Source organism: Cutibacterium sp. LaCa_255 (assembly GCF_057458005.1).
The window spans coordinates 687,747-803,089 of the sequence record NZ_CP190956.1 but is presented as its reverse complement, the minus strand read 5'-3'; the positions used below and the strand labels follow the sequence as shown (position 1 = coordinate 803,089).

Below are 115,343 nucleotides of genomic sequence, written 5' to 3'. Positions count from 1 at the left end.
TCGAAAGGATGGTCGCCCCCATGCCAATGAGGAATGAGGTCCGGGTGCCTTCGACGACGATGGCGAAGAGATCGCGACCGGTCTGAGGCTCGACGCCGAAGGGATGGACAGCGCTGATCCCTCCCATTGCGCCGGAGGGCAACCCGCTCGCGTTCAGGGCAGACAAGTCGTAGCTATAGGGGTCAAGGTCCATGGCCCGAGTGATGGGCGTAGCCAGGATGGCTACGAGGGTAGTCAGCACAACGACGACTGCTCCGAACATCGCTGACCCATTGTGCCGCAGACGGCTCCACACTCCTCCGGGAACGACCCGTCCGCTATCGGGATCGATGGCAGCCACCGGGGCCGAAGTGGTCTCGTCGCCGATCGGGGAGAGCCTATCGCCCGGCAGAAGATCACCGGCGACAGGGACATCAGGCGCGGCGTCCGTTTCGGACATGCTCACGGATACTCCTTGGTGGTTAGGAAGGGACAGGAACAGACATGCGTGGATAAGACATGCGTGGGCTGGAGTCGCGTCTCAGCGACAACAACACATTCGCATGCGCATGAGCCCTCTTCTCCAAGGTTTGATGCAGCCCGCACCTGCGAGCCTTTACAGAAGGTACCACACTGTGAGATTGGGTCTCAAATGCCACCTTGTCTGAAGGCGCTCTCGGCCATGACACAGGACGACGCCACCAGCTAGTTGTCGTTTCCAGTCCCGGAGTGACCCCGCGGTAGCAGAAGATGGTGGGCGTAGCCACGCCAACGGATGCGCCGAGCCAAGGGATAGGCGGCACTGTCCTCACCATCCCGCGGCCTCGTCGCACGGTTTCACCGCATTGTCGCGCCGCGCGATCGGACTGAATGACAACTGGAGGTCACCATGGGAACCGCCCCACCTCATCATCAATCAGATATTCCCGAAGGTATGCCAGCCGTCAGTCTGTCTGCCGAAGAGCGGTCACGCCAGCAGCAATGGACGCCACTGCGTATGGTCGTCTGGATATTCATCTCTGCGATTGCCGGCCTCGGTTGGTGGATGCTAGCCGTGCGACGGGGTGAAACCGTCAACGGCATCTGGTTCGTCTTCGCCGCCGTCGGCTCGTACTTCATCGGTTACCGGTTCTACGCCACCTACATCCAGGACAAACTCGTCCATCCCGACGACGACCGGGCCACCCCGGCCGAGTATGACTACAACGGCCGTGACTTCGTGCCCACGGATCGCCGCATCCTCTACGGCCATCACTTCGCCGCCATCGCGGGCGCCGGCCCTCTCGTCGGGCCGGTGCTGTCGGCCCAGATGGGTTACCTGCCGAGCACGATCTGGATCATCGTGGGCGTCATCCTTGCTGGGGCTGTGCAGGACTACCTCGTCCTCGTCATCTCCATGCGACGGGGCGGACGATCCCTCGGTCAGATGGCCAAGGACGAACTGGGACGTTTCGGTGGCATCGCCGCCCTCGTCGCCACCCTGACGATCATGCTCATCATCGTGGCCATCCTGGCCATGGTGGTCGTCAACTCCCTGGCTGCCTCGTCCTGGGGAGTGTGGAGCGTCGGTCTGACGATTCCGATCGCGCTTCTCATGGGCTTCTACCTGCGTTACCTGCGCCCTGGCAAGGTGCTCGAGGTCTCCCTCATCGGCATCGTTCTGCTGGTGCTGGCCATCGCCTCGGGAGCCTGGATCGAGAACACCGCCATCTCCAGCGCACTCCATCTAAGCAAGCCGTTCCTGGCCTGGGCCATCATCCTTTACGGATTCATCGCCGCAGTGCTTCCCGTCTGGATGCTGCTGGCTCCCCGTGATTACCTGTCAACCTTCATGAAGGTTGGCGTCATCGCGATGCTGGCTGTCTCTATCGTCATCGTCCGTCCGGTCATCACCGTCCCGGCCATGACGGTCTACGCACACACCGGTACTGGTCCAGTCTTCTCCGGAAAGCTGTTCCCCTTCCTCTTCGTGACGATCGCATGTGGCGCCTTGTCGGGATTCCACGCGACAATCTCCTCGGGCACCACCCCGAAACTCATCGAGAAGGAGTCCCAGGCCCGCCTCATCGGTTACGGCGGCATGCTCATGGAATCCTTCGTCGCGATCATGGCTCTGGTTGCTGCCCTGTCAGTGGACCGTGGCATCTACTTCGCCATGAACTCCCCCGCCGGGGCGACGGGCAGCACCGTCCAGAGCGCAGTGGCCTACGTCAACTCACTCGGTTTGTCCGGTGTGCACACCGATGCCAACGCCCTGACGACGACGGCCAAACTTGTCGGCGAGACGTCAATCATCAGCCGTACCGGTGGCGCACCAACCCTCGCCGTAGGCCTCGCGACGATCATGCATCAGCTCTTCGGTGGTCAGGCCATGATGAGCTTCTGGTACCACTTCGCGATCATGTTCGAGGCGCTGTTCATCCTCACCTCGGTCGACGCGGGAACTCGCGTCGCCCGGTTCATGCTCTCGGACGCCCTGGGCAACTTCTGGCCCCGCCTCACGGACCACTCCTGGAAGGTCGGATCCTGGCTCACCACCGCGATCATGGTTGCCGGTTGGGGATCGATTCTGCTCATGGGTGTCAATGACCCGCTGGGCGGCATCAACACCCTCTTCCCGCTGTTCGGCATCGCGAACCAGTTGTTGGCGGCCGTCGCCCTGTCGATCTGCCTGGTGGTCTTCGCCCGAGCTGGTCACAAATGGCGGTTGCTCATCATCTTCGTGCCGATGCTCTTCACCGCCGTCATCACGGTGTACGGATCCTGGCTGAAGATCTTCTCCCCCGACCCGAAGATCGGTTACTGGGCCAACCACATGACGTACAAGCGGGCCATCGCCGCTGGCAAGACCTCGCTGGGCCAGGCCAAGGACATCGACGAGATGCGCACCGTCGTCGGCAACACCGCTATTCAGGGGACGATGTCGATCATCTTCGTCGTCTGTGCCCTCATCGTCATGATCGCGGCCTGCATCCGCACCGTTCAGGCGCTGCGAGGCCACAACATCATCAACACCGAGGATCCGGCCAAGCCGTCGCACCTCTTCGCCCCCAGTGGCCTCATCGCCAGCAAGGCCGAGAAAGATCTTCAGGCCGAGTGGGACGAGTTCTACCAGACCCATCGCGAGCTTGACCTGGAGCACGTTCACAAGGAACACGCGTGAGCGCCGCACCACGGCATCTGCCCACCGATCCACTGTGGCGACGATGGTGGTCGTCACTGCGGTGGTGGGTGCGCGGGGTCACGGGAGCTGACGCCTACGACAACTACCTCGAGTGGTGTCGACACACGGGTCATGAGCCGATGCCGGAGAAGGCGTTCTGGCGCGACCAGTGCGACCGTCAGGACCGCAACCCCCAGGCACGATGCTGCTGATCCTTACCACCGGGCCTTCCCGTCACTGACGGGATGGCCCGGTCAGTTCTGACACGATGCGGTCAAGGTTGTCCTCGGTCAACTGAATGCACTTGCCGTCCGGCCAGACCACGATGAGTGGGGCGTGGTTGCACGGATACATGCACCCCGTCACCGTGACGAGAACCTCTGTGTCCAAGGCGTGTGACTGGGCCAGCTTCTCCTGCAGGCGTGCATGCAGGTCGGCGGCGCCGGCTGCGCTGCAGCGAGGTCCTCGACAGGTGAGCAGATGGTGTCGGAAGGAGGGGAATTCCCGCCAGGCAGGGTTGTGCAACGGCGCTTCGGCTCCGGTCACGGTTCGCCACTCGCCGGCAAACTCCTGGTCGGGACGTACAACCCCGACATGCACGACGACGGTGGGTCCGTTCTCATGGACACGGACCCACTGGCCGGCGACGCGACGAAGCCAGGACAGCGGCACCGGTCCGTCATCGCAACTCCATCCGACGAGCTCGACCCGGTCGTCGTCAGCGGCGTCGAGGACATCTACGAGCGCCGGTCCAGGACCCTGCAGACATGCGTTCCGGTCGGCATCCACGTGACGGGCCACTGCTTCTGCGCTGACCGCGTCAGAGGAATCCTCCCAGCGCAGCGAGACCGCGATGCGCGTCGTCATGGCTGCAATCCCCGCCAGGTGAATCCACGTCTGAAATCTGACCAAACCTCGCCGTCGACTCCGAAATGTTCACGGACGAGGTCAGGAGTCAGTACCTCGGAGGCCGACCCTGCTGCGACCATCCGGCCCGAGTCCAGCACGACGAGGTCATCCGCGTAGGCGGCGGCCAGGTCAAGATCATGGATGACGGTCACCGTTGTCAGACCAAGACCACGCACTCTCTCCAACAGGTCAATCTGGTGACGCAGGTCGAGATGATTCGTGGGTTCGTCCAGGAGCAGAATCTCAGGATCCTGGGCGAGGGCTCGGGCCAACTGGACCCGCTGCCTCTCCCCTCCCGAGAGGGACGACCATGCCCGGTCAGCAAGATCGGCAACTCCGGTTGACGCCATCGCGTTCTCGACGGCATCTCCGTCACGCCCTCTTCGGCGACTGAGATTGCCGATCCCCCAGCCTCCCAGATGGGGAATGCGTCCGAGCTGGACGGCGTCACGCACCGTCAGTTCCACGTGAGCCGAAGGACTCTGCTCGAGAAGGGCCATCACCCGGGAGCGCTCCTTGGCCCCGATCCCGGAGAGATCACGCTCCCCCAACCACACCCGCCCCGCGCTGGGCTTCCGCAACCCGGCCAGCAGGTGCAACAGGGTCGTCTTCCCGGATCCGTTCAGCCCGATGACCATCGTCATGACCTTTGGCCGAATCTCCACGTCGACCCCGGACAAGACCGTCGTCCCGTCGACCGTCCAACCAAGATCCTCAGCTCGCAACGTTGCTGCTGTCCCGGCACTCATGATCGAGACGCCTGTCGACGCAGCAGGACGACCAGCACCGGGGCTCCGACGGCCGCAGTGATGACCCCGACGGGAATCTCGGTGCCAGGGCGCAAGCACCTCGCTGCGGTGTCGGACCACACCATGAGCAGGGCCCCGACGAGGGCCGACACCGGTAGCAGCCGGGCGTGTCGCGGCCCGGTCCAGAACCTCACGATGTGTGGGACCGTCAGCCCGACGAATCCGATGGGGCCGACGAAGGCCACGCTGAGAGCGGTCAGCAGGGCGGTGCCAACCATGATCATCCAGCGCACAGTGTTGACCGGTACTCCCAGGGACATCGCGCTGACGTCACCGAAGGCGAAGGCGTCAAGGGTGTGGCACAATGCCATCCCGGCGATGAGGGCCGGAACGGTGGCGACGGCCAGGGTGATCGTCGATCCCCATCTCACACCGGTGAACGACCCGAGGGTCCACGACAGGGCTGATCGAGCTGCGTTCGACTCACCACACACCATGATCATCATGGACACCGCCGCGCCGCACAACTGTCCGACGGCCACCCCGGCCAGGATGGTCCGGCTGGCGGGTAACTCCCCGGACTTGCCAGTGGCCATGGCCAGCACCATGACCAGGGCCCCGACCGCCCCGCCGAAGGAGGCCAGTGTCATGAGGACGGACTGCCCCAGAGTGCTGGAGATTCCGATGATGAGGATGAAGACCGCACCTACCGAGGCTCCACTGGAGATGCCGAGCAGATAGGGGTCGGCCAGGTCATTACCGGTCAGGGTCTGCAGTACCGCGCCGCACATCGCCAGCAAAGCGCCGACGGCCATCGATCCGATGACGCGCGGAGCCCGCAGCTGCCACACGATCTGATCATCGAGAACGGTGACGTCGGCGCCCTCGATGAGACGGAATCGCCGGGCCACCACCCTCGCGACATCATGGACAGGAACGTGTACCGCCCCGGTCCCGAGCACCACGAGGACACTGCCGACCAAGGCCATCGCGAGGATGCCGGTGATCAGCCAACTACGCTGACGACTCACTTGCCGGTGATCTTCGCCAGACCGTCATTGAGGGTCTTCGCACCGTCCACGAGTTCGGCACCAGGGGTGCTCTGGGAGAACGGCACGGTGACGAATTTGTTCTCCTTGACGGCCTTCATCTGGCTGAGGACGGGGTCCTTCCTCATATAGTCGATCTTCGACGTCGCCGTGGACCAACTGGCATCGGCGACCACGATGACCTCAGGGTTGGATGCGACAATCTTCTCCCAGGAGCCGTCTGCCCAACCGCCGTCGAGATGGGCAAAGAGGTTCTTGGCACCGACAGCGTCCATGAGGAGCTGGGGTCCGCCATGTCCGGCGCCAATGAACGGAGTCTTGTCTCCCGAGTCGAACCAGACGATCGACGTCCCGGTGCCGTGCTTGTTCCCGGTGACCTCCTTGAGGGCATCTCGCTGCTTGGAAATGGCCTTGTCAGCCGCATCCTTGACGCCGATGAGAGTCCCCACCTCGGTCATTTCCTTCCAGACGTTTTCCCAGGTGGTTTCGGCCGAGGGCGTGCCCTTGGGGCAGCCGAAGGGGCTGATGTAGGTGGCAATTCCCTGTTTCTTCAGCTCATCACGCGTGCCGATGGCCTTGTCCGTAAAAGCGCTGGAATACGAGGACAGCGCCAGATCAGGCTTGGCGGCCAGGAAGGTCTCCTTGGACGGGTACTCCTTGGAGAGCACCTTGACCGAGTCATAGGCCTTCTTCCACTTCGCCGGGATCTCACTGTCAAGGTAGGCGGTGCCGACGAGTTTGGACTCCCCGCCGATGGCCAGCACGTCCTCAGTGGCTCCCTGATTGAGGGTCACTGCCCTCGTGGCGGGCTTGTCGAGGGTGACCTGCTGTCCGCAGTTGGTGATGGTGATCGGACCAGAAGCCGACGCTGAGACCGAGGAAGACGACGATGACGCGGAGTCCTTGGGGGCACCGGCACAGCCGGCGAGCAGGACGGCGGGAAGCATTGATGCCACGAGGACGCGGCGAAGGGATGACGGGGTGACGGGCATGAGTAAGCCAGCTTTCTGTGTTCGGCGTGCGCGACCGGGTACCGACAGGACGGCGTCAGGTGGTCTTCGGGCTCGACCTCGTCTCCGTTCCCGGCTCCTTCCCAGTGCTCATGGCACCAGTGGCGTTCGCCGGGGCAGATCAGTCATACCGCTGCGCGTCAGCTCCGGCTTCTCACCGGATTCCAGCGCTGGTGGGGCCACCAGCAACCTGACGTGAGCATGTTAGCATCCCCTTCGTATGCCCTCCTCCAAGGGGTTACCTCACTTGAACAGGTCACCGAAACGCATCGTCGTCTTCCGGTAAACCTTGTTGTAGGCGGCTCGACGTGGATCTCGCAGCCAACCCATTCCCTTACGGCCATAACCGGGAATGAGGGTGCGCTTGACAGTCCTCGTGACTCGACCACGCGTCCTGGCCGAGATGGTTCTGGACAGGCTGGGAGTACGAATTCCGAACTTCATGGACCCGATGATAGAAGGGACGAGCCATCCTGTAAGCCGGGTTCTGTGGCCCCTCAGGGCCGGTGATCATCCATCTGTGAACGCCATTACTGGCATCCTCCAGCCTTTCGGCTGCGCAGCCTACCCGGACGCTCAGGCGAGCAGCCCTCGAACACGTCCGCGACCTCGTGGTCTTCTTGGCCTTGCTCCGAGTGGGGTTTGCCGTGCCGTCACCGTCACCGATGACGCGGTGGGCCCTTACCCCGCCGTTTCACCCTCACCGGCCCGAAAGCCGGCAGTTTGTTTTCTGTGGCACTGTCCCGCGGGTCACCCCGGGTGGGCGTTACCCACCACCCTGCTCTGTGGAGCCCGGACTTTCCTCGACAGCTCAAGACTGCCGCGATCACCCGGATGGCTCGTCCGACCGTCGATTCTACGGTCATTGCCGCATCGTCGCCACACGGGCAACGGCGCAATTCTCAAAGAGACTCCTCGGTGCGCACCAGAATCCGGTCGCACTCCTCGCAACGCACGACGTCGTCCTCGGCGGCTGCGACATAGGTGCGCAGGTCAGCCGGATTCGCAGCAATGCCACATCCCTCACACACCCCGTGGACGAGCTTGGCACACCCCATCCCGGTGCGCTCGCGCAGCATCTCGTAGAGCTTGAGGAGATCCACCGGGACACCACCCGCCTGGGTCTCGCGAGACCGGCACAACTCGACCAGCTCGTCGTCGATCCCCTTGAGACCGGCATCGCGAGACGCGAGGACGGTGCGGATGTGGCCATCCAGCTCGATACGACGACGATCCGCGTCGGAGTGAGCGGCTTCGGCGTCCTCGACGGCCTGCATGGCATCGAGCTCGGCGTCCTCCAGCAGGCTGATGCGTCGCCCGAGATGCTCGATCTCCTCGGTCAGACCCTTCAAGGCCTTGTGGTCGGTGACGGAACCGGAATCGACGGTCTTCTGATTGCGCTCCATGCGAGCACGGGCCGGCTCGAGGTCGCCCTCGATGCGCTCCTGTTCCATCTTGGCGTCCGACAGCGCGGTCGACTTGGCGACGACCTCCTCGGCAAGGGTCCTGCGCTGGACCGCGAGGTCCTTGAGCTCGGCCAGCTCGGGCAGGGTCTGACGACGGTGCTGGGCACGGGCGATCAGACGGTCAGTTCGTGCAAGATCGAGAAGCTTCCACTGATCCTGTGCCGCGGCTTTCACGCTGACCTCCTGCGTTTCTGGCCCCGTTGAGCAGGCCCTGTTGACATGTGGTGTTCAGCCTACCTCCCGTAGGTAGGGGGATGCGCGGGGACGGCACCCTGCCTGACGGCGAATTGGTTTCCCCGGTCCGATGCGGGACCGTCTCGTGGCGGCCATCCTTTCCGGTGGGATCACCACCTCATGTCTCAGGGAGGAATGCGACCGCTTCGGGGGGATGCCGTCCGTCGGCGACCGGCAGGTGGTTGTCGACTCTGACGGCAGACGGGTGTGCGTCATCGAACACACCGACATCGACCTCGTTCCCCTCAAGGACATCACTGACGAGCCAGTCGTCGTCTGCCAGTACTTCCATGTCATCGGCACCTACACTGGGAGTCACACCATCAACCAACGGAGGTCCCGACACATATGACCGAGACGAGGTCGTCAGATCTGAACGAACAGATGAAGCAGGCCGAGGAGCAGAAGGTCCCCAAGCGTCAGACCCCGTTCTCCAAGGCCTTCGTCGAGTTCATCCCCACGGACTGGGCCCCCTACCCCGACGAGCTTCCGGAGCCGCTCGGCTCCGTGCCCTCGGCGACTGCTCACCGTGACGCCCTGGCCGCCCGCTTCGACGGGGACCGACTCGTCATTCCGGCTGGGCATCTCATGCGCCGCAACAACGACTGCGACTACCCCTTCCGTCCCAATACCGCCTTCGCCTACTACTCGGGCCTAGGCACCGACCGGGAACCCAATGCGGTGCTCGTCGTAGACACCACCGCCGAGACCCGAGACGTGCTGTACTTCAAGCCGCGTGCCCCGCGCACGGACCGAGAGTTCTACGCCGATCCGACCTACGGCGAGATGTGGGTCGGCAAGCGTGAGTCCTTGGAGGAGATGTCGGCCATGACGGGGCTCACCTGCCGCGACATCTCTCAGCTCAACAGCGCCTTGGCAGCCGGCGACGTGACGGTTCGTGTCATCCGTGACGCCGATGAGAACGTCACCGCGACCGTCGACTCCCTACGCCCCAAGGGCTCCGAGGAGGCCGACGAGGAGCTCTACGAGTTTTCCTCAGCCGCGCGTTTCTGCAAGGACGACTGGGAGGTCGAGCAGCTGCGCGACGCCTGCCTCAAGTCCAAGGTCGGCTTCGAGTCCATGATCGCCGAAATCCCGGAGGCCGTGCGCAAGGGACGCGGTGAGCGCTGGATGGAGGGCACCTTCGGACGGGTCGCCCGTCACCTCGGTAATGAGGTCGGCTATGGCTCGATTTGTGCCGCCGGTGACCACGCCAACACCCTGCACTGGGTGCGCAACGACGGGGACCTGCGTCCCGGAGAGCTCATCCTCATCGATGCCGGTGTCGAGGTCGATTCCCTCTACACCGCCGACATCACGCGTACCCTGCCGATCTCGGGCACGTTCTCCCCGGCCCAACGTCGGGTCTACCAGGCCGTCCTGGAGGCCCAGGACGCCGCCGCTGCCGTCGCCAAGGTCGGACACGACCACGCGGAGATCCACCAGGCGGCCATCCGCGTCATCTGCGAGTACCTCCACGAGTGGGGCATCCTGCCAGTCAGCGTCGAGGAGTGCCTCTCCCCGGAGGGCGGCCAGCACCGTCGTTGGATGGTCCACGGCACCTCCCACCACCTCGGCATGGATGTCCACGACTGTAACCAGGCACGTCGTCAGGACTACTCCGGACCGCTCAAGAAGGGCATGTGCGTCTCCGACGAGCCGGGCATCTACTTCAAGGAGACAGACCTCTTGGTCCCCGAGGAGTTCCGTGGCATCGGTGTCCGCATCGAGGACGACCTGTACATCACTGACGGTGAACCCGAGTGGCTGTCCAAGGACTGCCCACGTCAGATCGACGAGGTCGAGGCCTGGATGGCCGACATCTGGGGACGCACCTCCCACTGATCATCAGCACCCGCTGGCCACAAGCACTGCCGATGCGCAGCGCCGGGGTTTTCAGCCCCTAGCGCTGCGCATCGTCGCCGTCATGGTGAGGCACAGGATGAGGACGGCCGGGATGGCGTGCAGGGTTCCCAGACCGTGGTTCGACCCATTGACGGCGATGAGGATCCCGGCGACGATCTCGATGACGATGAGCACGGCGCACAGGATGTCCCAACCATTGCGACGCCCCCAGCGAACCAGCAGGAAGACGATCGCCAGGATCATCCCGATGCCCGCAATGGCCTGCTGAGCCACCCAACCGGCCAACGGTCCATCGCCGGCGCCGCGCACGAACATGGCCCAGCCCATGCAACGGGTGAGCGACCCGGGGCCAGCAACCTGGACGGCGAAGAAGTGACCGACGACGAGGAAGACCACGGCACCGACGCCGAGCTTGGTTCGCCCATTCCAGATCCACGGGGAGCGCGGCCTGCGGGAGACGAAGAAGGCCCGCCACATCGCACCCATCGAGATGATGGCGGCCAGCAGGTCGAAGGACGCCTCGACGGCGTTGATCCCCCACTTGATCGTCATCATGCCGAAGATCCCGGAGGTCAGTGCGCCCAGCAGGGCGACGATCGGCAGGGCGACGAGCAACCTGTCGACCCGCCGATACACGATTCCGACAATGACGCTCGCGACCGCGAAGATGCCGACCGAGGCCGAGATGACGCGGTGGATGAACTCCACCCATGGCTGGGTCGCATCCATCGGAGTCAGGCGTCCGACATAACAGCCGGGCCAGTTCGGGCAGGATGCCGACGCATCGGTGGCACACACCGTTGATCCCAGAGCCAGAGTGACAGTGATGACGACGGCGGTGATCCCGAAGAGAATCGTCACCCCTTTCGGCACGGCGTTTCTGGTGGCGACGGTGTTGGTCATGAAAATCCTCGCTGGTGGTGATTGCCGTCAGTCATGGACCTAGGCTCGAACGGCCACGATCCTGCCACCACCACCGCCCGGACTTGTCGGCGGGTCTACCCGGAGAGGATCAGCCCTGGAAAGCCTTGGCCCTCATGAAGGGCATCTCGGCAACCATCTCACGGGCCTTGGCAGCCACCTTGTGCTCGGCCAGCACCTCGTAATGGGTGGCAACAACCTGCTGGACAGAGTTGAAGTCGCGCTCCCCACCCGACATCGCATACGTGATGGCAGCCGTGATCATACCGATGATGACGCCCACGAGCAGACCTGTCAGCAACACCACGAAAATGGCCTCGCCGGTGGTGAAGAACATCATCATGAGGCCGACCAGCAGACCCATACCGAGTCCGGAGACGGCCCCCTGGCCGAGCACCGAGCCCCAGGTACGACGACCGGTGACCCGCTCCATCGTCTTAAGGTCAGTTCCGACGATGCACAGGTTCTCGACCGGGAACTCCTTGTCGGACAGCTCGTCGACAATTTTCTGGGCCGTCTCGTAATCGTCGACCACAACGACCGACTGCGGGTATTCAAGATTGATCATGGCATCTGCCCTGCCCGGCATCACACTCATCGTCACGGCTACCTCCTTAGTCTGGACCACAGTGTACGGACAGCCACCGACAGTCCTCCGTCATCGGTCACGGCATCGTCACTGGCCCTCCGGGTAGATTGTGCGAGGTGAACAGGTCCCAGTCGGTATTCATCTCCCGGATTCGTGGCCTTCCCGTCATGGATGCCAACGGCGATCAGGTCGGCAAGGTCAGGGACGTCGTCGTCCAGATGCGTACCCCTGGCCGCGCCCCGCTCGTGCGCGGCCTCGTCGTCGAGCTCTTCGCACGTCGGCGGATATTCGTGCCCATGGTCCGGGTGCACGCCATCGACGCGGTGCAGATCATGATCTCGGGAACCGTCAACACCCAGGTGTTCTCCCGCCGCGTCTCCGAGACCCTCGTCGTCGAGGACCTCTTCGACCGTACCTTCACCCGCGACGGCAAGCAGGTGTGGGTGATGGACGTCTCGATGGCCCCGGTGCGCAGCCGCGAGTGGGAGATCAACGAGGTGGCCCTGGCCGAGTCCGGACGGGGCCGATTCATCCGCAAGACCCCCAGCAACCCGACCATCGTCGACTGGCGCGAAGTACCCTCCCTGGTGCTGGCCTCCCGACAGTCCACCGAGCGCACCATCGCCGAGATGCACGAAATGAAACCGGCCGACATGGCCCGCGAGTTGCACGACATGAATCCCCATCGTCGCGCCGAGGTGGCCATGGCCCTTGACGACGACCAACTCGCCAACGCCATCGAGGAGCTGCCGGAGGGCGAGCAGGTCTCCCTCATCACCGTCCTCGATCCTGACCGCGCCGCCGACATCCTCGAGGAGATGGACCCCGACGACGCCGCGGACCTCATCAAGGAGTTGCCGGACACCACCGCCCATCAGTTGCTGGCCCGCATGGAGCCTGACGACGCCGCGGACGTCCGCTCCCTGATGGCCTATACCGAGTTCACTGCCGGCGCCATGATGACCCCGGAGCCCGTCATCGTCGCCCCCGATGCCACCGTCGCCGACGCGCTGGCCCTGGTCCGCAACGAGGACATCACCCCTGCCGAGGCCTCCATGGTCTTCGTGTGTCGTCCTCCCACCGAGACCCCGACCGGCCGATATCTGGGAGCGGTGCATGTCCAGCGTCTGCTGCGCGAGCCGCCCTCGACGATGGTCTCGGCCATCATCGACACTGATCTCGAACCCATGCGCACGGACGCCCCGGTGGGTGCGGTGAGCCGCTATTTCGCCACCTACAACCTCGTCGTGGTTCCGGTCGTCAATGAGACGAACCAGCTCGTCGGGGCAGTGGCCGTTGACGACCTACTCGACCACCTGCTGCCCGCCGACTGGCGGGGCGACCAGATGGACGGCGAGCTTCTGGAGGTGAACCATGGCTGACGGCGATCAGAGGATCCACGACGCCGATCGTCTCGACATCCCGGGACCGCGCAAGGCCAGACGCCCCAAGGTGCAGCTGGACTCCGAGAAGTTCGGCCAGTTCGCCGAGGCCACCGCCAGGTTCATGGGAACCGCGAAATTCCTCGCGTACATGACGGTCGTCGTTCTCGCCTGGATCATCTGGAACCTCGTCGCGATCTACAAGCTGCGCTTCGACCCGTACCCGTTCATCCTGCTCAACCTGTTCTTCTCCACCCAGGCCTCCTACTCGGCTCCCCTCATCCTGCTGGCCCAGAACCGCCAGGAGGACCGTGACCGGGTGTCGATGGCCGAGGACCGCCGAGTGGCTGCCCAGTCCCGTGCTGACATGGAGTTCCTGGCCAGGGAGGTCGCCTCCATCCGGATGCAGATGGGTGAACTGGCGACCCGTGACTACCTGCGCTCCGAGCTGCGGGACGAATTGCGCTCCCTTCTGGAGGAGATTGAGGCCTCTCCGGCGCCCTCCGGATCGCGCTGATCGGAGTCGGTTCGCGATCGGCGAGTTGTCCGAGGGGCCCAACGGTGTGTAGACAAGTCAGCATGAGCACCGATAACCCGTTGGTCGAGGCCGTTGCCGAAGCTCTCACGCACGTCAATGACCCCGAGATCAAACGCCCCATCACCGATCTCAACATGGTTGATGAGATCACCGTTGATGATCAGGGACGCGCCTTCGTCCGCGTCCTGCTGACCGTGTCCGGATGCCCCCTCAAGACTGAGTTGCGCGAGCAGGTGACCGAGGCCGTCCGCGGTGTCGATGGGGTCACCAGCGTTTCCGTCGAGCTCGGCACCATGACTGACGAGCAGCGTGATGCCCTCAAGGTGCAGCTGCGCGGCGGCGTCCCCGAACGCGTCATCCCCTTCGCCCAGCCCGGAAACACCACCAAGGTCATCGCGGTGTCCTCCGGCAAGGGTGGCGTCGGCAAGTCCTCGGTGACCGTCAACCTGGCTCTGGCCCTGGCTCAGCTGGGTCGCGAGGTCGGCCTGCTGGACGCTGACATCTATGGCCACTCAGTACCTGACATGCTCGGCCTGGGTGACGCCCACCCCACTCCCCTCGATGACATGCTGTTGCCGGTCCCTGGTCTGGGAATCAAGTCGATCAGCATCGGCATGATGAAGCCCAACAAGTCCGACGTCATCGCCTGGCGCGGCCCGATCCTCGACCGTGCTCTCACCCAGCTGCTGGCTGACGTCCACTGGGGCGACCTCGACTACCTCCTCATCGACCTTCCGCCCGGCACCGGCGACATCGCCATGAGCCTGGGCCAGAAGCTGCCCAACGCCGAGGTCCTCGTCGTCACCACCCCGCAGCAGGCTGCCTCCGAGGTCGCCGAGCGTGCCGGAACGATGGCCGGGATCATGCAGCAGCGTGTCATGGGCGTCGTCGAGAACATGTCGTGGCTGGAGGTCACCGCCCCGAAGTCGGGCGAGACCTTCCGCGTCGACCTCTTCGGCACTGGCGGTGGCCAGAAGGCTGCTGATGCCCTGTCGGAGCGTCTGGGCACCGAGATCCCGCTGCTGGGCCAGATTCCGCTGGACGCCGATCTGCGCAGCGGCGGCGACGAGGGGGACCCCATCGTCCTCGCCCACCCGGAGTCCCCGGCTGCCAAGGCCATCCACGCACTGGCGAGCACCATCGACTCCCGCCCGCGCGGACTGGCCGGGATGAACCTGGGAGTCTCCCCAGTCTGATCAACCATTACGAAGAACTGGTCCCCGGTCAGTACTGACCGGGGACCAGTTCTTCTCTGGATCATTTGCGAGGCGAATCAGGTCGCCTCGGTGTCGAAGGGCACCGGCTGGCTGGAGTCGTGCACTGACTCCGGGCCCGATTCCGACGGCGCCTCCGGCAACCCTTCCGAGTTGCGGATGTCTGCCAGGCCCAGGTCGAGGTCGGATCGAACGTCGGACAGGTCAGACTTGATCTCGTCAATATCATCCTGCAGACCATCGAGAACGTACTTCCGCACGAAGTTCTGCGGCTTGAGGTCCTGGTAGTCGAGATCAGCGAACTGCGGTCCCAGCTCGCTGCGGAGCTGGTCCCTCGTGTTGTTCGCGATGTTCTTGAGGTAGTGATAGACGCGCGCCGCCTTGCGGGCCATCTCGGGCAACTTGTCAGGCCCAAACATGAGCACAGCAATGATGATGAGTACCGCGATTTCCGCTGGACCTGCTGTGGACATGCCCCATATGCTACCCCGGAATTCGGCCTCCCCATGTCACTGCAGGGTTGTCACAGCTGAGTACGATCCAGTAGATCGAAGAAGGGCTCGGTGTGCTCGGGCGTCGGCATGGTCTGGGGAAGACGAACCCCGCCGACGTCAAATCCTTGGTGCGCCAGCCCGGCCTTGACCATGGTGACACCCTGGGCGGCAAAGACTCCGGTGAGAACCGGCAGGATTTCGCGGTAGATCGCCAGGGCCTCGTCAATCCGCCCTTCGACGTAAGCGTCGATGACCTCATGCATTCGCCTGCCGGTGAAGTGGGTCGACGTCCCGATGAGTCCGACCCCACCGACCGACAACAGGGCCGGTGTGATGGCGTCATCGCCGGAGTAATAGGCCAGGGTGGTGTTGGCCAACACCGTTGCCGACTCGACGACCTGCCCCTTGGCGTCCTTGACGGCCACGATGTTGGGATGGTCGGCCAGCTCGATGAGGGTCTTCGTCTCGATCGGGGTTCCGCTGCGACCGGGAATGTCGTAGAGCATGATCGGCAGATCGGTGGCGTCGGCGACGGTGGTGAAGTGCTCGATCAAGCCAGCTTGAGAGGGCTTGGAGTAGTACGGGGTGACGACCAACAGTCCGTCCGCGCCGGCATCGGCAGCCTGACGGGCCAGCTCAACGGTGTGGGCGGTGTCATTGGTCCCGACACCGGCAACGATCGCAGCGTCCGACCCGACGGCATCGACGGCGGCCCTGACCATGTCAACCTTCTCGGCATCAGTAGTCGTCGGGGACTCGCCGGTCGTGCCATTGACGACGATGCCGTCATTGCGTTGCTCATCGACGAGTCTGTGCGCCAATTCGCCGGCCCGACGCAGGTCGACCACCCCTTCGGACGCCATCGGAGTCACCATGGCCGTGAGCAAACGGCCGAAAACGGGAGCAGACATGCGAGACCTCCTTGTATACCTGGTGCCCATGGTAGCCACGAGATGCCCTCGGCGGGCTAGGCTGTCCGTGTGAGTCCAGCACAGCCCAGACATCAAGCCCCAGACGCCCGGTCGTGGGAGTACGCCGACGGCTTCGTCGCCCCCTCGCCGGCCCTGCAGGAGGCCCGCGAGGCCGCACGTGCCGATCAGTGGGAGGTGCTCGGCAACGGCACCACTGCCCTGCTGACCTTCCTGGCACGCACCATGCAGGCCAGCAACGTCGTCACCGTCGGTACTGACGCGGGCGTCTCAGCCCTGGCCCTGTTGGAGGGCATGACCGACAAAGGCGTGCTGACCAGCATCGATCCCGATGCCGAGCGTCAGGCTGCCGCCCGCAAGGTCCTCTCCCTGGCACGAATCCGCTCCAACCGGGTGCGCCTCATCACCGGCACCCCACTGGACGTGCTGCCCAAGCTGCGCGACGACGCCTACGACATGGTCCTCATCAACGGTGACCGGCTGGAGTACGTCGAGTACGTCTCCCAAGCACTGCGTCTGCTGCGCCGGGGCGGAGTCGTCATCGCCAATGCTGCACTGGCCAACAACCACGTCGCGGACCCTGACAACGAAGACGACGACACCCTCATCATCCGCGAGACCCTCGACTCGGTGCTGGAGACCGAGGAGTTCACCCCCGTCCTACTGCCGGTGGGCGACGGTCTGCTGCTGGCGACGAAGGGCTGATCCCGATCAGCCACGACGAAGCGGCTCCCCGATGATCCGGGGAGCCGCTTCGTGCGTCCTGTGAATCGTCCGATCAGTAGGGGACGGTGATGCCCTTGCCGACCACCGTCACACCGCCTGGAGAGACGGTGAATCCGCGAGCGCGGTCGTGGTCGTGGTCGACGCCCACCTGGGCCCCGTCGGGAACGACGACGTTCTTGTCAAGGATGGCGCGGTGGACGGTGGCGTTGGACCCGATTGTCACGTTGTTCATGACGATCGACTCGTCGACACGAGCCCACCTCTCGATGCGGGCGCGCGGACCCAGCACCGTGCGGTAAATGTCAGTTCCGGAGATGATGCACCCGGCCGAGACCAGGGTGTCATCGCAGGAGCCACGCATCACGAACTTGGCGCCAGGAGCCTGTTCCTGCATGGTCCAGATGGGCCAGTCAGGGTTGTACAGGTTGAACTCCGGCTCGACCGACACCAGGTCCATGTGCGCGTCGTGGTAGGCATCAATGGTGCCCACGTCTCGCCAGTAGTCAGCGTCCTTGTCGGTGTTGCCCGGAACCTCGTTGTCACGGAAGTCGTAGACCTGGGCATCGGAGGCGTTGACGAACCTGGGGATGATGTCGCCGCCCATGTCATGGCGCGAATCGGCAGTATGAGAGTCGTCGTGCAAGGCCTGTACCAGAGCCTCGCGGCTGAAGATGTAATTACCCATGGAGGCGAAGGACTCGTCTGGGGAATCCGGCAGGCCAGGCGGATCAGCGGGCTTCTCGAGGAACTCGGTGATCCTGTGGTTCTCGTCGGCATCGATGATTCCGAAGGCAGAGGCCTCCTTGCGAGGCACCCGGATCCCGGCGACGGTGCATCCCAGACCGGAATCGATGTGGTACTGCAGCATGGCGTCGACGTCCATCCGGTAGATGTTGTCGGCACCAAACACCACGACGTAATCGGGGTTCTGGTCGTTGATGAGGTTGAGGGACTGATAGATGGCGTCGGCGCTGCCCTGGTACCAACGGGGCCCGAGACGCTGCTGGGCCGGGACCGGGGTCACGTACGACCCCAGCATCGTCGACATCCTCCATGTGATGGAGATGTGACGGTCGAGGGAGTGCGACTTGTACTGGGTCAGCACCGCGATCTGGGTGAGGCCCGAGTTCGCCAAGTTCGACAGCACGAAGTCGATGAGCCGATAGGTACCGCCGAACGGAACGGCTGGTTTGGCACGGTCCATCGTGAGGGGCATGAGGCGTTTGCCCTCGCCGCCAGCGAGGACGATGGACAGAACCTTGGGACGCGTCTTTGCCATGGCCCTCAATCTACCGCCACCGAGTTCCTGAGGGGCGATGATTACGACCCCAAACGGGCACTGTCGTGGAGAGTTTGTGATTCGTTGACAACAAGGCCACCCTATTGACCTGTCGGCGCCGTCTTTGTGGGACGATCAAGCCATGTACGTGTCCGTCATGACCCGCGAGTACCCTCCTACCATCTACGGAGGAGCCGGCGTCCACGTCGCGCAACTCGTCCCCCATCTCCGCAACCTCATCGACGTCGATGTGCAGTGCATGGGAGAGCCACGCGAGGGAGCCACCGCCCATGCCGAGAACTACCCGGAGGGCGCCAACGGCGCGCTGCGGGCCTTCGGAGCTGACCTGTCCATGGTCAATGCGATCCCTGACGGGATCGATCTCGTCCATTCCCACACCTGGTACGCCAATCTCGCTGGTCTACTGGCCGGCGTCTTCCATGACGTCCCGCACGTCATCAGCGCCCATTCCCTGGAACCCGACAGGCCGTGGAAGGCCGAGCAGCTCGGTGGCGGATACCGGCTGTCCTCGTGGGCCGAGAAGACGGCCTACGACGCCGCCGACGCCATCATCGCGGTCTCAGATGGTATGCGGAAGGACGTGCTGCGCGCCTACCCGGAACTCGACCCGGACAAGGTACACGTGGTGCGCAACGGTGTGGACACCGAAGAGTTCCACCCCGTCACCGAGACCGACGTCTGCCGCGAGATCGGCATGGATCCGGAGCGTCCATCGGTGGTCTTCGTGGGACGCATCACCCGTCAGAAGGGTCTGATTCATCTGGTGCGCGCCGCTGCCGAACTCGATCCCGACACTCAGCTCGTCCTGCTGGCAGGAGCGCCGGACACCCCCGAGATCGGTGAGGAGTTCAAGACAGCTTTCGACGAGGTGCGGGCTTCCCGCAAGGCCCCGGTCATCTGGGTTCAGGAGATGCTGCCGCGTCCGTCGGTCCGTCAGGTGCTCTCGGCCGCCACGGTCTTCGCGTGTCCCTCGGTCTACGAGCCGCTGGGCATCGTCAATCTCGAGGCCATGGCCTGCGCCACCCCGGTGGTCGCCTCCCGAGCCGGTGGCATTCCGGAGGTCGTCGTCGACGGGACGACTGGCCATCTGGTCAGTGGGGTCCCGACCGACTCTTCGACCCCCGAGCAGGTGGTCGGCTTCGAGTCGGCCTTCGCCGCAGCGATCAACAACCTCACCCGCGATCCGGAGCGCGCCAAGGCTTTCGGAACCGCTGGTCGTCAACGCTGCATCGATGAGTTCTCCTGGGCACGGATCGCCGAGCAGACCATTGAGGTCTACAAGACTGCCATCAATCGTCACAACGCCTGAGAGATCCGTATGAATGCAGTCGTGCCCAGCTCCTCGGAGCCGGGCACGACCGTCTCTCAGCCGTCTGCGTCAGCCAACGACACCCTGGAGGCACTCGAGCAGTTCCTGGGCTTCGTCAGCGTTGAGTTCAACAACTAGCCGACCGCCACCTTCGACTGGAACGCGCATGATGATGCCACGGCCCTCCTTCGTGACCTCCATGGGACCGTCTCCGGTACGGGGCTTCATAGCTGCCATGTCACTCTTCCTCAATCACTGGGCAGTGGTGCAACCCCCATTATTCCGTATCCAGGCCCTTTCCGTTAGGGGCGTGCTCCGCAGTGTCCGCGAAACCCTCCTTTGGGGCTGCCTCCAACTGGGCTGCCATACGGTCGAGCAGCTGATCCACCTGGCGCATGGAATAGCCTCTCGGCACCACCGCGAAGTGGGCCGAACGCAGGTCATCGGCGCTCAGATCGCCCTCGGGCAGGTCAGGGACCGGACGATCATCGACGACCGCCGGCACCTGCCCAAACTTGCCAGAAGCTGCCAGCACCGCCAGTCCGATGATGACAATGACAAGCCCACACAACGCCCACACCATCAGTGATCTCCTTCCGAACGCTCACGAAGCCACGACTCCAGCGCTCGGGCGCAATCGTCGAGGCTGGACAACTTGCAACACTCATCGGCCTTGTGGGCATAGATCGCGTCGCCAGGCCCGAAATTGAGGGCTGGACGTCCCATCTCGAAGAACCGAGCCACATCCGTCCAGCCGTATTTCGGCATCGGGGTCGTTCCGACCGATCGGGCGAAGGACCGAGCCAGCGGCTTGTCGAGGCCCGGCCGCGCCGGGGAGGACAGATCGAGGATCTCCATCGTCCAGTCGGCGAACATGGTGCGCATCATCTGTTCGGCCTGCTGAGCGGTCTTGTCAGGGGCGAACCGGTAGTTGATCTGGACCGTGGCAGTTGGGGGGACGACGTTGCCGGCCAGTCCACCCTGCACCATCGTCGCGTTGAGTCCTTCATGATAAGTCAGCCCATCGACCTCGACGAGGTGGTCGCCGTCAGCCTGCCAGTCCTGCAGGATCTGGAGGATCGGCAATAGGTCATGAATGGCATTGTGACCAGCCCAGGATCGGGCGGAATGGGCGGCCTGCCCCTCGGTCGTCAGGGTGAACCTCATCGTCCCCTGACAGCCTCCCTCGATGATGGCATCGGTGGGCTCCATGAGGATGGCCAGGTCGCAGTCGAGCAAGCTCTCTTCGTGAGATCGCACCTTGAGCAGCCCGTTGTGTTCGGCGGCGATCTCCTCCGCTTCGTAGAACACCCAGGTGACGTCGCGACTGGGCGCGGCCAGGGTCGCTGCCAGATGCAGTGCGACGGCCACTCCTCCCTTCATGTCGCAAGTTCCCCTGCCGACCAGGTAGTCACCGTCGTCGCGGGTCTCGACGTGGCTGGGGAGATTGTCAGCCACCGGAACGGTGTCCAGGTGACCAGCGACGAGGACACGGGAATCCCGGCCCAGGTTGGTGGCCGCCACGATCGAGTTTCCGATCCTCGTGACCGTCAGATGGTCACAACCTCGCAGGGATTCCTCGACGGTGTCGGCGAGCTGATCCTCATGGAGACTTTCGGAGCGAATGTCCACGATGTCGCGAAACAGGTCATGGAGGTCACCAGCGAGGTCGAGTTGCATGATCTTCACTGTACTGAACCGTCTGGCACCAGGCTCTCGACCACCTCAATGCCGGTTCCACAGGGACTTGGCAGCTGCCCGCAGCAAGGGTCCTGTCCCCACCTCGGACAGGACCGGACCGGAGACATCTCTCTTCGGCTCGTGGTTTGTGATCTCGGTCAGCACCCCGTCGGCCATCTTCAGTACCCGGTCGCAGTGATCGACGAGACGCTCGTCATGGGTCACCATGACGGTGCATTTACCGCGGGAATGAGTCTGATCAGCAAGGATCTCGGCCACGTCGAAGGCCTTTTCGGTGTCCAGGGACGCCGTCGGTTCATCGGCCAGCACGATCTCCGGGTCGTGATACAGGGCCGTGGCAATGGCCACCCGCTGACGTTCACCTCCCGACAGGTCACCGGGATAGGCGTCGACGTAATGGGGGATCTTGAGGGACTCCAGCAACTCGTCCCGACGCGCGCGGTCCAGCGGGGCATGGTCCACCTTGCCATGGAGCACGAACTGGTCACCGACGGTGAGGAAGGGCACCAGTCCGGAGGCCTGCAGGACGAAACCCAGCTTGGCGAACCTCATCCGGGCCCGTTTCTTCTCGGGCAGGGCGGAGAAGGGTTGGTCGTCAATGATCACCTCTCCGGTGCTTGGCGTACGCAGGCCACCCATAATCGTCAGCAGGGTGGATTTCCCGGACCCGGAAGGCCCAAGGATTCCGACGAATTCGCCTCGGTTGAGCGAGAGGTCGGTCTCGGCAAGGGCCTGGATCGTCTCGTCCCCGTCGTTGAACTGTTTGGAGACCCCGTCGAGACGCAGTACTGGACTTGTCATGAAATCGCCTCCACGGGATCGATGCCGGAGATGACCTTGACCGACAACAAACCACCGATCACGGAGAACAGGGCGAATACTGCCGTGGTTATTCCGTAAAGCCACCAGGTGAACTGGAAGGGCACCTTGTCCGGCAGGACAGTACCCGTCAGGAGGGTCAGGGCCAGGCCGACCGCCAATCCGACGAGGGCCAGGAGCAGGGTCTGGATCGCCCCGGAACGGACGAGGTAGCTCGTCGGCACCCCGCGGGCCTTGAGGATCCCGAGGGCCGCTCTCTTCTGCAAGGTGAGGACGTAGACGAAGATCCCGAGTGCGAAAGAGGCAATGATGACAAGTGCGCCGATCATGAGGCCGAAGGTGAGGACTTGGGCGTCGTACCCGGCGAGGGTCTTGACGAAGTCGTCACTCGACAGCGTCGTCAATTCGGCCTTGCCGAGGTCGCGAGCCTGTGACGGGCTCCAGCCGATCCGGCTCACGACGGCATTGACGGCCACCGGCGCATCCGTCGGTGGTTCCTTCGCAAGAGCCTTCTCGTCGACAAAGATCACCGGGGTGGCCTGGAAGGTCTGATCGTGGGTGAAGCCGACGATCGTCCAGGTGTGGGAATTGGAGTTGAGTTGCAGCTTGTCCCCCACCTGCCAGCCTTCACGGGCGACGGTGTCATCCACGACGATCTCGGAGTCCGGGTGCTCAATGCTGCGTCCCTCGGTGATACCACCGCCGACCTTTTCAGGGGCCAGGAACCCGAATCGATCAATACCGAAGGCGAAAGCACTCACCTTCGCCCGACCCGACTGGGATGAATCGGCAGCCTTGAGCACCACCCCCGAGACGACCAGGGGCTCAGCATCATTGTCCGTGGTCGCCACCTCGACCTGGTCCTTCGACAGGCGCGAGGCCGTCACCGACTCATTGGAATCGTCCGTGAGAGCCACCGACGTGGCGTCCCAGTCGTCGATGGCTGAGCGGTAGGAGTGGGCGAGTCCGGTCGCCAGAGATGCCAGGAAGAAAGCCAGGTACGCAATCAGCGCGATGACGGCAACGATGAGGGCGAATCGTCCACGCTGGTGACGAATCTCTCGGAGGGCCAGAAACATGGGCGGCACCTTTCCACGACCCTTCAATCTAGTGGACGGCACCGACACCGTTAGGTCGTGCCAACCTGCAACTAGACTCGTGGTCATGACGCAGACGACGACTTCACAAACCGCCCCGACCGACCGTCAGGCCTGGGGTTGGGGATTGGCCACCGTCCATGAGGACGGCGATGTCCTGGACACCTGGTACCCCGAGCCCAAACTGGGCGCCCCTGGTGAATCCGAGGTCCCTGACGACCTGTACCGAGTCACCGAAGCCGGTCGTGACGCCATTCGCAACGTGCACACCGAGGTGGTGCGCACCGTCATCAATCTCGACGAGGCACCAGGTGACGTCCCCGACGCCTACCTGCGTCTGCACCTGCTGTCATCGCGCATGGCTCAGCCCCGCACCATCAACCTCGACGGCATCTTCGGTGTGCTGCCCAACAACGCGTGGACGACCATCGGCCCGATCCGGATGGCCGATCTGGAGAAGGCACGAATGGAGGCGCGCATCGCCCATGCCCCCTTCACCGTCCTGCTCGTCGACAAGTTCCCGCGCATGGTCGACTTCGTCATTCCCACCGAGGTGCGCATCGGTGACGCCGATCGCGTCCGTCTGGGAGCCCATCTGGCCGAGGGAACCACCGTCATGCACGAGGGGTTCGTCAACTTCAATGCTGGCACCTTGGGGCACTCCATGGTCGAGGGACGCATCAGCCAGGGTGTCGTCGTCGGCGACGGCACCGACATCGGCGGCGGCGCCTCCATCATGGGGACCCTGTCAGGAGGCGGCAAGGAGCAGGTGACGATCGGAGAGGGCTGCTTGCTGGGCGCCGAGGCCGGAATTGGGATCTCCCTGGGCGACAACTGCGTCGTCGAGGCGGGCCTCTATGTCACTGCCGGCACCAAGGTGACCCTGCCCGACGGCAAGGTCGTCAAGGCCTCGGAGCTGTCCGGCGCCGACGACATCCTCTACATCCGCGACTCGACGACCGGTGTCGTCAAGGCTCTCGGACGTGGCCACCACAAGATCGAGCTCAACACGGATTTGCACCAGAATTGACATGACAAAGTCCTCATCCCGCCGGGCCCGCCCTGCCACCACGCGACGACCCCAGGGTCGACGCAGGCGCCGTTCCACCAATCCCGCCAGGTCGATAGCTGCCCTCGTCGTGGTGTTGGCGATCTTGGCGGGGCTGGGCTGGGGAGGCTACAAGGTGTGGAAGACCGTCGACCCGTTCGACACCGTCGAGCCGGAGGGCTGCCGGGTGACAGCGTCCGGCCAGTCCTACGACCTTGACCTGGAACAGTCCCAGAACGCCGCCATCATCACTGCCGAGTCGATTCGACGCGGCCTGTCGGCCCATGCAGCCACCGTCGCCCTGGCGACCGCCATGCAGGAGTCGAAGCTGCGCAACATCGACTATGGCGATCGTGACTCCTTGGGACTCTTCCAGCAGCGTCCCTCCCAGGGATGGGGAACTTCCAAGCAGATCATGGACCCGTGGTACTCCTCCGGGAAGTTCTATGAGGAGCTGGTGAAGTTCGGAAATTGGAAGGACATCAGCATCAATGACGCCGCCCAGCAGGTGCAGCGCTCCGGATACCCGGAGGCCTACCGCAAGCACGAGCCGCTAGCCAAGGCATGGGCATCAGCGCTGACTGGCCACTCCCCCTCGGCCTTGTCCTGTGTCAACAGGTCCTCCGAGACGACCACGATTGACAAGCTCATTCAGACGGTGCGCAAGGGGATGGCCGACAAGATCGCCATCCAGACCACGGGGGCAACGGCGACCTTCGCCGCCAGGGACCTGGTCTCAGCCCGGGCAGCGGTGGCCTTGACGATGGCGAGCACGAATCTGGGGCCGATCGATCGCGCCACCGTCGCGACGACGAGTTGGAGTGCTGACCCCGATCACCACGCCTCATGGAGTGCAGCATCCGGCCCGTCAGCGAGCCCTGCTGTCAGCGGGACGGGCCGAGTCACCGGCACCGTCACCGCCCGCAGCTGACTCTCAGTGAGACTCGGACAGCCTCTCGGCCGCGGTGTTGACCCTCTCGTCAGTGGCCGTCAGCCCAATGCGGACGTGGTCGGAGCCACCGTCGACGTAGAAGTCCCCTGGTGAACAGAGAATGCCCAGATCAGCCAACCTGTCCAGGGTTGCTCGGCAGTCCTCCTCATGAGTCGCCCACAAGTAGAGAGATCCTTCGGAGTGGTCGATCCGGAAACCAGCCTGTTCGAGGGCAGGCTTGAGGACGTCACGGCGCAGCTGGTAGCGCTTTGCCTGTTCCAACACATGGGATCGGTCCGACAGAGCAGCCTGCATGGCCTCGGCGACCGGGGCCGGAATCATGAGACCGGAGTGCTTGCGCAAGGTGAGCAACTCACGGGTGAGGTCGGCGTCACCGACGACGAAGCCCGCACGATATCCAGCCATGTTCGAGCGCTTGGACATCGACAGACAGGCAAGCAGACCGGTGACGTCACCACCGTTGACCCTTTCGTCGAGGACGGAGATGGACTTCCCCTCCCAGACGAACTCGCCGTAGCACTCATCGGAGGCCAGCACGGCTCCGGTGCGGCGAGCCAGTTCAACCCAAGCCTTCATCTCGTCGAGGTCGAGGATGCGACCCGACGGGTTGGCCGGCGAATTGATCCAGATGAGATCGGGGGTGCCCTCGACCTCATCGGGCTCATCGACGGCCTGCACGGTGGCTCTGGCAAGCTGGGCACCAACCCGGTAGGTCGGGTAGGCGCAGGCCGGAATGACGATCATCGAGTCCGGGCCCAGGCCAAGCTGGCTTGGCAACGACGCCACCAATTCCTTAGTCCCGATGACCGGCAGGACACTGTTCTCGTCGAGATGCGCTGGCGCGCCCCAGACCTGCTTCATATGGTCCAGGATGCCGGCTCGCAGGGCAGGGGTCCCCCACACCTGCGGGTAACCGTGGGCGTCGCTGAACGCCGTCAGGGCCTCGGTGACGACCTGGGGAGTCGGGTCAACCGGGGTGCCCACCGACAGGTCGACGATGCCACCTGGGTGGGCCTGTGCCTTGGCCTTGGCGTCAGCGATGGTGTCCCACGGGAAGATGGGCAGACTGGCTGAGACGATACGGCGACTCATTCGCCCTGCGGGGGCAGGGCCTCGACGGCCGGGTGGTCCTTGTGGGTCGGGCCGAGGCGGGCAGCACCACCCGGGGAACCCAGCTCGTCGAAGAACTCGGCGTTGATGTCGAGGAACTTCTCCTGATCGCCGGGCAGGTCATCCTCGTAGTAGATGGCCTCGACGGGGCAGACGGGCTCACATGCACCGCAGTCGACGCACTCCTCAGGATGGATGTAGAGGCTGCGCTCACCCTCGTAGATGCAGTCGACGGGGCACTCCTCGACGCAGGCACGATCCTTGACGTCCACGCAGGGCAGACCGATGACGTAGGTCACGTCTTCTCCTTGTTCCGGCCCTGACAAGGGGCCTGATAGACATTCACCGTCATCATAGTGCCGCGCCATGACATCCGTCTTCGGGGATGCACCGACGCCCATGACCGTCGGACGATCATGGGCGTCGGAATCAGGTTGTCAGCGTGCCTCAGAGAGCGGTGACCAGGGCGTCAACACTGGCCTTGGCATCACCGAAGAGCATCCGGGTGTTGTCGGCGAAGAACAGCGGGTTCTCGACGCCGGCGTAACCGGGCTTCATGGAGCGCTTGAAGACGACGACCTCGTGGCCCTCCCACACGTGGAGAACGGGCATGCCCGAGATCGGGGTGCCGGGATCCATGGCAGCCGGGTTGACGGTGTCGTTGGCTCCGATGACCAGGACGATGTCGGCGTCAGCGAAGTCGTCGTTGATCTCGTCCATCTCCATGACGATGTCGTAGGGCACATGAGCCTCGGCAAGCAGCACGTTCATGTGACCGGGCAGACGTCCGGCGACCGGGTGGATCGCGAACCTGACGTCCACTCCCTTGTCGCGCAGCTTCTTGGCCAGCTCGGCCACCGGGTACTGGGCCTGGGCCACCGCCATGCCGTATCCGGGAGCGATGATGACCGAGGAGGCGTCGGACAGCTGGGAGGCCAGCTCATCAGCCTTGATCTCGGTGATCTCACCGTCCGGGCCGTCACCCTCAACGGCCGGGGCATCGCCGAAGCCGCCCAGGATGACCGACGTGAACGAGCGGTTCATGGCCTGGCACATGATGTAGGACAGGATGGCACCAGAGAAGCCCACCAGGGCACCCGTGACGATGAGCACCGGGATGTGGAGGCTGAATCCGGAGAAGGCAGCCGCCCAACCGGAGTAGCTGTTCAGCATCGAGATGACGACCGGCATGTCAGCCCCACCGATGGCGGCAACCAGGTGGAAACCGAGGAACAGGGAGGCCAGCGTCAGGAGGACCAGCGGCAGCCAGGCGATGCCTCCGGAAACGTTGGAGAACCAGATGCCGCAGCCGATGATGACGACCAGCAGGCCGAGGTTGATCCAGTTGCGCCCGGGCAGGGTCAGCGGCTTCGAGGGAACCTTGCCCGACAGCTTGCCCCAGGCCACCAGGGACCCGGTGAAGGTCAGGGCACCGATGAAGATGCCAATCCAGATCTCGGAGAGCTGGAAGGTGCTGGCACCGGTCCCCTCCTCGGCGAAGGCGTTGAAACCGATGAGGACGGCAGCAAGACCGACGAAGGAGTGCAGCTGAGCGATGAGCTCAGGCATTCCCGTCATCTCGACCTTGAGGGCCTTCCACACACCGAAGGCACCACCGATGAGCATCGGGATGAAGAGGAGGACTATGGACACCGGGGAGTATCCCGGCAGCTTCACCAGGGCGACGATCGTCGCGATGATTGCGATGACCATGCCGAGGATGCCGTATGCGTTGCCCTTCTTCGAGGTCTCGAACTTGGACAGACCAGCGAGGGCGAAGATGAACAGCAGGCCCGAGATGATGAAGGAGGCGTTGACGAAGTTCACCAACGACCCGGCCATCGGGGCAATGAGAAGTGTTGACGTCATGGATCAGGCCTTCCTGAACATCTTGAGCATGCGCTGGGTGACCGTGAAACCGCCGAAGATGTTGATACTGGCGATGAGCACGGTCAACGCGGCGACGATCCGGATACCCCACGATTCACTGCCGAGCTGGGTGATGGCACCGACGATGATGATGCCGCTGATGGCGTTGGTGACACTCATCAGCGGGGTGTGGAGGGCGTGGGTGACGTTCCACACCACGTAGTAGCCGACGACCACAGCGATCGCGAAGGTGCCGAAGAGGGCGACGAACTCCGTCGGGGAGAAGGTCAGCAGGGCGATGAGCGCGATCGACAGCACAGCGACGATGCCGAAGGTCTGGGGCCACGGACGCGGATTCTTCTCGGGGACAACCGGGGTCTCGGTTTCGGCCTTGGCGACCGGCTGGGGAGCAGCAGCGACCTGGACCGGTGGCGGCGGGAACGCCACCTGGCTCTCGTGGCACACCGTCATGGTGCGGATAACCTCGTCGTCGAAGTTGAGGACGAGCTCTCCGTTCTTCTCGGGGGTGGCCAACTTCAGCAGGTTGACGAGGTTGGTGCCGTAGAGCTGACTGGCCTGACCCGGCAGACGGGATGGCAGGTCGGTGTAGCCGATGATCGTCACGCCGTTGTCGGTGACGTAGGACTCACCTGGACGGGTGAGCTCACAGTTGCCACCACCCAGGGCAGCGAGGTCGACGATGACGCTGCCGGGCTTCATGGCAGCGACCATCTCGGCGGTGATGAGCTTCGGGGACGGCTTGCCCGGGATGGCAGCCGTGGTGATGATGACGTCATCCTTACCCGCCTGCTCCATGTAGAGCTCAGCAGCGCGGGCGTTGTAATCGTCGCTGGCTTCCTTGGCGTAGCCATCGGAGCTGACGCCCTGATCGGAGTCACCGGTGCGCACGTGCAGGAAGGTGGCACCCATCGACTGCACCTGCTCGGCGGTCTCCGGACGGACGTCGGTGGCGTAGACCTCGGCCCCCATCGAGTTGGCGGCACCCAGCGCGGCCAGGCCGGCGACACCGGTACCGATGACGAAGACCTTGGCCGGCGCAACCTTGCCAGCAGCCGTGACCTGGCCGCCAAAGGTTCGACCGTACGCGAATGCAGCTTCCACGACAGCCCGGTAACCCGAGATGTTGGCCATCGAGGACAGAGCATCCATGGACTGAGCACGCGAGATACGCGGAACCATGTCCATACTCAGGCCGGTGATGCCGGCGGCAGCCAGCTTCTCGGTAAGGGCAAGATCCTGACGCGGATGAAGGAAAGTGACGAGGACAGTGCCGGAGCACATGAGGGCGATCTGGTCGTCGGTGGGTTCATTGACGGCCAGCACGAGGTCGGCCTTCCACGCCTCCCCCGGTCCGACGATCCTGGCTCCGGCCTCTTCGTACGCGTGGTCAGGCAGAGCGGCGTGCTCGCCAGCTCCGGACTCGACGACCACCTCGTAGCCGAGTTTGAGTAGGGCGGGAACAGTCGTCGGAGTCGCGGCGACCCGATTCTCACCCGGGAGTGACTCCCGTGGGATTCCGATGATCATGATGGTGACTTTACGGCCAAACGTCCCTGACCACGACACCGGGGTTGCACGTTTCCCCACATCAGCCCACAGGTATGAGAAAACGGGACACTGCCCCACGGCAGTGTCCCGTTCAGTCGTGAATCTGAGCTCAGTTCCCCTGACGCGGTCCATCCTGACTGGGAGCAGGCTGCCACCCGGATGGCTGCTGGCTGGGGGCGGGGCTCCACTGCCCCTGTGCAGGCCACTGACCCGGCCCAGGTGCGCCCGGCATGGAACCACCCTGGCTGCCGAAAGTGAGCAGAAGCTGCCACACCTGTGCAGCCACTGTCAGCAACACAAAGACGAGGAATAGCCACACACCGATCTGAGAAGTGCTGGAGATTTCGGGCTCCTGGTTCGTCGCGTTGACCACTCCCCAGATCATGAGCATCAGAAGTACTCCTGCCAGAGCCGTCAGGACGATTTCATACGTGCGAGTGACCAGGCGATCGGCCACGGCGGCGACGACAGCCATGATGAGGAAGGCGAGCATGACCAACACGGTCAGCCAAACCCGTACGGCCCAGCCTCCGGTCGGGAATGACGTTGCAATATGACGGCTGCCCCAAGAATCACTGTTCTCGGTCAGACGGAGAATACCGAGGCCGTTGATCCCGTAGCTGTCCGAGTGGTCACGGCCGCAAATCCATGGCGCCAGCATCGAGAGGAAAGACAGCACCAGGCCGAGGACCACGGCGAGCCGTCGCCAGTTACCCAGCGCGCCACGGACAACCCCCGAGAGTGAGTTGCCGAGGGCCGACCCTTGCGAAGCATGGGGGTACTGCGGCATGCGATTCTGCTGCGGGTAAGGCTCCGGCGCGGGGAAGGCGCCGTGTGGAGGGTACGGGCCCGGCTGCGGACCGGCCCCCTGCTGGGGATACTGCCCCTGCGGGAAATCTTGTCCTTGTGGGAATCCCTGCCCTTGCTGGGGGAGCGGCCCCTGTTGGGGAAACTACTGGTCCTGACGCGGACCTTGCGGCGGTGTGTTCTCAGTCATCCTTCAATCTCTTTCCTATGTGTCAGCAACCACCGAAGGTAGGGGCATGCCGGTGACCTTCGTCGGGGCGTTCCACTGAGTAAACAGCCAACGGGGATACCGTCCAGTGCTCGTTATTGTAGCGACCATGGGCGTCATCATCCGAGCGATGGAAGAACAGGATCTGCCGGCGGCAACGCGTGTCCACAATGACCACGCGGTGGGCACCACGTCCTCATACACCGTGAGCCACTCACAGGTATCCGACCGACGCACCTGGTGGCGCGACCTGGTCGACGATGGCAGACCGGTCCTGGTGGCAGAGGTCGACGGGCTCTTCGGCGGATACGCGACCTATCATCACTTCCGAGACGGTGAGGGATACGACGTCACCGCGGAGGTATCCATCTGGTTGGACGCCCCTGCTCGCGGTCGAGGGGTCGGACGCAAACTCATGACCGAACTCATGCGGCAGGCTCGCCGCGACGGTCTGCACAGCCTGGTGTCAGTCATCGACTCCGACAACGTCGGCAGTCTCGGGTTTCACTCCGCGATGGGATTCACCGAGGTGGGTCGACTGCCTCACATCGCGCACAAGATGGACAGTTGGCGCACGGCGATCATCATGCAATTCGTGTTGGGGTGATCAGAACCATCCGTCAACGGTCACGAGAGCGGATGCATGCCACCACCAGGCTCACCGCCAGGCAGATGACTCCGAACTCCTGAAGAAGAAGGATGACGTTGGCGAGGATCTGGGAGGCCACCGTCACCTGAGTCGCCTCACTGTGCTCGACCAACTGAACCTTGATGGTCTGGGCGATGAAACCGCCGACAAGACAGGTCAGACCAACGATGATCGGGACCCGCAGCGATCGGCCCCCCAGGGCCAGCCGCGGCCGTCGCGCCTCATAGATGGCAAGGACGAACGAGCCCGCCGAGAACCACATCAGGAGGGTGTAGAGAGCCGATCCGATGATGGCCATCGCCTGGGAGTACTGCTCAATCCGAAGCCAGGCCACCAGACAGGCGGCCACGAAGAATCCGATTCCTGCCAGGACCGCTCGCCCCGTCCAGCTCGGCCTCTCATCGTGTTCCTGTGCGTTGAGCTCAGTCATGACGACTCCTCCGGTCGCGCCCGTACCTTCAGCCTGTCCTCGAACATACCCTATATGCGGTTCATGGGGTCGGTAGTGTTGCCCCATGACCGCCTACCACGCTGACGCCAGTGACCTTGAGGGCAAGGAAATCCTCACCTGGGAGACCTTCGGTGACGCCACCGACGAACTCGCCACCCAGATCCACAATTCAGACTTCGATCCCGAGATCGTGATCGCTGTGGCCCGCGGCGGCATGATCCCCGGTGGAGCCCTCACCTACTCCCTTGGCGTCAAGCTCACCGACGCCATCAACGTCGAGTTCTACACCGACGTCGAGGAGACCCTGCCCGACCCAGTTCTGTTGGCCCCGATGCTCGACACCGATTCCATCCGTGGCAAGCGAATCCTCGTCGTCGACGACGTCGCCGATTCCGGCCGCACTCTGGCACTCGTGCTCAAGCTGCTGCGCGGATTCGGTGCCGACGTTCGCTCGGCGGTGCTGTACGCCAAGCCCACCACTGTCATCAGTCCGGACTTCGTCTGGAAGGCCACTGACAAGTGGATCGTGTTCCCGTGGAGCGCGAAGCCTCCCGTTGGTCAGCGCTGAGTCACAGCACCGACCCCACCGCGACGACCACGTTGTGGAAGGACACCGCTCCGGGGTCGGGCGTGCCCAAGGACTTCTCACCAAGCGGGCGCGCCCGACCGACCTTGGCAGTCACCTCGGAGGTCGCCTGAGCCCCCTTGTCAGCGGCATCACACGCTGACGTCCACGCCTGCGACAGCGGATCCGGTGACGACTCCAACGTCGTCACGAAGGGATCCATCGCATCGACCATGGTCTTGTCCCCGAGCTTCGCCCCGCCCAGCCTGGTGACGGCGTCGAGGGCAGCACGAGCAGCCTGACGAATGGCCTCGTCACTGGCCGGGTCCTCGTCACCCAGCACCGCACCGAAGGCGGTCAGCACCGCTCCCCACAGCGCACCCGAGGTGCCACCGGCATGCTCGGACCAGGCCGAGCCAGCGGCGTTGAGGGTGGTTGCCGCGCCGGCCCCATCTCCCCTGACCCGCTTGGCCTCGGCGAGAGCGGCCTGGGATCCACGCGTCATGCCGATGCCGTGGTCACCGTCACCGGCCACCGAGTCGAGCCGGCCCAGCTCATTGGCCCGCTCCGACAGGGTGGTCACCACTGCTTCCAATCCCTTGATGACGACGTCGGCAAGCTCCTGGGAGGCTTGCGACCCCGGGGCCGCGACCGAGACGTGCTCAGCCTCCTGGGACAACGGTGTGGTGTCGAGGTCGACCTGACCAACCGCGCCACGACGGTAAGCAGGGGTGTCGCAGGCCGCCAACCACAGCGGTTCAATGACCTCGTCGAGCCACACCAGAGTCAGAGAAACACCTGCCATGTCGAGGCTGGTGACGAACTCCCCCACCTGCGGGTCGACGATCGTCAGCCCCGCCTCCTCGAGACGACGACTGATGTCGTTCCACAGCACGAAGAGTTCCTCGTACTTGGTGGAGCCAAGTCCGTTGACGATCGGGACGACCCGGGTCCCCGGATTATCCGGGCGGTCGGCCAGCAACCCGTCGACGAGCATGGCGGCGACCTCGTCGGCCGTACCGAGAGCCTCGTCATGGATACCTGGCTCCCCGTGGATACCCATGCCGACACCCATCTGACCAGGCGCGACACGGAACAGCGGCTCGTCAGCTCCCGGCAGGGTGCACCCGGCGAAGGCCACGCCGAAGGATCGAGCGCGATCGTTGACACGATCGAAGACCTTGACGACCTCGTCGATGTCACGACCTTCCTCACAGGCAGCCGCTGTCACCTTGAAGACCGGGAGGTCGCCGGCGATGCCACGACGCTTGAGGTGATCCTCGGGGCCTGCCGAGGCGATGTCGTCGGTGACGAGCAGGCAACGGGTGTCGATGCCTTCGCTGCGCAACCGTTCCGCCGCCTGCCCGAAGTGCAGGACGTCACCGGCGTAGTTGCCGAAACCGATGAGGACTCCCGCTCCCCGATCCGCCGCCCTGCAGACTGAATAGGCTTGGGAGGCGGAGGGCGAGGAGAAGATGTTGCCGCAGACGGCACCGTCGGCAAATCCCGGGCCGACCCAGCCAGCGAAGGCCGGGTAGTGACCTGAGCCGCCACCGACGACGAGGGCGACCTTGCGATCGGTGCGGGCAGCACGAACCACGCCACCGAACACCGGCCTCAGGTGGTTCGGGAAGGCGCTGGCGAGCCCGGCGACGGCCTGGGACGGAAAATCATCGGGGTTGTTCACGAGTCGGGTCATGGCTGGGACTCTCCTGTCATTTCATCATCGTTGATGGTGGTATTCCCACGCTCCATGATAATTGGTGTGTTCCCAGCGTGCCCAGCGTGCCGAAAAAATGGGACACTGGAGACGTCGAAGGAGATCACATGACGCACACCATGCCGGCCTTGGTCCTCAATGGCCCCGGAGACGTTCACCTTGCCGAAAAACCCATTCCCACGCCGGGCCGCGGCGAGGTCGTCCTGGCCGTCGAGGCGACGACGATTTGCGGCACCGACCTCCGCATCATCTCCGGTGAAAAAACCACCGGGGTGCGCCCTGGGGTCACTCTCGGACACGAGATCGCCGGACGGATCGCCTCCCTCGGCGAGGGGGTCGAGGGGCTGACCGTCGGACAGCAGGCCACCGTCTCCATCGTCGTCTCCTGTGGCACCTGTCGGGCCTGCCTGGCCGGACGCGAGCACCTGTGCAGTCACTGCGAACTCATCGGCTACGGGATCGACGGCGGGCTGGCTCCCTGGCTGTGTGTGCCGGCCCGAGCCGTCGCTCGCGGCAACGTCATCCCGGTCGCCTCCGAGATGCCGGCCAACCGGCTGGCTCTGGCCGAACCCCTCTCTTGTGTTCTCAACGGGCACCGTCGACATGGTGGGGTCAACCCTGGGGAGACGGTCGTCATCATCGGTGGCGGGGCGATTGGTCTGCTTCACACCCAGCTCAACCTGGCATGCGGAGCGGGACAGGTCATCCTGTGCGAGAAGCACGCTGACCGACGCGACCGTGCGGCGGCCATGGGGGCCGTCACCACCTCACCCGATCACCTCGTCGAGGTCGTTGCCGAGCGCACTGATGGTTTCGGTGCCGACCTCGTCATCGTCGCCATCGGACGCAATGAACTGGCCGAGCAGTCCCTTGACCTTGCCGCCCCGGGCGGGCGGGTGAGCTGGTTCGCCGGCTTCCCCAAGGGATCAACGGCGACGATCACCCCCAACACCGTGCACTACCAGGAGCTCACGGTCTCGGGAGGATCGAATGCTCGTCGCGCCGACGTCCACCGCGCCGTCGAGATGTTGGGACGCGGGGACATCGACGAGGCCCCGATCGTCACCCACACCTTCGGGCTCTCCCAGTGGACCGACGCCGTCGACGCGGTGCGCGGCCATGCGGGGGTGAAGATCGCCATCGACCCCCGTCGCTGAGCCGCATCACCTCACAGTTTCACCGGGAGAGGCCCTCCAGAGAGAGGCTGGCGCCAGGGTTATCGAATCGGCGAGCCGTCACCGGAGCTGGCTGCTCACACAGGAAGGGGTTCCAGCCCTGAGGCGCTTTCTGCCCTCCGTTGAGGCTGTGGATTGGCTATTTCTTTGGTCACCCTGCCTTGTTAATTCACAATACGGAGACGACAATGGTTCTCACTTGCGAACTGGAAAGGGAACACCACATGCATCGTCGCCTTCTGGCCCTTGCAACCATCAGCGCCTGCGCCTTGGGCATGGCTGGTTGCTCCGGCAACTCTGATTCGGGCTCGAGCGCGGCTTCAGGCGCTTCCTCCAATGCCGCTGCGACGGACAAGGTTGACGTCGTCGCCTCGACCAACGTCTGGGGCTCGGTCGCCGAGGCCATCGGCGGAGACAAGGTCAACGTCCACTCCGTCATCAACAGCCCGGATCAGGACCCGCACGACTACGAGGCCACCGCCAAGGACAAGCTCGCCTTCTCGAAGGCCAAGATCGCCATTGCCAACGGTGGCGGCTACGACGACTGGGCTCCGAAGCTCGTCAAGAGCACCGCTTCCAAGGCCACCCTCATCGACGCCGTCGAGACCTCCGGCCTCAAGAAGCCTGGCCAGGAGGAGTTCAACGAGCACGTCTTCTTCTCGATCGACAGCGCTCGCAAGGTTGCCAAGGTCGTCGAGTCCGATCTGGCCAAGGCCTCCCCGGACAACAAGGCCGCCTTCGAGTCGAACCTCAAGGACTTCGAGTCCAAGCTGGATGAGCTCAAGGCCCATGCCGCCAAGGTCGGCGAGAAGCACCCGAACAGCACCGCCATTGCCACCGAGCCGGTGGTCGGCTACCTGCTCGACGACATGAAGGTCAAGAACATCACCCCTGAGGAGTTCGTCGAGCAGTCCGAGACCGAGGCCGGCCCGTCGACCAAGGTCGTCCACGAGACCACCAAGCTGATTGCTGCCAAGAAGGCCTCCATCCTCCTCGTCAACGGCCAGACCAGTGACGCCGTCACCAAGGAGCTGCAGAAGGCTGCCAAGGGCGCCGGGATCAAGCAGGTCGGCGTGTGGGAGACCTTCCCGAAGGGTGTCGACACCTACCAGGACTTCATCGGCAAGGCCATCACCGACATTGACAATGGCCTGGCCTGACACTCGTGGCATCACATCGCTCTGACATCTCCTGGGCGACCACGAGGATCGAGCCTGCCAGACTCACCGGCGCCAAGGTCGCCTTCGGGGACCGGGTGCTGTGGTCGGGACTCGATCTCGTCGTGGAACCCGGCGAGTTCATCGCCGTTCTGGGACCTAACGGGGTGGGAAAGACCACCCTGCTGAGGGTCCTGCTCGGGCAGACTCCGCTGACGGCCGGCACCGCCATGGTGGCCGGCCGTCCGGTGCGTCGTGGCTCGACCCACATCGGTTACATCCCGCAGCAACGCTCCTTGGAGACGACGGCCCCGATTCGCGGCCGCGATCTGGTGGGCATGGGGATCGACGGTCACAAGTGGGGATTCGGCTTGTTCAGCCGCTCCCGACGTCGGCGCATTGACGAGGCCATCGCCTCTGTGGGTGCCACCGCCTTCGCCGACGCCCCGCTGACGATGACCTCCGGTGGTGAGCAGCAGCGTCTGCGCATCGCCCAAGCCCTCGTCACCGACCCAGAGTTGTTGCTGTGCGATGAGCCGTTATCCAGCCTTGACCTGCGCCACCAGCAGGAGGTCACCAAGCTCATCGACACTGCACGTCGGACCCGAAATCTCGGGGTGCTCTTCGTCACCCACGAGATCAACCCGGTTCTGCCCTATGTCGATCGGGTGGTGTACGTCGCTGGCGGCAAAGTTCGTGTCGGCACCCCCGACGAGGTGCTGCGTTCTGAGGTCCTCACCGATCTCTACGGGTCCCCCGTCGAGGTCTTCCGTCATGACGACCGGATCATCGTGCTGGCAGACGACGAGAGACCGTCGCATCTGCACGGCCCGCAGATCGCCGAGGGCGAGGAGATGGTCTGACATGGATTTCTCCACCATCATCAACTTCGACAGCTTCAGCCAGCTCGTTCCCCTGGTCCACGGCTCGATCATCGCCGGAATCATCCTCGGGGTTCTGGCAGGTCTCATCGGACCGATGATCCATGCCCGCGATCTGGCCTTCGCGATTCACGGCACCTCGGAGCTCTCCTTCGCGGGTGCCGCAGTGGCCCTGTTCTTCGGTGCATCGGTCACCAGAGGGGCCGTCGTCGGGTCTCTGGTGGCTGCCCTCATCCTGGGTCTGTTGGGCGTGAAAGCTGCCGAGCGCAACGCCTCCATCGGCATCATGCTGCCCTTTGGCATGGGCATCGGTGTGCTCTTCCTGAGCCTTTACAAGGGAAGATCGTCCAACAAGTTCGGCCTGCTGACCGGACAGATCGTCGCCGTCGACACCACCGAGCTGAGCACGCTGGTCGTCGTCTCGATCTTCGTCGCGGTGTGTCTGGGCATCATATGGAGACCGCTGTTCTTCGCGTCAGTGGATCCCGAGGCGGCCAAGGCTCGCGGGGTTCCGATGCGCTTCCTCTCAATTGTCTTCATGCTGTTGCTCGGTCTGACCACCGCTATGGCAGTACAGCTCGTCGGTGCCCTGCTGGTGCTGAGCCTGCTCATCACTCCGACAGCTTCCGCCGCCAAGGTGACGGCACATCCGCTGGCCATGTCCCTGCTGTCGATCATCTTCGCGACGGTCTCCGCTGTGGGCGGCATCCTGCTGTCCCTGGGGCCCGGCTTGCCGATCAGCCCCTACGTGACGACGGTGAGCTTCCTCATCTATCTGGTGTGCCTTGTCCTCGGCGCGATTCGTCAGCGCCGCGGTTGGAGCCGTCGGGTCTCCTGAACCGTCATTTCTCGCACAACGTCCTGTCGACGACTGTTGTCGACAGGACGTTGTGCTGTCATCTCGACGTCACCGCGATGTCAACTGGGCACTGTGAACTGGCGCGGTACGCCGTTGAGAGGATGATTCATGCATCGCCACCTGACCCGAGGCCTGGCCGCCACCGCCTGTGCCGCTGCCCTGATCTGCCCGCTGGCACCAGGGGTTGCTTCCGCCGAACCGACCACGGACGCCATCGAGGTGTACACCGGAGGCGCTCCGGTCCTGTCCACCGCGCCGAATGGCGTCAAGATCACCGACAGCGGATTCGGTTCAGCCTTTGCCCATCGCAACGGCGATCCTGACGACGTCTACTACGGCCTGACCGACCGCGGCCCGAACACTGACTCCGATGCCGACAACGAGAAGATCGAGCCGGTCAAGTTCCAGCCCTCGATCGCCAAGTTCCGTCTGGTCAACGGCCACATGGACCTCGTCAAGAGGATTGGTCTGGTGACCAAGGACGGCACACCGATGAACGGTGCCGTCAATCCGGAGGCCTCCACCGGGGAGACGATCGTCGACATCAACGGCAGGACGATCGCCCCTTCGAAGGCCGGCATCGACTCCGAAGGTCTCGTCGTCGCCCCAGACGGCAGCTTCTGGGTCTCCGACGAGTACGGCCCCTATGTCGTTCATTTCGATGCCCAGGGACGCGAGATCTCCCGTCTCAAACCCTTCGACGGCACCCTCCCTCGCGAGCTGGCCTTCCGCACCCCGAATCGTGGCATGGAAGGCCTCACCCTGACCCCCGACGGCAAGACCCTGGTCGGAACCATGCAGTCGGCTCTGGAGACCCCGGATTTGTCCGGCAGCTCCAAGAAGGTCCCCTTCGTGCGCATCGTCACCATCGACGTCGCGAGCGGCAGGACCACTGGGCAGTACCTGTACCAGCTGCACCTGAGCCAGGCCAAGACCTCCGTCTCAGAGATCACCGCCCTGGGAAACCACACCCTGCTCGTTGACGAACGTGACGGCGACCCGGGCAAGGACACCTTCAAGCGCCTGTACAAGATTGACCTGTCGAAGGCGACCAATGTCAACGACGCGAAGTCGGTCCCGGGAGCGACCTATGACGCCACCAAGGGTGGCCTGCTCGTCGACGGCAAGTCCCTCGAGGGTCTCGTCTCGGCCGACAAGTCCGCCAAGAACGACGAGAAGAAGGCCACCGAGATCCTCACCTCCCACGGCGTAGAGCCCGCGATCGGCGAGCTGTACCTCGACGTCACCAAGCTGGTGTGGACCGCTGATCCATCCGGCAACACCTTTCCCCACGACAAGGTCGAGGGGGTCGCGGTGACTCACGGTGGGGCCACCGTCACGCTGTCGAACGACTCCGACTTCGGTATCAACGGCATCGTCAAGGGGTCCAAGAACCCCTTCCAGCTCGTCTCCAAGCACTTCGGCACCGACGAATCCCGCCAGGACATCGGCGAGTCGCTGAAGGTGCGCATGAACTCCCTGACTGAGAACCTGCGCGGACCGGCATACCGTAAGGCTGAGTTCACCACCGACGGGAATGCCGTGACCGGCAAGAACCTCGAGCCTGACACCGGTTACGTCGTGGCTGTCGACGGCACCAAGGTCGGCACCCTGGCGACCAACGCGAAGGGTTCGGGATCCCTCGATCTGCCAGCCCTGAATACTGGTGACCACGAGGTGACCCTGTCCTTGGCCGAGTCCACGGTTGCCTCGGTCACGGTGAAGGCGGGCCCGTCAGCCCCGACGACTCCGATCACGCCCGCCCCGAGCGCCGCCTCGTCGAGCCCCACCGCGCCCAACAGCACTATGCCCAACACCACTGCAGCTAACGCAACGGCACCGGGCACGTCAGCCTCGACTACCCACGCCGGTCGCGGTCTGCCGCACACCGGACTCTGATCCCCCCACGCCAAGCGCCCGGACGATTCGTCCGGGCGCTTGTTCTTGCGTGCCCAAAGGCGTGCCATTTTGTATTCATGCCCTGTAGTGCATAATTATGTATCTCGCGGTGTCACCCGGCGCCGCAACAGCGAAGGAACGTCACATGAAAACTCTGCGTCATGCCGCCGGTGCCACTCTGGCCGTTGTCGCCCTTGCCGTCAGCGGTTGCACCCATGCCTCAGAGGAGTCCGCGACTCCCACGGCAGAGGCCAGCAAGGCTGGCACTCCGTCGAATGCCCAGATCATCGATTCCATCAAGACTGATCCCACGATCGCCGCGATGGTCCCTGACGACATCAAGAAATCCGGCACCCTTCGCAACGGCGCAGCAGCCAACTATGCGCCGGCTGAGTTCATCGACACGGACGGCTCGAAGGTGGTCGGCTACGACGTCGACTACATCACCGCCGTCGGCAAGCTCATGGGACTCAAGGTGACGACCGCCAATGCGGCCTTCCCCAGCCTCATCCCTGCCATCGGATCCAAGTACGACGCCAGCGTCTCCTCCTTCACCATCACCGCGGAGCGGCAGAAGCAGGTCACCATGACCTCCTACTTCAAGGCCGGATTCTCGATGGCCGTCCCGAAAGGCAACCCCAAGAAGATCTCCCCTGACGACCTGTGTGGTCACTCCGTGGCCGTTCAGACCGGCACCGCCCAGGAGACCGCTGCCCAGCAGAAGTCAAAGGCGTGCACCAAGGCCGGCAAGAAGCCGATTGACCTGCTGTCCTACGCCTCCCAGTCAGACGCCACCACGAATGTCGCCGGGGGCAAGGCAGACGTCCTCTACGCCGACTCAGTGATTACCGGGTACGCCATCAAGCAGACGTCCAAGCTCGAAGCCCTCGGCAACATCACCGATGCATCGATGTTTGGCGTCGCCACCGCCAAGAATGACGGCGGACTGTCCAAGGCCATCCAGGCCGCAACCCAGAAGCTCATCGACGACGGGACCATGAAGAAGCTGCTGACCTCGTGGGGCACCGAGGACGGTCTCATCGAGACCTCCAAGGTCAATCCCGAGTCGTGATCACACCCAACTGAAAGGCATTCACGGTGGCCAACCACCACGCCGACATCCCCAACCGCATCCGAGCCCGCGACGTCGCACATCCGGGCACCTGGATCGCTGCTGTCATCGTCGCCCTCTTGGTACTGATCTTCGTCCAGGGGCTCGTCACGAACCCGAACTATCAGTGGTCGGTGGTGTGGCTGTACCTGCGTGACGTCAAAGTCATCACTGGTATCGGCTACACGATCCTGCTGACCTTTGCGGCAATGATCCTCGGAACCGCGGTAGCCCTCCTCATGGCCATCATGAGGCAGTCGAGCAATCCTGTGTTGCGCGGCGTCTCCTGGGCCTACATCTTCGTCTTCCGTGGCGTTCCGGTGTACACCCAGTTGGTGTTCTGGGGTCTGCTCGCCGTGCTCTACCCCACCCTGTCCATCGGGGTGCCTTTCGGCGGACCGACGCTGGCCAGCGTCGAGACCGAGAAGGTCGTCACCGCGCTGGCCGCCGCCATCATCGGCCTGGGTCTCAACGAGGGTGCCTATCTGGCCGAGATCATCCGGTCCGGGCTGGAATCCGTCGACGCCGGCCAGACCGAGGCCGCCAAGGCACTGGGCATGAAGCCCTCCCTCATCATGCGCCGGGTGATCATTCCCCAGGCCATGAGGGTGATCATTCCGCCGCTGGGCAACGAGACCATCGGCATGCTCAAGACGACCTCCCTGGTACTGGCGGTGCCCTTCACCCTCGACCTGCAGTACGCCACAAACGCCATCGCGAACCGTATCTATGCGCCGATCCCGCTACTCATCGTCGCCGCCTTCTGGTACCTCGTCATGACGAGTGTCCTCATGATCGGGCAGCATTTCCTCGAGCAGTACTTTGGACGTGGTTTCAACGGGAAGTCCTCGTCGAAGCGACTGCGACGCCAGGCCGCCATCCAGGCAGCCGGCACCACGCACAAGAACATCGCCCTGGAGGTCGAGCAGTGACCACATCCGCAGCAGAGTCTGCACGCATCGAGCCGATGGTGCGCATCACGGGATTGCACAAGGAGTTCGGCCCCCTGCACATCCTCAAGGGGATCGACCTCGACGTCGCCCCGGGTGAGGTGTGTGTCCTCCTCGGTCCCTCCGGCTCCGGGAAATCCACGCTGCTGCGCTGCATCAACCAGCTGGAGACCTTCGAGGCCGGAGAGGTCTGGGTCGGCGGCGAGCGCGTGGGCTACGAGCATGATCCCTTGCCGGACGGACGCCTCAAGCGGCTTTCCGACAAGGAAATCGCCGCCCAGCGGGCACGAGTCGGCATGGTCTTCCAACGGTTCAATCTCTTTCCTCACATGACCGCCCTGGGCAACGTCATGGAAGCGCCGATCAAGGTGTCGGGCTTGTCCAAGGAAGAAGTCAAGCCGCTGGCCATGTCCTTGTTGGAGCGGGTCGGCATGGCTGACCGCGCCGACCACTACCCCGCCGAACTTTCCGGCGGCCAGCAACAGCGCGTCGCCATCGCACGTGCGATGGCCATGAAACCCGAACTCATGCTCTTCGACGAGCCAACCTCAGCCCTTGACCCCGAGCTCGTCGGGGAGGTGCTCAGTGTCCTCAAGGACCTCGCCCGCGAGGGCATGACGATGATCGTCGTCACCCACGAGATGGGATTTGCCCGCGAGGTCGCCGACCACGTCGTCTTCATGGACGACGGCGTCGTCGTCGAGGCCGGTTCTCCCGATGACGTCATCAATCACCCGAAGTCGGAGCGGCTGCAGGGATTCATCGACTCGGTGCTGTGAGGTGTCGGGTCCGGGTGACAGACTGACGGTGTGCATGACGACCAGATGATCAGGCTCGGCCAGTACCTCAAGTTCGCCAACCTCGCCGACACTGGCGGTCAGGCTCGCGAACTCATCGCGTCGGGGCAGGTCAGCGTCAACGGCGAGGTCGAGACTCGACGCGGACGCCAGCTTCACCCCGGCGACGAGGTGGGCGTGACCAGCGGCGGCCAGACCGTCACCGAGACCGTCGACCTCACTGAACCCGACGTCCCTTGGTGATCACGCCCCCAACACGACACGTGGCCCGGACCACATGGTCCGGGCCACGTTCTGTTCTCAGTGGACGCTGAGGATCAGGCGTATCTGGCTGTCTGAACAGCCTTGCGGGCATCGACGATGCCGGTCCCACATCCTGAATAGCAGCGAGCCGGCTTCACCGACTGCTTGAGGATCGACTCAACCTGAGACGGGGTGAGGTTCGGGTTGGTGGACAGCATGAGGGCGGCGATCGCAGCCACGTGCGGGGTGGCCTGAGAGGTGCCCTCCATGTAGCCGTAGGCCGGGGACTGCGGCGTCCTCCTACCACTGTTGACCGTCGACAGGATCAGGTCACCGGTGCGGTCGTCACCGCCGGGAGCGGAGACGTCGACGGTCGAACCGTAGTTCGAGAAGTAAGACTGAGCGCCGGTCTGGCCGGTCGCTCCGACGACGATGACGCCACGGCAGTTACCGGGGGTCGAACGGCTGGCATCCATCGACTCGTTACCAGCGGCGACAACGATCGTGGCACCACGAGACCTGGCGTTGTCAATGGCTCGCTGGTAGCTCGTCGGGCAGTAGTTGGAACGGCCACCAAGGCTCATGTTGATGACCTGGGCGGGGTGGCTGTTGGTAGGAACTCCCGGAACGTAACCGCCGGAGGCCCAGGTTATGGCGTCGGCGATGTCGACGTCAGTGCCACCGCAGTGGCCCAGGGCGCGGACGGGCAGGATCTGGGCGTCAGGAGCGGCACCAGCGATGCCCATGCCGTTGTTCGTCGCGGCTCCAATGACACCGGCCACGTGGCTGCCGTGCCAGGAGGAATCGACGTCACGGCGGGTGCAGGTACCGGCGAGGGTCCAGTCGCCTTCGTCGGAAGGATCGTTGTCTCGGCCGTCTCCGTCACCCGCAATGCGACCGTCAGAGATGAAGTCGTAACCCGGCAGGATCTTGCCAGCCAGGTCAGGATGCTGGGTGATGCCGGAGTCGATGACGGCCACCGTCACGCCGGAACCGGTGCTGGTCGACCACGCTCCCGGGGCGTCGATGCCCTTCTCGGAGTTCAGGCCCCACTGACGGTTCCAGTACTCGTCGTTCGGGGCGGACGCCGCTGCAGTGGTGCGAACCTTCTTGCCGGTCTGCTCGTTGATCGACATGTGGAGGATCGGCTCGACGGATTCCACCTCAGGGTTGCGCTCAATCTCCGAGATGAAAGCCTTGACGGCCTTGGAGTCGAGTCCCCTGGAGACGCGGATCGACATCGAGTCGTTGGCTCGAGCCAGGGGTGCCGTGACGTGGGCGCCACGGGCCTTGGCGGCGTGATCGACGGCTCCACGCAAGGAGGTCGAGCTGGCCCGCATGGCGGAGCTGGTACGAGCTGCGCGGGACATGCCCTGAGCGGAAGTCGAGTCGTCCTTGAGATGGACGACGAATCCACTGGTGGTCTGCGTGGATGCGGAGGTGCGCAGCGGTGAGGTGGTGAAGCCGGGAGCGGCGTTGCTGGGGACGGCGGTCGCGGCAAGGGAAGCGCCAGTGATCGCACAGAGCAGCAAGGTCGACGTACGACGTGATGCCATGTCCATTCCTCTCGGTTTGTTGAAGGTGGAATGAACCTAAGGTGACAAGGGGTCACCTCCTGGTCATGACGTCAAAACTTCTCACATGACGGTCGAGAAATCTTTCTGAAACAAAACCGGATTAGCTTCAGCTCCATATGTGCCGGCCATCCAGGCATGACAAGGCCGGGAGCGCGAAGCACCCCCGGCCGGTCGTTTCTGGGACGACGTCAGATCAGGAACCGCTGGTCATCTCTCCCTGAGCCCACGGCAGCCCCGGGACGGCATGAGCGAAGGCGCGCAGGATCTGCTCGGCCCCCTCCAAGGCGTTGGTGGCCTCCGTGCCCAACCCGGCCTCGATCTTCTCGGCAACCTGCTGGACGGACGGATCAGTGTCCAGTGACTCGAGAATCTCGTTGCGGACCATGTTCCACAGCCACTCACGCTGCTGCTCGACACGACGGGCTTGCAGGGACCCGTCCTTCTCGAGGTAGGCGCGGTGATCGAGGATCGCCTGCCAGACGTCGTCGAGCCCTTCCTTGGTGTACGAGGAGCAGGTGAGGACCGGGACGCGGCGCTTGTCGGCGTCGGAGGACACGAGCTTCATGGCGATCGAGAGATCACGAGCGGAGACACGCGCATTGCCGGCATTGTCGCCATCGGCCTTGTTGACCGCAACGACGTCCGCCAGTTCCAGGATGCCCTTCTTGATGCCCTGCAGCTGGTCGCCGGTACCCGCGACGGAAAGCATGAGGAAAGTGTCGACCATGCCTGCCACGGCGACCTCGGACTGTCCGACACCGACGGTCTCGACGAGGACCACGTTGTAACCAGCCGCCTCCATGACGATCATGGCCTCACGCGTGGCCCGGGCGACGCCACCCAGGTGACCGCCGGAGGGTGACGGGCGCACGAATGCCTCGTCACGGTTGCACAGATCCCCCATGCGGGTGCGGTCACCGAGGATCGAACCGCCGGTGCGGGTCGAGGAAGGGTCGACGGCCAGGACGGCAACCTTGTAGTTGAACTCGTCGATGAGCTTGGTGCCCATGACATTGATGAAGGTCGACTTACCGGCGCCGGGAACACCCGAGATACCGACACGGATGGCGTCACCAGTGTGAGGAGCCAGCAGGCGCAACATCTCGCGTGCCTTCTCGCGATGTGCCGGTTTGCTCGACTCCACCAGAGTCAGCGCTTTGGCAATGTGCTGGCGGCTCCCGGCCAGGACTTGCTCAACCAGTTCGGGGACGTCGATCGGCATGATCACCATTTCCTTCATCGGGTGGGTACGTCTACCGTACCGCCCACGGACAACGTTCATGGCGGAGGGCTCATACCCAGTGGCTTTCAGGTCCGTATGACGGTGGCCCCTGGAACCTCGCGGGGTTCCAGGGGCCAATCCTTCAGTCTCGTGGACCGATCCAGTCTCAGTCGTCGCTGTGAGCGGCGAGGAGCTTCTCCATCAGCTCGATGGCAGCGTCCGGGATGACGGTGCCAGGTGGGTAGATGGCGGCTGCGCCGTCATCCTTGAGCTCCTGGAAGTCCTGGGTCGGGATGACGCCACCAACAACGATCATGATGTCGGAGCGGCCAAGCTTGTCCAGTTCCTTGCGCAGGGCCGGCACCAGGGTGAGGTGTCCGGCGGCCAACGAGGAGACACCGACGACGTGGACGTCGCCCTCGACAGCCTGTCGAGCGGTCTCCTCAGGGGTCTGGAACAGCGGGCCGACGTCGACGTCCATGCCGAGGTCCGCGTAGGCGGTCGCGACGACCTTCTGGCCACGGTCGTGACCATCCTGACCCATCTTCGCGATCATGATGCGAGGACGACGGCCTTCCTTCTCCTCGAACTTCTTGATGAGGTCGTGGACCTTCTTGGTCGACTCGGTGCTACCGGCTGCCTTGCTGTACACGCCCTCAATGGTACGGATCTGAGCGGTGTAGCGCCCGAAGACCTTCTCCATTGCGTCGGACATCTCGCCGACGGAGGCGTTGGCGCGACCGGCGTCGATGCACAGCTTGAGCAGGTTGCGGTCGGGATCGCTCGGGTCCGGGTTGGCAGCAGCCCAGGTGAGCTTCTCCAGAGCAGCCTGGCAGGCCTCCTCGTCACGGTTGGCGCGAAGCTGCTCGAGCTTGGCCTTCTGTTCCTTGAGCACCTGGGTGTTGTCGACCTTGAGGACCTCGAGATCCTCTTCCTCATCGAGACGGTACTTGTTGACGCCGATGAGGGGCTGACGACCGGAGTCGATACGGGCCTGGGTACGGGCAGCGGCCTCCTCGATACGCATCTTCGGGATGCCCTTCTCGATGGCCTTGGCCATACCGCCGGCCTTCTCGACCTCCTGGATGTGGGCCCAGGCCTTGCGAGCCAGCTCGAGGGTGAGCTTCTCGACGTAGGCGGAACCGCTCCAGGGATCGATGACGCGGCAGGTGCCCGACTCCTGCTGGATGAACAGCTGGGTGTTTCGAGCGATACGAGCGGAGAAGTCTGTCGGCAGGGCGATGGCCTCGTCGAGGGAGTTGGTGTGCAGGGACTGGGTGTGTCCCTGGGTGGCTCCCATGGCCTCCACACAGGTACGGATGACGTTGTTGTACACGTCCTGAGCGGTCAGCGACCAGCCAGAGGTCTGCGAGTGGGTACGCAGGCTCATGGACTTCGGGTTCTTAGGCCCGAACTGGTTGACGAGCTTGGCCCACAGCATGCGAGCCGCGCGCATCTTGGCGACCTCCATGAAGAAGTTGGTGCCAATGGCCCAGAAGAAGGACAGACGCGGTGCGAACTGGTCGACCTTCAGGCCCACCGACTCGCCAGCGCGGATGTAGTCGACTCCGTCGGCCAGGGTGTAGGCCATCTCGATGTCGGCGGTCGCGCCGGCCTCCTGCATGTGGTAGCCGGAGATGGAGATGGAGTTCCACTTCGGCATGTTCGCGCTGGTGAAGGCGAAGATGTCGGAGATGATCCGCATCGAGGGCAGCGGCGGGTAGATGTACGTGTTACGAACCATGAACTCCTTGAGGATGTCGTTCTGGATCGTTCCGGCGAGCTGCTCGGGCTTGGCGCCCTGCTCCTCGGCGGTCACAACGTACAGGGCGAGAATCGGCAACACGGCGCCGTTCATCGTCATGGACACCGACATGCGGTCCAGCGGAATACCCGCGAAAAGCTCACGCATGTCCAGGATGGAGTCCACAGCCACACCAGCCATGCCGACGTCACCGGGAACACGCGGGTTGTCGGAGTCGTAACCACGGTGGGTCGGCAGGTCGAAGGCGACCGACAGACCCTTCTGACCAGCGGCCAGGTTACGGCGGTAGAACGCGTTGGACTCCTTGGCGGTGGAGAATCCGGCGTACTGACGAATCGTCCACGGACGGAAGGCGTACATGGTGGCGTACGGGCCGTGGGTGAAGGGCGGCAGACCGGCGTAGGTGTCCAGCCAGTCCATGTCAGCGTAGACGTCCTCGGAGTACAGGTGGCCAACCGGAATCTGCTCCGGAGTGGTCCAGGGCTCCTGCTCACCAGCGGCGGCGGCCAACTTGGCGAACTGCTCCTGTGCGTCCGCGGGGACCGGAGAGTCTCCGAGGTTGATGGAATCGAAACGAGGCAGGGTGGTCACTTGGCAACTCCCAACGTGTCCAGAGTGGTGGTCAGGACGTCAACGACGTCCATTCCGAGGTAGATGCGCCCGTCGACGACCTTCTCGGCCTCGGCAGCGTCATCACCAAATTCCTTGAAGGCACCCGACAGGTAGACCAGCTTGGCGCCAGCCTCCTTGAGGGCCTTGGCGACCTCGAGGCCCTGGGCCGCGTAGGTCTTGGCGTTCGAACACAGGTCAGCGACCTCGGCACCGGACTCCTTGAAGGCCTTGACGACCTCTTCAGTGGTGCCTCCCTCGCACTCCGGGGTCTCCATGCCGGCGATGTGCCACACCGGGGCGGAGAATCCCTCGCGAGGACCGAAGTCACGACGGGTTCCCAGGCAAGCCAGGAAAACCTTCGGACGCTCGGAGCAGGTGGCGGAACGATCAACGAGGGCCTCGAAGATCTCGGCGTCGCGGCGCCACTCCAGCCCGTTGCGCTCGGCAGTTTCGGGGTACGGCTTGGTCTCGACCGTCTTGGCGTCGAGCAGCGGGAACTCGCTGACGGCCGTGATCGGCTGCTTGCGGGTCGCCAGACGCTTGGCGCGCTCGGCATTCAGCTTGTCGAGCTCGGTGCGGACGTGGTCGCCGGTCACGGCGGCGGCCATGCCACCGGCAGCCTCGACAGCCTGGAACTCGACCCAAGCGGCTTCTTCCAGCTTCTTAGTCAGAGCCTCAACGTAGAAGGAGCCACCAGCCGGGTCATTGGCGCGACCGATGTTGGACTCCTCGGCGAGGATGATGCCAGTGTTGCGGGCGATACGACGCGAGAAGTCGCTCTTCGGCAGGCCGATGGCGGCATCGAAGGGCAGGGTCGTGACGGCCTCGGCACCACCGACAGCAGCACCGAAGGTCGAGATGGTGCCTCGCAAGATGTTGACGTAGGGATCGTCACGGGTCAGCTCACGCCAGCTGGTGACGGCCTCCTGACGGGCACCACGCTTGGCGGCCGGCACCTCGAAGACCTCACCGACACGGTTCCACAGGGTGCGCAGGGCGCGCAGACGGCAGATGGTCAGGAACTGGTCGTGGGTGGCGGACACCCGGAAGTTGATGGCGTCGAACGCCTGCTCGGCGGTCAGTCCCTGCTCCATGAGAGCGCGGACATACTCGACGCCGGTGGCGATGGCCCAGGCGAGCTCATGCACGTCGCCGGCACCAGCATTGTGGTAGATCGTGGCGTCAACGACGAAGGCGCGGGAGTTCTTGTACTTCTCGATCTTCCTGACCCACTCGCCCATGCCGGACAGATCCGGGGTGCCACCGTTGAGGGCGGCGAAACCGATCGGGTCCAGACCGAGGTTGAACGACAGTTTGTCGGGCTCGATCTTGGAATCGGCGTAGACCTTGAGGAGGGCCTCGGCGGCAGCCTCCTGGTCGTCGCGGCTGGAGACCTCGACCTTGGCCAGGTCCAGCAGCACGTCCTTGAGATCGCCGGCGATGTCCTCGGGGTTGATGGCGTCGGCACCGACGCGCAGCCACAGGGACGTCACGCCACGCTCGAGGTCAGCGATGACGGCCTTCTTGGTGAACTCGACGTCGGGATCCTCGTGAAGGGCTCGGACGTCCCACGCGTCCATGCTGCCGTCACGGACCGTCGTGCCACGGGTAAAGGGCGGCACGCCCGGGGCGCCGAGCTTCTCGGAGGCATCCTGACGCCGGTACATCGGCTCGATCTGGATGCCGTCGACCGTGGTCGGCTCGAGGCGCTTCATTCCCTGCTCGATGTTGAGTTCCTTGCCCTCGGGGCGACCCCGGTTCAAGACTTTGAGGACCGCGTCCTCCCACTGTTCGTGGGTGACCTTCGGGAAGTCCCCGGCCAGGCTCAACTCCTCGGGCATCCTGTCCTCGACGGGCTTGGATGCGAGGTTGTCAGGATCAGTCATTCGTCAGACTCCTGCTCCGCTGTGGATGGTTGGACGACCTCGGCCGGCCCTCGAGACCTCGGACGCTGTGGCACACGCGGGTGCACCACACGCTCTGGCAGGTATTCGGACTCATGGGCACCTCGTCTGCCGACGAGTCCTACGTCACCGCTTCCCAGACCGAAGCCCAGTGCTTGATCGACGTCCACCCGGTCCGAGAACCAGATGGGCGACGATGGTGATGTCGTTCCCACTCACCGCTGCGGGGCAGTTCCGGAGTTTCACCGGATTCCCTCTTACCGCCTTGAAACCCCGGACGGGATTCCTCGGCACCAGCACCTACGATACTAGGCTGCGCACAATCGGCATAGCGCACTGGGGGTGCATGTGCACGATTGTGCGAAACGAACGTGAGCGGCCTTTCACCGTGCTTTCCGAACCTGCAAGGTCCCGGGTCGGGCGGCGACGGCATCAATCCAGTCGCGCAGGTGGGCGTGGACATGTCGACGGTTCACCTCATTGAGGATCTCGTGGCGCGCCCCGGGGTAGAGAACGAGGTCCACCTCACGCGAGCCCGAGTCGCGCAACTGACGCGCGACCTGGCGCACTCCCCTGCCGGAGTCCCCCACCGGGTCCTTGGCGCCCGACATCAGCAGAATGGGAAGTGCCGGTGGAGTCGCTCGGAAGATCTCGGTGGAGTTGGCGAGTTCGATAAGCCGGACGAGTTCGCGGTAGAAGGCTGCGGTGCAGACGAAACCGCACAGCGGGTCGTCGTTGTAGGCGTCCACGACGCGAGCGTCTCGGGACAACCAGTCGTAGTCGGTGCGAGCCGGCAGGAAGGCCCGGTTGAAGGACCCGAAGGACAGGGTGTTGAGCAGTGGGCTGCGGGAGTCTTCCCCCACCATGAGCACCTGGGCCTGGGCCAGCCCGGTAGCGACAGTGCTCAACGGCCCCAGGGAGGAGCCAGTGCCGATGATGACCAGGCCGGTCATCTCGCGTCCCCGACGAACGGCCAGGACACGAGCAAGGAACGACCCCATCGAGTGTCCGACGAGGAACCACGGCTTCCCCTCCAACCTAGCCATGAAGTGGTCAGCGACGGCGGACAGATCGTCGAGCATCTGGTGGTAGCCACGATCAGACGTGGTTCCGAGTTCTCCTGTGGCGGCAGCACGCGGCCCGTGTCCACGGTGGTCGTTCGCCACGACGAGCCAGCCGTCGGCCGCAAGCACCTGGGCGACCTCGTCATAGCGAGCCGCGTACTCGGCCATACCGTGGCAGAACTGCACCAAGCCCTTGATGGGGCGCCCCGACACAGCCTCAGGACGCCAGACAAGGACGTCGACGTCGGCTCCGTCATCAACGGTGATGGTGATGGTGTCCATAGTTCCTCCCAGACAGCTCACCCCGGACAAAACCGTCTCAACCATACCGACGTCCTCATTGCGCTTATCACACAGCCTGGCCGCAAGAGAACTTAGTGGTGGATGCCCCGCCAGTGCTGCCCGTCACTGACTCCGTGATTCTCTCCCGGTTGGCAGACACCGTCATCGTTGTGGCCCAGGTCGGACACACGACCGTCGACCAGGTTGAAAGCACAGTTTCCTCCATCGAGAACGCAGGAGGCATGGTCTCGGGCATCGTCCTGAACCGTGCCGACTCCTCGAAACTGTCGCATCTGAGATACGGCGAATCGGCGTACGGCTACGGATACACGAAATACGACAGCGACTACTCGTCATCACCCGCCACGGCTTCACAGGGGCACCCCAGAAACAGGAGACGTCAGGGAGTAAGAGCATTCCCCGACGGGCAACCTCCAGACACCACAACGCACACGTCTAAGATGATGGTGGTCCATGTGCAACGGCCAGCATTCATACCGTCGCACACAGCTATCTGGGAGTGCCCGTGAAAATCGCTGTCGCAGGACTGGGCTATGTCGGCATGGCCAATGCAGTGTTGCTCGCCCAGCACAACCGTGTCGTTGCTGTCGACATCGACGCTGAACGCGTCTCGATGGTCAACAACGGACAGACGACGATCGTCGATCCTCTGATCGCGGAGTACCTGGCTCACCACGACTTGGACCTGCGTGCCACCACTGATCCGCAGGACGCGTACCGGGGGGCGGACTTCGTCATTATCGCCACCCCGACGAACTATGACCCTGACCAGAATTATTTCGACACCTCGAGCGTCGACGGAGTCCTCGACCTGGTACAGGAGCTCGCCCCCGAGGCGACCATCGTCATCAAGTCGACAATTCCGGTGGGATTCGTCGAGGGGGTTCGCAAGGAGCGCCCCGGACTCGACGTCATCTTCTCCCCTGAGTTCCTCCGCGAGGGCAAGGCCCTCTACGACAACGTCCATCCGTCACGGATCGTCGTCGGATCGGACTCGGCTAAGGCCCACCTCTTCGCCGACCTCATGACTGCCGGGGCCGTCGACACCGACATCCCCGTACTCTTCGTCGGGGCCACCGAGGCAGAGGCCATCAAGCTGTTCGCCAACACCTACCTGGCGATGCGGGTCTCCTTCTTCAACGAGCTCGACACCTACGCTTCCCAGCGTGGGCTGTCCACCCGTCAGGTCATTGACGGGGTGTGCCTGGATCCGCGCATCGGCAACCACTACAACAACCCGTCCTTCGGTTACGGCGGTTACTGTCTGCCCAAGGACACCCGTCAGCTACTGGCCAACTACCAGGATGTCCCCCAGACCCTCATTCAAGCCATCGTCGACTCCAACACGGTGCGCAAGGACTTCATCGCCTCCGACATCATCGCCAGGAATCCGAAGCGGGTGGGTATCTTCCGACTGGTCATGAAGGCCGGCTCGGACAACTTCCGCTCCTCCTCGATCCAAGGGGTCATGAAGCGCATCAAGGCCAAGGGCATCGAGGTCGTCGTCTATGAGCCGACCTTCGAGGGGGATGAGTTCTTCCGCTCGAAGGTCACCAGAGACCTTGACTCCTTCAAGGCCGACTGCGACGTCATCATCGCCAATCGGATGTCCCCCGAGCTGGCTGACGTCGCCGAGAAGGTCTACACCCGAGACCTCTTCGGCGGCGACTGAGTCTCAGGTCCGGCTGGACCAGATGACCTGACCCGCCTCGCGGATGAGGGCCGAGCATCCGTCGCGCACATCGAGCTCGACGATGAGGGGCTCCACCCCAGGGACACCACTGCGGTAGACATAGCGCTCGTTGGTCAGGTCGAGGGACTCGGTACGGGCGTCGACGAGCCAGGGATGACGTCGCCGCAGACCGAGCAGATCCTGGTGAGCACGCAGAGTCTCGGCGCCAAGGTTGGACAGCTCCGTCGGGCTGGCCGGGAACACCGGACGGATGTCGTCGTCACCCCCGAACCTCTCCTCCTTGATGCCGCGGTATGCCAGCTCATCCCCGTAGTAGATGAGCGGGACGCCGCCAATGGTGGCCAGCACCGCGGTCGCGGCCATCGCACCATCCTGCCCCACCTTCGAGGCGATGCGGGTGACGTCGTGGTTGCCGACGAAGGTCATCGGGGTGAAGGCATCGAAAAACTCGTTGTGACGTCCCAGGGCATGATCGAGCTCGAAGAAATTACGGGATTCGATGGACGACCAGATTGCCTTCCACAGCTCGTACTGGGTTACCGAGTCCATACCGGAGGCCTTGACGATTCCCGCATAATCGCCATGGATGACCTCGCCGAAGACCCACACGTCGGGGTGCTCCGCACGCACCGACGGCAGGACCGCAGCCCAGAACTCCGGATTGACGGAGTAGGCGGCGTCGAGTCGCCAACCGTCAACACCGCGGTCAGACCAGTGGTTCATGACCCGGGTGACGAGGTCACGAACGGCGGGGTCGTCATGGTTGAGGGCGACGAGGTCACCGTGGCCCTCGAAGACGTCGGGCTGACCGTCACGCCAGCGGACCATCCGTCCGGCATCGGTGTCCGGCCCGGCCACCAGGGCATCCTGCACGACCTGGTTACGACTCGAAACGTGGTTGAACACCCCGTCAAGCAGTACCGACAGGCCACGGGAGTGAGCGGCATGGACAAGGTGGTCGAAGTCGGTGTCGTCGCCGAGGCGAGGATCGACGGCGAAATAGTCCAAGGTGTCGTAACCATGGCTGGCCGAGGCGAAGATCGGCCCCAGTGCCAGGCCTGAACACCCGAGGGAGACCGCGTGGTCGAGCCAGGCTTCCAGATGTCCGAGGCGATGGCTGACCTCGCCGGATTGGAGCCGCTTGGGAGCTCCCACGAACCCCAGGGGATAGACGTGCCAACCGATGAGATGATCAACCCATCCCGGACGTCGAGCCATGATGCCTCCGTTCGCCGTCGCCACAGCCGTTTCGCTGCAACCCTTCCATCATGTCAGTCGTGGTCGAGGTCTGCGGTGGAAAGGTCTGCACGAGGCGCCTTGGTGACGAGTTTGTGACCGAGCCACAGCGCCAGGAAGACCGGAATGGTGATGTACGCGACGACCATGCCGGTGACGTCACCGCTGAGAACGGCGTCACGGCCCTGCCCCAGGGTGACGATGACGCACAGGACGCCGGCCACGATCGGCCCGGCCGGGTACCAACGCGCCTGATATGGCAATTCGGACAAATCATGCCCCTGTGCCAGGAAGGCGCGCCTGAACTGGATGTGACATATCGCAATGCCAATCCAGGCGATGAACCCACACAGTCCGGAGATGTTGACCAACCAGGTGTAGGCCTGGCCAGAACCAACCAAGGACGCGGCGAAGCAGGCTGCACCGACGAGGGTGGTGACGATGAGTGCCGGCACCGGGACACCGCGTCGGTTGGTGGTTCCGAGGATGCTGGGGGCCTTGCCCTCCCGCGCGAGGGCATAGAGCATCCGGGTGGAGGCGTAGAGACCTGAGTTGCCGGCTGAGAGCACCGAGGTGAGGATGACGGCGTTCATGACGGCTGCGGCCGCGGCGACTCCGGCTCGCTTCAGTACCAGGGTGAAGGGACTGACGGCGACGTCGGTCACCTCGCCAGCAAGCAGGTTCGGGTCCGTGTAGGGCAACAGCAGCCCGATGACCGCGACGGCGCCGATGTAGAAGATCATGATCCGCCAGAAGATCTGCTTAGTGGCCTTGGGAATGGCCGTGTCAGGATCCTTCGACTCCCCCGCCGCGATACCGATGAGCTCGGTGCCCTGGAATGAGAATCCGGCGATGAGGAAAACCGTCATGATGCCGCCGACGCCGTGGACGAAGGGGGCATCGCCGTGATGCCAGTTGGAGACCCCCGGGGAGTTGCCCATGATGCCCGCGATCATGAGGATGCCAAGGACCAGGAAGACGAGGACTGCAGCCACCTTGATGATGGCGAACCAGAACTCTCCCTCGCCATAGGCCCGCGCGGACAACACGTTCAGCAGGAACAGCAGGGCCAGGAACCCGGCTGACCACATCCATGACGGCACACTTGGCCACCAGTAGGCCATGACGATTGAGGCGGCAGCGAGCTCAGCGGCCACCGTGATGGCCCAGTTGAACCAATAATTCCAGCCCAGCGCGAAGCCGAAGGACGGGGAGACGAATCTGGTCGCGTAGGTCTCGAAGGCTCCCGGTACCGGGAGATAGGAACTCATCTCCCCCAGGGACTGCATGAGCAGGAAGACCATGAGTCCCATGGCCAGGTAGGCCACCAGGGCTCCGCCCGGTCCGGCCTGGGAGATGGTGGCGCCGGATGCCACGAAGAGGCCGGTCCCGATAGCCCCGCCGATCGCGATCATGTTCATGTGGCGCGAGGAGAGCCCACGCTTTAATTCGCCGTCCATGGTGGTCCTCAGATAGGAGCGCCCCGCCCTTCTGGACGCGGTTTTGGTCACTCTACCGTTCCAGGACACCTCCTCGCCCATACCCCGTATGTCAACCAGGGCAGAAGGCAGGGGCGCCCCGGCATGTCGTCGGAACGCCCCTGGAATGCGCTTGAATCAGGCCTTCTTGACGGCCTCGAGAGCAGCATCGTAGTCGGGCTCGGTGGTGATCTCGTCGACCAGCTGGGTGTAGGCCACCTTGCCCTCGGCGTCCACGACGATGACGGCGCGGGCCAGCAGGTGCTGCATCGGGCCGTCGGCGAGGGTGACGCCGAGATCCTTGCCGAAGTGGGAGCGGAAGGCCGAGGCGACGACGACGTTCTCGATTCCCTCGGCGCCGCAGAAGCGGGCCTGGGCGAAGGGAAGGTCACGGGAAACGCACAGCACGGTGGTGTCGTCGAGTCCGGCAGCCTTCTCGTTGAAGGTGCGCACGCTCTTCGCGCAGACACCGGTGTCGAGGCTCGGGAAGATGTTGAGGACGAGCTTCTCACCCTTGAGCTCGTCGCTGGTCAGCTCCGACAGATCGGTCTTGACGAGGGTGAATGACGGAAGATCGGATCCAACCTGGGGCAGGTCGGCGACGGTGTTGACGGTTTGTCCCTTGAAAGCAGTAGTGGCCATATTCGCACTTTATGCGGCTTCAGCCTCCAACCACGAGGATCTGGTCGGCTTTCAGTCGCGAGTGAACAGCTCCGACGCCGCGTCCAAAGCACACACCTCGTCATGGGACAAGGTCAGATCGGTGGCGGCGAGCAACGGACCGAGTTGATCCACGGTGCGCGCCGAGGCGATCGGTGCAGTGACACCCTTGGCCATCAGCCACGCCAACGAGACCGACGTCACCTCGACGCCGTGGTCACCGGCGATCTCCCTCAGCTGGTCGAGAACCGTGAAGGCCGCCTTTTCGTGCTCGTCGTCAGGCAGGTACGCCGCCATCATCGATTCCCTGGCAACACCGTGGAGGTCGTCACGGGTGGCGTACTTGCCGGTCAGAAAGCCCGATGCCAGCGAGAAGTACGGGAAGAGGGCCAGATTGTACTCACTGGCCAGCTGGCCGTACCCCTGGGGATCCTCGACGTCGGCGCGGTGCAGCAGGTTGTACTGAGGCTGCAGAGCGATCGGACTCGCCAGCCCCTCGTGCTCGGCCACCTCGAGCCACTTCTGCTCCCGGGTCACCGAGAAGTTCGACAGACCGACCCAACGCACCTTGCCAGCCTTGACGAGCTTGTCGAAAGCTACGGCCATGTCCTCGATCTGCTGGTTGTCGTCGTCGTAATGGGCGTAGTAGAGATCGATGTGGTCGGTGTGGAGCCTCACCAGGGAGGCATCGACAGCAGCCGAGATGTTCTCAGCGGACAGCCCCCTGAACTCGGGGTGGGTGGCCACCTTCGTCGCGATGAGGATGTCGTCGCGATGGCCGCCTTTCTCGAGCCATGATCCGATGATCGTCTCTGATTCACCGCCCACATTCCCCTCGGCCCAGTGGGAATAGCCGTCAGCGGTGTCGACCAGCGAGCCCCCGGCGCCGAGGAAGGCGTCCAGGATGGCGTGGGAGTCGTGCTCGTCGGCAGTCCAGCCGAAGGTATTGGCTCCCAACACCAGCGGCCTGATGTCCAGATCGGTGCCAGGGATGCGCGTCATAAGGCCTCCTCGTCGGCCCCGGGATCAGGAACGGTCGACCAGATCGATGTCGACCATGATCTCGGTGGCAATGGATTCCAGTTCCGAGCGTAGATCCTCAAGGGTCGTCGCGTTCGTGATCCGGCACTGCACCTCGGCCTCGAAGAGGATGCCGTCGCCCATCGGAGCCTCGCGCAGGCCGGTGGACAAGTCATCGATAGTGACACCGAGACGGGCCATGGTGACCGTCACCTTGTGGATGATGCCGGGATGGTCGTGGCCCACGAGGTGGACCACGAGGACGGCCTCGTCCTCGTCATCCTGTGCGGTCGTGTCGGTGACGGTGACCCGCAGCCCCTTGGCCTCGAGGGTTCCGAGGTCGTCCTTGAGAGCCTCGACCTTGAAGTCCTCGATGCCGACGAGGACGATTCCGGCGAAGGCACCGGCAAGCCGAGCCATGCGACTGTCAAGCCAGTTCGCGCCGTGACTGGCAATGATTCCGGACAGGTCGGAGACGAGTCCGGCGCGATCCGCGCCGACCGCGGTGAGCAAGAGCTGAGACATGGCACGAGTCTACGTGACCCGGGTCACCACCGTGCCCGGGTGGTCGCGGTGGGGCCGTCGAATTCCGTGAACCCGGCATCGACGACCCTCACTCGAGCGATATCGGCATCCCAGTGCGCGACAGTCGGGGTGACGACGCGAACACGGAAGCCGTCTCGACGCCAGTTCTCCAGCGCTCGTCGGTCATCGTCAGTGCCGGTGCTCATAGCCTCGTGAGCGAGCTGGGCGGCGTGACCGCACTGGGCACAGGCCTTGCCGGTCGTCATGGTGGTGCGGGGATTGATCTCGATGGTGACGACGGAATCCGAGGTGGCGGACTGGCCGTCTGCGGGCAGATTCGTGCCGGAGACCTGCAGCTTGTCGATCTGTCTGGGCTGCGGATGGACAGGGGCCGGAACGAAGGCCCGAACCATCGCCGGCCCGGTTCCGGGAGCGGCATCGGCCGGTGGATACTGACTGACGGTGACGCCGTTGAGGGCCTGGACGTCGTCCCATCTCTTCCCAGAAGCTCGCCGGACGATCTTACGGATGCGCTTGTCCGACCATTGCTGGACGGCGTCGTGCCACGGGCCCCCTGGTGCCGTCCGAGGATCGTCAAGGAGGGAGACGACGGCGCGGGCAGCCGCCTCGCAGGCATCCACTTCGCGCGCCGGAAAACGTTTGTCACGAAGCAATACCAGCTGCATAGCCCAAGGGTCAGGTTCGCGGTCGGGTGTGGTCACTCGGGGCAGGCTACCCGCCTGCCCCGACGAGACGCGAGGATGGTCGTTGTCACCGCAGCACATCTGCAAGACTCGAAGACGTGCGGAGCATTATCTGGGACATGGGCGGAACGCTGGTCGACACATACCCGGAGGTCGACCAGACACTCGCAGAGGTCGTGTGGCCCGAACCGACCGAGCAGCAGCTCTTCGAGGTCGCGCACCTGAGGTCGGAGTCGATAGCCCACGCCATCGAGGTCTTAGTCGAACAGTATGACGTCTCTTCCGAGCTGCTCGACGATGCCTACACCTTGTTGAAGAAGAAGTGGGCGCACGATCCCGCCCCGCTGATGGCTGGAGCAGCAGAGGTCATGGCGGCCGTGCGGCGCGGCGGTGGCCTCAACCTCGTCGCCACCCATCGTGATCGCGCCAGCGCCGAGAACCTCTTCCACGCCCTGGGAGTGCAGGTGGACGACCTCGTGTGCGCCCCTGATGGTTTCGCACGCAAACCTGACCCCCAGATGAATCTGGTACTCATGGAGCGTCATGGGCTGGATCCGTCCGAGGTCATCGCAGTGGGCGATCGTCCCATTGACATCGACGCCGCGCGAGCCGCAGGGATCGAGGGATTCCTGCTGTCCTCCGAGCCTTACCCGAGCACTACGACGATCGGTAGCTTGACGGAGTTGCTGGATCGTCTGTGAACGCGAACGGATCGCGGTCGGGGTCCGTCTGGACCTCCAGCTCGACCTCTCGAAGCACCCTTTCGGCAGTCTCCTTGCCCTCCAGATGTGCGATGAGGGCTGCGGTCATGTCCATACCTGCAGCAACCCCTGACGAGGTCCACCGATCACGGTCATGCACCCATCGTGCTCGTGGCTCCCACCTGACGTCCCGGCCATGGGAGGACGCCCAGGTGAAGGCCCGCTTGTTCGAGGTTGCCCGGTAGCCCTCCAGCAGGCCAGCTGCGGCCAGCAAGGCGGATCCGGTGCACACCGCCGAGATGATGGATGCGGGAGCAGTCCATCCACGCAGCCGGGTCAGGAAGGAGCGATCGTCAACCAGGGATCGCGTCCCCATTCCACCTGGGATCAGGACGATGTCGTGACCGGCGGAGGCATCCATGTCCTCGGTGGCCATGACCACCGCCCCCTGACTGCTGTGAACCGGGCCAGGTTCGACGGCGCAGAACGTCACCTCGTACCGGTCCGACAACCGACTCCACAGTTCAACCGGGCCGAAGACGTCGAGGAGTTCGAAGCCGTCGAAAAGGAGGACACCGACCTGTCGACTCATGCGATAAGGATATCTTCACCGCAAGCGTGTCGGCGGTGACGTCATCTGCTGCTGAGGGGTTTTCCGCCTCAGCGTGCACATCCATGCCGCTCCCAAGGCGGTCGTGAGGACCAGCGTGACGGTAGGAAAGACCGATACCAGCAGCACTTATGCTTGCTCGTAAGCTTCGCCTACAAGAGGGTGATGCCATGCGTGTACTCATCATTGGTGGCACTGGAACTATTGGCTCCAAGGCAGCTGCGGCATTTGAGGAGCTAGGCGATGAGGTAATTACCGTCGGTCGTAGTACCGAAGTATCAGTAGATCTTGAAGATCTATCCTCTATCACTGAGATGTTCAACAAAGTAGGTAGGGTTGATGCTGTTGCGACAACCACGGGATCGGCCCCGTTTGTTTCCATCGAGGATGCCACAGCGGACAATTTCCAGGCGGGAATCAGCAGCAAGATGCTTGCTCAACTCAATGCCGTGGTCTATTGCCTTCCGTACCTCAATGACGGTGGCTCGATTACCATGACGACAGGCATCTTGACCCAACACCCTGTCCCAGGGAGCCTGATTGCTACCGCGGCGAACGCAGGGGTTGAGGGTTTCGTCAGGGCTGCAGTGTCGTCCTTACCGCGGAGCATCAGGATTAATGCTGTGAGTCCGACGATGCTCAAGGAAGCTCGTAAGGCATTCGGACCCTCTTTTGTCGGCTTTAAGCCAGTGTCTGGCACCGAGGTGGCCCAGGGCTACGTTCGTAGTGCTCATGGAATTGAAAGTGGGCAGATTTTCCAGATCTGGGGTTGCGCGGCTCTTCACAATCCGGGGGTGAAGGGCCGGTCTGAACCCGCCGACTTCGAGCAGGCTTCTGGCGATATAGTGGGTCGGGTTCCGGAACTCAAGGACGGTGCCGCGCAGATGTTCCAGACGTCGGTTGATCGCTTCGGTGGGGCCGTTGCTGGAACCTTGGTAGTCGAAGAATGCGAGGATGTCGTCGCGTCGCTTGGCCAGGGTGCGGTCGAGCTTGGCGACTTCGACCAGGGCCGTGGAGATGGGCTTGCCAAGCGCGCCAATGAGCTTGGCCATGGCGTCTTGTCTTCGGATCTCACAGTGGTGCGGTAGGCGGCGATCATGGTCTGGTAGACGCCCCAGGTGGCTTCAACCTCGACATGCCAGTCATTAACGAGCAAAGCGTCGAGCCGACCTTTCTGCTTGTCAGTCAAAAGACCAGCGCCGGTGTGAAGAGTTCGGCGAGCTTGGTAGAGCGGATGGTGCTTGCGTCCGCGCGTGCCATGGAGCTCGGCCTGGACCCGACGTCGACACAGGTCGAGTGCGTCGCCGGCCAGCCGGATCACGTGGAGGGGGGCCATCACCGTGATCACTTTCGGAATCTCTCCCGTGGCGCCGTCTTAAAGCCGGTAAACCCATCTACGATCCTTACCCCGTCGCACCAGGCCTGGGGTTGGGTTGCGAGCCAGGTCTTGAAGGACTGTTTCGACCGGCCTTCAACCATCGCCAACAACCGGCTGGGCCCGTTGCCAATGCTGACAGGGGTGAGGTCGATGACCACGGTGATGTACTTGTCCCCGCAGCGGGTGTGACGCCACACGTGCTCATCCGCCCCGACCACATTGTCGAGTCGGCCGGGTTTGTCGGTCAGCAGCCGGTGTCCTTCGGCCAAGAAGGCATCGTTGGCGGTGTTTCAGGTAACACTATGCCCAGCAGCGATGCGGTTCATGGACAGGTGGTTGTCCACGAGCGCTTCCGACGACCATCGCAGCGCGCCCGTGGACAAGCACGAGCGCGGCTGCGCCGCGCTCGACAGGTCTTGGCGCCAGACATGTCCGCAGCCGGTGCTGATAGCGGCGCAGACGGACCCGCAGGATGGTGAGGTGTCAGCCGAACGGGGCATGTGCCAGTTCACGGGTCACGCTGTCACGTAGTGATCCATGGCGACCGCAGCGATGACACCAGTAACCCGGCGTGGGCCGGGCGACACAACAGGATGGCGCGTTCAGGGCTGAGATGCTGGCCGATAACCCACAAGCCGGGGTCGACCAAGCGGCAGAACATGGGCAGATCAGGGGTGATGTAGCTACATTGGGGCATATCGAGGTCTTTGGTGAGGCAGTGTAGGAACTCCCATCATCCAATAACCTCGGCCCCTGTCCAACACGGGGCAATTACCATTGCCTACACCCTCACCTGTGAAGATCCAATTATCCCACGGAGGTCATAAGATCAGCTCAATTGATCTAAAGAGAGACAACACCCAGCTAGGAAACAACACTCTACGGCCACAAAACGCTGCCCCTCCGACAGCGGACTACAAGCATCCAAAAACTCCCCAGAAGAAGGAACTGATTTCTCAGTCCAACTTCTGGGAAGCAGTTCACACTGTCGGGAACTCTTACGCGAACGCCGCCGCCGAGGCTGGGAATCGTCTCTACAAGAAGGAGCTGATCTGGTCGAAGGGCCCTTGGCGCTCCACTGAGACTGTCGAACTCGTCACCTTGACCTGGGTCGACTGGTATAATACTCGGCGCCTCCAGGCCACTGCGACGACCTACCCACAACCACCTATCAAGGCAACTACTACGCTGACTACCAACCCGCCCCGCCACTCGTCAGCACGGCATAACACGCCCTCGACCAAACTCGGGGCGACTCACCCTTGCATTATCAGGTCGACTGAGCAAGAGGACCGTACTGCGCGGCAACGGTCATCAGCCGCTCAGCGATAGTGACTACCCCCCGTGCACGCCAATCCTCCAGGTCCGTACCCTGAGCCCATGCGTTAAACGCACCCATCGCGGGGCCACACTGAATCTGAAGGTCGGCACGCCAATCCTCGTCGCCGTCGATCGCAGCCCGCGTGGCGCGCGCGAAATACCATTTCATCACCGAAGCAAGCATGACCTTAGGGTCACGCTCGCAGACTACCCAGCGCTCAGACGAGACGTGTCTGCGGACTGATTCTTTCACATGAGAAATAGGCTGCTTGAAGATCTGGTGCTCCAATTTTGAGCGCACTGCCGGATCTATGGCTTCTAGGCTAGGGGTATTCAGATAGACATCATGCAACATCTGAGCACGTGCCGGGAACAACAGCCCTCGGCGGACCACCTGAACAATCCCTCCGACCTCGAACATATCGCCCGCTATGCACTTGCGGGTGTCCTGGAATGACAAAGAGGCCAGCAATTCCTTGGTCAAGTCCGACGTGCCAGCTTCGTGAGTACATTGATTGATCGAGCCAGTAACGACATAGTCAGCACCCATGGCAAAGGCCGCTGCGATGCTCTCAGGGCATCCCAACCCGCCAGCCGCCCCCATGAGAATCGGATGTGGGAAGGAGACTTCCATCTCCAACGAACGCACAAGACGAGCAATCGCAGGGAAGGCAGCGACGAGAACCGCCCCATCCGTATGGCCACCAGAATCGCCTTCCACCGTGATGGCGTCGGCGAGCGGCACGTGTACGACCAAATCTGCTTGTTCAGGGGTGATGATCTCTTCGGCAACAAGCCGATCAAGCCTGCGTTGTTTAGGTGGCAGCACGAACTGTCGAGCCACCTCTGGGTGGGACAGCTTGGCAATGACCTTGTGTTCGGGGATGATCTCGCCAGTGGAAGATCGATGCAGGCCCATCGCACGATAACGGATCAGTTGGTCAGTGACCTCAATGAACGCACCTGCCTCCACCAGCTTGACGTTTTCTGCCAACAGCATGTCAACGAACGAAACTTCACGCTCAGGATGGTTCAGCGGGGCCATGTAGCTCACAGCAAAGGGGGCCTCGGAACCGGCAGCCGCACGAATCTGGCGGATCCCGTCACGCGCCTCAGCGAGGGTCAGGCCGCCCGTCCCATAGCTGACAAGGATGCCAGCACGGGCGCACTCAGTCACCATTGAAACCGACGAGATGGCCTTATACATTGCCCCGACCATATAGGGCATCCTGACTCCGAAATCCGTGCGGAACCGCTCCGAACCCAAGGAAGCCGGATCTGAATCCTCAGGATGAGATGGACTGGTGATATGCCCCGTATAGACGCTCATACCGTATCCTTATGGCTAGAAGTTCTGACTCTCGACGACAGGACGCCTGCTGTCGAAACGTAACGCTGGAAGACCCTGATTCGGCGTCTTCGACCGATCGGGAAAGGCGGACATGCCCCTCACACCGAACGTCCTACCCCGTTTGCTCCCGAAAAATGTAGTTGCCGTCGAACTATGCGATGACGTCACAGAAATACTCTATCCAGAAGAAGAGCACTTCATCGCCCGCGCTGTGAACAAGCGAGTACGAGAATTCACGACCGTGCGAGCGTGCGCGCGCTTGGCGCTAGAGAGGCTCGATCTTCGTCGTCCAGTGCAAGTACCGGGACCACGAGGAGAACCGACCTGGCCCACCGGGATCGTCGGTGCAATGACTCATTGCCAGGGCTATCGAGCCGCGACAGTGGCTCGTGCCAGCGATTTCCACTCGCTCGGAATCGATGCAGAGCCCAACTCACCGCTTCCCCCCCGTATTCGCTCCAGTGTCCTCTCTCCAGCGGAGATGCATCACGCGAGTGCTTTGGCCGAAGTACAGCCTGGCGTCGCATGGGAACGGTTGATGTTCAGTGCCAAAGAATCCGTTTTCAAGGCGTGGTATCCGCTGGCAAAAACGTGGCTCGGATTCGACGATGGCGAGATCACGTTCAAGCTGGACCACACCTTTTGTGCCAGATTGCACCGGTCGCACCTTCCACCCGAGTTGCAGGGTCGATCGTTGCAAGGGACATGGGACTGCTCGCACAACCTTCTTGTAACCGCCCTGACCGTTGAAACCTCCAACTACACAACATCACATCGCCAGACCGCCGTCGACCCGAACGACCGTACCGGTGACATAAGTGCTATCGGACCCGGCGAGGAATGAGACCACCCCCGCAACTTCCTCGGGCAATCCAACACGGCGCATCGGGATATGTGTCGTCTGGTCGTCCTGCACAAGGTTGATAGCCATGTCCGTGTTGATCACACCGGGCGCGACGGCGTTGCAACGCACGCCACGTTCGGCGAGCTCACGTGCCACCGACTTGGTCAGTCCGATCAAGCCAGCCTTCGCCGCCGCGTAGTTCGATTGCCCAGCGTTGCCGGAAATCCCTGAAACCGACGATACGTTGATGATCGAACCAGTTCGTTGCCTCAGCAACCCTAAGTAGCACTCTCGAATCAGCAAGAACGCACCACGCAAATTCACGTCCATAACGCGATCAAAGTCCTCATCATTGATCATTGCCGTCACGTTGTCACGAATGATGCCGGCATTGTTGACCAATACCTGTGGTTGTCCTAGGTCCTGCTGAACACGTTTGACGAGCGCTTTAACCTGAACAGAGTCACTGACGTCGCAGGCGTATCCTTGGGCTCGCTGACCAGCGGCAGTGATCGCTCGGCACGTCTCATCAGTGGCGCTCACTGACGACGACGCCACCACAGCGACGTCGAATCCATCGCGCCCCAGCCTTTCAGCGATTGCTCGCCCTATCCCCCGAGAACCGCCAGTCACCAGAGCGACGGGGCTCATGAAGCAACCTCGGTCCGCATCAGCACATCAATGATGTCGGCGATATTCTGCGCGGCAGCAAAATCAATGGGGGATGTCCATATGCCCAATTCATCCATAGCGTCGGTAAGGATGTCGGCCCGATCGACAGAATTAGCCCCCAACTCACGAAGGCTATCGGTTTGCTCAATCGGCGCGCTTTCCGATAATTCCAAAATCTCGCGCGTCACTCGAGCCAAGGTCTCCAATACTGTATTACGACTCAACATCCTCGTTCCTCCTTGATGATCAGTTGGTGTACAAACTTGCGATCCTTTCGGCCACTTCAGGCCGATGAATTGTCTGCTCATGCATCTCTAGTTCTGTGCCAATTTGCGCTGGTAATCGCCGTCGCAGATCAGCAACCAAAGTGTCTTTCAGAGTGACCAGTGAGTGGCGGGTCCGCTCGGCATAAATACGTGCAAGCGCCATGGCCTTATCAAGTACCTTCGCCCGCGGAACGACCTCCCCAGGCAGCCCTCGGCGAGCAAGTTCAACACCCCGATAGGTCTTAGCGCTCAGCAGCATTTCGTTGCCGAGGACAGACCCCAAGCGAGCCGGGAAGATGAGCGTCGATCCAAATCCAGGGGTAAATCCATACTTCATGAATGTTGCCCCATAAACGCCTTCCTGCGCAAATACTATTGAATCAGCGAACAAACCTAACGAAAGACCACCGCCAATAGCGTGCCCTTGCATCGCTGCCACCACTGGCACAGGGCAAGACAAAGGCAACGAGTACACCTCTGCTCCAGAGTCATTGCCCAAGAAATTTGTCTTGCCTTCGTGAATCTCCTGCAACGCTTCCTTGGTACCCCCGCAGCAAAAGTAGGGCCCAATGCCCGTCATCACCACGGCGCGCACCGACTCATCAGAAGACACCGAGGAAAATGACGACTGAAGTCCCGCAAGTAATTCTGCAGAAAAGGTATTCGCCCCCGCCTGATCACACATCTGGATCAGGGCTACCCCCTCGTGTGGGTACGTCAATTCAACCGGGATCACGCGCCCACCCACTCGTACTCACGGTGGAACTCTCGGATGCGCTTGAGCACAAGATGCGGCCCGCCCACACGGCGCACTCCGGGAATCAGATCCAAGTCTAAATCAACATTTCGCGTGCCAAAACCAACCTCATTATTGGTGCGCAGCAGCATCTCGTACTCGTCGATGGACAGCCGGTAACGATCGTCAAGCCGCTGACCAACATTCATACGAGCAAGCGCCTCCTGGCTGTTGTGGTCAAAGACACCGCTGTAGAACTCGGAGGAACACCCAGAGCCATACGAGAACAAGCCTAGTCGCCGAGCCTGACTGACGTCAGCATGCACGATGGCGCTCAACATGTTCAGGTACACCGTGGCACCCATAGCATTGCCTACTCGCTGGCAATAGCGAATCCCCGGGAGTACACGGGTCTCGAAGTCCCGATCGATATCTGCCTGCGCCTTGACCTTGGCAACACGACGCATCATTGTCCGGTGAGCTCCGCGCACCATCCCCCCAAAGGGCGTGTGGAAACTCAGGTAATCAAAGGTCTTCTGATAGTCCACACCAGCGACGCGCGAGGCATAGTCACGGTAAGCATTCTCACAACAATCGAGATATGACAATAGAGATAAGTCCGCATCGCCTGCCTCGCTATCCGGAATCGGGCGACACGTATCCATCACTTCATAACTGTGCATGCCATGGGCCCCAGGGTCAACCCGAAGGATTTCCGGCTCCAGTCCAACAACCATGGCTATCGCACCGGCTCCACCACTCGGCTCAGCAAAAGACCAATCTGATTGGAGCGCCTCGCCAGCATTCGCTGCATTGAACCTCGCGAGATCAGTTGCCACCACCAGAGCCTTCGCCCCAGGGGACATTTCAGAACGCACATATGACAGCGCGGTCATGAAACCAGCCGTGCCGGAATAGCAGGCATTCTTTACTTCAAAGAGGCGGCAGCGACGTGACAGGCCAAGCTGGTCGTGAATATAGGTGCTCATCGACTTACCAAAATCGATACCAGACTCGGTACTGGTAATCACCATATCGATCTTGCTTCGTTCCGCGCTACTCATAGCGTCAATCAGCGGCTTGGCGGCGTTCACACCGTATGAGACCGGATCCTCATAAGGAAGAGGCACCGAACGCTGAAGCATGAGCAGGTTTTCAAACCTCTCGTTGTCCAGATTTCGGTAGCGCGCCAATTCCGTGACATCAAGATAAGCGCTCCCCCCGTAGAAGTTCATGGCTTCGATGCCTGCTGTGCGAGTCATGCTCGGGTCCTTTCCTAAATGAGATCCTGGGCAGACACCCGGGACAAGTCAGCGAGAAGCGTGGCGCGGATCTGCTGTAGAACCTGGTCCCCTGACTGCTCGCGGTTCACGAACTGGTGGTCTCCAGCGACTACATGGAATTCAGTGCCGGCAGATCCCAACTGGGTCCATGCGCGCGAGTCATCCAGCGAGACGCCGTAATCGTCCACCCCGTGGAAGATCGACATAGGTACGTCGAGAGACTCCCCAGGCATCGGCTGGTAGCGGTCGATGAGGCAGCAGGCCGCCAGGAGCTGTGGGAGCGTTGCCTTTGTCTCAGCCTCCGTGTAATTCCACGTCTTCACATAGGCAGCCACCACCGAGGCGACTCGCTGGGGGGCGGCGGCGATTTCTTCGAAAGTCGGGATTCGATCGAAGCCCTCCTTCAGCAACTCGTTACGCACCTTGGTGGTGGCCGTATTGGGTCGACTCGGTGCAGTGAATCCCGACACGAACGTACGGATCACGTCCAGGCTGCCAGTCTGCTTGAGTCGAACTGCTAGGCGATAGGAGTAGAGCGATCCCCAGCTGTGCCCGTATGTAGCGACAGGAAGGTCTGCCAGAGGCTCCGCTATCACTGTTTCAATGGTCTTGCTGATCTCATCAATCAAGACCGGCGGCCGTTCCCGCAAGCGTGTCCCATCGATCCCCGGCAACATGACGCCCACCACTTGGATCTCAGGTCCAAGGATGTCCTGCCACTCGTCGAACATGTCCGCGCTGCGGTATCCGTTCGGGAAGCACAGCAAGCGCACCCGAGCTTCAGTTGGCGCGGGTTCAAATCCCCTCAGCCACGTCCCTGTGGACAAATCTGTCGATTCCTCACCACGAGTCTCCTGGGGGTTGCGCTGCATCGCCTGGGCTACGTCATGAGCGAGAGCGGCAAGATTCTCGGCCTCTAACAAATCGGTGAAGGTCAGCGGGCTGCCCGTGCGATCCGCCACTTGTGTGTAGAGATCCATTCCCGTCATGGAATCGAGCCCGAAATCCCGCATGGGCGTCGAAGCCAGAACCTCCTCAGGCCCCAAACTGAGAATGTCGGTGAGCAGCTCAATCAGCAAATTCAGAATCAGATCGACCTTGCCAGTCTGCGACGCACGTTGGAAGCGTGCCAACAGAAGTTGGTCGGGCCCCAAAGAAGTCTCACGTCGCGCACCAGCGAGCATCGCCAACTTCTCTTCGTCGAATGCCTTCAATCTCACCAGCCCCACGCGCAGCTGCACACTGCCAACCTGATCGGTAATGGAGAACGTCGCCGAGATGCTCTGCAGATCGTCACTCACTCCCGTCACGTCCACGACTCCCATACGTGGTGAGTTGACGTCCGCGGTGCTGGGGCCAGACCAGAGAGTTACTTCTTCGAGCCGCTGCACCATGTATTTCTGCTCTCGCGGTGTGGAATCCATCGAGAAGCGGTTGCACGCCTGGGCGCAGGCATCCACGAAGCCCGGGTGGAAACCCATTGTGTAGAAGGGCCTACGCGGTGTTCCGGCCGCCACCTCCAGACGTAGGACACCAGCGGATTCTCCCGACCATGCCTGCTCCACGGCGCGCACAGCCGGCCCAAAGTAGAATCCCCGTTCGAGTTCTAGCGCCGAGTAGAACTGCTCCTGTGTCATGGCAGCCATACGTTCCCGATAGGCACCGAGGGGTTCTTGCGGTGCATCACCATGCACCGCCCCGAGCTCACCGCGGGCAACCAGCGACCAATCCGTCTCTGAGGCCAATCGAGCATGGATGGCGAATGCGCCCTCCGTCACTGCGGCGGGCAAGGAAATCAACACCTCGATCGGAGTGTCTGGGGGCACTATGATGGCCTTAAGTAGATCCATCCAGCGAATCGAAAACGCCGTCTCAACCGGGAGAACGGGCGCCACAGCCCGCGCCAGCATCTCCACGAAGTAGCCCAGGTGGACGGCCCCCGAATTGTCCGCTGCCTCGGCAAAATTCTCCGCCGACAACGTGTGCAGGATCTTCAAATCTTGACCCGGAAAGTCGAGGCGAGCACCGTCGAGGCCGAAGTCACGTGGTGCGAGTAACGTCTGCTGATGAGACGTGGACCCAGCGAACCAGTAGTGTGAGCGCTCAAAAGGATACAGCGGCAATTCCAGCCCGCGATCTAGTGGGACCGTCATCTGTGGCCATGCCAAGAAGGCCCCAAGCGCCTCTGCTTGCGCCATCAGACGGGACATAGTGATCTGCCCATCGAGATCGGCCGTCAGCAGTAACACCATGTCGTCGCGCTGCTCGCCCGAGGGTCGCGTTCCATTCAGCACCATGAACCGATAACCGGACTCGTAGGCGGCATCCAACGGTGGTTGCGCCTCGCAAGCCTGGACGTCGGCCAACATCGCCGCCCAGGTCTGCTCGGCGCCATGCACTGCTGTTGCATCGGACCAAGCCAGATACCCCACTCGAGGATCATGTGCGATCACGGGAGCCGGCTCAGTGCCTACGTCGAGTGCCGACACCACGGCTGCCACATCGGCTAGCGACGCCACGCCGCAGAGAACAGCGGCGGCCAGAGCGCCAGCCCCACTGCCGCTCACAAGATCGGGACGAATCGACACTTCTCGTAGGAGCATACCTACGGCGTAGTGGTGACAGAATTCCGTCGCGAACGTGCCATGGGAGGTTAGTTCAGCCTCGGCAGCCGCCCAGCCTGACCGATAGCCCTGCCACCGAAGCCAGTCATCTCGCTGCTCCTTTGCGACCGTCGTGTCGCGGCCCAGTGCAAGGAAGAAGCGCGGGGGAATCTGGTGATCGGTGTGGGCAAGGAAGGCACGCCCATGGGCCAAGGTCTGATACAGATGACGCTTAGCAGCGTAACGATCCCGGCCATGGCTAGTGCCGAGGATCTCCACACCTGCGGCATAGAGGTCTTCCTGCCCATCAGCCCAAGCCAGCACCTCATCCAAAGCCTCGACAGCGTCGGCGACGTCACAGGGAAGGAGCACCAAACGGTGCTCAAAGTGAGCTCGACCACGACTGGTCTGATCACATACAGCCTGAAGGTCGACGTCCGGGTGGGCAGAGAGGAAGTCACGGTAGGTTCTGGCCAAGACCAGCAACGCCGTCTCGGTCTTGGCGCTCAGGGTGAGCACCGGGGAACTGCCCCTGTCCTTCTCTCGTTCGCCCTGCTCAGGAGCCTGCTCAACCAACACATGCGCGTTGGTGCCGCTGAAACCAAAGGAGCTAACGCCAGCGATCCTCGTCCCTTGTTGCAGCTGCCGCCAGGGCTCAGTCTCTTGGGGGAAACGGATGTGATCTCCGAGGCGGATACGCGGGTTCACCTCTGCGAGGCCCGCCACCGGCACCATCTGCGCATGTTGCAACTGCAGCACGGCTTTCACCAACCCGGCCATTCCCGACGCGCATTCCAGGTGTCCCACATTTCCCTTGGCAGCGCCCAGATAAAGGGGCGTACTGCGATCCCCATAGACAGCCCGAATGGCATCCACTTCAATCGGGTCACCAAGAGGCGTCCCGGTCCCGTGAGTCTCGATGAGATCCACCTCGGTGGCGGCCACCTGAGCGCACTCCAGCGCGCGCTGCAATACGTCTCTCTGAGCGTGAGCGTTCGGAACAGTCAGACCGCTACTTTCACCGTCATTATTGACAGCTGCACCTCGCAAGACAGCCCAGATCCGGTCGTTGTCTTCGAGCGCCGAAGAAAGACGCTTGAGAACGAGGACTCCACAACCCTCACCGCGTCCATACCCATCAGCATCGGCAGAGAAGGGCTTGCTGAGACCGTCCGGTGCCAGTGCGTTCATTGCGCACAGGCTGCTCATCACCGCAGGCGCGAGCATGAGGCTGCTGCCGGCTGCGAGGGCAACCTCGCACTCAGATTGACGCAAGGCATCCATCGCAAGTTTGACGGCAACCAGTGAGGATGAGCATGCGGTATCGATAGCGACCGCTGGCCCGTTAAACCCGTAGAAATAGGAAAGTCGGCCTGCTGCTACGCTGGAGATCACACCCGTCGACACGTACTGGTTAACTTCTGAGACCGAGTCAATGAGACTGCCGTACTCCGCATTGCTGGAGATTCCCAGATATACACCCGTACGGCTGCCAAGCAGGCTGGTCGGATCGATGCCGGCATCTTCCAAAGCATGCCAGCTGGTCTCCAGCAGCAGTCGGTGCTGGGGATCTGTGGAGCGGCATTCCACCGGGGGCATCTTGAAAAATCTGGCATCAAACTCAGCGACATCTTGTGCCAGGAAGTGGGCCTCACGAATGTAGCTGCGCCCTGGCTTGCCTGGCGGCGGCGCATAGAAGGCATCCGCGTCCCAGCGTTCGCGCGGAACGGAAGTCACTGTGGTGCGCCCGGAGCGCAGCAGATCCCAGTAGCGCTGAGGGCTCTCCGCGCCTCCGGGAAAGCGGCACCCCATGCCAACGATGGCGATCGGCTTAGCCTGGTGCACGTCCCGCGCTGCGTCCAATTCGGCGCGGAGCTCCCGGATCGTCACGATCGATTGCTTGAGCAGTTCCTTGGTGTCGAGGCTCATGCTTGTCCCAGTTCCTTCGTTGCCGCGTCCATTTCGCGACATAGCAATTCGGCCAAATCGTCTTCTTCAAGATCATCGAGCGCGATATCTTCTGTCTCGCTCGCAACCACCGCAAGATCATCTGAGTGAGCTTCCGCGGCATGGATTGAGGTCGCAAAGACCTCGCTAAGTTTGTTGAGATCGCCCTTGGTGACAATGACATGAGGCTCGTCACTACTCAGCGCCATCGACAAGCCTGTCCAGGCATCGTCTGGACCAAGCGGCTCAATCCCCATGCGGCTTCGCATCCAGGTCTTAACGCCATCGCTAGCAGGCATACCGCCTACCCCGTCCCAGAAGGACCACGCGATAGAGAGCCACTTTCCGGCCCGTTCTTCAGCTGCTTGAGACATCGCATGATCTAGGAATGCATTCGCATAGCAGTAGTCGCTTTGACCAAAGTTGCCCAGCACACTGGCCACAGAACTGAACGCCACAAACATCTCTAGGGGTTGGTCGACCGTCGCCTCCAACAGGGCTCTCGTACCAGCCACCTTGGGCGCGAGAACCGCAGCAGCTTCCTCGGGCGTCTTGTGTGCCAGCGCAGAGTCTCGGGTCACGCCAGCGGCGTGGATGACGCCATGAATTACCCCATAGCGCTGTGTCACAGCTTCAACACAGCGAGACATGGCACCAGCATCACTGATATCGAAGCTCACATATTCAGCATGGCCAGCCCTGTCCTCGATCTCAGACACGAGTTTGTCTGTCTCCGGCGAGGAGGGACGACGGCCCAGTAGGATCACGGTCGCTTGGTATCGGCTGGCCAGCTCCTTGGCGAATAGTGACCCCAAACCGCCTGCGCCACCCGTGACGAGGTAAGTGCCTCGCTCGCGCAAGGGCAATTCATCGATGTGTGGCTGGACCGATGTGAACCTTCGCACCTCGCGTTCTGGACGACGACGAACGATCGTGTCCACAACTTCTTGCCGCAACTCATCCAGAATCGCCTGTGCCACAGCTGGCCACGGCCACGATGGATGGCTGATCTCCAGCGTGCTCACGCTGGGCGCACCCGCTTCCAAACCGCACTGCGTTCGCTAGGCCGCTGAGCGCGTTGACGGCAGCCGGGGCAGGGGCCTTTCGTGCTGTCTTGAACCCAAGCACCACCCTTCGAGGTGACTGGCCCTCACCCTGCTGGAACGCTTGGCACAGGGCGAGGACCGCGTAGAAACTGCTCTCGACCTGTTCCTCAATGGGCGCGCGCGCCTGATTCCACCAATACACAGCATGGTCGATCGGCTCGCCGATCTCCTCAATCACCCAGCGCAGGTCATCAACCTCGCCTGCACGCACCACAAAGTGATTCTCGGACTCTCGTGCCTTCTCTTCACCAAACGTGACATGCACGATCTGCTGCGGTCGCTGATCCTCTTCAAGGTTGGCAAAAGCCTCTGCCACCTTGCCATCAACGTCCATTAGCAGCACGCGGTCAGGGACGTTTCCGCGACTCCCCGACAGTTCCTGAGCCTGCCAGTCCGGGCTAATCATCGCAAGGGGTCCCGCAGTGATTGCCGCATCGACATCGCCCGCCCGCGTGCTCACTGCGTCATCCCCAGTTACCGTCAACTGCTCGAGCAGATACTCCGTGAGGCGATTCACCGTGGGAAAGTTAAAGAACATCTGCGGATCAAGCTCACGTCCAGCCTCCGTCTCAAGGGCGTTGACTAGGTCCATCGAAGTAATGGAGTCTAGGCCGAGGTCAAAGAACCCCCTGTCCCCATCGATGATCTCCGGCTGCTCGTATCCCAAGTGAGCCGCAATCAATGAGCGGACCGTGCTCTCAACCTCATCATGTCGCTCGTTGTCCGTCGCATGGGCAAGTCGTTCCAACAAGGTCGTGTCTCGCTCGCGTCGAGCTGGATCGAGCGGAGCCTGCGGATCGTCGACCGCACTATAGAGCCAATGCTCATCACGTGCGAAGGAGTATCCCTTCAGTGCCGTGGTGCGGCCAGTCTGCCACCCACTGCCCCAAAGCACGGTACCCGCCACCCAATCACCGGCCACGGAGTCGAGTTCTCCGTCAGTGGGGCGATCCCGGAGAACGCCCACCGCATCCACCTGCGGAGTACTCGCGTGCAATCCGGACATCGACCCATCTAAGAAGAAGCGGAGTTGTTCACGTGCCTCCCGCAGGTCGCCAGCCACGAGCGCTAGTCGCTGGTTGAGGGCAGGCCGCGCCAACCGCAGGGTTGTTGCCACATCGGCGAGCGAGAGTTCCTCGTTTTCGAGAGTCTCCGCCACGAAGGCCTCGATCTGACGACGGAGAGCAGTGGGATTGGTGGCAGAGAAGACGAGCAGTTCCGCGCCAGTCCTGGGGGCGACATCGGGCTGAGCGGTTGCCTCTTCCACCACAACATGGGCGTTCGCTCCTCCTGCACCGAAGGAACTAATCGCGGCTCGACGCGGCACTGTCATGCCGTCGATGACGGGGCATTCCCAAGGCTCAATTGAGTCGGGCAGGCGGAACGGGGTCTGCTCAAGGCCGAGCAACGGGTTCACTCGCGTCGAGTTAGTGCAGTGTGGATAAATCTTCCTATCGCGTAGTTGTAGCAGCACCTTGATCATTTGGGCGATACCCGCTGCTGCCTCGGCGTGACCGATGTTGCCCTTGATGGAACTCATGGCCATTGTGCCTTGTGGCACGTCTGCAAACACTCGACCAAGTGCCTCTACCTCGACGGGGTCGCCCAAGTCCGTACCTGTTCCATGCGCCTCGATCAAGGACACCGAACGCGGGTCGACGTCGCCGTCGGCCAGCGCAGCACCAACGAGGGCCGCCTGCGCTTCAATGCTTGGCACGGTGTAACCGCGCATGCGACCGCCATGATTCACTGCAGTCCCCCGGATTACCGCGTAGATGCGGTCACCGTCTCGCTCAGCATCCTCAAGTCGCTTGAGCAAAACTGTTCCGACGCCATCGGCCGGAACATACCCATTCCCACCGTCACCAAAGCTGTGGCAGTGGCCGTCATCTGACACGAATCCAAACGAATCCAAAGTGAGCATCTTCGCCGGGTGCAGCAGAAGGTTGGCACCTCCTGCGAGCGCAGCGTCCACACGTCCAACCCGCAAGTCTGCACACGCAGCGTGCAGCGCAGTGAGAGACGACGAACAGGCAGTATCCATCGCGACGCTGGGGCCATGAAGATCAAGGTGATAAGAGATGCGGTTTGCCGACGAATAGTGCTGTGAATCGAGCGGTAAGAGCACTCCCCGGCCCATGTCCTGCGCGCCGAACAGCGCATAGTCTTTGAAAGAGACACCCATATACACGCCAGTCTGTGGAGTGAGTTGGTGCTGGCCAGTCTGAGCCATGGCAGGCGGAACATAACCAGCGTCGCTCACACAGTGCCACGCACACTCCAGCAGAACACGTTCTTGGGGATCCAGATAGGCCGCGGTGCTAGGAGAAATACCGAAGAACTCGGCATCGAAGCACCTCTCGTCGCTAATGAATCCTCCCCACCGCACCTGATGATCCGGGTAGCGGGTCCAGTCCCAGCGATGTGCGGGAACCTCACTGATCAGATCGTCGCCAGCGATCAGCCGACGAGCCAATGCGTCAACATCTGAGGCACCGGGGAACCTTCCAGCCATGCCGATGACAGCAATATCTCCTTGGCTCGTCACCGTTCTAGCAGCGACTTCGCAGCGAGACTGCTGAGTACTTGATGGGACTTCGGGGGCTCCGTCTGGGTAGAGCCGCTGGATCGCTTGGACCACGTCCCCCACGGTCTCCGCCTCGAACATGAGAGACACAGGAATCCCTGGCAAGACCTCTTCCAACGCTGTAAGGAGCTGGCGGACGCGGATGGAATCGACGCCATAGCCCTCCAGCGTGCCGCTGCTCGTCAGACGTTCACGTGGGATGGCGAGCACGGTGCTGAAGACATCCAGCACGATTTCGGACACATCCGCTCGATGGACCGGCTTTGTCACCACCGGCGCCTCGCTGGCTTCCGAAGCCGAACCAGATTTCGCCAGCGGCTCACCCGCCCCCACAGGAATCAGCCAGCACGAGCCCTCCCTAAATGGATAGAGCGGAAGACTGGCGCGCGTGGGGCGCGAATGCTGCCACGCGACTTCCCAATCGACATTGACACCGGCAACCCACAACCGAGCAACGTCTTCCCACCGATGATGGGCTAGCGCGTCGGCGGCAAAGGAGGTCGTGAAGTCGGCGCCAAGCATGAAGGAAAGGGACGCGGCGTCGGCCGGCTTCGTCAAAACAGACGGATGAGACTCCCCCTGTGCCACACAATCCAGAGCAGTGGAAAGTTCTTCGAGCGACGAGACGACCAGTGCAAGGCGGCACGCAAAAGCTTGACGGCCGCACTGTGAGGTCATTGCAATCGCGGCGAGAGAAGGCAAGGACGAGGAAATTCGCGAAGCCGATTCGCTCTCGACGTCACCGACGGTACGTGCGTCGGCAGGCAGCGAAGACAATCCCACCAACGACAGTGCGCGATGCAGTCCCACCTGGTCCAAACCCAGGGAATCGAGCGGGTCGCTCGCCTCAACAGTTCCCACAGGCAATCCCAGGATCGTGTCGAGTGCGTGAGCGAATCTCCAGGGTGCGCTCTCGCTAGAGCCATGCAACCACCGTCGCCAACTCTCGACGACAGCCGCTAAGCGATCCTCGTCTGGAGCCGAGAGCACCACCACGTGGGATCCAGCTTCATCAACGTCAACGAGACGCTCTGCAGGTGCCGAGGCCACAATGACATGCGCGTTGGAGCCACCCGCACCAAAGGCACTGATCCCCGCCACACGCGGGCGCTCTCCACTGTTTGGCCACGCAACAGCCTCTTGAGAAATCTTGAAACCGGCTTCCGCGAGATCGAGATGTGGGTTCAGCTGGGCAGAGTGGAGCGACGGGGCGATGGTGTCATGCTCGAGCTGAAGGACCACCTTGGTCAACGCCGCGATACCCGCCGCCGACTCTGCATGGCCGATGGAAGACTTGACAGACCCTATCCAGACCGGTGCCGACGGAGCCGGCGAAAGCGCATTCTGGAGACCAATGACCTCGATCGGGTCACCAAGCGCCGTGCCTGTACCGTGCGCCTCGATGTAGCTAATGCTGGCTCGGTCCACCCCAGAGCGTCGCAAGGCCTCAGCGATGACGTCGCCCTCCGCGGCCGGGCTTGGAACCGTGAAACCATTCGTCCGTCCTGCTGCATTCAGGGCAGAGCCCTTGATGACCGCATGGATGTGATCGCCGTCAGTTAGCGCCGCTTCCAAAGGCTTCACTAGCACGGCCCCGACTCCCTCGGCCGGGACATATCCGTCGCCCCCAGCTCCAAAGGAGCGGCAGCGCCCATCGCTGGAAAGGAAACCTGCCTGCGACAGAGTGACGAACTTCGACGGGTGAGGCATCACATTGACGCCGCCCACGATGGCAGCGCGGCATCCCCCGTCGGCCAGACTCTGCAACGCCATGTGAAGAGCGCTCAGCGAGGAGGAACACATCGTGTCGACGGCAATACTCGGGCCGCGGAGGCCCAGGGTCCACGAGACCCGATTAGCGATCGACGAGAAGGAAGCTCCACCACGCACGCCAGCAGCATCGGAGAGCAGCTGATAGTGGCTGAACATCGCACCAACAAAGACACCAATGCGTTCGCCTCGGAGAGCATCCGGTCGGTAGCCAGCCTCTTCGACAGCATGCCAAGCAGTCTGTAAGAAGAGGCGTTCTTGGGGATCCATGTAATTTGCTTCAGCGGGCGAAATCCCAAAGAAGAGGGGATCAAAGCTATCGATCTTGTCTAGGAATCCACCCCAGCGAGCGGATGTAGTCCCAGGCCGACGGCCGTTTGGATCGAAGATCGCGTCATGGTCCCACCGAGAAGCCGGGACTTCAGTGATCGCGTCAACGCCGTCACGCAGGTTGCGCCAAAACACCTCCAAATCCGGCGCCTTGGGGTAGCGACCAGCCATGCCCACAATGGCGATGTCGCCTGTTGCGGGCGACGAGGAATGCGACGCACGCCCGCTCAAGGCGGCACCACGGGCAGCCAGTAACCTCCACTTCGCCGGGATCGCCTCATCTCGGTGCTCGGGGATCGCGCGAGTTGTCCGAGAGCGGGATTCCGGCCTCGGCTCCTGATCGTCGGTTGTGACCCCATTACGTTGAGCTAGACGAGCGGCAAGTTCGCGAACATTCTCGTGCTCAAAGAACAATGTCTTAGGAAGCCGGCCGAAACGCTTCTCTAGCTCCGCTGTCATCGACAGCGCGAGGATCGACTCCACGCCCATCTGCTGGAACGTCGTGGACGCCGTGCAGTCTTCTGCGTCGAGCTTGGTGAAGTGACGCACGATCTCAAGGACAAACCCTTCGATCTCTTGCAGCGACGTCGCGGCTGGGACGCCATCGTCAGGATCGGATGTATCCGCAAGGTCCGCCTCTGCTGCTCCTGTCACGGCGAGAACCCCACCATGGCCGCCGAGACTCCTCGCGCAGGCTGCGGCTGCCTGCTCACACGAGATACCGTTGGCCAGCGCCGTCGATGACACGTGCTCCACCAGATCGGTACCCCGTAATGCCGGCAGAGCGACGGAAACATAACGGGGACCGCCCTCTGTAGAGCAGGTCGCTCGCTCCTCCATCATGGCATCGAGGAATGCATTCGCGAAGGCGTAATCGGACTGCCCGACATTGGCAAATGTCCCTGCTAGCGAGGAGATCGTCATGAAGAACGCCAAGGAGTCATCCCGCGTCGCCTCCGCTAAGGCATGGAACCCTGCCACTTTGGGGGCAGCGACGGCCACCGCCGCGTCAACACTCTTCATCCGCGCGAAACTGTCATCTACCAAGCCTGCGCTGTGAATAACGCCGCGGATCCGAACCTCCTGGCGCAGGCCATCGCACAGGGCTGCGACTGCCGTGGTATCGGTGATATCGCACTGGGCGTACCTGACTCGTTCCCTCTCCCGAGAGAGAGTGCTCAGTGCACGCTGGACCTTGGACGCCGTCTCAGCGTGGCGACCGACCATGATCACCTGAGCATCGCTCCGCTGCAGGAGTTGCGCCGACAAAGTGAGGCCTAGTTCTCCTGCGCCACCACTGATGATGACAGCCTCCTGGGATCCGAGTGACGGCCAATCCCCTTTCGGGAGGTCGGTCGGCTCGATCGCCAGCACCAACCGCTCGCTCGATGTGAGCCGCACCCACTCCTCATCTTGCGACAACTCAGCCACGAGCCGAAGTGGTTGCGGCTCCAGGGAGGATCGCTCAAACACGACCGTGCGCAGACGGTAATCGGGGTCTTCTTCAGTCACCACGCGGCAGAAAGCAGCCATCGCCTTGGCGCATGCGGAGGCCTGTTCCCCAGTCTGCTCAATCAACCACATGATCTTGATCGGAGTGGCGGAACCGTGCTTCATCACGGCATGGAGTAATTCCAGTTGCATCGCGAGCAGCCGCAGGGGATCCGTCACATCGTCAACCAGAGCCACCACAACATCGGTCTCGCTGAGATTGACCAGTTGGTGTTCCACGGCCACGGTCGAGCCCGCATGAGCAGGCGACGCAGTTTCCAGAGCCGACAAAATCCGCGCCGTGTCTTGCGATCCGGGATCTGCTACCACCAGAACACGGGGCAGGCTCTCAGAAGGCGACGTCGGAGCAGCAACCTCACTGGTGCGAAAACAGCGAACAGTCTGATCAAACATGAGACGTCTCCTTCACCTCTCTCAGCGCGAGCCCATCGACTCGCACCAGCACATCGCCCGACTCGTTTGCCAGAGCAACGTCAGCAACAAATGCGGTGCTGGACGTGACACGCCTGCGCACGTGGGCATATATCTGGGCAGGAAGATCCATAGCGGCGAACCGCACGGAATCAGCCGCAAAAGGCAACCACAGACCGGGCTCGCGCCCCAGAAGGACACAACACTCAAATGCGGCATTGAGCATCGCTGCTAATGAAGGATGCCCATCGCCAGCCGTCGATCCGATAACCGCCAGCACCTCATCACTCGCGGCGCTACACGCCACCAGTTGCCGATACGACTGACCATGAGTGAGACCGAGCGCCTCAAGTCGACTGATCACAGCGTCGGCCGGTGCTGGGCTCCCACAGCGACGTCGCAAAGCATCAAGATCGATGCGTTCCAAAGAAGGCGATTCATCATCTAGGTCAGCAATTGCCGACGCTGCCACCGTCGCCCCAAAGCGCACGTCAACAGCGAGGCCGTCTACCTCCGGAACCAGAGATGTCTGCAATGTCACCGGTTCCGCCAAACTCACCAACGATGACCACGCCACATGAGTGAACCGCGTAACAGGGGCCTCGAGACCAAGCCCTGTTGCTACCGCCATCAGTTCAAGAGAGGCCGCACCCGCAAGCACTGGGACACCTTGGACACGATGGTCAGCGACAACCGGTGTGTCGGGTCCGAAGTCACTCTCGTAACACTGGGTGAACATCGAGGACACATTGCGATGAACGAGGGCATGAACTGGCACAAGCGTGACTTCCTGTGCCGCTTGCACCTGTGTCCACGGCTCAGGACGCCAATGCCGACGACGCGCGAACGGGTAACCAGGAAGTGAGATTCGCCGACGCTGCGGATCAAATTGCCACGCAACTGACTCGCCAGCCAACCACGCCTGGCCTTCCAAGGAGACGGGCTGAGATGACGAGGTCGATCCCCTTGACACGGAGGCGAGAGCGCACTCCAGCTCCTGCTGGTCGTGTGCAACGAGCAAGACACGGTGTTCCAAAGGCATCCGTCCCACTTGATAGGTGTAAGCCACGTCGGCAAGTTCAGTCGAAGTCAGTTGCTTGCCTCGCAACCACTCCTGCAATTGCCGGGCAATAGCAGCCAGATCGCCCGGGCGACAAGCCGATAGAGGCAGCTCGACGACGTCACAGTTTGGAGAATACTCCTCTTGGACAACCGGGGCTGAGGTCAAAATCACATGAGCATTGGATCCGCCCGCGCCAAAAGCAGAGACACCTGCCACCCGACGGCGGTTCGACGGCCAAGGACGGAGCTCGCGCACCACCTCCATGCCCACAGACTCCCACTCAATGTCTGGGTTGAGTTCGTCTGCATGGATGCTGGGGACGAGAGTCTCGTGCTGCATCTGGAGTAGCACCTTGGTCACCGAAGCCATACCAGCCGCGCTCTCACAGTGACCGATGTTCGACTTCACCGAACCCACGAGGCAGGGCTGGGAACGCTCCGCGCCGAGCGCGCGGAATAGAGCATCGATTTCCAGCGGATCGCCCAACCTGGTGCCCGTTCCATGAGCCTCGACGTAGTCCACATCGGCGCCGCTCAACCCTGCCTGAAGCAACGCCTCATTCACAACATGGGCTTGTGCCGCGGGTCGAGGAACCGTGAATCCATTGCTCCGACCGCCATGCCCCAGTGAGGTAGCCGCAACCACCCCATAAACGTGATCGCCATCAGCAAGGGCTTGGGCAAGCGGCTTGACGACGAGGACTCCAACGCCTTCTGACGGCACATACCCTGCAGCATCGGCAGAGAAAGCCTTACAACGACCGTGAGGACTCGTGAAACCGCTGGCTCTGAGCAAGCGGAACTTGTTGGGATGCACCGACAAATTGACGCCGCCCACCAGAGCCACCTCACAATCCCCGCGTCGCAGCGCTTGACACGCCACATGCAGGGCAGTGAGTGAAGACGAACACATGCTGTCCACCGTCATGCTGGGGCCACCGAAACCGTAGGTGTACGAGATGCGGTTGGAGAGGGCGGCAGGCACACCATTCAGCGCATAGCCGTTCGAGCCCATTTGTGACTGGGCACCGTACAACTGATATTCGGAGTACATCGCCCCGACATAGACCCCTACTGCCAACGAACCGTCAGCCTGACGTCCAGCCAGGTTGTCCGGGCGATGACCAGAATCCTCGATTGCATGATGGGCGCACTCAAGCAAGATCCGCTCCTGAGGATCCATCACCTCGGCTTCGGAGGGTGCTACTGCAAAGAAGCGATCGTCGAAGCAATCCGCATCCTCCAACATCCCCGCCCAGCCGAGACCGAAATCATCCGGGTACACGGGAGCGCCCCACTGCTGCCAACGCGAAGATGGGATGCGGTCAATGCTATCGCGACCGTGCCACAGGTTGTCCCAGAATTCAGCCACATTGGAGGCCTTCGGATAACGCCCAGCCATGCCTACAATCGCAAATTGCTCAGGGCTAGTGGATTCTCCGGTCTGGCGGCTGTCCGTCGCCTCTACGACGACTCCTGAGGCGACGGTCACCGCGGACACTTCCATAGGAGTGGAGGACGTGTCTGGCTGGATTGCGGCGCTACCTACCAGGGAGGCGCTCCCTTCGGGATGAGAAACCATGAGATGCTGCGCAAGCTCTCGCAGGGATCGGCTGTCGAAGAAGACGCTCTTTGACACCCGCCCCATCGTGGGGCGGAGCCGCTCAGCGAAATCGATAATCACGACCGAGTCCACACCGTAGGCTTCCAACGGCTCATCAAGATCGAGACGGCGGCGATCCACGCGAATAAGGTCAGCCAGGATGTCGCGTAACTTCTCCGCCAGGTCATCGCTGCTGATGCTGTCGCGAGCACCCATCACTAGTTGCTCGTTTGCTACCCCTTGATTGCCCGACTCAGTTTCCTGTGGATCGTCGCCGTTGCGACGAGCTCGTGCAACGAATGACCGAATCCGAGTTGGATCGCCGATCAGGGGCAGAACCCGAGCGGGGCTCTGAAGACGAAGGGCATGGAAAAGGTCGAGCGCAGTCTCTGTTGGCAGCGGAACTAACCCTGTTTGCGCTGTCATACGGGCCGCTGCTGCTGGCGCCAATCCCATGCCTGCATGAGCCCAGAGCGGCCAGCCAACAGACACCGAATGACCGCGCGCCTCTCCCCGCCGAACAGCTGCTGCCCGCCACAAGGCGAAGGAGTCTTCGAAACCATTCGCGGCTGCGTAGTCTGCCTGCCCCGGGTTTGCGATGCTGGCAGCCAGCGAGGAGCACAACATGAAACTGCGGAGCGGCTGATCTGCGACGGCGTCGTGGAGCGCAAGCGTGCCCAGCACCTTGGGCGCCAATACTTTCTGTATCGTTTCCTCGGACTTAGCAGCGTGAAGACCGTCGTGTACCACGCCCGCAGCATGGATGACATCGGTGACCGCGCCATGTTCGGCGCTCACGCGGACGACGAGGGCACGCACGGCAGCCGCATCGGTGATGTCAACGGACTCGTAGGTACAGACAACACCACCCCCAGTGAGTCGGCCGGTGAACTCTTCAATGTCAGGAGAAGAATTGCGCCGTCCGAGCAGGATTAACCGGACGATAGAGCCGTGGCGACGCGCACGGAACGCGAGATCCTCAGCGATGAGCCGTCCAACTCCGCCCGCGCCCCCAGAGATAAGCCACACGCCATCAACGGCCACATCAGGGGCTACCGGGCGTACGAACTCGCTCAGCGATTCCACCTCCCGGGCGTGCTCTGTCCGCCGCACCACCTGATCTGGTCTCTGGACACGGGCCTCCTCTCGCGACCAGGCTGCGATCACGGCCGGATCGGTTGCAGGCGGGCACAACATCAGCTGCGCGTCGAAACCCTCTTCAGCAGCAACTGTCCGCAAGAGCGGGAACAGCCCTGCCAACATGGAGTCCTCGCTCACCACCAATTGAACGAGCGTGTCGCCGTTTCTGCCGTCCGCTTCACGCAACACCCGAGTAACCTGCGTTGCCGCAGTCATGAACTCGGTATCGCGAGCGCTTCCCGTATAAAGGAGTGTGGCATCTACCTCGGGGGTCTCATAACACAATTCTTCATATGTCGTGAACAGGATTCGGTGGGGCGGGTTGTCGGTGCCACTGTGATCGGGCATCGAGACCGATTGCCAGGTTGGAACGAGCAGCACCACTTCAGGCCGCTCCACCGCATCAACTGCATGGAACCGGACACCGAGCATGTTCACCAAGATCTCACCCTGATCGTTACACACCGCGATATCCACGCCGCTCTCGTCAGTCGGCGTGTTGGCCGCTGCTGTCGAGACCACTGTGACGGAGTCAGGCAGTGTGTCGGCCAAGATCTCCACTCGCTGGATCGCGAACGGAAGTTTCTGACCCGCGCAGCCATCTTCTGACTGCTGGAGGAAAGCCCACGTAGATTGCAGCGCGCCGTCGATCATGGCAGGGTCCAAGAGGGTTCCCTCGAGCACCACGTTGCGACGGACCGTAGCTACAGATTCGGTGGCATTAACCTGAACTGAGCGAACAGTCCGCAGGGTCGCCCCGTACTCCAAGCCAGCCTCAACTAGGGCACTATACAGTTCCTCGACGGGGATCGTCCGGCGTTCCCCCGGACTCAAGACCGCCGCGCAGACCGCTCGGTTGTTGTGCAGCTCCGGCTCGACCATCGCGTCGCAGTATTCGACCTCGTTTTGATCGTGTGCGCTCGTGATGCGGATATGTGCGCGATCCCCCCTAGGCTCCACATGGATAGTGAGATCGGTGGCTTCTGCCGCAGGGCAAGGTCGGCTAAACACTATTCCTGACAGCGTGACCGGTTGAGAGAAGGACAGGCAACCTGCAGCGTGCAGCATTTCGATCATGACTGCACCAGGCAAGATCGCAGTCCCAGAAACCAGATGATCGCGCAATAGCGGCTCACGCGGGTCGAGGTGCGTCCGGAAAGCCACCCCTTCGAGGGTGGAACAGTTCTCGTGGACCAGAGGATGCAATCGCGCGCTCGCCTCCTTCGGCGGGGTCACCCAACATGTCTCGCGAGAAAATGGATAGCCGGGCAGACTGACGCGGCGCGGACGATCGCCCTGCCACATCGCGGACCAGTCAATCGCCAACCCTTCCACCCATCGACGCGCAATCTGGTGAAGATCGCCCTCAGCCAGGAGAGCCAGCGCTTCATCAGGAGCCGACGGATCGCGCTCCAGAGAGGACTGGGCGCGGGCAGCCCGACCTGTCATCACTTGTGAGGGCATTCCGGAACGGAAAGCGACGAGTTGCGAGACGGCATCGGCTAGGTCGGCTGTGACGATGGCGCAGCGCTGAGGGAGGGCCTCTCGTCCGGTCTGGAGGGTAAACGCCACATCACTGAGGCGCAGATCCGGAGTCTTCTGGGCAGCGTTGACGAACTCGTCGATTACGTTCTCAAGCCGCTCCTCATCGCGAGCAGACAGGACCACCACCATCGGGTGGGCTGGTTCTCCACCACGCGGAGTTCCCTCTGGCGCTTCTTCGACCACGAGGTGAGCGTTTGCGCCGCCCGCACCAAAGCTACTAATGCCAGCACGGAGCGGCATCGGGGCATCCCAGGGCTTTTCCGAACGAACGACCTCCACGTGTGCCTGTTCAAAGTCGATGTACGAGTTCAACGGGTCAGCGTGCAGGGAAGGGACGAGCGTACGATGGCGCATCTGCAGCAACACTTTGACCAAGCTCGCCACACCCGCGGCAGATTCACAATGGCCGATATTGCTCTTCACAGAACCGACCAAACACGGCTGCGCCAAATGGGAGGGGCCGAAGACCTCCGCAAGCCCTCGGACCTCGATCGGATCTCCTAGCTCCGTGCCCGTGCCATGTGCCTCCACGTATGAGACAGTGCCGGGATCAACATGACCGTCGGCGAGAGCCGCTCGTATCACATCAGCTTGCGCAGCAGTGCTGGGAACAGTGAAACCGCCGGCATGACCACCCGCGTTGATAGCGCTCCCGCGGATGACTCCCCAAATATGGTCACCATCGTCGATCGCCGATGCGAGGGGCTTGAGAAGAAAAGCTCCCACACCCTCACCTGGCACATAGCCAGTTCCACCCTGGCCAAAGGCACGGCACCGACCGTCCAGCGAAGCAAACTTGCCCTGTGACAACAGCACCAACTTGTCAGGATGGATGGTCAGATTCACCCCGCCAGCGAGTGCAAGATCTGACTCACCCGAACGGATGCTGTTGATCGCCAGGTGAAGCGCCGTCAGTGACGATGAACACATCGTGTCGAGAGCGATCGTCGGGCCGTGCAAATCCAGGGCATGGGAAACTCGATTCGCGATCGCGGCAAAGGACGACGGCACAGGCACGCTGTGACCATCGATGGATCCGCGAAGCAGGCCATAGTGGCCATACATCACGCCGACGAAGACACCCACCTTCTCTCGAGAGAGCGCTTTACGGGTATATCCGGCGTCCTCACACGCGTGCCAACATTCCTGGAGGAAGAGGCGTGCCTGGGGATCCATAAAGTCCGCCTCAGCCGGTGAAATACCGAAGAACAAAGGGTCAAACTTGTCGACGTCGTTGATGAATCCGCCCCAGCGTGCCGGGGTCTTGCCAGGCTCACCGGGCTTTCCCGTGTAGCGGCGATGATCCCACCGTCCGGAGGGGATCTCAGTGATGCAGTCCCGGCCCTGACGCAGGCTGTTCCAGAACTCATCCAGCGAATCACCGCCCGGGAAGCGACCGCTCATGCCGATGATGGCGATATCGCGTGTCTGGGGACCCACCTGTCCTTCGTCGATTCGATCAGAGCAGCGAACCGGTGTCACGGCGCTGACAGCGGGGCCAGCAAGCGGGATGTTCGCGGCGACACTCTCTTCCAACTCGCCGCACACGGCCGGATACTTCGTGGCCAGGGTATAGGCCAACTCTTCGATCGTGACGTGCTCAAAGAACAGAGTCTTGGGAAGAGACCCAAAACGCGTCTCCAGCTTCCTGGTGACCGTCATGATGACGATGGAATCCAGCCCTAGATCCTCGAAAGAGTCGTCCAGGCGCACCCTCTCTTCGGGGGTGCCGGTACCCTCACAAATCGCCTCGCGTATCATCTGGGCGGCCGCAACGGCGAGGGCATGCCCCTGAACGGCAACGGTCTGTTCCAAAGCCGAGGGCTGATCTTGGCCGGAGATAAGCGCTTTCCGCATTCCTCCGGCAGAGCCCACCCCACACGCAATCGCAGGTTGCCCCGTCGCAATGAGGGACGGAAAGAGACCGACGCCGATAGCACGGGGCAGCGGGATCATGCCCAGATCGCGCTTCAGCGCAGCGATGGCCTCATCGCTGATCCGCATTCCGCCGTCGGCCCAATACGGCCACGCGATGCTGACCGACTGGCCATGACGCTCGCCAGCTCTCCGCAACTTCTCACGGTGGTGTACCGCACCGTCGACGTAAGCGTTCGCCGCGCAATAGGCAGCCTGCCCAGGGTTACCGATCCAGGCCGACAGCGAAGAGCAGACGGTGAAGTGGCGCAGCGGTTCGTCTGCGAGAATCTCATCGAGCACCTCGAAACCCACAGCCTTGGGCCCCCACACCGCTGAAAGCTGCTCGGCCGTTATCCCACGCAGCATCGAGTCTGAAAGCACGGCTGCCGCGTGGTAGACGGCATCAAGCGCACCCCACCGCTCATGGATCTCGGCGACGGCGCAAGACACGTCCTCTCGCGACGTCACGTCTCCTCGTAGATAGAGGACGCGATCGGGCGCGGCACTCGCCCACGACGGCAACTGCGCGGGCTCTCCTGAACGCGAGAGAATCGCCGCACGACCGCCAGCCTCAACGACTGCTGCAGCGATCAGCGCACCGACTCCGCTCGAGCCGCCAACCACCAGTGCGGTCTCGGCTCCCCACTCGCTCTCCGGGATCTCAGACTCTGCAAACTCGGCCACCTGTCGGAGGCCGTCGCGCACGCACACCTGGATGTCGTCGGCCGCAATCTCCGCCGCGACAGCCGCGGGAGCTTCATCGAGATTCGTCACGGAGAGCAGCGTCGTCTTCATCGACGTCTCAAGTCGCACAGTCTTGAGATAACCCGAAACGGCGGCGGCAGTCGCACTCGTACCACCGCTGGTGTCCACGACAATGAGGCGACGCGTGGCCTCGCGATCAGCCAGAAGCGACATGAGGGTGGTGTGACACAGCCCGACGGTTTCCAAAGCGTCGCTGGCGTTCTCTTCTCGTGTCGGCAGTACCCAGCACGCTCCGTCACAATCAGTGGGGGTTCCGAGGTCTACTGCTCCGGTCCACAACGCTGAGTCGAAGTCTTGATTGAGAAGAGCCACGCGAGTTCGGGTAGACGCGAAGAGCGGCCGGTCTCGCCACGTCATGACGAATGCCATCTTGTCGAAGTCACGCCCGTCTAAGGCCGCGAACGTAAGGCCTTGGGTCGCCAACAGGAGTTCGCCACCCTCACCGATGATGTCGACGTTGAAACTGGCGCTGTCCTGAGAAGAGCGGGCGACATACACGCGACGGGCCCGATCCGGGCTTCCCCACACGTCGATGCGATCGGCTGTCAGAGGCACATAGGAGTGATCTACCGGTAGGAGCGGCCCCACCGCCTGCCATGCCGAATCCAGGATGCCGGCCCAGTCCGCCTCGCCTGTGACAGCCAGGTTTCCTATCGCAGCGTCGTCAGTCACACGAACATCGCGAAGCAACCCGAACCTGGGCCCATATTCCACTCCTGGCGCAACTCCTCTTAACGCTGGGACAGAGAATGTGTTCTCAGCGGGCACAAGGGATTGGAACGGCTCGCGCCACGATGTCCTCCTCGCACTCACACAAGTGCCGTCATCAGTAGCGATCGTCAGCGCCCCGGCTCCATCCTGAGTGAGACGCAATGTCAGCGGCTGACCGGAACTCGTGAGGGGATGTGACCACACGATGTCCGAGAGCGCAGTGTGCTTACCCTGCTGCGCAAGCCATTGCCACAGCAACTCCGCCGACGCAGCGCCTGGCAACACACCGACACCGTTGATGCGATGCTCCCGCAAGCGCCAATCGTCTGTCTCGAGGCGGATCACATGCGTCGTCTCCGCCGGTCCCCCACGGTGCTTGCCACCAGGCTCAAACCACAGGGGCACTTGTTCAAAGGGGTAGGGGGGGAGGGAGACGGTCCGACCCTCTTGAGTTTGCTCGAACCTGTCCCACGCAAGAGTTTGTCCATCCACCCACGCTGAGGCCAGCTCACCAAGCGTGGAAGTCTCACTGCTATCATCGCGACGAGCACGCGTCGCACGGCCTCGATGCCACCCGGAAGAATCGCCAACGGCGAATCCGTGCAAGAGTCGGATGGCATCCTGACGATCCGAGGCAACCGTTGCAGCGCGCTCCGGCAGCGCATCCCGTCCTCGCTGCAAGGTAAGGGCCACGTCGCGAAGGTCTAAAGAGGCGTCGCGCTCCAACGCCTCAGCGAGAACCCTTGCCATCTCGCGCAGCTGGCTCTCTTGATGAGCCGACAAGACCAGCAGTGCGGAATCCGCCATTGGCTCTCGCCTTATTGACTTCGGCACATATTCCTCTACCACTGCGTGCGCATTAGTGCCGCTAAAACCGAAAGAACTCACAGCGGCACGGCGCGGCCCGTCTGAAAGCCATGGACGCCGCTCGGTGCCCACGACAAATGGCGACTGAGCAAAATCAAAATGATGGTTCAGCGTGCCGGCGTGCAGCGTCGGCACAAATTCGCCATGCTGCATGCACAAGACGATCTTCTGCAGCGACGCCATGCCCGCTGCAGCCGATGTGTGCCCCACATTGGACTTTACAGAGCCGATGGTGCAGAACCCAGTGTCTGACGTCCACGTGCGGAAAGCTCCAGCAAGAGCTTCCAGCTCGATCGGATCACCGAGCACCGTGCCGGTGCCGTGCATTTCCGCATAGGTGATGCCCCGTGGATCAATCTGACCCCGTTCGTAAATTTCCTGCACGAGCGCTCGCTGGGATGCCAGATTCGGCGCAGTGATCCCGTTGGTGCGCCCATCCTGATTGATCCCGCTACCAAGGATGACTGCATGAATGTGGTCTCCATCAGCCTCGGCGTCTGCAAGGCGCCGCAAGACGACGGCACCAGCTCCTTCACCCGGAACAAAACCGTCGGCATCGTCTGAGAAAGCACGGCAGGCACCCGTCGGCGAGAGCATGCCTGCCGCCGCCATATCAGCGAGTCCGTCAACCGAGAGGTACGTGGCCGCCCCGCCGACCACAGCCATGTCGATCTCCCCAGCCCGTAAAGCAGCTACTGCAAGGTGGAGTGCCACCAGTGACGACGAGCAAGCTGTGTCGAGTGTGAGCGCCGGGCCCTTGAGATCATAAAAGTAGGAAACACGGCCTGCCGCGATCGCATTGCTGGAACTCGTGACAGTAGCCCCAGTGGAGCCCTCTCGATCAGCCAAGATCAGATAGTCACCGTTGGCTAGCCCCAGATACACGCCACAGCGCCTGCCCGAGACTCGAGCTCGGGAATACCCTGCGTCTTGAAGCGCCCGAGCGCCTTCTTGCATGAAGAGGCGATGCTGGGGATCAATCGCTCTGGCCTCGGCATACGGCACCTGGAAGTAGGCCGGATCAAAAGCATCAACATCATCGAGATAGCCGATGCGCGGTGTGGCCACCTCATCTACACTCGCGCCAGCAAAGCGCGCGGGCAAGGCGCGTACCCCATCACGCCCGTTGGCGATGAGATCCCAATACTCCTCCAGATTGGCGGCGCTCGCATAGCGCCCAGACATGCCGATGATGGCAATGCTGTCCGACCGCGTCACGGAGTTAACAGATGTCTCATACTCTTCCTGCTGAGTAGGGACGGAATCGAGTTGCTGCAGCAGCAGGCGCGCCTGCTGCGGATCGATTCGATGCTCACGCAACGCTGCGAGAACGTCAGCTCGAGAGGTGAGGTTCATGCTCACTTCTCCTCGTTGGAAATCAGCCCGGCCGCCTCGTCTGGGGCCACATTGCCGTCGTAGACCTGCTGGAGCAGCAGGTCTAGGTCATCAGGCACGGATTGCTCCCCCGGATCGCTGTGCCTGCTGGCCGCGGACATCTCCTGGGCGACCATCACGGCGAATGTGTCCATCGTCGGGAATTCGTACAGCTTCGTGGTCGAGAGCTTGAGACCCAATTCAGTGTTGATCGCACGCATCCATTCGACACCGACAATGGAATCAAGCCCTTGTTCCATGAAGCTTCGGTCAAGTTCCACCTCGTCAGGTTCCACAAATAGTTCGCGGGCCAGGCTAGCGACGAGTCGATCCACGATGTCGGCAGCCTGCACGGCAGGGGCCCCAACGACTGGGGCATCGGCGGCATGGGTCTGCTGTACTGTCGCCGCTGGAACGGCGTCTGAGGGCAAGAGGGGGGCGGGCGTCACCGGCTCGGTCACAGACACAACCTCTGTCGCCCCGTCCTGAGCCAGATCGGGCAAGGTAACCTTCGTCTCAACCACAGGACCGGCAGAGTCCACCTCGCGAATCACGTCGACCGGGTCAGAGAGCGCGGTCTGAGTCGGCGCAGACTGGAACTGCGGCTGCGGTTCAGTCTGGGTAACCGACTGGAATTCAGGAGAGGTGGCGACGCCGGGCCCACGCCAGTAGACCTTAGGCTCGAAGCAGTAACCCGGCAGCGACAGCAGAGGCGCGTCGCCGAAGGTACCCACGGGAATGTCATAGCCCTGGCAATAGAGCTCGCCCACACTGCGCAGCGCATCATCGACCTGCTCCGGGTTGCCCTGGCCAATCATGCCAACCTGCTGTGCCACGAAGCTGCTGAGGCTTGCGACGCTGTGCGTGCCACGCGCGACCGTGCCGAGAAACACACGGGAGCTCTGCCGCCCCTGCGCTGCTGCCGCCAACGAATCGATAGCGCCGTCTATGTCAGCGACGACCAACGCAGCCCGATGGGTGAGATGTTGACGGCCCTCAGCGAGCGTGCGTGCAATCCCCTGCAGAGGGGTTTCACGATGATCTTGCAGCCAGTTTGCTAACACACTCAACTGCCGACTCAGAGCAGCCTCATCGCTGCCTGAGACCACGAGCAAGGTTGGCGTCGCGGTTCCGGCAGCCGTCGGCTTGGGATCGCCTTGTTCCAGGATCACGTGGACATTCGTGCCGCTAAAGCCAAAGGCACTCGTGGCAGATCGCCTCAGCGCCGCTCCCTGCGGCCAGGAGGTGAGCTCACGATTCAACCAGAAGGGAGTTGTTTCCCATGCCACGTGATCGCTCGGATGCCCACACGACAGGCTGGGCGGGATCGAGCCGTGCTCCATAGCTGCCATAGCAACGATCAGGTTGATCAACCCAGCAGTTGCCTGTGCGTGACCAACCGTCGGCTTCACCGACATTAGAGCGATGCTCTGCTGCGAGGCATCTGCATACGCATTCGCCAGGGCGCTCACTTCGATCGGATCGCCGAGGGGCGTGCCCGTGCCATGGCCAATCACCAAGCCAATCGAGTCGGTCGTCACATCAGCATTGGCAAGAGCGCGACGAATCACTTCCTCCTGGGCATGACCGCTGGGAGCGGTGATGCTCTGACTCCGACCGTCATAGTTCATAGCACTGGACAGAAGCCTCGCCCGGACACGGCGGCCTTGACCACGGGCCTTGCTCTCCCGCTGGAGGACGATCACGGCCACGGCCTCCCCCGGCACCATTCCATCAGCCTCGCCGTCGTAGGCGCGGCACACGCCCGTAGATGAGAGCATGCCCGCGTCTGCCATGGCGTCGTAGACCTTAGAATCGCTGATGATATTGGCGGCGGCGACGATGGCGGTATCGCAATCTCCCGTCTCCAGTCCGAGGCGTGCCTGATGGAGCGCTGCCAAACCCGATGAACAAGCGGTATTGATAGCCATGCATGGTCCTGAGAGATTCAGGAAGTAGCTGATCCGAGCTGCCAGCACAGAGTTCGCGTTCGAAGTAACGCTGGCGCTCTCCAACAGGCCAAGATAATCGCCTTCCTCAATACCGACGTACACGCCGACACGTTCGTGATGGAGTTCTTCGTCAGTCAGAGCCGCATCTTCGATCGCATGCCACATCTCTTGCATGAGTAGTCGCTGACGCGGGTCCATCTGGAATGCCTCACGCGGCGCAATGTCAAAGAACCGCGCATCAAATTCGCCAACCCCCTCAAGCGTGCCCATCCATCGAGTCGCGGTATCGGCATGAAATTCTGCTCGTTCGCTCGGGACAGTATCAATCGCTGAGTGGCCCGATGCCATCAGCTCCCACAGCGCGTCGACATCACGGGCTTTGGGAAAACGTCCCGCCAGTCCCACCACAGCCACAGCGTCACGACGAGTGGTATCCCGCTCAGGAACTGAGAGTCCCGACTTGGCATGAACCGTCACAGCCTGGAAGGAATCAAGCGCCACCGCAGTCGGAGCGGCACTGTCTTCCGGTCCCTGGAAGAGGCGCTGCATTTCCTCGGCGTGATGAGCCAGAATGTGCGTGACAAGGGCATCAATAGTTGTCGCGCGGTAGAAGTCAGTGGGAAGGATGGGGACGCCGAGGTTCTCCTCCAAGTTGCCAGCCAGTTCCACCTGTAGCATCGAATCCATCCCGTAGGCCTGCAATGACGCCGTGGTATCGATCGCCGAAGCTTCCAATCGCACGACAGCCGCAACCTCACGACGCACAGCGTCGCTCACCCGATCGGCCAGGGACCAACCCGCCATCTTCGGCTGCCAACCAACTCCAACCGGAGCTTGGGAAGTGACGGTGCCAGCCTGCGAAGTGGACTGCGACATCGGCTGGAAAGGAGAGTGAAGTGCCTGCGGCCGGCTCGGCCAGAACGGCTCGCGTTCAAACGGGTACCCAGGCAGGGATACCGTCATGCCAAGTGCCGGCATCGGCGCCGGACAGGCACCCTCGAGATATCGCTGCGCAATGCTCTCTGCAGAGGCAGCCGCGCCGGGACCATTCAGCCCCGCAGCGAGACGGCTCATCTCCGATGAAGCCTCCGCCCGCAAGGCGTCACGCGTGAGCACGCGCCGCGTCGGGCCACCGTCCACGTCAACAACAGCTGCGCGCATCGCCTTCGCAGCCTCCTCGACGGACGAGACGACGGCAGCGAACCGATGTTCGTGATGATGGCGGCCCTCGGCCGCGGTCCGGACTAGAGCGGGCAAATCAGGCGCTTGCTCGCTCGCACACAGTCGAGCCAGGTCGAGGAGACGCTCGTCAAGCGCCCGTGCGGTCTTAGCCGAGACGAGAAGGGGCAAGGAGGCATTCATGTGAGACTCCGGATGAGAAGTATGAGAATGAGTGGGTTCGCGAACGACGACGTGGGCGTTAGTGCCGCTGATACCGAAGGCGCTGACAGCGCCACACCGAGGATGGTTCACGGGCGAGACCCAGGGACGGCTGGTCGAGCTGAGGTACACGGGGCTGCCCTGGAGCCGCAGATGGGGGTTGACGGGTTCGCAGGCTGGATTGCCCGGGAGAGTTTCGTGGCGCATCGCTTCCATCAAGACGATGAGACTGACCAAGCCGGACGCCGCCTGGCTATGTCCCACGACTGGCTTGACAGAGACCAGCGCACAACTGTTCTCACCAGAGCCGAGGGCTGTGTGTGCCGATGCGAGTGCGTTCGCTTCGATGGGGTCACCCAGCGTGGTGCCTGTTCCATGGGTAATCACTAAGTCGATTTCGTCCGGACCGATGGCAGCTGACGCGTACACTTCGGATTCCAACGCTCGTTGCGCTTCCCCGTTGGGGGCGGTCAGCCCGTTGGTCCTGCCGTCATAGTTGATACCGCTGGCCACAATGACGCCGTATTCGCGACGACCTGTTTGGACCGCCCACGATTCCCTCGTCAGCACGACGGCCGCCACGGCTTCGCCAGCCACCATGCCGTCAGCGTTCGCGCTGAAGGCGGAACAGACTCCGGTGCGCGAAAGCATGCCAGCGCTGACCATCGCGTCATATGTCGCGGGATGAGCTAGGACGTTCACCGCACCGACAATGGCGAGATCGCACTCACCAGCTGTCAAGCTCGCCGCCGCTTGATGAAGAGCAACCAAGCCGGAAGAACATGCGGTATTAGTTGCGACCACAGGGCCGTGGAGATCAAGGAGATAACTCAATCGTGCTGCGAGCGCACCCGTGTGGTTGGAAGCCACCCGACGGTCTTCATTTTCAATGAACTGGTAGTCGCCATCTTCCACGCCGACAAAGACGCCCACGCGCGACTTCCTTAGCGCATCCGGGCCGATCGAAGCGTCCTCCAGCGCGTGCCACATCTCTTGCAGAAGCAGTCGAGCCCGAGGGTCCATGCCCACAGCTTCTCGCGGAGAAATCTCGAAGAACACGGGATCAAAACGCTCAATGTCGCTCAGGGCAGCCACGTGGCGTGGCGTCTTATCCCAACCGGGGCGCTGACCCGCAAGATCGACAATCTGCGACTCAGCTGCCAAGATTGACGACCACAGGACCTCTACATCATCGTTTTGCGCGGCTCGCACGGCACGACCGATGACGCATACATGATCCCGGTCCATCGCGGTGCTGTTTTCCCGCGTCGGCTGCGGGCGCGCCCCTGTTCCTGGGATCTGGTTTTCCCGGTATGGATCGGGCTCTGACACGTCCTGATCCTCCAATGGTGAAGTCATGCACTCGTCGGCAAGATAGATGGCGAGGCGTCGAGGTGTCGGGTGATTGAACATGCTGTCGGGGCTCACGTCACAACCCAGCTCGTCGCACAACGAATCTGCAAATTCGACGATCGTCACCGAGTCGAAACCCAAGTCTTGGAAGGAATCGTCAGGATCCTGCCTCGGCACCGGGATCTGTAGCACCTCTGCAATGCTCGCGTGACAAGCGTTCAATGCCCTATCTACCATGGCCTCACGACTCACCATCGATGGCGTCGATTCCGGCGAGACCGCCGTTGATACCATCGCGACGGGACGAGTCTGAGACATTGCGCTGACAGTGCCCCTCAGCTCCACGCCTGGATCTCCAAAGTCAAGCCAGTAGGGCTCTTCCTCGAACGGATAAGTTGGCAGGCTCAGGCGTCGGCCTTGAGAGACGATGCCATTCCATGTGCTGAACTCACCCGCCAACCACGCGTCGCGGAGTTTGGTTGGCGCCTCTGCCCCTCGCGCGACAAAAGTGGCAGGCCGGTGGAGATCAACATGCGAAATACCTTGCCCATCACTCACCGACGCCAGCCACGACCGGACATCCTCGAGATCAGCCACGACTGCGGCAGCACGCCAGGCGAACGCCTCTCGCCCCACCTGAAGTGTAAATGCGAGGGCATCAAGGTCATTCTCGGCAACGTCACCGCGGCGAAGAACCGTCAAGAGTCGAGCCGCCATCTGTCGCAGAGCAGCCTCGCTCTTGGCCGAGAGCACCACAACCTCAGGGCCAAAAGCGACAGCGTGATCGCGAGACGCTACATGTTCGGCGACGATGACATGGGCATTGGACCCACCAGCACCGAAGGCAGAAATTCCCGCCACCAACGGCTTGTGCTCGCTCATTCTTTTCCACGGTGCGGCGTGTTGAGGAACGTAGAAGCGCGATCCTTCAAGTTCGAGTAACGGGTTCAACTCAGAGCTGTGGAGCGACGGAACTACTGTCTTGTGCTTCATCTGCAGCAGCACCCGCGTGAGAGCGGCGATGCCGGCCGCGCCCTCGCAGTGACCGATGCTGGCCTTCATCGAGCCCACTGCACAAGCAGCTCCGTCACCGAAGCCCTTAAGGAGGCCCTTGACTTCGATCGGATCGCCTAGCTTCGTGCCCGTACCGTGGGCCTCCACATAAGTCACGTCCGCGGGATTTATGCCACTCTCTTCAATGGCCCCACGGATGACCTCAGCCTGAGCTACAGCGCTCGGTACTGTGAACCCCGTCGTCCGGCCGGCGTGATTGAGCTGGGATCCCTTCACGACGCCATAGATGTGATCCCTCGCCTCGACTGCCGCAGCGAGCGGCTTCAGCAAAATCGCACCGACGCCCTCACTCGGCACATACCCATCGGCATCTTTGCCGAACGCGTGGCAGCGCCCAGTCGGAGAAATAAAAGCGTTGGTGGCCAGCAGCAAGGACTTGTTGGGGTGAAGGGTGAGATTGACACCGCCTACGATCGCCTGACGACATTGGCCCGCCTGAATGGCACGGCATGCCTGATCCAACACTGTGAGCGACGAGGAGCACATTGTGTCTGTCGCCACGCTCGGGCCCTTGAGATTGAGGTGATAAGAAACCCGATTCGGGACTCCAGCTAGATTGCCTGCGACGGCGATAGATCTTCCACGCTGCTGCGCCTCAACACCGAAGAATTGGTACTCCATGGTCATCAATCCCACGAACACACCCGTCGATGCCGCTCCAGAAGCAGACAGATCGCCAGGTGTATAGCCAGCGTCCTGAATGGTTTCGTAAACGCACCTTAGGAACAGTCTTTCCTGAGGGTCCATCTCAGCCGCTTCACGAGGCGAGATGTTGAAGAAATAGGGATCGAAGTGATCAATATCGGTCAGGAAGCCACCGTCTTGAGGGACGAGGCGATCGTAGGCATCAGCCCAGCGGACATCGCCCATTGACCAGCGGCCATCGGGCAACGTGCCGACAGTGTCACGTCCGTGGAGTAGGTTCTCCCACAGTTCGGTGAGATTGTTGGCACCTGGGTAACGGCCGGCTATGCCAACGATCGCCATATCGAGCGGCCCATGGTCTGGCGTCGATGCAATCCTCTGGACCGAGTTGGGTACGCGGCGCTGACGGCGAGAGTGTCGTGGAGCCGAGGCTGCTGGACGCGCCTGGTTAACGTCGGGCAATGCAGGTGGGGCGTCGCAAACCTCGAGACGAAGCAGGTCAGCAACCGCCTCGGGGCGCTCACTCACGATCTCGCGAGCAAGCGAGATAAGCGTCTCATGCTCAAAAAAGAGAGTGCGCGGAAGCGACCCTAGGCGAGACTCAAGATCCTCGATCACATCGATCGAACTGATGGAATCCAATCCAAGCTGGTCCAAGCTGGCATTTGGGTCTAACCACTCAAAGGAGAGTTTGAGGTGCTCATGCAACGCATGTGTCACCACAGTCAGGACTGCCTGGACCGGGTCCTGCTCGGACGCTGGCGAATCAGCATGCGCGATCGGCATCGCAGCGAGTTGGTTGGTAGCCCTAGGCGCTGGGGCTCCGACGAGATCCACCATCGCCTCTTCAAAACGACCAGGCAGAGCACTCATGCACAATGTTTGGGGTAATTTCGACGCAAGGCTCGTGTGGAGGGCGTGAATACCGCTACTGGCGGGAATCGCAGCAAACCCGGTTTCACGGCCCAACTTCTCTAGCGTGGCGGCCGGCATGCTCATGCCGCCATCGGCCCACAGCGACCAATCAATGCTCACTGTGGTGCCATGCCGCTGTCCGCTCTCAACCAACGCCGCTCGCTTGTGTGCCCACGCGTCCATGAAACCGTTGGCAGCCGCGTAGTCTGTCTGTCCGGCGTTGCCTACCGCACCCGTGGTTGAGGCAAAGAGCACAAAGACATCCAAGGGGAGGTCTTTCGTCGCCTCATCCAGATTCACGCAGCCCCACACCTTCGGCGCTAAGACCGCGTGAAGGTCGTCGGTCGTCTTGGTGCGAAGTGATCCGTCACGGGTAGTTCCAGCACAATGGATGACTCCGACCAAGTCACGCTGCTTCGCAACAACGCGACGAACATCAACCTCATCGAGCAAGTCCATTTGCTCATAACTCACGCGCTCGCCCGCGTCCAGGTCCGCGAGCACTCCGTTGGATCGGTCCCCCGCAATGGAACGGCCCGTCAAAACGACCTGAGTGGCAGGGGCAGACAAGATGTCTCGAGTTACCAGAAGGCCCAATCCGCCGAGGCCCCCGGTCACGACGTATGTGCCCGGCTTCCACTCCCGCTCACGCTCAGGCAGTCGCTTCCACTGCATCCTGGCAATGTCGCCATCAGTGACACGGAGGTGGGTTTCCGGCTGCTCAATCCCGGCTTGTGTGGCCAACAGTCGTTCAAGATCATGAGCCGTGACCTGAGGGCCTACCTCGATCAGTTGGGGGATGATGCGCCGACTCTCTTGTCCGATCGAAGCCACCATTCCCACCAACCCGGCGCCGAGCCCGAGAGGGACCACTACCTGCAGTAACCGAGGGGTTGCAGGCTTAGACTCCATCAGGTCTTGGGCGAGTCTCAACAGGTTCTCGGCGACGAGAGTGAAACTCTCGGCTGTGTCGTCAAGGGCAGGCAGGGGGTGGAGCATGGCCCCCGCTCCGCTGACTGTTACACCGGACGCTGCCACATACCGACCACGTGCTGCGCTCAACTCACGTGTCTCTTCCAGAGGCTCCCACGAGGGGGCGAGCACGGCGGTGATCGTGGCATCGTTGTCATGCATGGACGCCGCGGACAGTACTGAACTAAATCCGCGTACTTCAAGAACGACGTTGCCATCCGTATCGAAAATTTCGATGTCGAACTTTTCCACGCGACTCCTACGACCGAGATGGGTGATGCGCGCCACCACATTTCGAGGCATGGGCATGAAGACCGTCACGCGATCCATGCGGAAGGGGCGGCTAGGCATCATTTGCTCCTCGCCCAGGGCGATTGTGGCCTGGAAAATCCCGTCTAGCACATCCGGGCGAATCAGTGCGTCATCCCACAGAGTGGTACTGCTACGAGCCGTGGCGATCGCCATCGAACCATCGACAATCACTTCATCGAGGGTGTGGTACCACTCGCCGTATCGGAGCCCCTCCTTCTCGAGCGCCGCCCGAATCTCAGCGCCACTGCGTCGCAGCCCACTCATGTTCGACACATTCACCACCGGCCTAGGGCGGTCGGACTCCTCCAGAATCATCGTCACGGCACTCTTCTCAGCCTCGTCAGTACCTGCGACGAGATCGAGGACGACGGCCCCGTCGTCACGCAGATCGGCGAAGACGAACGCATCAGTCGGTGCTGTGACGGAGAACGGTTGGGTGATCTCAAGATCAGTCAGTACCAGCGTTTGAGCGTGGGCATCGCTGCAGCTTAGAATCCTTGCCGCATCGCACAACACCGCCAGATGGCCTGCAGCCGGCAGGATCGGCACACCATGCGATAGATGATCGGCAACAAGGGGGTTGCTGGCATCCCATGTGGTTTGCGTCGCCAGTCCTTGTTGGAGACTGGACACGTTGAGCCCGGCCAGCCGTCCCCTCTCGACGGGCGCTTGTGCCGACACTTCGGAAGTAACCCAGTAGTGCTCCCGTTCAAAGGGATAGCCAGGCAACGATGCTGTCGGCGGAAGTTCCTCCCACAAACCGGCCAGTGGCGGCACATAGCCTTGCATATACGCATCGCCCAATACCTCGAGGGTCTCGAGCAGTTCGGCTCCGCGATAAGTCCGGCACGAATGCACGAGGTCTTCCAGCAAGCGCGCCTGAACCTTCTTTTCCTGGAAGTGTTGAGGCACCGTCGTGATGGGAAAAGTACCGTCCGCAACCGACTGGAGTGCACGGATCAAATCGTCACCAGTCGCGCCAATGACGGCAGCCCGATGCGGCAAATGTTGCCGTCCCAGCGCCAGGGTTCGGGCCACCGAGGGGAGAGTGTAATCCTGCGACTCCAAGGCTTGTGCCAGGTTGTGTGCCTGTCGGCGGACAGCCGCGTCAGTCATTCCTGACAGCAGAAATAGGTGGGAACTAGACTCAGCATCGTCATAACGGAGCTGATCGCACGACATCATCATCATGTGGACATTGGTGCCACTAACACCGAACGCGCTCACGCTCGCGATACGCGGCTGCTCGTTCCAGGGCCATGGCTCGCTCTGCGTCGGAACCCTCAGGGCACTTGCCGCCCAGTCGACATATTCGCTCGGCTGCTCGAAGTCCCGCGACGGGGGTACCGTCGCAGACCACAAGGCTCGGGCAGCAATCGTGGCGCTCACCAAGCCAGAGGCGGCCTGAGAGTGACCAACATTGGGCTTGGTTGAGATCAACGCAACAGGATCATTGCGACGGTTCGAGAATACCGCCTCCAGCGCTTTCACTTCCACCGAATCGCCAAGTGGCGTCCCAGTACCGTGCGCCACCACGAGGCCAACGGCGCGGGAATCCACACCAGAAGATCGCAGTACCTCACGGACTAGTTCAGTTTGGGCGGTTCCATTTGGCGCCGTGATGCCCTGTGTCTTTCCATCGTGGTTCACGCCGCTGGCAAGCAGCCGAGCGTAGACGCGTCGTCGCTGCTCCCGGGCCAGATCGGATCGTTGCAGCACCATGACAGTGACAGCCTCGCCCGTGACCATGCCGTCAGCGCGTCGATCGAATGCATGACAAACCCCAGTAGGCGAGAGCATCCCCGCGCTACGCATGGTCTCGATCGTCACAGCATGGGAAAGGATATTGGCCGCAGCGACGATAGCCATATCGCACTCACCGTTGACAATACTGAGGCGCGCCTCGTGTAAGGCCAACAGGCCAGAAGAGCATGCCGTGTTGATAGCCATCACAGGGCCGTGCAGGTCCAGGAAGTAGGCCAAACGTGCCGCCAAGACGGCGTCGTTAGTCCCTGTTAAGCCATCATTATCGCCGAGGTAGTGCGCGTAGTCCCCCCCTCGACTCCCACAAAGACGCCGACGCGATGGTTACGGAGTTCCTGTTTGCCTACCCCAGCATCCTCAAGTCCACGCCACATCTCTTGCAGCAAGAGTCGTTGACGAGGATCCATCTGTTCGGCGTCGCGAGGCGTCACACCAAAGAACCGGGCATCAAACTCATCGATGCCGTCAATCCATCCGCCGACCAGACCCCCACCAGAGGGGAGACCAGGACGGTCAGCAGGCACCGGGCCGATAGCGGTGCCACCTGTGACCACCTGATGCCAAAGCTCATCAACGTCGGCGGCTCCGGGAAACCTACCGCTGAGACCGATGATGTCAGCAGGAATTCCTCGACGGTCGTCGACGACGGACTTCCGCGCCGGAATAAGAAGACCACGATCCGCGGGCAGCGCCAACACGGCTGGCCTCTGGCGGGTCGTGATCTCGGCGCTCTCCGGCGAGTCGGAAATTCCGTACTTATGCGTAACCGCAGCGGGCGCCTCATTGGCAAGGCCCTTTGCCAATTCAAGACAGGAACCATAGCGAAAGAAGAGATCGGGCGTGAGCGTGTAGCCCACAACCGATGAAAGGTCCTCCGCCAGCTCAATCACATTGATGGAGTCCAGTCCGAAGGTGGAAAAGGACTCGTCCTCTTGAACCAACGACACCGGCATTCTGTGGAAATCAGCTAGGCCTCGGCGAATGTCTTCAAGGAGACGATCTGTGTCGATACCCTTCCCGTGCGAATTGCTCCCCGAATTCGACGTCTCCGCGGCTACCTCAAGGCCAATGATCGCCCGGCGCTCTCCTGCTTTATCCAAGATCAAGGCGCGAACTTCATCGGTCGAATCAGCGGGGATGCCATACCGCTCCACGGACAGCCATGTCGCGGGCGCTGGCAAGCCTTCCGCCGCCTGCGACAGATCGAGAGCATCTTCCAGCGAGAGGTCTCGCGTCGACACAGCACCACCCGGATTCCACACCGAGCCACGACACAGCACTCGTCGCGCCGATCCGGACTTGAGGACCAACGACCACTGCGGCGCACCCGGCTGATCTCCCCACGCGAGCTGCAGCGTGTCATGTGGGGAGGCCATCGTGGTGTTCTCTCCCCATTCGACGCGCGTGAGCCAGCACGACGCAGATGTCTCCCGTGCAAGAACGCCCCGGACAAGCTCCAGTTGAGTCAGAGCATCCAAGGTGATGTCTGTTGAGGTCTGCTGAGTCATGATCATGAGCCTCTTTCTCTCAAGCGCGCGTGATATCGATCCAGCGGAGGCCGCTGGTCTCATCGGGAATCTGTTCGGGCGCAGAAGGCGCCTGAGGCCAATAGCTGTCGGTGGCAAACGGATACGCGGGCACACCAACTAAGCGCGGAACGTCATTGCCCGTCGGAGCCGGGTTGTAGCCCTGACAGTACAACTCTGTAATGGCGCAAGCGGTATCCGCAGAAACGTAGGTACTCGCTGTCGTGATCTCCGACCACAGCGAGATCATCGTGTCGTTTAGGACCCGGTTTGGAGCGAACGTGCTTGGGACCTCCCCGCGTCGCACCTCTGATGCCTCGTCATCAGCTGCGGCCGCACGCAATAGAGCAACCGCATCCCCGCCCGGAGGCACCACCACCGCACAGCGGTGTCTAAAGTGGAAGCGATGATGTGCCAATGTTGCCGCCACCGCACCAAGCGCGACGTCGCGGCCATCGGTTTCGAGCCAGGTCGCGAGATCGGCGCAGCGCTGATGCAAAGACGCCTCACTCTTCGCCGACAGCAACAACACCACCGAAGCAGACACCACCGGCGCCACCTCAACCGCAGGCACTATCCGCTCCAACACCACATGAGCATTAGTCCCAGAAAAACCGAACGAACTCACACCACCACGACGAACATCACCAGACCAATCCGCCAACTCACGATTAACAAAAACCGGCGAACTGTCCCAATCCACATACGAACTCAACGGCTCAGCACACACACTCGGCGGAATCTCCCCCGCCATCAACGCACGCGCCAACACCACCAAACCCACCAAACCCGACGCCGCCAACGAATGCCCCACATTCGGCTTGACAGACACCAACGCACACGAACCAACATCCACCGACCCAAACGCCTCCACCAGCGCGTTCACCTCGATCGGATCACCCAACGGCGTACCCGTCCCATGCGCTACAACCAAACCCAACGACGCCGGATCCACACCACTGCGAGACCACACCTGCCGCAACAACTCCACCTGAGCCTGACCCGACGGAGCCGAAATCCCATTCGTGCGACCATCACAATTCACACCCGAGCCCAACACCCGAGCCACACGACCCAACCCGTGAGCAGACACCACATCCTCACGAGCCAACACCACCGCCACCACAGCCTCACCAGGCACCAAACCATCAGCCTCAGCACCAAAAGCCGCACACACACCACTCAGCGAGACCATGCCCGCATCGGACATAGCCAAGTACGCCTCTTCAGAGGAGAAGATGGCGGCGGCGGCGGCGATGGCAATGTCACACTCGCCCGATTCCAAACTCCGAACCGCCTGATGAAAAGCCACCAAACCCGACGAACACGCCGTATCAATCGACATGACAGGACCGCGCAGATTCAGGTGATAAGCCAGTCTCGCCGCCAAGAGCGAATCGTTCAGCGCAGTCATGGATCGGGTGTCGCTGGCGATCTCGTCGAAGGTTCCTGACTCTGCGCCGACGAAGACGCCGACCCGTTCCTTCTCAAGAACCGACGGCCCTACCCCCGCATCCTCCAACGCATGCCACATCTCCTCCAACAACAACCGCTGCCGAGGATCCATCACCTCAGCCTCACGAGGAGCAATCTCAAAGAACAACGGATCAAACCAACCCACCGACTCCAACCAACCACCCACCGCACCCGCAGCAGAACCCCACCACGGCACACGCTCCGCCGGCACATCCCTCAGAGCCAACCGACCCTCACGCACCAACGACCACAAACCATCCACACCCACACCCGACGGAAACACACCCGACATCCCCGCCAACACCACATCCGAGCAGCGAGCAGCTGAGCCGCGAGCACGCAACTTCTCGGTTCGGGCTAGAACCAACCCGGAATCGACAGTGAGGGCTTGTGGCAATTGCGGCATGGCCTGGCGAATCTTCTCGCTGTAGCGATTCGCCAAGTAGAACGTCAATCGCTCGAACGTCGGATGGCTGAACAGCGCATCAGGGCCGAGGCGCACGCCGAGCCTGCGACTGATTTCACGCGCTAGATCGGGCAGGTTCAGCGAGTCGGCACCATAGGTAGCGAAGGTTTGCTGCCGGTCGAGGTGACCCTCGTCGAGTCCAAGCACCCCCGTGAGAGATTCTTGGACCTGCTGCTCCACCCACGAGAGCACCACAGACTCGTCTAGCATCGGGATTGCCCCGCGTGTTTGCGCAGCGGCCTTGCGATCGCAGCGGAGACCAGTGATCTCCCCCGTGACCCTGCCATCCGCATCGAAGAAGTGAATGTCGACATTAGTGGCGCTGACGATCGTCACTCGTGCCTGCGTCGCCTCAGCAGAGTCGGTCGGCACCACGGCGCGATCGATTCCGACCAAGACGCCCTGCCCAAGGTAGGCATTCGCCCCCGCAAGGATCTCTTGGACGAAGTCAGAGAACTCGCCGGTGGAGGCGCCGCGAGTGAACTGAAGCGTCGGCAGACCGGCTGTCGGGGACTGGTCTAGAGGCCCTGCTGCCGTCGCCCTACCATCGGCCACCGTATCCTCATCACACAACAGCCGCCAGACCAATCCGGTGCCGTCAGCCTCGCATTCGATGCTGACATCACCATCCGGTGTGGCGCCTCCGCGCCACCATGCGACGTCGTGGATTGCGATGGGATCGGTTGTATGCAAAGCGACGCAGCTCGCTTCGGTGACCGCCGCAAGGAGATGAGCAGGATCATCGATGCGGAACGAGACTAGAGAGAAGCGCGCCTGCGACAGCGAGGATTGATTCTCGACCAGATATGTTCGCGGCTCGTGTCCCAGGCCGAGAACCATCGTGTGCGTAGGCCAGTAGTCGGCATGGTCAAAGGCATAACCGGGCAGTGCCGCTGGCGTCTCAGAACGAGGCCACCATGCAGTCGGATCACAACCAGTGCAGTAAAGTCGTCCTAGCGCCTCCATGTCCTGACTAGTCGCAGCCTGCGCCGCAAGCGTGGCCGCAGTGTGCTCCAGCGATTGGTTGCGGCGATGTCCCTGTGGCACTGAGCCACGGACAATCCCGCGCCCCTTCTCGCCCTCAGCTGCGCGACGAAGTGTGTCCACTGCGCTATCTGTGTCAGAGGCGACCACGGCGACACGAAGCGCAAAGTGGCTTCTTGCTCCCGCCAACGTTCGAGCGGCGGTAATGAGATTCGTAGGCTCGGTTTCGAGCCAGGTCGCGAGATCGGCGCAGCGCTGATGCAAAGACGCCTCACTCTTCGCCGACAGCAACAACACCACCGAAGCAGACACCACCGGCGCCACCTCAACCGCAGGCACTATCCGCTCCAACACCACATGAGCATTAGTCCCAGAAAAACCGAACGAACTCACACCACCACGACGAACATCACCAGACCAATCCGCCAACTCACGATTAACAAAAACCGGCGAACTGTCCCAATCCACATACGAACTCAACGGCTCAGCACACACACTCGGCGGAATCTCCCCCGCCATCAACGCACGCGCCAACACCACCAAACCCACCAAACCCGACGCCGCCAACGAATGCCCCACATTCGGCTTGACAGACACCAACGCACACGAACCAACATCCACCGACCCAAACGCCTCCACCAGCGCGTTCACCTCGATCGGATCACCCAACGGCGTACCCGTCCCATGCGCTACAACCAAACCCAACGACGCCGGATCCACACCACTGCGAGACCACACCTGCCGCAACAACTCCACCTGAGCCTGACCCGACGGAGCCGAAATCCCATTCGTGCGACCATCACAATTCACACCCGAGCCCAACACCCGAGCCACACGACCCAACCCGTGAGCAGACACCACATCCTCACGAGCCAACACCACCGCCACCACAGCCTCACCAGGCACCAAACCATCAGCCTCAGCACCAAAAGCCGCACACACACCACTCAGCGAGACCATGCCCGCATCCGTGAGTTCGGAGAGTTCCTTAGCTGTGCACATGATGTTGGCGGCAGCGACGATGGCAATGTCACACTCGCCCGATTCCAAACTCCGAACCGCCTGATGAAAAGCCACCAAACCCGACGAACACGCCGTATCAATCGACATGACAGGACCGCGCAGATTCAAGAAGTAGGAGAGGCGTCCGGCCATAATCGCGTTGTTGGTGGACGTCACATTGCCTTGACCGTCGATGAGATCGGCAAAGTCGCCCCGTTCTGCGCCGACGAAGACGCCGACCCGTTCCTTCTCAAGAACCGACGGCCCTACCCCCGCATCCTCCAACGCATGCCACATCTCCTCCAACAACAACCGCTGCCGAGGATCCATCACCTCAGCCTCACGAGGAGCAATCTCAAAGAACAACGGATCAAACCAACCCACCGACTCCAACCAACCACCCACCGCACCCGCAGCAGAACCCCACCACGGCACACGCTCCGCCGGCACATCCCTCAGAGCCAACCGACCCTCACGCACCAACGACCACAAACCATCCACACCCACACCCGACGGAAACACACCCGACATCCCCGCCAACACCACGGACGGCCGTTCAGGGATCGAGGCGCCGCCACAAGCGTTCTGCGGCCAACGAGCGGGATCGGACTGATCGTTCTCGCAAGAAACCGGCAAATCTCCCACAACTGGAGCCTCAGGCGCTGGCGTGTCATTGCCAGGCGTGCTCACGACCACCGTCAGACCCGACTCGTTAGCACGGCCACGGCTGCGCCTGGTCAACCTGCTCCGAGTCTCCTGCGCAGCGGCGAATTCTGGCGTCACAGCTAGGTCGAGCGAAACCCCCGGAGTCGCCTCCGGCTGAATACGAGAAGACAGGTAGCGGGCAAGATCGATGATCGTCGGATGATTGAAGAAGACGTCCGGCATGAGTTCGACGCACAGGCGCTCGGAAATCGCGCCAGCGAGTTCGACGAGCATCAACGAGTCAAGTCCCAAGTCGTGCAACGAGACGTCGACATCGATATCGGCTGCCGAGATACGAAGAATGTCCTGGAGAGCGTCCATAAGAACCCGCTCAACATCATCCGTCGCTCCCCCGTTGACAACTGACGGGACATCTGTATTCTCAATTGCCGACGAGTCCTCATCGGACACCATGGCATCCAGAGCTACGGATTGTTTGTCTAGCGTCTCTGCTCCGTCATTGAGCTCATCGGCACGCCTTTGTGTGGCGGCGTCAGAAGCACTGCCCGCGAGCCGCGAAATAGCGGCCGCAGAACGCTCGATTTCACCCTTAAGTACCACGAGGGAAGTCGCCTCCGTAGCACCCACCGCAGCCACAATCTCCATTGCCTCTTCGGGTAGCAGCGGATCTTGACCACTGGCAGCGACAAGGAAGTTGGCCCGCTCACGATCCTCCTCGCCGAGGCCAACCTCTCCCCAGAGCGGCCAGGCAAAGGCCAAGCCAGGAGCATGCTCCGCTAATGCGGCAAGGTAACGGTTCCCGACGGCATATTCCGCACTGCCAAAGTCGCCCAAAAAGGCAGCCGTGGACGAGCACCACACGAGACGATCGACGTCGATAGCTAACTGCGCTACTTGTTCCGCAGCGTCGATGCGCAACCGGAATCCGTGACGAACCTCATCGAGATCGGCATCGAGGAGCGATGGCAGCGCACCTGAACCGGCTGACCACACGATGCCCATTAGTGGGCCGTCGGACTGCACAATTTCGATGAGTGGCTTCACCATACTGGGATCACTGAGATCGACAGAGTGGTACTCGACATCGTCGAGTCCGTACTGGGCGAGAACCGGCAAAGCCTCATGAGAGGACCGGCGACCGACGCCGATCACGGTAGCTCCTTGCTCATGCAGCCACGACGCGAACGTTCGGCCAAGACCACCAGTCACGCCCAAGATCAGCCAACGCCCAGTGACCGCATCCAGCGGCGTCAGCGCTTCCGCAGGCACATCCAGCTGTTTCACAGCTACGTCGTCTGCTCGCACCATCGAGCTCCCTGCAGCTGGATCCAAGGCATCCAGGACCCGCCGACGCCACGCGTCGGCTTCTCTTGCTGCGGCATCAACGAGGATTGCTCGAACCTGCCATCCCGGAATCACTCTCCCGGCCGACCGCTCAAATCCAATGAGGGCCTCACCAAAACGAGCACTCGTGTCGTCGTCGATGCTGGCGAGCAGAAAGACCTGAGGGGGCTCGTCGGCCATACGTGCGAGCTCAGCTAGCAACTGCCATGCAGCAGTCATAGCCTCTGCATCCCATGGCCCAGCAAGGGTGCGTAGATCGATAACGGTGTCGATCTTCTCTTTGGAAAGGATCGCCGTCACGTCGTCGAGGGAATCTGCCATGTCGACGGCATCGCGATCGGACCATTCCTTCAGCCACGGCTCGGCTATATCGGCCGGTCCGAACAAGAGGGTGCGCCCAAGGCTAGACTGCCGCGGCCTGTTATCGGTGGCCCATGTCTCAGCGAGCAAGGCCACAGTCGTTGGTAAAGCCGTGATCGCAGGCGACATCTCCTGCCCCAGCAATCCATCCAGGTAGCGCTCTACAACGCCCTTGCGGCGCAACTTACCCGCGCCCTGACGTAACTCGCCAGGGGCACACAGGACGACGTCGTGCACGCTGAGGCCATGCTTCTGGGACATCAGAGAGATGCAGGTCTTTCGTAAAGCGGATCGGACCTCTTCCTCAGCATCGGCAGAGGCCTCGATCGCGACGATGACCTTCTCCATGTCATTGACCTCGCACGAGAAGACACAAACGTCGAGCTCTTGATCAATGCCGCCGTATTCACGCAGTGTCAATTCAAGATTGCTTGGATCATAATTTTCTGCATTGACAATGATGGTGTCACTGAATCGTCCGACGATGTACATGGCGTCTTCGTGAATCACGGCTTGATCGCCTGTCTTGAACCACAAACTGTTATCGCTCAACACGAATTGCCGCCCGGTGAGTTCCCGGTTCTGGAAGTACTGCTGGGCGCCGCCAGGGCTGCTCACCCACAGTTCTCCCACACGGTCTTGCCCGAGATCCAGCCCATCTTGGTCGCAAACCTTGAAGCGAATATCCGCGCGTTCACGACCACAACAAGTCAGCGCACGAGTGCCTTCTGCCCCAGCCTCACGCACCTCGACCCGCGCCTCACGCAAGGCCTCACGCTCAACTGTCAGCCATGTGGTGGGTTCGTTGGGCTCCTCACAGCAGACTGGGCCCATTTCCGTCGAGCCATAGTGAGGGGTGATGACAGACTCCGCGAGGCCGAAAGGAGCGAAAGCGGCATTGAAGCGCTCGACCGTATCGCGACGTACGGCTTCTCCTGCGGAGGCGATGACTCGCAAGGAAGCGAGTGAGTCAGAAGCAGTCAGGCCGTGTGCACCGTATCGAACCACATGATCAAGTGCAAAGTTCGGGGCCCCGGAGTGGGTGGCACGCCGCTTCGCCAGCATCCGCAGCCATAATTCTGGCGTTTCGACAAAGGTGTTGGGCGGCATGAGCAGGCACGGGCAACCCGCCGCCAAGGGGGCGAGCATGCCCAGTAAGAGACCAAAACTGTGGCTCAAGGGCAGCCATGAGACAAAACTGCTCTCCGCGCTGGTGTCCCATAAAACCACGCTTGCCTCGATCTGCGCCTCCAGGTTTGCGTGGCTGTGAGGCACGCCCTTGGGCGTCCCCGTTGAACCCGACGAGTAGAGCATCATGGCGGTCTGATCCGGATCTCGCGGGAGAGCTGCGTCCAGTTCCGGCTCGTCGAGAAGATCCGCGATGGCGACCGCCACATAATCGTGCTCGCCCGCGTTCGCGGCGAAAATATCCAAATGGGCTGAGTCAGTCAGCACCGCCGTTGGTGCTGCATGACCGAGCACATACACGACGAAGGGCGAAAGTTGCTCGCCTCGGTCAATGTCGTCCGTCTTTAACGGCACTGAAACCACATTCGCGTGCGAGCACGCCAGCATGCCCACGACCAAATTCGGCCCGTCAGGCAGGGCCAGAATGATGCGATCTCCGGGCTCAGTGTGCTGCGTCAACCAATGCGCGATGCGGGCGCCCCGCTCGGCTGCTGCTGAACCAAGCACCGTCTCCGTTTCCGAGCGGCCGTCACTCAAGGACCAAGACAGCACGTCACCGTGTTCACGGCAGCGGTCTACCCAGCTCGAAGTATCAGCCTTCACATCGGAATTCATCGCAACCTCTCAGAATGGCAGTCAGAAGGAGTTAGAAATCAGCGCGTTCAAAGCGCGCGACGCTCAACCGGACCGAGGCGATATTCGCCAGCACAAATACCGCAATACCACCGCCCAGGATCGCGAGCTGGCCACCTAGATGCTGTATTTCAATAGCATTGAGGACAGCGCCAATCGGCCCACCCAAGTGAGCAGCTACCTCGATCACCACAGCCAATAAGGCAGCCACGGTAGAAGCAACGATGCTGGGCATAGCCAAGCTTGACGCATTCTTCAGAAACATCGGAAAGAAGATAAGGTTGTAAATTCCAAACATGGCGAAGGCTAACCCCATCAGTGCAATGTTTGCTTCGATCCCCACAGGATTCAGAGCCGGGTTAATGCGATAGCGTGTGAAGATGACAGGAACACACGAAATCACCTGAACTATTTCCACCAGGCACGCAAGCTGGATGTAGCCAATCGCAATCTCGCGTTTACGTATCGGAAGCATCAGTGAAAAGTCCACGTCGTGATTCTCGCGGACGCCTTGGAACACGAAGTACAGCGCCAGAACCTGATAAAGGAAAGTCATGAAGTACGGGTACTCCGGCACATACAGCAGCGCTACCAGACCGATAAACAGCCATGTGATCGGAAAATTCACCAGACGAAGATTCTTTCGTAGCATGGTATTCACTTGCGCTTCTCCTCGCGCTCAAGATGGACGATGATGTCGTTGAGGCTGGGCTGGGAGGCGTCCAGACCAGAAACTAGGTCGGCGAACTCCCGAGGCAAGATCGCTTGGGTGCGATCACGCACCTCGGTCGCGCCCACGAGTGCCTCGCGTAGCTGCCCCGACAGCGACAGCGTTGGAGCATCGATCATCAGGTACCGGTGCAGGAATGAGTCGAGAGGTTCCGTGGCCCGCACCCTGCCCTGCTCCAGGTACGTGATGTCGTCAGCGATCTGCTCAAGATCGGTCATCTGGTGAGTGGAGAAGAGCAGCGAGAGACCTTCGCTATCCACGAGTGTGCGCAGATCTTGAAGCAGATCATCGCGAGAAAGTGGATCCAGCCCACTGGTGGGCTCATCCAGAATCACTAATTCCGCATTACGGGACAGAGCAAGGGCGAGACCAAACTTGACGCGCATTCCAGCCGAGAGCTCGTCGACCTTCTTACTAAGCACAAGATCAAAGCGCTCCACATAGCGCTCGAAAATCTTGTCGTCCCAGCTATCAAAGAAACGAGAATAAACATCGGCGATAACACTCAACTTCTTCTTAGGATAGAAAGTCACCTGACCGAGTGAGAGAGAAACACGGTTCCGAACTTCGTGCTCACGACCGTGATAGTCACTGCCAAAGAAGCGAACTTCACCGCTATCAGGATGAATATTTCCCATCAAGGCTTTGAGTGTTGTCGTCTTACCAGCACCGTTCTGCCCAACAAATCCCATCACTCGCCCTAGGGGAAGAGCGAAACTTACCTTATCCAATAGAAATTTGGGATACGTTTTTATCAGGTCTTCAACCTCGAGAACATACGGCTCCGCCATTATGCGTCCTTCCCTGCTTGTGATTGATAGGACACGCCTTCCAGTCTCGTTGCCACCTGACCCTCAGCATCTGCAACGACAATGTCGACGAGCTGATCGCGACAGCAGGCCGTGATGTGGGTCTGCTGGGGTGTGGCGCCAGCGATCCACAGGCGGTCCACACTCTGAGGCCATGGGGCGGGAGCGGACTCTCCATCAGCCCACCAGCCGATGTCCAAGGCATCTGTGGTCGTGTACACATCACAGACCACATTGCGCCCTCGACCGTGGTACTCCGAGTTTGCATCTATCCGGGCTTGCGCCGCACCCGTCGTCTTAGCCGCCGTAACGACACATTCATAGCCGCCCGCTCGGATAACGCCTGCGGCCACCAAGTCGCGCTGCCAAGCTTGGGCGCCCGTCTCCGTCGTCTCAATTACCGAAGAAGCACAGCCGGGAACAGAGGAAGCTGCAGACACCGTCGTTTGGAACAGCACCTCACCGCTCGAGACGAGGATAACGTCGATGTCGATCTTGCCATCGTCACGGGATCCCACCAGGGTTCTCGTCCACTGTGTCTCTCCCTTGCGGATTGCCAGGGGCTCACCCCACCGTAGATCCTCAAAGAGAACGGCCCCCGCAAGACCGGCGACCGATGCCGCCGCACAATATCGAGCAACTTCGATCCACGCTGCGGCAGGAACATAGTTTCGCTGGGCAAACTTATAGTTGCGCACTATTGGATTGCCAGCCTCCCACACTGACAGGAAAGCTTGATCGCGTAGATCGCTGTCATTGCTGAACACCAGAGCATGTCGACGAGACGGATGAGCAGCGCGTGTGCCTTGAACCACCAATCCGTGTCTCTCAGCAGCAAAGGGATAGAGCGGAGTGATGGGAGTGCCGGGACGATTGTCGTCCCAAGGCGACGCTTCTCCTCGGACCCACCGGCCCAGCGTCGTGTCAGTGGGAGTGGCGGCCGTGGACTGTTCGCCACGCGTGTCGCCTTGGCCACTCTGTGGTGAAGACTGCGAGTCGTGCGTGACCTTGCCACGCTGCACACGGCTGTCATCACCAGCCAGCACGGCATCGATGATCTCGCAAGCATCTTCGGCATCACTGGCGGAGAACGTCAATCGGTATGCCATCGGCTGAGCCGCTAGACGTCCACGGGCGATCTGTTCGAGTCCCGCTCGGTCCGCACCTGTGAGCATCTCGCGTACCAATTCGAGGAGGCGAACGAGCGCCTCGGGAGATTGAGCAGAAAAGAGGAGGGGCACCGCGTCGCTCCATGCCTGCTCCACCCGCTCCTGGGCATGCGGCTTACTCACCACCATGTGAGCGTTAGCCCCACCGAACCCAAAGGAGCTGATGCAGGCAACATCGGACCGTCCGGTTGGCCAAGGAGTGTTTTCAACAGCAAGGGCGAGTACCCCTGGAGCGGGGTCAAGGTCGGGATTGACCGTCGTGAAATGGCCAAGCCCTGGAACTAGCGAATGCTCGAGGCTCAAGACGGCCTTCATGACGCTGACCAGCGCGGCGGCGGACTCGAGGTGCCCTACGACAGTCTTCGCTGATGTAAGGAGGGCAGGATCTGCATCTGGGTGGACTCCACCCAACGCGAGATTCAGCCCCTCAACCTCCATGGGATCGCCAAGAGGAGTACCTGTGCCATGGCATTCGACCATACCGACCTGCTCAGGCCCGATACGCGCCTCGGCGAGAGCTTCCGCAACAAGGGCAGCCTGCGCCCGCGGGTTAGGGGCACGCAGGGAGCCCGTATAGCCATCCTCATTGACGGCAGTCCCTTGGACGATGGCGCGGACCCGATAACCGTCGGCCTCGTGCGTACGACGCAAGACGAAGACAACGACGCCTTCGGAGCGAACATACCCATCCGCTGAGGCATCGAACGTAGCGCAGCGCCCCTGGCTTGACTGCATACCGGCCAAGTTGTTGCACATCAAGGTCGCTGCGGAGCCAAGATAGTTGACACCGGCGACGATCGCGACGTCCACCTCATGAGACAGCAATGCCTGCGTCGCTAGATGCAGCGCGACTCCTGAACTCGAGCAGGCCGTGTTCACGACAAGGCTCGGGCCGCGCAGGTCATACCAGCGCGAGAGGCGATTGGCCAGCATTGCCGCATGGTTACCGGAGTCCAGATGTCCAGCGTAGGAGTCACTTGCACCA

The 115,343-nt window shown here is 62.1% G+C and carries 76 protein-coding genes, 1 other RNA gene, 4 pseudogenes and 2 riboswitches (2 of these 83 cut by a window edge); of the genes and pseudogenes, 28 read left to right on the top strand and 53 right to left on the bottom strand.

Going from position 1 to position 115,343, the window contains the following annotated elements; all coding sequences use genetic code 11:
• On the bottom strand, positions 1-439 hold the 5' end (the start) of the coding sequence (locus ACP8ML_RS03530) for an ABC transporter permease (RefSeq protein ID WP_117189327.1). Its footprint begins 581 nt before the window's first position; only the first 439 of its 1,020 coding nucleotides appear in the window; its start codon is at positions 437-439; its stop codon lies beyond the left edge, outside the window.
• 429 nt (positions 440-868) lie between these two features.
• Here ACP8ML_RS03530 and ACP8ML_RS03525 point away from each other — a divergent pair, with 429 nt between their 5' ends.
• Both ACP8ML_RS03525 and ACP8ML_RS03520 read left to right on the top strand, forming a co-directional pair.
• Positions 869-3,142 (top strand): carbon starvation CstA family protein, encoded by a 2,274-nt coding sequence (locus ACP8ML_RS03525; RefSeq protein ID WP_212750684.1) that lies wholly within the window; start codon positions 869-871, stop codon positions 3,140-3,142.
• Positions 3,139-3,354, top strand: a complete 216-nt coding sequence (locus ACP8ML_RS03520; protein WP_021104499.1) for a YbdD/YjiX family protein — start codon at positions 3,139-3,141, stop codon at positions 3,352-3,354. The genes ACP8ML_RS03525 and ACP8ML_RS03520 overlap by 4 nt, the downstream gene beginning before the upstream one ends.
• 22 nt (positions 3,355-3,376) lie before the next feature.
• On the opposite strand, the gene ACP8ML_RS03515 is transcribed toward ACP8ML_RS03520, so the two are convergent.
• The 7 genes from ACP8ML_RS03515 to ACP8ML_RS03485 form a co-directional block, all read right to left on the bottom strand.
• Entirely contained in the window at positions 3,377-4,009 is a 633-nt protein-coding gene (locus ACP8ML_RS03515) for a (2Fe-2S) ferredoxin domain-containing protein (protein WP_065674121.1), read from the bottom strand.
• Positions 4,006-4,800, bottom strand: coding sequence for an ABC transporter ATP-binding protein (locus ACP8ML_RS03510; RefSeq protein WP_117189329.1), 795 nt, complete (start codon positions 4,798-4,800; stop codon positions 4,006-4,008). Before ACP8ML_RS03510 ends, ACP8ML_RS03515 begins: the two co-directional genes overlap by 4 nt.
• Positions 4,797-5,831 carry a FecCD family ABC transporter permease gene (locus ACP8ML_RS03505; protein ID WP_117189330.1) on the bottom strand — a complete coding sequence of 345 codons (1,035 nt, stop codon included), beginning with the start codon at positions 5,829-5,831 and terminating at the stop codon, positions 4,797-4,799. Before ACP8ML_RS03505 ends, ACP8ML_RS03510 begins: the two co-directional genes overlap by 4 nt.
• Complete coding sequence (locus ACP8ML_RS03500) at positions 5,828-6,841, bottom strand: ABC transporter substrate-binding protein (RefSeq protein WP_117189331.1); 1,014 nt, start codon at positions 6,839-6,841, stop codon at positions 5,828-5,830. Before ACP8ML_RS03500 ends, ACP8ML_RS03505 begins: the two co-directional genes overlap by 4 nt.
• A gap of 41 nt (positions 6,842-6,882) precedes the next feature.
• A riboswitch (cobalamin riboswitch) is annotated at positions 6,883-7,068 on the bottom strand.
• A 34-nt stretch (positions 7,069-7,102) separates the two neighbouring features.
• Positions 7,103-7,303 (bottom strand): hypothetical protein, encoded by a 201-nt coding sequence (locus ACP8ML_RS03495; protein WP_004811914.1) that lies wholly within the window; start codon positions 7,301-7,303, stop codon positions 7,103-7,105.
• Between the two features lie 16 nt (positions 7,304-7,319).
• Positions 7,320-7,701: RNase P RNA component class A (gene rnpB / locus ACP8ML_RS03490), an RNA gene on the bottom strand.
• Between the two features lie 60 nt (positions 7,702-7,761).
• Positions 7,762-8,499, bottom strand: coding sequence for a zinc ribbon domain-containing protein (locus tag ACP8ML_RS03485; RefSeq protein ID WP_016667227.1), 738 nt, complete (start codon positions 8,497-8,499; stop codon positions 7,762-7,764).
• A 130-nt stretch (positions 8,500-8,629) separates the two neighbouring features.
• On the opposite strand from ACP8ML_RS03485, the gene ACP8ML_RS03480 reads away from it, so the two are divergent.
• A complete protein-coding gene (locus ACP8ML_RS03480; RefSeq protein WP_065674125.1) occupies positions 8,630-8,911 on the top strand; it encodes an ASCH domain-containing protein in 282 nt (93 codons plus the stop codon).
• Positions 8,908-10,404 (top strand): aminopeptidase P family protein, encoded by a 1,497-nt coding sequence (locus ACP8ML_RS03475; protein ID WP_065674126.1) that lies wholly within the window; start codon positions 8,908-8,910, stop codon positions 10,402-10,404. Before ACP8ML_RS03480 ends, ACP8ML_RS03475 begins: the two co-directional genes overlap by 4 nt.
• Positions 10,405-10,455: 51 nt before the next feature.
• On the opposite strand, the gene ACP8ML_RS03470 is transcribed toward ACP8ML_RS03475, so the two are convergent.
• Positions 10,456-11,328 carry a COX15/CtaA family protein gene (locus ACP8ML_RS03470; RefSeq protein WP_117189332.1) on the bottom strand — a complete coding sequence of 291 codons (873 nt, stop codon included), beginning with the start codon at positions 11,326-11,328 and terminating at the stop codon, positions 10,456-10,458.
• Between the two features lie 109 nt (positions 11,329-11,437).
• Positions 11,438-11,944, bottom strand: a complete 507-nt coding sequence (locus ACP8ML_RS03465) for a YflT domain-containing protein (protein WP_171048598.1) — start codon at positions 11,942-11,944, stop codon at positions 11,438-11,440.
• Positions 11,945-12,051: 107 nt separating this feature from the next.
• Between ACP8ML_RS03465 and ACP8ML_RS03460 the strand changes: the two genes are divergently transcribed.
• The 3 genes from ACP8ML_RS03460 to ACP8ML_RS03450 all read left to right on the top strand — a co-directional run bounded on the left by ACP8ML_RS03460 (position 12,052) and on the right by ACP8ML_RS03450 (position 15,051).
• Positions 12,052-13,317, top strand: coding sequence for a magnesium transporter MgtE N-terminal domain-containing protein (locus tag ACP8ML_RS03460; RefSeq protein WP_081302725.1), 1,266 nt, complete (start codon positions 12,052-12,054; stop codon positions 13,315-13,317).
• Positions 13,310-13,834, top strand: a complete 525-nt coding sequence (locus ACP8ML_RS03455; RefSeq protein ID WP_004811921.1) for a DUF1003 domain-containing protein — start codon at positions 13,310-13,312, stop codon at positions 13,832-13,834. Before ACP8ML_RS03460 ends, ACP8ML_RS03455 begins: the two co-directional genes overlap by 8 nt.
• A gap of 62 nt (positions 13,835-13,896) precedes the next feature.
• Positions 13,897-15,051 (top strand): Mrp/NBP35 family ATP-binding protein, encoded by a 1,155-nt coding sequence (locus tag ACP8ML_RS03450; protein ID WP_036975823.1) that lies wholly within the window; start codon positions 13,897-13,899, stop codon positions 15,049-15,051.
• 77 nt (positions 15,052-15,128) lie between these two features.
• Here ACP8ML_RS03450 and ACP8ML_RS03445 read toward each other — a convergent pair whose 3' ends face one another.
• Together ACP8ML_RS03445 and dapA are read right to left on the bottom strand one after the other, a co-directional pair.
• Positions 15,129-15,542: a sec-independent translocase gene (locus ACP8ML_RS03445; RefSeq protein ID WP_016667219.1), complete on the bottom strand. Its 414-nt coding sequence runs from the start codon at positions 15,540-15,542 to the stop codon at positions 15,129-15,131.
• Positions 15,543-15,592: 50 nt separating this feature from the next.
• A complete protein-coding gene (gene dapA, locus ACP8ML_RS03440) occupies positions 15,593-16,474 on the bottom strand; it encodes a 4-hydroxy-tetrahydrodipicolinate synthase (protein ID WP_117189333.1) in 882 nt (293 codons plus the stop codon).
• A gap of 69 nt (positions 16,475-16,543) precedes the next feature.
• On the opposite strand from dapA, the gene ACP8ML_RS03435 reads away from it, so the two are divergent.
• Entirely contained in the window at positions 16,544-17,197 is a 654-nt protein-coding gene (locus ACP8ML_RS03435) for an O-methyltransferase (RefSeq protein WP_004811925.1), read from the top strand.
• 73 nt (positions 17,198-17,270) lie between these two features.
• Here the strand turns inward: ACP8ML_RS03435 and glgC are convergent, their stop codons facing one another.
• Entirely contained in the window at positions 17,271-18,497 is a 1,227-nt protein-coding gene (gene glgC, locus ACP8ML_RS03430; RefSeq protein ID WP_016667216.1) for a glucose-1-phosphate adenylyltransferase, read from the bottom strand.
• 142 nt (positions 18,498-18,639) lie between these two features.
• Here glgC and glgA point away from each other — a divergent pair, with 142 nt between their 5' ends.
• Complete coding sequence (gene glgA, locus ACP8ML_RS03425; protein ID WP_117189334.1) at positions 18,640-19,827, top strand: glycogen synthase; 1,188 nt, start codon at positions 18,640-18,642, stop codon at positions 19,825-19,827.
• Positions 19,828-19,896: 69 nt separating this feature from the next.
• Here the strand turns inward: glgA and ACP8ML_RS03420 are convergent, their stop codons facing one another.
• Genes ACP8ML_RS03420 through ACP8ML_RS03400 form a run of 5 tightly spaced genes read right to left on the bottom strand, consistent with a single transcriptional unit; the run spans position 19,897 to position 23,426 of the window.
• Positions 19,897-20,064, bottom strand: coding sequence for a DUF3117 domain-containing protein (locus tag ACP8ML_RS03420; RefSeq protein ID WP_004811928.1), 168 nt, complete (start codon positions 20,062-20,064; stop codon positions 19,897-19,899).
• Between the two features lie 40 nt (positions 20,065-20,104).
• On the bottom strand, positions 20,105-20,410 hold the full coding sequence (locus ACP8ML_RS03415; protein ID WP_021108724.1) for a DivIVA domain-containing protein: 306 nt from the start codon (positions 20,408-20,410) through the stop codon (positions 20,105-20,107).
• Positions 20,410-21,507: a succinyl-diaminopimelate desuccinylase gene (dapE, locus tag ACP8ML_RS03410; protein ID WP_117189369.1), complete on the bottom strand. Its 1,098-nt coding sequence runs from the start codon at positions 21,505-21,507 to the stop codon at positions 20,410-20,412. The genes ACP8ML_RS03415 and dapE overlap by 1 nt, the downstream gene beginning before the upstream one ends.
• A 45-nt stretch (positions 21,508-21,552) precedes the next feature.
• Complete coding sequence (locus ACP8ML_RS03405) at positions 21,553-22,329, bottom strand: ABC transporter ATP-binding protein (RefSeq protein ID WP_117189335.1); 777 nt, start codon at positions 22,327-22,329, stop codon at positions 21,553-21,555.
• Complete coding sequence (locus ACP8ML_RS03400) at positions 22,326-23,426, bottom strand: FtsX-like permease family protein (RefSeq protein WP_117189336.1); 1,101 nt, start codon at positions 23,424-23,426, stop codon at positions 22,326-22,328. The genes ACP8ML_RS03405 and ACP8ML_RS03400 overlap by 4 nt, the downstream gene beginning before the upstream one ends.
• Positions 23,427-23,511: 85 nt before the next feature.
• On the opposite strand from ACP8ML_RS03400, the gene dapD reads away from it, so the two are divergent.
• Both dapD and ACP8ML_RS03390 read left to right on the top strand, forming a co-directional pair.
• A complete protein-coding gene (gene dapD, locus ACP8ML_RS03395; RefSeq protein ID WP_117189337.1) occupies positions 23,512-24,474 on the top strand; it encodes a 2,3,4,5-tetrahydropyridine-2,6-dicarboxylate N-succinyltransferase in 963 nt (320 codons plus the stop codon).
• Position 24,475: 1 nt separating this feature from the next.
• Complete coding sequence (locus ACP8ML_RS03390; RefSeq protein ID WP_249361231.1) at positions 24,476-25,423, top strand: hypothetical protein; 948 nt, start codon at positions 24,476-24,478, stop codon at positions 25,421-25,423.
• Between the two features lie 3 nt (positions 25,424-25,426).
• On the opposite strand, the gene dapC is transcribed toward ACP8ML_RS03390, so the two are convergent.
• The 5 genes from dapC to ACP8ML_RS03365 form a co-directional block, all read right to left on the bottom strand.
• Positions 25,427-26,536 (bottom strand): succinyldiaminopimelate transaminase, encoded by a 1,110-nt coding sequence (gene dapC / locus ACP8ML_RS03385; protein WP_065674135.1) that lies wholly within the window; start codon positions 26,534-26,536, stop codon positions 25,427-25,429.
• Positions 26,533-26,853, bottom strand: coding sequence for a ferredoxin (gene fdxA / locus ACP8ML_RS03380; RefSeq protein ID WP_016667205.1), 321 nt, complete (start codon positions 26,851-26,853; stop codon positions 26,533-26,535). The genes dapC and fdxA overlap by 4 nt, the downstream gene beginning before the upstream one ends.
• 148 nt (positions 26,854-27,001) lie before the next feature.
• Complete coding sequence (locus ACP8ML_RS03375) at positions 27,002-28,423, bottom strand: NAD(P)(+) transhydrogenase (Re/Si-specific) subunit beta (RefSeq protein WP_117189339.1); 1,422 nt, start codon at positions 28,421-28,423, stop codon at positions 27,002-27,004.
• Positions 28,424-28,426: 3 nt separating this feature from the next.
• Positions 28,427-29,971 (bottom strand): Re/Si-specific NAD(P)(+) transhydrogenase subunit alpha, encoded by a 1,545-nt coding sequence (locus ACP8ML_RS03370; protein WP_065674137.1) that lies wholly within the window; start codon positions 29,969-29,971, stop codon positions 28,427-28,429.
• 130 nt (positions 29,972-30,101) lie between these two features.
• On the bottom strand, positions 30,102-30,782 hold the full coding sequence (locus ACP8ML_RS03365) for a hypothetical protein (protein ID WP_212750685.1): 681 nt from the start codon (positions 30,780-30,782) through the stop codon (positions 30,102-30,104).
• Positions 30,783-31,116: 334 nt separating this feature from the next.
• Here ACP8ML_RS03365 and ACP8ML_RS03360 point away from each other — a divergent pair, with 334 nt between their 5' ends.
• Positions 31,117-31,614: a GNAT family N-acetyltransferase gene (locus tag ACP8ML_RS03360; RefSeq protein ID WP_117189340.1), complete on the top strand. Its 498-nt coding sequence runs from the start codon at positions 31,117-31,119 to the stop codon at positions 31,612-31,614.
• Positions 31,615-31,627: 13 nt separating this feature from the next.
• On the opposite strand, the gene ACP8ML_RS03355 is transcribed toward ACP8ML_RS03360, so the two are convergent.
• Positions 31,628-32,086, bottom strand: a complete 459-nt coding sequence (locus tag ACP8ML_RS03355) for a hypothetical protein (RefSeq protein WP_117189341.1) — start codon at positions 32,084-32,086, stop codon at positions 31,628-31,630.
• Between the two features lie 85 nt (positions 32,087-32,171).
• Here ACP8ML_RS03355 and ACP8ML_RS03350 point away from each other — a divergent pair, with 85 nt between their 5' ends.
• A complete protein-coding gene (locus ACP8ML_RS03350; protein WP_016667200.1) occupies positions 32,172-32,675 on the top strand; it encodes a phosphoribosyltransferase in 504 nt (167 codons plus the stop codon).
• Position 32,676: 1 nt separating this feature from the next.
• Here ACP8ML_RS03350 and ACP8ML_RS03345 read toward each other — a convergent pair whose 3' ends face one another.
• Positions 32,677-34,371 carry a dihydroxyacetone kinase family protein gene (locus ACP8ML_RS03345; RefSeq protein ID WP_117189342.1) on the bottom strand — a complete coding sequence of 565 codons (1,695 nt, stop codon included), beginning with the start codon at positions 34,369-34,371 and terminating at the stop codon, positions 32,677-32,679.
• A gap of 128 nt (positions 34,372-34,499) precedes the next feature.
• Between ACP8ML_RS03345 and ACP8ML_RS03340 the strand changes: the two genes are divergently transcribed.
• The 9 genes and pseudogenes from ACP8ML_RS03340 to ACP8ML_RS03300 all read left to right on the top strand — a co-directional run bounded on the left by ACP8ML_RS03340 (position 34,500) and on the right by ACP8ML_RS03300 (position 43,464).
• Entirely contained in the window at positions 34,500-35,549 is a 1,050-nt protein-coding gene (locus ACP8ML_RS03340; protein WP_063279567.1) for an alcohol dehydrogenase catalytic domain-containing protein, read from the top strand.
• A 242-nt stretch (positions 35,550-35,791) separates the two neighbouring features.
• Positions 35,792-36,727 carry a metal ABC transporter solute-binding protein, Zn/Mn family gene (locus ACP8ML_RS03335; protein ID WP_036979836.1) on the top strand — a complete coding sequence of 312 codons (936 nt, stop codon included), beginning with the start codon at positions 35,792-35,794 and terminating at the stop codon, positions 36,725-36,727.
• 5 nt (positions 36,728-36,732) lie between these two features.
• Positions 36,733-37,587 carry a metal ABC transporter ATP-binding protein gene (locus ACP8ML_RS03330; RefSeq protein WP_117189343.1) on the top strand — a complete coding sequence of 285 codons (855 nt, stop codon included), beginning with the start codon at positions 36,733-36,735 and terminating at the stop codon, positions 37,585-37,587.
• A 1-nt stretch (position 37,588) separates the two neighbouring features.
• On the top strand, positions 37,589-38,443 hold the full coding sequence (locus ACP8ML_RS03325) for a metal ABC transporter permease (protein WP_063279564.1): 855 nt from the start codon (positions 37,589-37,591) through the stop codon (positions 38,441-38,443).
• 129 nt (positions 38,444-38,572) lie between these two features.
• Positions 38,573-39,823 (top strand): annotated as a pseudogene (locus tag ACP8ML_RS03320) (esterase-like activity of phytase family protein); the annotation flags it as partial.
• A gap of 685 nt (positions 39,824-40,508) precedes the next feature.
• Positions 40,509-41,435: an ABC transporter substrate-binding protein gene (locus ACP8ML_RS03315; RefSeq protein ID WP_065674148.1), complete on the top strand. Its 927-nt coding sequence runs from the start codon at positions 40,509-40,511 to the stop codon at positions 41,433-41,435.
• Between the two features lie 248 nt (positions 41,436-41,683).
• The gene (locus ACP8ML_RS03310) at positions 41,684-42,406 is read left to right on the top strand and encodes an amino acid ABC transporter permease (RefSeq protein ID WP_196768493.1); all 723 of its coding nucleotides are present in this window, start codon (positions 41,684-41,686) and stop codon (positions 42,404-42,406) included.
• 35 nt (positions 42,407-42,441) lie between these two features.
• The gene (locus ACP8ML_RS03305; protein WP_065674171.1) at positions 42,442-43,203 is read left to right on the top strand and encodes an amino acid ABC transporter ATP-binding protein; all 762 of its coding nucleotides are present in this window, start codon (positions 42,442-42,444) and stop codon (positions 43,201-43,203) included.
• A gap of 45 nt (positions 43,204-43,248) precedes the next feature.
• A complete protein-coding gene (locus ACP8ML_RS03300) occupies positions 43,249-43,464 on the top strand; it encodes an RNA-binding S4 domain-containing protein (protein WP_036979841.1) in 216 nt (71 codons plus the stop codon).
• A gap of 74 nt (positions 43,465-43,538) precedes the next feature.
• Here ACP8ML_RS03300 and ACP8ML_RS03295 read toward each other — a convergent pair whose 3' ends face one another.
• From ACP8ML_RS03295 to ACP8ML_RS03275, 5 genes are all read right to left on the bottom strand, one after another.
• Complete coding sequence (locus ACP8ML_RS03295) at positions 43,539-45,020, bottom strand: S8 family peptidase (protein ID WP_486703032.1); 1,482 nt, start codon at positions 45,018-45,020, stop codon at positions 43,539-43,541.
• 214 nt (positions 45,021-45,234) lie between these two features.
• Positions 45,235-46,281 carry a methylmalonyl Co-A mutase-associated GTPase MeaB gene (meaB, locus tag ACP8ML_RS03290; RefSeq protein WP_486703031.1) on the bottom strand — a complete coding sequence of 349 codons (1,047 nt, stop codon included), beginning with the start codon at positions 46,279-46,281 and terminating at the stop codon, positions 45,235-45,237.
• A 148-nt stretch (positions 46,282-46,429) separates the two neighbouring features.
• Complete coding sequence (gene scpA / locus ACP8ML_RS03285) at positions 46,430-48,619, bottom strand: methylmalonyl-CoA mutase (protein ID WP_015583100.1); 2,190 nt, start codon at positions 48,617-48,619, stop codon at positions 46,430-46,432.
• Positions 48,616-50,526 carry a methylmalonyl-CoA mutase small subunit gene (gene mutA / locus ACP8ML_RS03280; protein WP_004811956.1) on the bottom strand — a complete coding sequence of 637 codons (1,911 nt, stop codon included), beginning with the start codon at positions 50,524-50,526 and terminating at the stop codon, positions 48,616-48,618. The genes scpA and mutA overlap by 4 nt, the downstream gene beginning before the upstream one ends.
• Positions 50,527-50,605: 79 nt before the next feature.
• Positions 50,606-50,857: riboswitch (cobalamin riboswitch) on the bottom strand.
• A gap of 70 nt (positions 50,858-50,927) precedes the next feature.
• The gene (locus ACP8ML_RS03275; RefSeq protein WP_249361232.1) at positions 50,928-51,935 is read right to left on the bottom strand and encodes an alpha/beta fold hydrolase; all 1,008 of its coding nucleotides are present in this window, start codon (positions 51,933-51,935) and stop codon (positions 50,928-50,930) included.
• A gap of 104 nt (positions 51,936-52,039) precedes the next feature.
• Here ACP8ML_RS03275 and ACP8ML_RS03270 point away from each other — a divergent pair, with 104 nt between their 5' ends.
• Positions 52,040-52,420: a hypothetical protein gene (locus tag ACP8ML_RS03270; RefSeq protein ID WP_249361234.1), complete on the top strand. Its 381-nt coding sequence runs from the start codon at positions 52,040-52,042 to the stop codon at positions 52,418-52,420.
• Positions 52,417-53,583 carry a nucleotide sugar dehydrogenase gene (locus ACP8ML_RS03265; protein ID WP_015583108.1) on the top strand — a complete coding sequence of 389 codons (1,167 nt, stop codon included), beginning with the start codon at positions 52,417-52,419 and terminating at the stop codon, positions 53,581-53,583. The genes ACP8ML_RS03270 and ACP8ML_RS03265 overlap by 4 nt, the downstream gene beginning before the upstream one ends.
• Before the next feature lie 3 nt (positions 53,584-53,586).
• Here ACP8ML_RS03265 and ACP8ML_RS03260 read toward each other — a convergent pair whose 3' ends face one another.
• The 6 genes from ACP8ML_RS03260 to ACP8ML_RS03235 form a co-directional block, all read right to left on the bottom strand.
• Entirely contained in the window at positions 53,587-54,822 is a 1,236-nt protein-coding gene (locus ACP8ML_RS03260; protein ID WP_065674174.1) for an alpha-amylase family protein, read from the bottom strand.
• Positions 54,823-54,875: 53 nt separating this feature from the next.
• Complete coding sequence (locus ACP8ML_RS03255) at positions 54,876-56,300, bottom strand: amino acid permease (protein WP_117189345.1); 1,425 nt, start codon at positions 56,298-56,300, stop codon at positions 54,876-54,878.
• 156 nt (positions 56,301-56,456) lie between these two features.
• Positions 56,457-56,960, bottom strand: a complete 504-nt coding sequence (gene tpx / locus ACP8ML_RS03250; protein WP_065674152.1) for a thiol peroxidase — start codon at positions 56,958-56,960, stop codon at positions 56,457-56,459.
• 51 nt (positions 56,961-57,011) lie between these two features.
• Positions 57,012-57,980 (bottom strand): aldo/keto reductase, encoded by a 969-nt coding sequence (locus ACP8ML_RS03245; protein ID WP_065674153.1) that lies wholly within the window; start codon positions 57,978-57,980, stop codon positions 57,012-57,014.
• 24 nt (positions 57,981-58,004) lie between these two features.
• Positions 58,005-58,523, bottom strand: coding sequence for a glycine cleavage system transcriptional repressor (locus ACP8ML_RS03240; RefSeq protein ID WP_065674154.1), 519 nt, complete (start codon positions 58,521-58,523; stop codon positions 58,005-58,007).
• Between the two features lie 23 nt (positions 58,524-58,546).
• The gene (locus tag ACP8ML_RS03235; protein ID WP_117189347.1) at positions 58,547-59,209 is read right to left on the bottom strand and encodes a peptidyl-tRNA hydrolase; all 663 of its coding nucleotides are present in this window, start codon (positions 59,207-59,209) and stop codon (positions 58,547-58,549) included.
• Between the two features lie 26 nt (positions 59,210-59,235).
• Here ACP8ML_RS03235 and ACP8ML_RS03230 point away from each other — a divergent pair, with 26 nt between their 5' ends.
• On the top strand, positions 59,236-59,928 hold the full coding sequence (locus ACP8ML_RS03230) for an HAD-IA family hydrolase (RefSeq protein WP_486703030.1): 693 nt from the start codon (positions 59,236-59,238) through the stop codon (positions 59,926-59,928).
• Here the strand turns inward: ACP8ML_RS03230 and ACP8ML_RS03225 are convergent.
• Positions 59,885-60,520, bottom strand: a complete 636-nt coding sequence (locus ACP8ML_RS03225) for a DJ-1/PfpI family protein (RefSeq protein WP_117189349.1) — start codon at positions 60,518-60,520, stop codon at positions 59,885-59,887. The genes ACP8ML_RS03230 and ACP8ML_RS03225 overlap by 44 nt on opposite strands.
• A 149-nt stretch (positions 60,521-60,669) precedes the next feature.
• On the opposite strand from ACP8ML_RS03225, the pseudogene ACP8ML_RS03220 reads away from it, so the two are divergent.
• Positions 60,670-61,293 (top strand): annotated as a pseudogene (locus tag ACP8ML_RS03220) (short chain dehydrogenase); the annotation flags it as partial.
• Between the two features lie 33 nt (positions 61,294-61,326).
• Here ACP8ML_RS03220 and ACP8ML_RS03215 read toward each other — a convergent pair.
• Positions 61,327-62,613 (bottom strand): annotated as a pseudogene (locus tag ACP8ML_RS03215) (ISL3 family transposase); the annotation flags it as partial.
• 281 nt (positions 62,614-62,894) lie between these two features.
• Here ACP8ML_RS03215 and ACP8ML_RS03210 point away from each other — a divergent pair.
• A pseudogene (locus ACP8ML_RS03210) lies at positions 62,895-63,053 on the top strand (integrase core domain-containing protein); the annotation flags it as partial.
• 133 nt (positions 63,054-63,186) lie between these two features.
• Here ACP8ML_RS03210 and ACP8ML_RS03205 read toward each other — a convergent pair.
• Positions 63,187-64,566: a PfaD family polyunsaturated fatty acid/polyketide biosynthesis protein gene (locus tag ACP8ML_RS03205; RefSeq protein ID WP_117189351.1), complete on the bottom strand. Its 1,380-nt coding sequence runs from the start codon at positions 64,564-64,566 to the stop codon at positions 63,187-63,189.
• A 112-nt stretch (positions 64,567-64,678) separates the two neighbouring features.
• Here ACP8ML_RS03205 and ACP8ML_RS03200 point away from each other — a divergent pair, with 112 nt between their 5' ends.
• The gene (locus ACP8ML_RS03200; protein ID WP_117189352.1) at positions 64,679-65,431 is read left to right on the top strand and encodes a 4'-phosphopantetheinyl transferase family protein; all 753 of its coding nucleotides are present in this window, start codon (positions 64,679-64,681) and stop codon (positions 65,429-65,431) included.
• On the opposite strand, the gene fabG is transcribed toward ACP8ML_RS03200, so the two are convergent.
• From fabG to ACP8ML_RS03130, 14 genes are all read right to left on the bottom strand, one after another.
• A complete protein-coding gene (gene fabG / locus ACP8ML_RS03195; protein ID WP_117189353.1) occupies positions 65,357-66,082 on the bottom strand; it encodes a 3-oxoacyl-ACP reductase FabG in 726 nt (241 codons plus the stop codon). The genes ACP8ML_RS03200 and fabG overlap by 75 nt on opposite strands.
• The gene (locus tag ACP8ML_RS03190; RefSeq protein WP_171048587.1) at positions 66,079-66,330 is read right to left on the bottom strand and encodes a phosphopantetheine-binding protein; all 252 of its coding nucleotides are present in this window, start codon (positions 66,328-66,330) and stop codon (positions 66,079-66,081) included. Before ACP8ML_RS03190 ends, fabG begins: the two co-directional genes overlap by 4 nt.
• A gap of 19 nt (positions 66,331-66,349) precedes the next feature.
• Positions 66,350-67,105 (bottom strand): polyketide synthase, encoded by a 756-nt coding sequence (locus tag ACP8ML_RS03185; protein WP_249361235.1) that lies wholly within the window; start codon positions 67,103-67,105, stop codon positions 66,350-66,352.
• Positions 67,102-68,367: a hydroxymethylglutaryl-CoA synthase family protein gene (locus ACP8ML_RS03180; protein ID WP_117189355.1), complete on the bottom strand. Its 1,266-nt coding sequence runs from the start codon at positions 68,365-68,367 to the stop codon at positions 67,102-67,104. The genes ACP8ML_RS03185 and ACP8ML_RS03180 overlap by 4 nt, the downstream gene beginning before the upstream one ends.
• Positions 68,368-68,381: 14 nt before the next feature.
• Positions 68,382-72,920, bottom strand: a complete 4,539-nt coding sequence (locus ACP8ML_RS03175) for a beta-ketoacyl synthase N-terminal-like domain-containing protein (RefSeq protein WP_171048588.1) — start codon at positions 72,918-72,920, stop codon at positions 68,382-68,384.
• Positions 72,917-73,918, bottom strand: a complete 1,002-nt coding sequence (locus tag ACP8ML_RS03170) for an SDR family NAD(P)-dependent oxidoreductase (RefSeq protein ID WP_486703029.1) — start codon at positions 73,916-73,918, stop codon at positions 72,917-72,919. Before ACP8ML_RS03170 ends, ACP8ML_RS03175 begins: the two co-directional genes overlap by 4 nt.
• Positions 73,896-80,264 carry an SDR family NAD(P)-dependent oxidoreductase gene (locus ACP8ML_RS03165; RefSeq protein ID WP_486703065.1) on the bottom strand — a complete coding sequence of 2,123 codons (6,369 nt, stop codon included), beginning with the start codon at positions 80,262-80,264 and terminating at the stop codon, positions 73,896-73,898. Before ACP8ML_RS03165 ends, ACP8ML_RS03170 begins: the two co-directional genes overlap by 23 nt.
• Before the next feature lie 364 nt (positions 80,265-80,628).
• Positions 80,629-91,620, bottom strand: coding sequence for an SDR family NAD(P)-dependent oxidoreductase (locus ACP8ML_RS03160; protein WP_117189358.1), 10,992 nt, complete (start codon positions 91,618-91,620; stop codon positions 80,629-80,631).
• Between the two features lie 2 nt (positions 91,621-91,622).
• Positions 91,623-102,224 carry a beta-ketoacyl synthase N-terminal-like domain-containing protein gene (locus ACP8ML_RS03155; protein ID WP_486703028.1) on the bottom strand — a complete coding sequence of 3,534 codons (10,602 nt, stop codon included), beginning with the start codon at positions 102,222-102,224 and terminating at the stop codon, positions 91,623-91,625.
• 32 nt (positions 102,225-102,256) lie between these two features.
• Positions 102,257-103,513: an acyl carrier protein gene (locus ACP8ML_RS03150; protein WP_486703027.1), complete on the bottom strand. Its 1,257-nt coding sequence runs from the start codon at positions 103,511-103,513 to the stop codon at positions 102,257-102,259.
• Between the two features lie 19 nt (positions 103,514-103,532).
• Complete coding sequence (locus tag ACP8ML_RS03145; protein ID WP_486703026.1) at positions 103,533-111,632, bottom strand: beta-ketoacyl synthase N-terminal-like domain-containing protein; 8,100 nt, start codon at positions 111,630-111,632, stop codon at positions 103,533-103,535.
• A gap of 31 nt (positions 111,633-111,663) precedes the next feature.
• The gene (locus tag ACP8ML_RS03140; RefSeq protein WP_117188437.1) at positions 111,664-112,311 is read right to left on the bottom strand and encodes an ABC-2 transporter permease; all 648 of its coding nucleotides are present in this window, start codon (positions 112,309-112,311) and stop codon (positions 111,664-111,666) included.
• Positions 112,308-113,171, bottom strand: coding sequence for an ABC transporter ATP-binding protein (locus ACP8ML_RS03135; protein WP_117188439.1), 864 nt, complete (start codon positions 113,169-113,171; stop codon positions 112,308-112,310). Before ACP8ML_RS03135 ends, ACP8ML_RS03140 begins: the two co-directional genes overlap by 4 nt.
• A protein-coding gene (locus tag ACP8ML_RS03130; RefSeq protein ID WP_117188441.1) for a beta-ketoacyl [acyl carrier protein] synthase domain-containing protein crosses the window boundary here: on the bottom strand, positions 113,171-115,343 show its 3' portion. Its footprint extends 704 nt past the window's final position; only the last 2,173 of its 2,877 coding nucleotides appear in the window; the start codon falls outside the window, past its right edge — the gene reads right to left on this strand; the stop codon is at positions 113,171-113,173. Before ACP8ML_RS03130 ends, ACP8ML_RS03135 begins: the two co-directional genes overlap by 1 nt.

Coding starts and splice junctions, on each gene's coding strand:
- ACP8ML_RS03525 (WP_212750684.1), top strand. CDS start 869: ATGGGAACCGCCCCACCTCATCATCAATCAGATATTCCCGAAGGTATG.
- ACP8ML_RS03515 (WP_065674121.1), bottom strand. CDS start 4,009: ATGACGACGCGCATCGCGGTCTCGCTGCGCTGGGAGGATTCCTCTGAC.
- ACP8ML_RS03510 (WP_117189329.1), bottom strand. CDS start 4,800: ATGAGTGCCGGGACAGCAGCAACGTTGCGAGCTGAGGATCTTGGTTGG.
- ACP8ML_RS03500 (WP_117189331.1), bottom strand. CDS start 6,841: ATGCCCGTCACCCCGTCATCCCTTCGCCGCGTCCTCGTGGCATCAATG.
- ACP8ML_RS03495 (WP_004811914.1), bottom strand. CDS start 7,303: ATGAAGTTCGGAATTCGTACTCCCAGCCTGTCCAGAACCATCTCGGCC.
- ACP8ML_RS03480 (WP_065674125.1), top strand. CDS start 8,630: ATGCGGGACCGTCTCGTGGCGGCCATCCTTTCCGGTGGGATCACCACC.
- ACP8ML_RS03475 (WP_065674126.1), top strand. CDS start 8,908: ATGACCGAGACGAGGTCGTCAGATCTGAACGAACAGATGAAGCAGGCC.
- ACP8ML_RS03470 (WP_117189332.1), bottom strand. CDS start 11,328: ATGACCAACACCGTCGCCACCAGAAACGCCGTGCCGAAAGGGGTGACG.
- ACP8ML_RS03465 (WP_171048598.1), bottom strand. CDS start 11,944: ATGAGTGTGATGCCGGGCAGGGCAGATGCCATGATCAATCTTGAATAC.
- ACP8ML_RS03455 (WP_004811921.1), top strand. CDS start 13,310: ATGGCTGACGGCGATCAGAGGATCCACGACGCCGATCGTCTCGACATC.
- ACP8ML_RS03450 (WP_036975823.1), top strand. CDS start 13,897: ATGAGCACCGATAACCCGTTGGTCGAGGCCGTTGCCGAAGCTCTCACG.
- ACP8ML_RS03445 (WP_016667219.1), bottom strand. CDS start 15,542: ATGTCCACAGCAGGTCCAGCGGAAATCGCGGTACTCATCATCATTGCT.
- dapA (WP_117189333.1), bottom strand. CDS start 16,474: ATGTCTGCTCCCGTTTTCGGCCGTTTGCTCACGGCCATGGTGACTCCG.
- glgC (WP_016667216.1), bottom strand. CDS start 18,497: ATGGCAAAGACGCGTCCCAAGGTTCTGTCCATCGTCCTCGCTGGCGGC.
- glgA (WP_117189334.1), top strand. CDS start 18,640: ATGTACGTGTCCGTCATGACCCGCGAGTACCCTCCTACCATCTACGGA.
- ACP8ML_RS03420 (WP_004811928.1), bottom strand. CDS start 20,064: ATGGCAGCTATGAAGCCCCGTACCGGAGACGGTCCCATGGAGGTCACG.
- ACP8ML_RS03415 (WP_021108724.1), bottom strand. CDS start 20,410: ATGGTGTGGGCGTTGTGTGGGCTTGTCATTGTCATCATCGGACTGGCG.
- dapE (WP_117189369.1), bottom strand. CDS start 21,507: ATGCAACTCGACCTCGCTGGTGACCTCCATGACCTGTTTCGCGACATC.
- ACP8ML_RS03405 (WP_117189335.1), bottom strand. CDS start 22,329: ATGACAAGTCCAGTACTGCGTCTCGACGGGGTCTCCAAACAGTTCAAC.
- ACP8ML_RS03400 (WP_117189336.1), bottom strand. CDS start 23,426: ATGTTTCTGGCCCTCCGAGAGATTCGTCACCAGCGTGGACGATTCGCC.
- dapD (WP_117189337.1), top strand. CDS start 23,512: ATGACGCAGACGACGACTTCACAAACCGCCCCGACCGACCGTCAGGCC.
- ACP8ML_RS03390 (WP_249361231.1), top strand. CDS start 24,476: ATGACAAAGTCCTCATCCCGCCGGGCCCGCCCTGCCACCACGCGACGA.
- dapC (WP_065674135.1), bottom strand. CDS start 26,536: ATGAGTCGCCGTATCGTCTCAGCCAGTCTGCCCATCTTCCCGTGGGAC.
- ACP8ML_RS03375 (WP_117189339.1), bottom strand. CDS start 28,423: ATGACGTCAACACTTCTCATTGCCCCGATGGCCGGGTCGTTGGTGAAC.
- ACP8ML_RS03370 (WP_065674137.1), bottom strand. CDS start 29,971: ATGATCATCGGAATCCCACGGGAGTCACTCCCGGGTGAGAATCGGGTC.
- ACP8ML_RS03365 (WP_212750685.1), bottom strand. CDS start 30,782: ATGCCGCAGTACCCCCATGCTTCGCAAGGGTCGGCCCTCGGCAACTCA.
- ACP8ML_RS03360 (WP_117189340.1), top strand. CDS start 31,117: ATGGGCGTCATCATCCGAGCGATGGAAGAACAGGATCTGCCGGCGGCA.
- ACP8ML_RS03355 (WP_117189341.1), bottom strand. CDS start 32,086: ATGACTGAGCTCAACGCACAGGAACACGATGAGAGGCCGAGCTGGACG.
- ACP8ML_RS03350 (WP_016667200.1), top strand. CDS start 32,172: ATGACCGCCTACCACGCTGACGCCAGTGACCTTGAGGGCAAGGAAATC.
- ACP8ML_RS03345 (WP_117189342.1), bottom strand. CDS start 34,371: ATGACCCGACTCGTGAACAACCCCGATGATTTTCCGTCCCAGGCCGTC.
- ACP8ML_RS03340 (WP_063279567.1), top strand. CDS start 34,500: ATGACGCACACCATGCCGGCCTTGGTCCTCAATGGCCCCGGAGACGTT.
- ACP8ML_RS03335 (WP_036979836.1), top strand. CDS start 35,792: ATGCATCGTCGCCTTCTGGCCCTTGCAACCATCAGCGCCTGCGCCTTG.
- ACP8ML_RS03325 (WP_063279564.1), top strand. CDS start 37,589: ATGGATTTCTCCACCATCATCAACTTCGACAGCTTCAGCCAGCTCGTT.
- ACP8ML_RS03315 (WP_065674148.1), top strand. CDS start 40,509: ATGAAAACTCTGCGTCATGCCGCCGGTGCCACTCTGGCCGTTGTCGCC.
- ACP8ML_RS03310 (WP_196768493.1), top strand. CDS start 41,684: ATGATCCTCGGAACCGCGGTAGCCCTCCTCATGGCCATCATGAGGCAG.
- ACP8ML_RS03305 (WP_065674171.1), top strand. CDS start 42,442: ATGGTGCGCATCACGGGATTGCACAAGGAGTTCGGCCCCCTGCACATC.
- ACP8ML_RS03300 (WP_036979841.1), top strand. CDS start 43,249: ATGATCAGGCTCGGCCAGTACCTCAAGTTCGCCAACCTCGCCGACACT.
- ACP8ML_RS03295 (WP_486703032.1), bottom strand. CDS start 45,020: ATGGCATCACGTCGTACGTCGACCTTGCTGCTCTGTGCGATCACTGGC.
- meaB (WP_486703031.1), bottom strand. CDS start 46,281: ATGAAGGAAATGGTGATCATGCCGATCGACGTCCCCGAACTGGTTGAG.
- mutA (WP_004811956.1), bottom strand. CDS start 50,526: ATGACTGATCCTGACAACCTCGCATCCAAGCCCGTCGAGGACAGGATG.
- ACP8ML_RS03275 (WP_249361232.1), bottom strand. CDS start 51,935: ATGGTTGAGACGGTTTTGTCCGGGGTGAGCTGTCTGGGAGGAACTATG.
- ACP8ML_RS03260 (WP_065674174.1), bottom strand. CDS start 54,822: ATGGCTCGACGTCCGGGATGGGTTGATCATCTCATCGGTTGGCACGTC.
- ACP8ML_RS03255 (WP_117189345.1), bottom strand. CDS start 56,300: ATGGACGGCGAATTAAAGCGTGGGCTCTCCTCGCGCCACATGAACATG.
- tpx (WP_065674152.1), bottom strand. CDS start 56,960: ATGGCCACTACTGCTTTCAAGGGACAAACCGTCAACACCGTCGCCGAC.
- ACP8ML_RS03245 (WP_065674153.1), bottom strand. CDS start 57,980: ATGACGCGCATCCCTGGCACCGATCTGGACATCAGGCCGCTGGTGTTG.
- ACP8ML_RS03240 (WP_065674154.1), bottom strand. CDS start 58,523: ATGTCTCAGCTCTTGCTCACCGCGGTCGGCGCGGATCGCGCCGGACTC.
- ACP8ML_RS03235 (WP_117189347.1), bottom strand. CDS start 59,209: ATGCAGCTGGTATTGCTTCGTGACAAACGTTTTCCGGCGCGCGAAGTG.
- ACP8ML_RS03225 (WP_117189349.1), bottom strand. CDS start 60,520: ATGAGTCGACAGGTCGGTGTCCTCCTTTTCGACGGCTTCGAACTCCTC.
- ACP8ML_RS03205 (WP_117189351.1), bottom strand. CDS start 64,566: ATGAGCGTCTATACGGGGCATATCACCAGTCCATCTCATCCTGAGGAT.
- ACP8ML_RS03200 (WP_117189352.1), top strand. CDS start 64,679: ATGCCCCTCACACCGAACGTCCTACCCCGTTTGCTCCCGAAAAATGTA.
- fabG (WP_117189353.1), bottom strand. CDS start 66,082: ATGAGCCCCGTCGCTCTGGTGACTGGCGGTTCTCGGGGGATAGGGCGA.
- ACP8ML_RS03190 (WP_171048587.1), bottom strand. CDS start 66,330: ATGTTGAGTCGTAATACAGTATTGGAGACCTTGGCTCGAGTGACGCGC.
- ACP8ML_RS03180 (WP_117189355.1), bottom strand. CDS start 68,367: ATGACTCGCACAGCAGGCATCGAAGCCATGAACTTCTACGGGGGGAGC.
- ACP8ML_RS03175 (WP_171048588.1), bottom strand. CDS start 72,920: ATGAGCCTCGACACCAAGGAACTGCTCAAGCAATCGATCGTGACGATC.
- ACP8ML_RS03165 (WP_486703065.1), bottom strand. CDS start 80,264: ATGGCTGCTTTCTGCCGCGTGGTGACTGAAGAAGACCCCGATTACCGT.
- ACP8ML_RS03160 (WP_117189358.1), bottom strand. CDS start 91,620: ATGAACCTCACCTCTCGAGCTGACGTTCTCGCAGCGTTGCGTGAGCAT.
- ACP8ML_RS03150 (WP_486703027.1), bottom strand. CDS start 103,513: ATGACTCAGCAGACCTCAACAGACATCACCTTGGATGCTCTGACTCAA.
- ACP8ML_RS03145 (WP_486703026.1), bottom strand. CDS start 111,632: ATGAATTCCGATGTGAAGGCTGATACTTCGAGCTGGGTAGACCGCTGC.
- ACP8ML_RS03135 (WP_117188439.1), bottom strand. CDS start 113,171: ATGGCGGAGCCGTATGTTCTCGAGGTTGAAGACCTGATAAAAACGTAT.